A 101245-nucleotide genomic window follows, 5' to 3' on the forward strand; every position below is an offset into this window, starting at 1 on the left:
AATCATTCAATCTTTTACGGCTTCATCAGGAATCAATGTAGATACCCGCGATATTTCATTGGCTGGGCGTATTATTGCTAACTTCCCAGAGCATTTAAAAGAAGACCAACGTATCTCTGATGCCCTTGCTGAGTTAGGTGAATTAGCGAAAACGCCAGAAGCTAATATCATTAAGCTTCCCAACGTATCGGCATCGGTACCACAGTTAAAAGCGGCGATTGCTGAACTTCAAGCGAAAGGCTACGCACTACCTAACTACCCTGAAGAGCCAAATACATACGATGAAAAGGCGATTCAAGCGACTTACGATAAAATTAAAGGTAGCGCAGTAAACCCAGTATTACGTGAAGGCAACTCGGATCGCCGAGCGCCACTTTCTGTTAAGAATTACGCAAAGAAAAACCCTCATTCAATGGGCGCGTGGTCTGCTGATTCTAAATCCCATGTTGCAAGCATGGATGATAAAGATTTCTTTGGTAGTGAAAAGTCAGTCACTATCTCTGGTGAGACACAAGTTCGCATTGAATTTGTAGCCCAAGATGGCACGACTAAAGTACTGAAAGATGCACTAGCACTTCAAGATAAAGAGATTATTGATGCGTCGGTTTTGAACCAATCAGCTCTCGTTTCATTTTTTGAAAAAGAGATTGAAGACGCGAAAAAACAAGATGTTCTACTTTCTCTACACATGAAAGCAACCATGATGAAAGTGTCTGACCCTGTCATTTTTGGTCATGCTGTTAAAGTGTACTACAAAGATGTGTTTGCTAAGTATGGCGAGCTATTCGAAGAGTTAGGCGTCGATGTTAATAATGGGTTAGGGGACGTTTACGCAAAAATCGCGTCATTACCACAAGCTCAAAAAGAAGAGATTGAAGCGGCAATTCTCGCGGTTTACGAGACTCAACCAGCACTGGCAATGGTTGACTCAGACCGAGGCATCACAAACTTGCACGTACCAAGCGATATCATCGTTGATGCTTCAATGCCTGCAATGCTTCGCTCTTCTGGTCAAATGTGGGGCCCAGACGGCAAACAAAAAGATACTAAAGCACTGATTCCAGATCGCTGCTATGCCGGTGTTTACCAATCGGTTATCGATTTCTGTAAAGAGAATGGGGCATTTGATCCAACAACAATGGGTAGTGTTCCAAATGTTGGCTTGATGGCTCAAAAAGCGGAAGAGTATGGCTCGCATGATAAAACATTCATCTTAGATGCTGCTGGTACCGTTCGCGTTGTTGATGCTGAAGGTTCTGTTTTGATCGAACAAATCGTCGAACAGGGTGATATTTTCCGCATGTGCCAAGTGAAAGATGCGCCAATTCAAGATTGGGTGAAACTTGCGGTTACTCGTGCCAAAGCATCGAATGTGCCTGCAATTTTCTGGTTAGATTCACAACGCGCACACGATGCAGAGTTGATTAAGAAAGTTGAAACTTATCTAGCCGATTACGACTTGTCAGGCTTAGAGATTAAAATCCTATCTCCTGTAGAAGCAACAGAATATTCGCTGGTTAGAATCTTAGAGGGCCTAGATACGATCTCTGTAACAGGTAACGTATTGCGTGACTACCTAACCGATCTGTTCCCAATTTTGGAGCTGGGTACTTCTGCGAAGATGTTATCCATTGTTCCATTAATGAACGGTGGCGGCCTGTTTGAAACAGGGGCGGGTGGTTCTGCGCCTAAGCACGTACAACAAGTTGAAAAAGAGAACCATCTACGTTGGGATTCTTTAGGTGAGTTCTTAGCACTAGCGGCTTCTCTGGAGCATTTAAGTGTTGTTTCGGGTAATGCGAAAGCTCAGGTTCTAGCGGATGCTTTAGATAAAGCGACAGGTGACTTTTTAGATAATAATAAATCGCCATCTCGTAAAGTGGGTGAGCTTGATAACCGTGGTAGCCACTATTATCTTGCGACATACTGGGCTCAAGCTCTAGCAGATCAGAGTGTCGACGCTGATCTTGCTGCTGAGTTTGCGCCTATTGCTAAGCAGTTAGCAGACAACGAGAGTGCAATTGTGGCTGAATTGAATGATGCGCAAGGTGTTGTCGGTGACCTTGGTGGTTACTACTTCATTGATGATGCGAAAACATCAGCGTTAATGCGCCCAAGCTCGACGCTGAATAGCATTATTGAAGACTAGTGTTATTGAAGAAAAGCGCTATTGAACGTTAATCGTTGCTAATGCGTTGTCCAGTAAAAAACCCGCTAATGAATAGCGGGTTTTTTTATGTAACCATTTAGCTGTCGAGTAAGCATTGTTGAGATGGGTTGCTTACATTACGTATTTTTGGCTATTTTGTTGCTTCAATGGGCATGACGGAGCTGGCGTGTGAGCCTTTTGGCCCTTTTTCAACTTCGTACGCGACTTGTTGCCCGGCCTTTAAAGTGCGGTAACCATCCATTTGAATAGTGGAGTAATGTGCGAAAATATCCCCTTCTTCATCCTCCGGACTAATAAAACCAAACCCTTTAGCGTTGTTAAACCATTTTACTGTACCTGTAGCCATGCTATACGTCCTTAATGCATTTTATTACTGATATTGTTGTGGTGTAGATGAGTGTTTCTTTTCCCTAACACTCAATGAATTACCAACTGGTAAAAAATTGACCACTACGCACCAATGTAGCCAATGATTTCATCTAGTCAATAGTTCGATAGTATAAATAACAACATATTGGTAATTAAATCACCTTGCAATTAACTTGGCTGTAACTTTTTTGCAAACTGATATACTGTTAAGGCGAGATGGAAAATTTTTACTTGCTGTCTTTTTAATCAACAAGATACCGAATTAGTAGCAATCGCAATCTTTTATTTGCAGCGTTACCAATGGTGCATTAGTCTTTAGATGTGAAATGTTTTTTATAAGGATGTTTTGCAGTGTGCAAGTTCAAAGATTTATACGTCATTTTGTGAAATGATAAGTTTAGAAGTCCTACAAACATTGATGGCCATGAGTAAAAATTTTGAATGGGTAACTCCAGACTCAAACCTACTGGAGAAAGAGCGGACACAGATAAAACCGCCGGCAATGTATAACGTTATATTAAACAACGATGATTACACCCCGATGGATTTTGTCATCGAGATCCTAGAACGTTTTTTTTCATTGGATATTGATAAAGCAACACAAGTTATGCTTAAGGTTCATTATGATGGAAAAGCAGTTTGCGGTACATTCAGTGCTGAGATTGCTGAAACAAAAGTAGCCCAAGTAACGATGTACTCAAAAGAAAATGAGCATCCGCTACTATGTACAATGGAGCAAGCGTAGTCGGCTTGCTTGAGCAACCAAAGTTGTTCCTATAGGAGGTACATATGCTGAATAAAGAATTAGAGTCGAGTCTCAACGGTGCATTTGCTCGCGCGCGCGACAAACGGCACGAATTTATGACTGTTGAACACCTCCTACTTGCGTTATTAGAAAATGATGCAGCTAAGGATGCGTTGCTTGCCTGCCAAGCAGAATTAGACGCCCTTCGTCAAGAGCTCGATATTTTTATCGATCAAACCACCCCGCTTATCCCAGAAAATGACGAATCGCGAGAAACGCAGCCAACACTTAGCTTTCAGCGAGTGCTGCAGCGTGCTGTTTTCCATGTTCAATCGTCTGGTCGCAGTGAAGTCACAGGGGCAAATGTACTCGTTGCCATTTTTAGTGAACAAGAGTCCCATGCCGCGTACCTGCTTAAAAAGAATGATATTAGCCGTTTAGATATTGTGAATTTTATCTCTCATGGTATTAGCAAAGCCGCGGATTCCCATGAAGACTCTTCTTCTGAGTCATTTGGAAGTGAGGGGGCTGAAGAGGCGAATTCGGATGAACGCTTAGAAAGTTTCGCGACCAATCTCAATGAAGTGGCGAAAAAAGGCCAAATCGACCCGCTTATCGGACGTGATAAAGAGTTAGAAAGAACCATTCAAGTATTGTGTCGTCGCCGTAAAAATAACCCTCTATTAGTCGGCGAAGCTGGTGTCGGCAAAACGGCTATCGCAGAAGGTTTAGCGTGGCGCATTGTTGAAGGGCAAGTTCCTGAAGTCATTCAAGACAGCATTATCTACTCGTTAGATATTGGCTCACTTTTGGCAGGCACTAAATACCGTGGTGACTTTGAAAAACGCTTTAAAGGTATTTTGAAGCAGCTAGAAAAAGAAGATGATGCGATCTTATTCATTGATGAAATCCACACAATCATTGGTGCAGGTGCCGCGTCGGGTGGGCAAGTGGATGCCGCAAACTTGATCAAACCGCTATTGAGTAGTGGTAAGTTACGCTGTATTGGTTCAACTACCTACCAGGAGTACAGCACTGTTTTTGAAAAAGAACGCGCACTTTCACGTCGTTTCCAAAAGATTGATGTGGTTGAACCTTCGATCGATGACACGACTAAAATTCTTATCGGGTTGAAGCCTAAATATGAAGCGCACCACGATGTTCGTTATACCAATAAGGCATTGCGAGCAGCGGTAGAACTTTCTGCCAAATACATTAATGAACGTCATCTGCCAGATAAAGCGATTGATGTGATCGATGAAGCAGGGGCTCGTAGTCGCTTGGCTCCCGTTAGCCGTCGTAAGAAAACCGTAAGCGTTGCCGATATCGAGTCGATGGTAGCAAAAATGGCTCGTATCCCCGAAAAATCGGTCTCTTCTTCTGATAAAGATATTTTGCAGAAGCTCGATGACAAAATGAAAATGCTGGTGTTTGGACAAGATCCTGCGATCGACGTTCTTAGCGAGGCGATTAAATTGACTCGTGCTGGCTTAGGCGCTGATAACAAACCTGTCGGTTCATTCCTGTTTGCTGGCCCTACAGGGGTGGGTAAAACGGAAGTGACAGTGCAATTATCTAAATTGATGGGTATTGAGCTGTTGCGATTTGATATGTCTGAGTACGGTGAACGCCATTCAGTCAGTCGTTTGATTGGTGCTCCTCCTGGTTATGTTGGGTATGACCAAGGCGGGCTATTAACGGACGCGGTGATTAAGCATCCACATGCTGTCGTCTTGCTTGATGAGATTGAAAAAGCGCACCCAGATATCTTTAATTTGCTTCTACAAGTGATGGATAACGGTACATTAACGGATAACAATGGCCGAAAAGCGGATTTCCGAAACGTGATATTGGTGATGACAACCAATGCTGGTGTGGCAGAAACTGAGAAAAAATCAATGGGGCTTATTCAGCAAGATCATAGCCCTGATGCGATGGCCGAAATCAAGAAAGTATTTACGCCAGAGTTCCGTAACCGTTTAGATAACATCATTTGGTTCAATAGTCTTGATGAGAGTGTGATCCATCAAGTGGTGGATAAATTCATCGTTGAACTTCAAGTACAGTTAGATGCGCGTGGCGTGTCGCTTGAAGTTTCAGAGGATGCTCGCCACTGGTTAGCTCATAAAGGCTATGACAAAACGATGGGGGCAAGACCAATGGGGCGTGTGATTCAAGAGCGTCTGAAAAAGCCTCTTGCTAATGAGTTGCTGTTTGGGTCATTAGTTGATGGCGGTACGGTGAAGGTGACACTTGAAGATGAAGAGCTTAAGTTCAAGTACATTGGAACAAAAGAGAAAGCGATTCATTGATGAAGGTGACGTTTAGCGGCTTAAAAATTAAAGACTAACGCTGAACGTTTATAGTATAAAAATAAAATACCCACTAGACATAGTGGGTATTTTTTTAATCGTAAAACATAAAAAACAGAGCAATTAGGCTCTGTTTTTTATTGCAGTCGTAAATTAGATATTAACGAGCGCGGAAGACGATGCGGCCTTTGGATAGGTCGTATGGAGTCATCTCTACAGTTACTTTGTCACCAGTAAGAATACGGATGTAGTTCTTACGCATTTTACCTGAGATATGAGCTGTAACTACGTGACCATTTTCTAGTTCAACACGAAACATTGTGTTTGGTAGAGTATCAAGTACAGTGCCTTGCATCTCAATTACGTCTTCTTTAGCCATTTAATCCTCTTTAGAAACTTGGCATCCTTTAGCGGCTAAGTGTCGCCACTAAAATCTAGATATGTAAACTTGTCGCGTATTCTACCCTTGCCATCGCTGATTTACTAGCCTTTGATGAGGTTGAAAGCGTACTTTATAGTTCATCGCTGAACAATCGTCGATTTGATAACCTAAATATAGCCATTGTTTGTTAAGTTTTTGGCAATATTGAATTTGGTATAGCACTGCTAACGTCCCAATGGAAAGATCAACATCAGGATCGAAAAAGGTGTAGAAAGCACTGGCGCAATTATTTAAGTCATCAGTGACCGCAATCGCTACCAGCGTTTCTTGATCGTAGATGTGTAAAAATCGACAATTTAGCCACTTCGCTTGAGAAAACTGGAAAAACTCTTTCTGCTTTGGTGGGTACATAGTGCCATGCTTGTGGCGAGCATTAATGTAACGGCTATAAAGTTCAAACCACTGCTCATCCATGCTGCTTTTGAGCTCCCATCGAAGGTGGTTCGCTTTGTTTAACACTCTTTTCTGACTTTTTGATGGTTTGAAATTAGGAATGTCGACACGTAAAGCTGTGCAGGCTTGGCATTTGTCGCAATGAGGCCTGTATATCGTATCGCCACTGCGACGAAAGCCATTCGCAAGTAAAATTTCATAGCTTGCCGCGGTTTGCATTTCATTATCAAGTGCAACCGCAACGCGTTCTTGTCTATCGGCCAAATAGCTACACGGGTGATTATCGGTCAATCCAATTTTTATTTGTTGCAAATCTGAACTCATTATTCATTTCCCTCAATAGGCCAAGTTAACCACTGAGTTTTAAAGCAATTCATTGAAACGGGCTTGTCTCTATAGGATAGCAGTCTCTGCAAGAAATCGTCTCGTTCAATCTCAACTGCGCCTAGAGATGCTAAGTGAGGGTTCATGACCTGACAGTCGATTAATTTGCCGGAGTACGTTGAAAAATGGTCACAAAAATACCACAGAGCGATTTTAGAGGCGTTGGGCTCAATACTGAACATTGACTCGCCACAGAATATTTTCCCTCTCAATATCCCATATAACCCGCCAATGAGCTCATCACCCTGCCATACTTCGACCGAGTGACAATGCCCTTGCTCTGCTAAAGTTATATAGGCAGCTCTCATCTCTTCGTTTAGCCATGTCTCTTCTGCAGGTCGCAGCTGGGCACACAACTGAATCACTTGAGAGGTAGCTCGATTGATGCTGATGCTATAGCGATGTTTTTTTTGAAACTTTTTTACACTTTTCGATGGTTTGAAGGTCTTAGGGTTAAAGACGGCTCGCGGTGAGGGGCTCCACCAAAGAATAGGTTCTCCGGGACCATACCAAGGAAAGATACCGTTACTATAAGCAGTTAGAATGCGTTGTGGATGTAAATCACCTCCGAATGCGAGCAAGCCGTTAGGTTCTTCTAGGGCTTCGTACGGGGAAGGAAACCGATTATTGTCGCTTTCTAACTCAGTGAGATATAGGGTCATAAATACTTAATGTGAAAGATGGAGAAATAAAATGAAACGTTGGTTATTAATCTTACTTGTTTTACCCATGTTCGCCAATGCAGGATACCAACGAAATCAAGCACGTCCAGTAAACTCTGTCGTGTATGGAAAAGTTGATTCCGTTCGATATATCACTGAACAGCAGATTGTACAGTCGCAGGCTAACGGATGGGAGACATTGTTAGGCGGTGTCGTTGGTGGGCTGATTGGCAACCAGTTCGGTGGTGGATCAGGAAAAGAGGTCGCGACAGCGGTTGGGGCAATAGCTGGGGCTGGTGTCGCACGAAATCGAGCAACTAGCCAATATAAAATTGAATATAAGCTGGTAGAGATTTTAATTAAGACTGATTCTGGAAAGCTTGTCGATGTGATCCAAGATGTTGATAGCACTATGCTGCTCAATCGTGGTGATTCTGTTCGTATTCTCTATTTTGATGATGGGGTGCGTGTCGATTTGGTTTACTGATGCTGCCATTGAATGACTAAATATCCTTTAATTTGAATTAGATTAGCTCTGGAGTTCAGGATTAATTTTAGATAGTCTGACTAGACGAACAATTTTACATAGTTGGTTGCTGAATATGACAGCGAGTACAACTCAAGGACAGATTATCTCAATGGAAAGCCTAACGTTACAACCCATACAAAAAGTGAATGGTGAAGTGAATTTACCAGGCTCGAAAAGTGTTTCGAATCGAGCTCTGCTATTGGCTGCTCTCGCGACAGGAACAACACGTTTAACGAACTTGCTCGATAGCGATGATATTAGACATATGCTTAATGCCCTTACATTGCTGGGTGTGAAGTATCAATTATCGAATGATAAGACCGTATGTGAAGTTGAAGGGTTAGGGAAAGCGTTTGATAGCTCTCAATCGGTAGAGCTATTTTTAGGCAATGCAGGTACCGCGATGCGACCTCTTGCGGCAGCGCTTTGTCTTGGCAGTGGTGAGTACATACTTACTGGTGAACCAAGGATGAAAGAGCGCCCAATTGGCCATCTAGTGAATGCTTTGCGCGAAGCCGGAGCTCAGATTGAATATTTAGAGAATGAAAATTACCCACCGTTGAAGATTACAGCGCAAGGACTCAAGTCGGGCACTGTTTCTATTGATGGATCTATTTCAAGCCAGTTTTTAACCGCTTTTCTAATGTCTGCGCCTCTAGCTGATGGAGAAGTGCGGATTAAGATTATTGGCGATTTAGTATCCAAACCGTATATCGATATCACTCTTCATATCATGGCGCAATTTGGTGTTAAGGTGGAAAATCTTAACTACCAAGAATTTGTGATTCCAGCGGGTCAATCTTATCATGCTCCAGGTGATTTTTTAGTTGAAGGTGATGCTTCTTCGGCCTCATATTTTCTTGCGGCAGCCGCGATTAAAGGTGGTGAGATAAAAGTCACAGGCATTGGAAAAAATAGCATTCAAGGCGACATTCAATTTGCGGATGCGCTTGAAAAAATGGGCGCGGAAATTGAGTGGGGCGACGATTATGTCATTGCTCGCCGCGGTGAACTGAAAGGCGTAGACCTTGACTACAATCATATTCCAGATGCGGCGATGACCATTGCAACAACTGCGCTATTTGCTAAGGGCACTACAGCCATTAGAAATGTCTATAATTGGCGAGTAAAAGAGACCGATCGTCTATCGGCAATGGCGACAGAATTACGCAAAGTAGGTGCAGAGGTGGAAGAGGGTGAGGATTACATCATTGTTAAGCCATGCTCGGAAATTCAACATGCTGCAATTGATACCTACGACGATCATCGTATGGCAATGTGTTTCTCTCTCGTTGCGTTGAGCAATACCCCGGTGACGATTAATGATCCGAAATGTACGTCAAAAACGTTTCCAGATTACTTCGAACAGCTGCAACGTTTGAGTCAATAAGTGTTCAACTAGGCCCTTGAGGTTAAGGGCCTTAATTCGCAATATGTTGATTTATTTTTCTAAAGTGAACTCTTTAGATAAGTTTATGGCAAGGTATTTAAACATATTAAAAACGGCAGTTGTGTTCTGGGTTGGAAGCCCATTGTCATCTAAAAAATATTCACCTTTAAATACTAAAACTTCTTCTTTTTCTTCTACTGAATCAGCGCGCATTCCTTCGATGTAATCATCGTGTTCTTGAATGATTTGATTGGCAATGAGTAGAAGGTCAAATGAAGAAATAGATTTTTTAGTGGTCATGATTTTTGTCCAATTAAATAGCCAGTACCGAGTAAACAGAGAGTTGTTGAGAAACGAACGCCTGTACTTACAGGGCAAATTGAATCGACAGTGTATGTACCTTGTGGTGAATTTCAATAGTTTTGCTAACTTAACTGATGCCGACAACAAAAAGATCGTGGTTATTCTGTGATTTATGGCAAAAAACGCTTAAGTCCGTTAGGTATTAGCAATATCACATGTTTACTATATGCCGCGTTTGCTTGGGGTCACTGATTTAAAGGATAATAGTTATTGTTCATCTTTTACTGTAAATGAATTAGTAAGTGTCATAGTCGATGATTTGTCGAGCAATCAGAGTCAAATTTAAAAAAACAGGTTGATCTTCTTGTAATCTCGCTCAATAGTAAAAAAAGAAGCAATAATTTCGAACATCATGCGAAATCGCGAAAGATGCTAATTAAGATGCAATAGTTGTTATCTGATTCAGCTCTCTTTTTCCAATCGCGTCGTGATTAAGGACGTTAGAGTCAATTATGGGTAAATCGCTCGTTATAGTGGAATCGCCAGCCAAGGCAAAAACCATTAATAAATATCTTGGTAAAGATTTCATCGTGAAGTCTAGTGTGGGTCACGTACGTGATCTTCCTACTGCCGGTCAAAGTACGGGTAAAAAAGCCGCTGCTATTTCTACCAAAGGAATGAGCGTCGAAGAAAAAGCTCGTATCAAGAAAGAGAAAGATCGCAAAGCACTTATCAAGAAAATGGGTATTAACCCTTATCAAGATTGGGAAGCCAATTATCAAATTTTGCCGGGCAAAGAAAAGGTCGTGGCGGAATTACAGAAACTAGCAGAAGACGCTGATTTCGTCTATCTCGCAACCGATTTGGACCGCGAAGGAGAAGCTATCGCATGGCACCTTCGTGAGATCATCGGCGGCGATGAAGAGCGATACAAACGCGTTGTGTTTAACGAAATTACCAAAAACGCAATCCAACAGGCATTTGAAACGCCTGGTGAACTCAATATGGATGGCGTTAATGCTCAACAAGCGCGTCGTTTCATGGACCGCGTTGTTGGTTTCATGGTTTCACCGCTGTTATGGAAAAAAGTGGCGCGTGGTTTGTCTGCGGGCCGTGTTCAGTCTGTGGCAGTTAAACTTCTGGTGGAGCGTGAACGTGAAATCAATGCGTTTATTCCAGAAGAGTTTTGGGATATCCACGCAGATACACACACTAAGGATTCTACTGATTTCCGCTTGATGGTCGCTCAAAAAGCAGGTGTTGCATTTAAACCTGTCAATGAAGCTGAAGCGAATAGTGCGTTGTCTGTGCTGCAAAAATCGCAGTATGAAGTGTGTAAACGTGAAGATCGTCCAACGAAGAGTAAACCTTCAGCTCCTTATATTACATCGACGCTGCAACAAGCGGCGAGTACACGCTTAGGCTATGGCGTGAAGAAGACGATGATGTTAGCTCAACGCTTATATGAAGCGGGTTATATTACCTATATGCGTACTGACTCAACGAACTTGAGTTCAGAGGCTGTAGAAGCGGCCCGTGAATTCATCGGCAGTGAGTATGGACCTAATTACCTTCCTGAGAAGCCCTTAGTTTATGGCAGCAAAGAAGGAGCTCAAGAGGCGCATGAAGCGATTCGACCTTCAAGTGTTGAAGTGAAAACAGATGACCTAAACGGTGTTGATGCTGATGCACATAAACTATATTCACTGATTTGGAATCAATTCGTTGCGTGTCAGATGACACCAGCGCAATACGATTCAACAACCGTGAGTGTGAAAGCCGACGAGTACACATTAAAAGCGAAAGGCCGTATTCTAAAATTTGATGGTTGGACACGTGTTCAGCGTCCAATGGGTAAAAATGAAGATACCATCCTTCCTGCGGTTCAAATTGGCGATAAGCTGAGCCTTGTTAAACTGGATCCTAAGCAGCACTTTACTAAGCCACCAGCTCGATTTACTGAAGCTGCATTAGTTAAAGAGCTCGAAAAACGTGGTATTGGCCGTCCATCTACTTACGCTTCTATTATCTCGACGATTCAAGATCGTGGGTACGTAAAAGTTGAACAGCGCCGTTTCTATGCTGAAAAAATGGGTGAAATTGTTACTGATCGATTAGACGGCAGTTTCAATGACCTGATGAACTATGATTTTACCGCGCGCATGGAACAGAAATTGGACCAAGTCGCTGAAGGTGAAACGAGCTGGAAAGGTGTGCTAGATAACTTCTTTACTGATTTTACCGGTGATTTAGAAACCGCTGATCTCGATGAAGATGCGGGTGGTATGAAGCCTAACCACATTGTAGAGACCGATATTAAGTGTCCTACATGTGAACGTCCGATGGGTATTCGCACCGCTTCTACTGGTGTGTTCCTTGGCTGTTCTGGCTATGCACTGCCACCGAAAGAGCGCTGTAAAACGACCATTAACTTAGGCGATGAAGATGGCGTAGTAAACGTGCTGGAAGAAGACGTAGAAACCGCAGCATTGCGAGCTAAAAAACGTTGTCCAATTTGTGAAACGGCAATGGACGCGTACTTAATTGATGAAACGCGTAAAATGCATGTTTGTGGTAATAACCCGAACTGTGAAGGCTACATTGTTGAGCATGGCGAATTCAAAGTGAAAGGCTATGACGGACCGCTTGTTGAATGTGACAAGTGTGGTTCTGATATGGTTCTTAAAAATGGTCGTTTCGGCAAATATATGGATTGTACGAGTGAAGAGTGTAAAAACACGCGTAAAATCTTGAAAAATGGTGAAGTCGCGCCACCGAAAGAAGATCCAGTTCATTTACCTGAACTTCCTTGCAGCAATTCGGATGCTTACTTTGTATTACGCGATGGTGCTTCAGGTCTGTTTATGGCTGCGAGTAATTTTCCTAAATCGCGTGAAACAAGAGCACCTTTAGTCGAAGAGCTGGTTCGCTTTAAAGATCGAATTTCACCAAAATTCCAATACTTGGCGTCTGCTCCTGTTGCTGATCCAGATGGATTACCAACGGTGGTCCGTTTTAGTCGTAAATCGAAAGAGAACTACGTTCGTTCGGAAATTGATGGAAAGCCATCAGGATGGACAGCACTTTATATCGATGGAAAATGGGAAATTACGGATAAACGTAAGAAGCCCAAAAAAGAGACTAAATAAATTTAAAAGCAGCTTTCGAGCTGCTTTTTTTATGCAAGTCAGATATTATTTCGACTTCTGTTTTTGTTAAATTTGTTAACAAGTCGGTGCTGAATATTTTTTCTCTTTGATATTTGAATCCTTTTTTGGGATTGATCTAATTAGTCTAGTGCTCTGTAAAAATAAGCAAAATCGCCGAAATAATATCCAGTAATGAAATAATAAAATATTCCGAAGTCAATAAAATAGGCAGTTTGAGCTCAGGGCCTAAATATGCAATCCATTCGTGAAGTGATTGTAAATTCATATAACTGTCACCTGAGGTTATTAAACTGCACAAAATGAATCGATTGAGTGTATTGTTTATGTTGAGTGTATGTTGATTTATTGTTTTGTGCCGGCGGTGTAATGTGACCAAACCTACGACTTGCACAAGCAAAGTGTATAGGGTCGAAGAATAGGATTTTTTAAATTGGTATTCTCGTCTAAAAAAGATAAGTTATAAGAAACAAAGTGCAATAAAATATAGCACTCAACCTGCGCGAGGCTTAATAAATAAGTACACCATACTGGGATCTTAATTGGTGTATAGGTGCGCAAAAAGTATACAGAATCGATGTTTGCTTCCCCCGAAGTATTTCTTCACAAGTAAATGTCGAACATTCTTATAAGCTATATATGGAGAATAAAATGGCTGGTGTATTGGGTATGATTCTTGCTGGCGGTGAAGGTTCTCGTTTAAGACCTTTAACCGAATCTCGTAGTAAGCCTGCAGTTCCGTTCGGTGGAAGTTATCGCTTAATAGATTTCGCATTGAACAATTTTGTTAATGCCGATCTGATGAAAATTTACGTGTTAACTCAATTTAAATCTCAATCGTTATTTCACCACATGAAAAAGGGCTGGAATATTAGTGGGATCACGGATCGATTTATCGATCCGATTCCTGCTCAAATGAGAACAGGTAAGCGTTGGTATGAAGGCACAGCAGATGCTATCTACCAAAATTTACGTTTTATGGAATTAGAAGAACCAGATCATGTTTGTATTTTTGGTTCTGATCATATTTATAAAATGGATATTAAGCAGATGCTTGATTTCCACCAGAAGAAAGAAGCGTCTCTAACGGTTTCAGCTCTTCGTATGCCTGTTGCCGAAGCAAGTGAATTTGGTGTTATTGAAGTGGATGAAGAGGGACGCATGATAGGTTTCGAAGAGAAGCCAAGCAACCCTAAATCGATTCCGGGTGACCCTGAATTCGCACTTGTATCAATGGGTAACTATGTATTTGAAGCTCAGAATCTGTTTGCTGAATTGAACGCCGATGCTGAGAAAGAAGATTCTAGCCATGATTTTGGTAAAGACATCATTCCTAATATGTACCCACGTGGTGATGTATTTGTTTATGACTTTAGTACAAATAAGATCACTGGCGAAAAAGAGGAAGTGTATTGGCGCGATGTAGGTACGATTGATGCGTACTGGCAGGCTCATATGGATCTTCTTGCTGAAGATGCTCCTTTCTCACTTTATAACCGCAAGTGGCCCCTACATACTTACTACCCACCACTACCGCCAGCAACTTTCACTGATTCAGTGAATGGTCGAGTACAGATTATTGATAGCTTGGTATGTAACGGTAGTTTTGTTCGTGGTTCGCGTATTGAGAAATCAGTACTTGGATTTAGAAGTAATATCGCTTCGACGTGTGACATTAGCGAAAGTATTCTACTTGGTGATGTGAAGATCGGTGAAGGGTGTGTATTACGTCGAGTTATTGTCGATAAAGATGTCGATATTGCACCTGACACACAGATTGGCGTAAACCTCCAAGAAGATAAAAAGCATTATCATGTATCGGATGAAGGCATTGTTGTTATCCCTAAAGGAGCGCGCATTGGCTACTAAAACTCTTTCTATTCTGTTTGTTGCATCAGAGGTCGAAGGGTTAATTAAAAGCGGTGGCTTGGCAGATGTTGCCAAGGCACTGCCTTTAGCGTTAAAAAACCTAGAGCAAGATGTACGAATCACACTTCCAGCGTACAGAAAAATTCCAGGTGTTACAGAAGCAAAAGTTCTATTAGATACACAACTTGAGCATTGGCCTCATACGCCATATATGGTGCGAGAGTTAACGTTAGAAGGTACATCGGTGTACGCCATTGACTGTCCTCAGTTTTTTGACCGTGCTGAAATGTACGCAGAAAATAACCAAGCGTATGCTGACAATGGTGAACGTTTTGCTTTCTTTAGTGCTGCTTGTCTCGATATGCTGCCGAAGTTATCGTTTCAACCAAATATCGTTCATGCTAATGATTGGCATACTGGGTTTGTCCCATACTTTTTGAAACACCGTTATGCGAAAGAGGAATTTTACGCTCAAATGAAGAGTGTCATTTCGGTGCATAACGCGGTATTCAAAGGTGTGTTCAGTTACGATGAGCTGCAAAGTAGCGTACACGAATTTCATGCTCGGTATGCCCCAGATGCTGCCGTAAGTGAAACTCATATCACCATGCTTAAAGCCGGTGTCCTGAATGCAGATAAGATCAATGCAGTAAGCCCTAGCTACGCGAAAGAGTTACTCACTGAGTTAGGTAGCCACGGTATGGCTGCTGAATTTCAACAGCGTAGTGATGATCTGTATGGGATACTAAATGGTTGTGACTACGGGGCATGGAACCCGGAAAAGGACACTTTAATCCCAAAACAGTATAAAGCCTCTCATCAGAGTATGGTGCGCGGCAAGAAAGTGTGTAAGCAACAACTCCAATCTGAAGTGGGGTTACCAGAGAAATCGGTCGCAGTTTACGGAATGGTTTGCCGGTTAACTCATCAGAAAGGCGTGCACTACTTATTACCAATTCTGTCTGAATTTTTGAAAAATGATCTACAGGTTGTGGTGGTTGGAACAGGGGATCCTGTCCTAGCAGAACAACTGAAAGAGATCATGTCACTGCATTCCGATAAGTTTGCTTTTGTAGAAGCTTACGACAACACATTGGCTCATTTAGTTGAGGCGGGCTCTGACTTCTTCTTAATGCCATCTGAATTTGAGCCTTGTGGCCTCAATCAGATATACAGTATGGCTTATGGAACGCTGCCGATTGTTCGTTCAGTTGGTGGGTTGAAAGATAGCGTTGTTGATTACGATAGTTCTCCATTTGACGCAACAGGATTTAGTTTCAGTGAGCCAAGCTCGAATGCATTGCTGCTTGTGATGCTACGATCTCTGCTGGTTTATACACAACAGCCAGCGGAAATTAAACGTGTTCAGTTACAAGCCATGAAACAAGAGTTCTCTTGGAGTGAAGCGGCGAAAACCTATCTCTCTATGTATCTAGACGCTCTATAAATAAAGGTGAAGGCGTGATGGCGTCTTCACTTTATTTCTATAATGTGGTGTTTATCGATAGTAATATCATTAAATTAGCTTATCAGACCGCTAATCTCACACTTTTTTACCCTAATAGCTAATATCTGACATTAGCTAAACTCCAATCCGCTTGATCTGTGTTAATCTTCCATTCCACTTTTAAATCCCATTGATATATAGCGAACCTCCTAATTTATGACTGAGTCTCTTTTATTCCATAAAACTTATACTCATCCCACAAGTGAAGAATGGGTGGTGTTTGTGCATGGTGCGGGCGGAAGTTCATCCATTTGGTTTAAACAAATCAAAGCGTATAAAGCTCATTTTAATCTTTTACTGATTGATTTGAGAGGACACGGAAAATCGAATCAACTTCTGAAAGAGCTGATCAGTAATCGGTATACTTTTAAAACGGTGACTATGGACATCCTTAAAGTACTCGATCACCTTAAGATCCGTTCAGCGCATTTTGTTGGTATGTCGCTAGGGACAATTATTGTTCGAAATATCGCGGAACTTGCAACCCATCGTGTTCGTTCTATGGTGTTGGGTGGTGCCGTTACTCGCCTTAATACTCGATCGCAAGTACTGGTGAAGCTTGGCAATATGAGCAAGCACATTATCCCTTACATGTGGTTGTATAGCCTTTTCGCTTACATTGTTATGCCGCAGCGAAATCAGAAAGAGTCGCGCAACCTCTTTATCCGAGAAGCTAAGAAATTATGCCAGAAAGAATTTAAACGCTGGTTTATGTTGACCTCTGAAGTTAACCCTTTGATGCGCTATTTTAAAGACAGTGAATTACCCATTCCTACACTTTATTTAATGGGTGAGAAAGACTACATGTTTATCCAACCGGTAAAAGAGATGATTGCAGTGCATGAGTCGAGCGAGTTGTGTGAGATTCCCGATTGTGGGCATGTATGTAATGTCGAGCGACCTGATGAGTTTAATAAGCACTCTATAGAGTTTATTCAAAAACAAATTAATGAGTAGATTCTCGGGGAAGAGTACTACTCGTTAACGGTGCGAGTTATATTTATAGAGCTATCATTGCTTAGTAGTTAAATATCGCGGCTATGACTACAACTCCAGCAAACTCCAAATTGCGGTTCATTATCATTATTACAGTGCTGACAGTGCCATGAATGGTGTTGGTGACTACTGCATTGTTGCTGGTAGTCATCAATAATGGCTTTCGCTTTTAATGCTTGTTCTGGGTTATGTAACCAAATATAAGCATCGGTATCATCACTTAGTGGTAATTCGCCACGAAGGCCAAACAATCCCTCACCTCTAACTTCACAGTCGATGCGTTCGCTCTTCAACCATTCACACACGATATGCGCTTCAGTAGGTGTACTCGCAATAAATGCTTTCATGATTCATTCTCTGCATGAGTTGTCGGTTTAAATTTTGCCATTAACCATTTTGCGATAATAGGAAATAGACCGAGTAGTGCAAATGACGCCAATACGGAGGGTGAAACAATGCCCGAAAGCGAGTCTATTTCCGCAAGCTGTGTGCCTGCATTTAGGTAGACCATGGTACCAGCGAGCATGCCTAATTGACTAGTTAGGTAGAATTTTAAGGTGGTGATTGGAGTTAGGCCCATCAATAGATTAATTAAGAAAAATGGGAAAACAGGGATCAAGCGTAATGAGAAGAGATAAAACGCCCCATCTTTTTCAACGCCATTATTAATCGCCTCTAGTTTGTCTCCAAACTTACTTTGCACCCAATCTCTTAACAGGAAGCGACTGCTCAAAAATGCTAACGTTGCTCCAATTGTGCTAGCAAAAGAGACCAAAAATAGGCTAAACCAGAATCCAAAAAGAGCAGCGCCTAAAAGTGTGACGACAGCAGCTCCCGGAATTGAAAACGCGGTGATCAATACGTAAGCAAGGAAGTAAATCAGGCCAGCAACGACGAAGTTGTTTTGGATATATTCGTTGAGTACGGCTTGTTGGGCTTTTGCGTTTTCAAGGGTTAGGTATTGACCAAAGTTAACGCCTAAAAAAAGAACAACAGCGACTAAAAGGATACCAATGATTAGTTTTTTACTCATGGAAGAAGCTCCTTGCGAACGTTTATGAGAACAATATGACAAATGTTTTATCGACTTACAAAGATAAGACAGGGAAGCGAGGAGAAATATTTCATATAAATCAAAGAATATAAAAAAACCGCAGCAGAAACGCAGCGGTTTTTTTGATGTGTCGACTAATTTAGGTCGCTGATTAATTCATTTCGCCTTTCTTGCGGAACGACTGACCAATGAGTGCCATTTATTGCACCCTCAAGAGCCCATAGCAGCTCAACGCTGACAGATGATGAGTGAGTTTGTCTAATTGCCTGGAAAGCGGTTAGAGAGCCTTTACTGTGCAATTCTTCAACTGTTGCGATACCCGCTTTTTTAAGCATACGCTCGGTAGCAAGTCTGAGGTTAGGTAAATCTTTCAATCGGGTTGGCTTAGCCGATGATTGCTGGCTTTTTTCTTGCTGTGCGAATTCTAATGAAGCAACTGCAGTTTTTAAGATTTGCTCAGGTGTATCCCAGCAATTTTCAGGCAAAGCAAAATACTTAGTAACAACAGGGAAACCACGTTTTTTGTAAATATATGGCTGATAACCTTGTTCTTGGAATTGCTTGGTTGAATCTTTATCAGCACGAATATGTAGTTGATCATTAACTACTAGTGCGAACATTGTGTCATTGGCAAAAATGCCAAATCCACCAAACATTGAGCGGGACTTGATAGCGCCAAGTTGCTCAAATAACTTCATAGAGTCTTTTAATACTGGTTTATCCATGCTGTATAGTCTCGGTGTAAAGGATTACGCCACCAAATTTCAGGTCCGAGATAATAGCTAAGTGGTGCAAATGTACTGTCAACGAAACGTTAAACTTTGTTTGCATACTTGCCATCGGTAACCCCGCTACCTACCAAATGGTTTAGGCCGGAGGCTTTGCGTCCTATTTTTTCAAATAGTTTGCCCTGTGCGTGACACTTATAGCATATAGGAAAATATTGAATAGGTATCACATTTTAGGTTTTAAAATGTGATATCGGTCCAATAATTCATGAGCTTGATGTGGGTTGAGTTGCATTTAGGTGTAGTGAATGCGCACTGATTAATACGCATTCATTTGAGTATTTTTAGTTAAATAAGTTTTTTTACCGTATCTCGAACTACGATTTCAGGGTGCATTTCAAAGATGCGTTTATCGTGCTCTTTGTCTTTGATTCGTTCCAATAAAATCTCAAATGCAGTTTTACCAACACGTCTTTTTGGTTGGTGGACTGTAGTTAGTGGTGGAGAGAAATATTCTGCTAATTCAATGTTGTCGTAACCAATAACAGAGATGTCGTCAGGGATTCTAATCCCTTTCTGCTGCAAGCGGCTCATCAACCCTAAAGCCATTGTGTCATTGAAACAGAAGACAGCCGTTGGGCGATTTCCCATATTCACAATTTTATCAGCAGCAAGTACTGCAGTATCACATTCAAAATTGCCTTCGATGATCCAATCTTCATTCACATCAATATCGGCACCCTTGAGAGCTCGTCGATAGCCTAAAATTCGCTCTTTGCATGCGACTTTATCGAAATGACCACTTAAGCATGCAATATCGGTATGACCGTTATCAAGCAAGTACTTAGTCGCAAGGTAAGCGCCTTCTTCAGAATTATCGATGATTTTATCGGCTTGCGAACTTTCAGGACCCCAGTCCATGATCACTTTAGGGATATCAGAGTGACGATCTAACATCTCTTTTAGCTCTTCAGTTAAATCTGAACACATGACTAACATGCCATCAACACGCTTTTCGGCAAGCATGCGGATATAATCACGCTGCTTTTCGTAAATTCCACCAGTATTACAAAGAATCAGCGTGTAGCCCTGTCGATAACAGTAACTCTCAACGCCATCAATTACTTCTGAAAAGAATAAATTGGTAGATTGAGTCACGAGCATACCAATGGTGCGTGTGGTATTACATTTTAAACTTCTCGCAACGGCACTTGGAGCATAGTTTAATTCGTCTACCGCTTTCATTACCTTTTCTTGAGTCGTTTCAGCAACAAATCGAGTTTTGTTGATGACGTGAGAAACGGTAGTTGTGGATACGCCTGCTAAGCGTGCGACATCTTTTATTGTAGCCATGGTGTTATCCTGTCGAGGTGCTACTTAATACAGTGGTTAACTCATATAATAGTCAACCAAGTAGCGTAAATACTATCTCTTAATAGCAATTGCCGATTCACGTTACTTCACATCGTGAATCATCGAGAGATAGCAAGGTATTAAGAAACACAAAAACCGCCTTATATCAGCGGTTTGCATTTGTAATCATATTTTATCGTTTGCGGTCACAATTTTAGACCGCAAACGCTTCACTGGCAATGGATATTGGACCAGTTTAGTGGGTGTTGTCACATTTAATTATAAGAGGGTCAATACAAAACTACCAAGTGAAGTGAACCTAGTCTCACTTGATAGTTTAAAATGTGATAAATAACCACGAATTACCGATGGGAATTATAAATTTGAGAGGTTATTCGCCTGTTAGGTATTGGCAATCTAATTGGCAGAAGGCGACTAATACTTGAGCTACGCTTGCATAAAAACCAAACTCATCATATTGATCGCATTTCGCACTAAACTGTGGGATCCAAGAAAGGATATGAGTTTGAATGAAAGATTCTTGCTCAATTAATGCATCATCAAGGTGTTTCTCTTGCTCAAGCTCATTTGAACGAATAATTAAATTACCTAAAAAGTCGAGTTCAATGGCAATGTGGTCTGCTGGTTCATTCAATGATTCACTCACTGCAATGCCGTGCTTTGACATTAATGCTGCCATCTCTTGAGCCGGAACATCATTCAATAAACCTTGCTTTCCAATGTACATAGAAGCGTATGGAAGAGCGACGTTCTTATCTGATTTTAAAAATAGATCACAATAGTCAGCGGAAAGCTCTAATTGAGCGTCTTCACGGTTTTGTAAGCGATTAAGGGCGTCAACTAACTTGTCTATTGAAGGTTTAAGTGTTTCGTTTTCACCTAATCCAGTCAGAAAAGTGCGAATCTCTTGAGAGTGATAGCTGTCTAACTCTTGTTGAGTTAACTCTTTTGCGAAAAGGCTAGATAGCCACCAGTAAATCTCTGCACGCTTTTCATTGAATGCTTTTGTTTCGATCATCGTTATTGCTCCGAGTATTATTCTCACTATAGTCTAACCAATAAAAATGAATAACAGTAACTACATTAAATAAGAAAAGTGACTGAATATGACTAAATATTAACGCGTGAGCTATGCTTGTCTTGAATCAAGAAAAAATGATCTTTCCTGATTTTAAACCATCTATTGCTAGAAATATTACTATTTATGAATAGAATAGTAAGCATAGACGAAATAACTAAAAGAAAAGGGTGTAGATGAGCTATCACGTATTGGTCGTTGAAGACGATGTAGTAACCCGTAGTAAACTTGTTGGTTACTTCCAGAATGAAGGGTATGCCGTAAGCGAAGCAGAAAATGGCGCTCAAATGAGAGAAGTACTACAGAGCAATCTTGTAGATTTGATTATGTTAGATATCAATCTACCTGGAGAAGATGGCTTAATGCTAACTCGTGAATTACGCAGCCAATCGGATATAGGCATTATTTTAGTTACTGGACGCACGGATAGCATCGATAAAATTGTAGGCCTTGAAATGGGGGCTGATGATTACGTGACTAAACCCTTTGAACTTAGAGAGCTTTTGGTTCGAGTTAAAAATTTATTATGGCGAATTTCGGCAGCGCGTAACGCTTCAAGTGTTGCGGTTGCTGAGTGCGAAAATGAAAACTTAGTTCGTTTTGGTGAATGGACGTTTGACATACAACGCCGTGCATTAAGCAAAAATGGCGAGCCTGTAAAACTGACGAAAGCAGAATACGAACTGTTAGTTGCGCTGTCCTCATACCCTAATCAAGTATTGAGCCGTGAGCGTATCCTGAATATGATCAGCCACCGCGTTGATGCTCCAAACGATCGAACTATTGATGTTCTTATTCGTCGTATGCGCGCCAAAATGGAATTTGATCCAAAGAACCCACAAATTTTTGTAACAGTTCACGGTGAAGGTTATATGTTCGCTGGCGACTGATATTACTCACAGTAACAGATTGATATAAAAGAGCCGAAGGTATTCCCTTCGGCTTTTTTGTTAAGATATATTTTGGAATAGGACGCTGGCATAGCGCTTTGAAGATTGATGTAAGGTTTATCGTCTCTAGAGTGATTGAACGGGTTTCGGTTCCATCTCTTTATAGTCACCGTCGATCAAATCTCGAGCTTTTTGCCAAAGTTGTCCCATCGTTTCATGCCAATAGCGCTCTGTTTGTTCCAAGTATTTTGCTTTAGGGGCGTATTTTTCCCAAGGTTGGTTAATGTTGTCATAAGCAAGGTAATTAGTTGGGGCTGGAAAAGGCGTGATACCTGCTTGATTAAATTCATACAAGGCGCGCTTCATATGGCTTGCAGACGTCACTAAAACCATTTTCTTCATCCGAACAAAAGCCGCCGCTTGTCTTGCTTCTTCCCACGTATCTTTTGCTGTTTCTAATAGAATGATATCGGGTTTAGCGACACCTAATGCCAGCGCGACTTTTGCCATCATCCGGGCATTACTAAATTCAGACCCACCGGCATAACCAGAAAGAATCAATTTCGAGCCAGGGTATAGGCGCATAATTCGAATGCCTTCATTAAGACGCATTAACGCGGTGCGGCTTAATTCTGATGTCGGAGGTATGTCGCTATCCACGACATGGCCATTCCCTAGTACCATGACATAATCAATGGACTCATCAACAGGAAGAAACCCGCTGAATTCTCTCTCCATAGGCATTAATAGACGTGTAGAAACTGGTTGGAAGGATATAAGGAAAATACCACATAGCGAAAATAGGATAATCAGAGATCCTGTCTTCCTACGGGCGGTAAACATAATTAACAATAACCCCAAAAAACCTAGGATTAGCATTGCCGGTAGCGGCATTAACAACGATGAAACTACTTTTTTCAGTTCAAACATACATAAATAGCCCGAAAAAACATCACTTGATAATAAAAAAGGCATAAGCTTCTTTATTCCTGCATTCCATGTGACAGAATAGCAGCACGATTTACTATGATAACCTAACCTGCCGTGACTGAAGATCGCAATTTCGACGATATTGCCCACAAATTTGCAAAAAACATTTATGGTTCTGACAAAGGCGATATTCGTCAGAGCATTTTGTGGGAAGACTTAGAGCTCGCATTATCAACCTTTGATGAGCAACAGAGACCACTTAGCATTCTTGATGCTGGTGGCGGTCTTGCTCAAATGTCGCAAAAGATTGCTGAACTCGGACATCAAGTCACATTATGTGATCTATCTTCTGAAATGCTGCAACTTGCTAAGGTTGATATTGCAAAAAACGGTTTGCTTGAGCAGTATCGGCTGATTCATTCTCCGATACAGGCAATCGGCAGTCATCTTGATGACAAAGTCGATGTTGCTATGTTCCATGCTGTAATGGAGTGGTTGGCCGATCCGAAAACAGCGTTAGATATCGTTCTCGATCAGGTTAAGCCTGGTGGAGTGGCCTCTATCATGTTTTATAATCACCACGGTCTGGTTTTTAAGAATGTGATTTGTGGCAATATCCCTCACGTGCTTGACGGTATGCCACATAGGAAAAGATTTAAATTACAGCCACAAAAAGGGTTGAAGCCAGAAGAGGTGTATCAATGGATAGAAGATGCTGGCTTTGATATTTGTGGTAAGTCAGGTATTCGCTCATTTAGTGACTATATCGGAAATATGGAATATATGGGCGATTACCAATTTGAAGATGTGTTAGCACTAGAAAAACAGTTGTGCAGACAAGAGCCATACCTTTCATTAGGCCGTTACATTCATGTGTGGGCTAGAAAAAATGTATGAGCTAGCAAGCAAAAACAGGACTAACAATGAGTGAGATGACTCAAACTGCAGAAGATCAATCAATTGATGAATTGGTTGGCTGGGTAAAGCAGCATGACTTCTCATTGAATCTTTCCCCTGAGCGATTGGCATTTCTGATTGCTATCGCGGTACTAAGTAATGAAAGATTTGATGAAGAGTTAGGTGAGGGTGAATTGCACGATGCATTTACCATTGTCACTCGAATGTTTGAAGAAACAGGTGATGCATCCGCTTTTCGCGCAAACAATGCAATCAATGAAATGGTTAAACAGAAATTAATTAGCCGTTTCACAAGTGAAATAAATGATGGTGCGAGTATTTATCGTTTATCGCCACTTGCTATCGGGATTTCTGATTATTACCTACGTCATCGTCAGTTTTCAAAGCTAAAACTATCGATCCAGCTGTCAATGGTAGCAGGGGAGATGGCAAGAGCGATTGAAGCGGCACAAAAAGGTGGTACTCCGGGTCATTGGAAAAAAAATGTTTATGGGGTCTTGAAGTATTCTGTTGGTGAAATATTTGATCAAATAGATTTAAACCAACGAGTGATAGATGAGCAGCAACAGTCGGTCAAACAAAAGATTGCCGATTTGTTGAATAACGATTGGCGAGAAGCGATCAATAACTGTGAATCATTACTGTCCGAGACATCCGATACATTAAAAGAGCTGCAAGACACATTGCAAGCCGCTGGTGATGAACTACAGACTCAAATTCTAGACATTCAAGAAATCGTTTATGGCGATGATGAATTAGAGTTTGTCGGCGAAATTTTGTTTGGCTTACAGATGAAGCTAGACAGAATAACCAGTTGGGGACAGCAAGCTATCGATCTCTGGATTGGCTACGACAGGCATGTTCATAAATTCATCCGTACCGCTATCGATATGGATAAAAACCGCGCGTTTAGTCAGCGTTTACGTCAATCTGTTACAGATTACTTTGATGCCCCTTGGTTTCTTACACATACGGATGCGGAGCGTTTAAGCGATCTTCGAGATGAAGCGCTGGTCTTGCGTGACGATGAAGTGATGGGACAAGTGCCACTTGAAGTGGAATACGAAGAATTTAAACAAGTAAATGATGAACTCTCTGAGCGAATTGGTTCAATGTTGCAAATTCATAAGCAGCAAGGGACACCAATTGATTTGGGAATTGTACTACGCGATTACCTGACTGCTCATCCAAGAACTCATCATTTCGATTTAGCTCGAATTGTGGTCGACCAAGCCGTTCGCTTGGGTTATTCCGAATCTGATTATCAGGCAATTCAACCTGATTGGCAGGCGATCAACGATTTTGGCGCAAAGGTACAAGCAAATGTCATCAACAAATACTGACGATTACATGCCAGAGAATCTGGTTAAAGCCATCTCCAATCCACTATTTCCGGCTTTAGATAGCGTATTACGCTCAGGTCGACATATCTCTAGTGAAGATCTCGATAATCACGCGCTATTGTGTGATTTTGAGATGGAATTGGCGCACTTCTATCAGCGTTACAACACGGAATTAGTGAAAGCACCTGAAGGCTTTTTCTATTTACGTCCTCGCTCTACCTCTCTTATTGGTCGTAGCGTACTTTCAGAGCTCGACATGCTGGTGGGGAAAGTACTTTGCTTCTTATACCTCAGCCCAGAACGTTTAGCGCATGAAGGGATCTTCACTAACCAAGAGTTATACGAAGAGCTCCTCTCTCTGGCTGATGAAAAAAAATTAATGAAGCTGGCAACAAACCGCGCTTCTGGCTCTGATTTAGACAAAGAAAAACTGTTCGATAAAGTTCGTACGTCGCTACGCCGTTTACGTCGAATCGGCATGATCATCGCGATAGGTGAGACGGGTAAATTCCGTATTAGTGAAGCCGTATTCCGCTTCGGCGCCGATGTGCGTATTGGTGATGATGTTCGAGAAGCTCAATTGCGTCTGATCCGAGATGGCGAAGCGGTTGTTCATACTCAAGAGCCAAGCCAAGGCAGTCTGCTGAATATTGAAGAGAACAGCGAACAAGATAATGAACAAGAGCAAATAGAATTAGAGGGTGAAGCATGATTGAAAGAGGCAAGTATCAATCGCTGACCATGATCAACTGGAACGGTTTCTTTGCTCGTACTTTTGATATTGATGGATTGGTAACCACGCTTTCAGGTGGTAATGGTGCAGGTAAATCGACGACTATGGCGGCGTTTATCACAGCATTAATTCCAGACCAAAGCTTACTGCACTTCCGAAATACAACTGAAGCGGGTAGCTCGCAGTCATCTCGTGATAAAGGCTTGTACGGAAAATTACAACCAGGTGCATGTTATGCCGCGCTTGATGTGGTGAACTCCCGTAATCAACGCCTATTGTTTGCAGTAAAACTTCAGCAAGTAGCTGGACGCGATAAAAAAGTTGATATCAAACCATTCATGATCCAAGGCTTACCAAGCCATGTGAAACCTACGGATGTACTGATTGAAAGCGTATCAGACAACCATGCACGAGTGTGTCAGCTGAATGACGTAAAAGCTGCCGTTGCTCAACATGAAGGTGCACACTTTAAAGCATTTTCGTCGGTGGTCGAGTATCACTCGCAAATGTTTGAATTCGGTGTTGTACCTAAGAAATTGCGAAATAGTGGTGATCGTTCGAAATTTTACCGCCTGATCGAAGCCTCGCTTTATGGTGGTATTTCGAGTGCGATTACTCGTTCCTTACGTGATTACCTTCTGCCGCAAAATGGTGGTGTGAAAAAAGCGTTCCAAGATATGGAATCGGCGCTGCGTGAAAACCGCATGACGCTTGAAGCGATTAAAACTACTCAAACAGATCGTGATCTATTCAAACACTTAATCACTGAGTCTACAAACTATGTGGCTGCGGATTACATGCGTCATGCAAATGACCGCCGCAATAAGCTTGATAAAACGATGACTTTGCGTGGTGAGCTATTTGGTTCACGCACGACTCTGGTTGAACAGAATCAACTACTGACGAGAATTAAGGAAGAGTTAGAGATCTTAGTTGATCAAGAGTCTGCTCTTGAACAAGATCACCAAGCCGCTTCTGATCATCTGCAATTGGTTCAAAACGCACTTCGCCAACAAGAAAAAATTGCTCGTTACCAAGATGATTTGGAAGAGCTAAGTGAGCGTCTTGAAGAGCAGATGATGGTGGTGGAAGAGGCGCAAGAGCGTGTTGTAACGGCTGAAGAGCAATCGACGATTTCTGAAGAAGAAGTGGATAGCCTGAAAAGTCAGTTAGCAGACTACCAACAAGCATTAGATGTTCAACAAACCCGCGCGTTGCAATACCAGCAAGCGGTACAAGCACTGAATAAAGCGCAGCAACTGTTAAGTGATGACTCTATTACCGCAGAGAGTGCGCAGGCATTGCTTGCGGAATGTAAGACGAAAGAAGCGGCGAATACCACGGCTTTGCTCGCGTTAAAACATAAACTGGATATGTCATCGGCTGCGGCTCAACAGTTCGATCAAGCATTTAGCTTAGTGAAACAGATTGTTGGTAACATTGAGCGTTGCGATGCTTCTACTCAAGCTAAAGAGACTATTTCAAAAGGCCGTGATGCAAACCATATTGTTCAAAACGAACAACAGTGGCGTGCTCAACATCGTGATTTAGAGCGTAGTATTAGCCAACAGCGTCAAGCTCAACAGCTCGTCAGTGATTACCAAAAGCAACATAATGTGGTGTTATCTGACGAATTGGCATTAGAAGAAGAACGTGAACGTCATATTGCACAAGTTGAGTCTTTAGAGTTTTCTCATGAAGAGCTGCGAGATGCACGTAATGAGCAGCGTCGCGTAGAGCAAGATCAGCAAGCTGAAATTAAAAAACTAGAGGCAATTGCGCCTTCATGGATTGCGGCTAATGATGTGCTGGAATCGTTGAAAGAGCAAAGCGGAGCGGATTTATACGACAGCCAAGCGGTTATGTCGCAAATGCAACTCGTGCTGGAAGATGAAAAAGCGCAATCGTTAGCGAAAGATAAACTCGCTGAGCGCAGAAATCAGCTTGAGCAAGAGATCGAACGTCTTGCGTCTCCAGGTGGTTCAAATGATCCTCGCTTAAAAGGGTTAGCTGACACATTAGGTGGTGTGCTTCTTTCTGAAATTTACGATGACATTACCATTGGTGACGCTCCATATTTCAGTGCGATGTATGGCCCTGCTCGTCACGCTATTGTGGTGTCAGACCTTGACGGCATCAAAGAGAAATTGGTTGAGTTAGACGATTGCCCTGAAGATTTATACATTCTTGAAGGTGACGTTGATGCGTTTGATGACAGCTCATTCAATGCTGATGAATTAGAGGGTGCTGTTTGCGTTCAACTTAATGATCGACAAATGCGCTACTCTCGTTTGCCAGAGATCCCACTGTTTGGTCGTGCCGCACGTGAACAGCGTTTAGAGCTATTACGTGAACAGCGTGAAGAAGTGGTTGAGCAACATGCGAAAGCGGCATTTGATTCACAAAAACTTCAGCGTCTATATCAAGCGTTCAATGGTTTTGTCGCGCAACATATTCAAATTGCATTTGAAGCCGATCCTGAGCAAGCATTACAAGTTTTACGTGATAAGCGTAATCAAGTGATGAGAGTGCTTGCTGAACTGGATGCAAAAGAGCAGCAACAACTTAGTCAATTGACGTTAAGTAAAGCCGCAATTAAATCGCTAGATAAGTTGGCTCCTACAATTCGCTTTGTTGAAGATGATTCATTAGTTGAGCGTTTTGAAGAGATTGAAATCAAACTTAACCAATTAAGTGAAGCCAAAGCATTCATCGCGAGCCACGGAAAATCCATTGCGCAGCTAGAGAAGATCGCCAATGCACTAGAGGCGGATCCTGAGCAGTTTGATGCGCTTGAAGCTGATTACGCTCAAGCAGATAAAGAGCTACAGCAGCTAAAAACTCAAATGTTTGCACTGGCCGATCTTGTTGAACGTCGACACTACTTTAGCTATGCCGATTCGGTTGACTTGCTCAATAAGAGCAGTGAATTGAGTGAGCAGTTAAAAGCGAAGTTAGTGGAAGCAGAACGCGCTAGGATCCGTGGACGTGAGGCTCTGAAACAAGCTCAAGAGCAGATGAACCAATACAATCAGGTTCTTGCATCGTTGAAGAGTTCGCATCAAGCTAAACTTGAAACCGTTCAAGAGTTTAAACAAGAGCTTCAAGAGTTTGGCGTTAATGCTGACGAAGGTGCAGAAGAGCGAGCTCAGCGTCGTCGTGATGAGCTACATGAACGTTTGCATACGTCTCGTAGTCGTAAGAGCGAATACGAACGTACCATTACGTCAACTGAACTGGAAATGAAAGGCTTAGCAAAACGCCTGAAGAAGGTTCAGAAAGAGTACATCGAGTTGCGAACGTTTGTTGTCGCGGCAAAAGCGGGTTGGTGTTCAGTGCTACGCCTTGCTCGTGAAAATGATGTAGAGCGTCGTTTACATCGTCGTGAGTTAGCTTACTTGTCTGCGGGCGAGCTTCGTTCAATGTCTGATAAATCATTAGGTGCTTTACGTTTAGCCGTTGCCGATAGTGACGATCTTCGTGATGCGCTTCGTTTGTCTGAAGATAATTCGAAGCCGGAACGTAAAGTGCTATTTTACATTGCCGTCTATCAGCATCTTCGTGAACGTATTCGTCAAGATATTATCCGCACCGACGACCCAGTAGAAGCCATTGAAGAGATGGAAGTTGAACTAGGGCGTCTAACGGAAGAGCTGACTCAACGTGAAAACCGCCTTGCTATTAGCTCTGAGTCGGTTGCGAGTATCATCCAGAAAACGATTCAACGTGAGCAGAACCGAATTCGTATGCTGAACCAAGGTTTGTCTAACATCTACTTCGGTCAAGTGAAGGGTGTTCGATTAAACGTTAAGATCCGTGAAAGTCATGAAGTTCTTCTTTCTGGATTAGCGTCTCAGCAAGATCAACACAAAGATCTATTTGAGAGCACGCGCTTTACCTTCTCGGAAGCGATGGCGAAACTGTTCCAGCGTGTGAACCCGCACATTGATATGGGGCAGCGTTCACCGCAGATCCTTGGTGAAGAGTTACTTGATTATCGTAACTACCTTGAGTTAAGCGTTGAAGTTAACCGTGGTTCTGATGGCTGGTTACAAGCTGAATCTGGCGCGTTATCGACGGGTGAGGCTATTGGTACTGGTCAATCAATTCTGTTGATGGTTGTGCAGAGCTGGGAAGAAGAGTCACGCCGCTTACGTAGTAAAGATATTGTTCCTTGTCGTCTATTGTTCTTGGATGAAGCAGCACGTCTTGATAGTAAGTCAATTAATACACTGTTTGAACTGTGTGATCGTTTGGATATGCAGTTATTGATTGCAGCACCTGAGAACATCAGCCCAGAGCAGGGCACAACGTACAAGTTGGTTCGTAAGGTATTCAAAGATCATGAGCATGTACATGTTGTAGGGTTACGAGGCTTTGCAAGCTTAGAAAAAGAGGCTTCAAGCGGAGATGTTCAAGATGAATTACCGGAATTAGTCGGCGAAATCTAATTTATCTTGAAAGAACCTAGTTCTCTATAAACCGCTCTAAAATATAGCCCTTACGTTATCGTGGGGGCTTTTTTATTGATGGTAGCTAGCTTGGTCAAACTAGGTCTGAAAGTAGAGCAGGATCAAAAAAGCTCAGCATAGAATGGCTGAGCTTTTTAGCTTTTTGTCGACTATTAAGTGTTTGTCGAATATCAGCTTTTTATCGAGTTTTAACTATTTGGCGATAACCAACACCGCTCATAAAAAGTAGGCAAGCACGGTAGGAGACTCATTTCTTTATTAAATCCCAGTACCGAATTGCTTAGCAGCATAGGCGACACGCTCTGCTGGCTTAGGGTATTCAGCGGGTGTTCCTAAATTTTCAATGTGGTGCAATCTTGGTAGTAGGCCGGATCCATTAGCGATTTGGATAGCTAACCCCGGGCGCGCATTTAGCTCCAATACCATCGGCCCTTCTTCTTGGTCTAGAACCATGTCAGTGCCCATATAACCAAGCCCTGTCATCTCCCAAGCACTGGATGCCAGAGTGAGAAGTTTTTCCCAATGAGGCACAACTAGTTCGCTTAGGCGTTTACCTGTGTCAGGGTGTAACTCGATAGGTTGATCGAACTGCACCGCACGCACTGCTTTTCCAGTTGCGATATCAAGCCCGACACCAACTGCGCCTTGGTGTAGATTCGCCTTTCCGTCAGAAGCCGATGTTGATAGACGCATCATTGCCATCACAGGATAACCTTTAAAGACAATAATCCGTACATCCGGCACACCCTCGTAGCTGAAGCCATCGAAGCAACTATCAAACTTGATCAGGTTCTCCACTACTGCCACATCGTTCTTCCCACCAAGAGAAAAAAGACCAGCAAGAGCGTTACTGATATGGCGTTCGACATCTTCTTTATTAATGGTCGCGCCAGAAGGCTTAGTGTAAACCCCATCTTTGTGAGAAGTGATCACTAGGATACCTTTACCACCACTGCCTTGTGCGGGTTTGATAACAAATCCGGGCCAATCGAGAACCATTTTATGGATCTTTTTGACTTCCGCTTGATGGCCAATCACACCAATCAGTTTTGGAACCGTTGCACCTGCTTGTTCCGCAATGATTTTCGTTTTTAGTTTGTCATCAACCAATGGGTATTTTGAACGATCATTATAGCGACCAATATAGCTATGGTTGCGTTTGTTCATTCCCATTATGCCTTTATCTTTGAGCTTAAAGGGTGAGGTGAATTGTTCCCACATAACTCAGTCCTCCGCTAAAGGTTTAAAGCGACGAAGTTCGGTTAATCGGTAGCCGGTGTAGTTACCCAGTAATAGGATCACTGCAAGGATAACCAATTGAAGCCCAATAAAGTTAAACGTTAAGTGCTGGATAAATCCGTTGGTCATGCCTAAGTAAACTAATACAGCGGTGAAAAGCGAGCCGCCACCTTGGAGCATTACTTCTTTAGCGCCTTCCTCTTCCCAAAGGATAGACATACGTTCGATCGTCCAAGAGAGGATGATCATCGGGAAGAAGGTAATGGATAGCCCTTCTGTCAGACCAATCTTGAAAGCCACCACGGTGAACACCGAGATGATCAAGATAACCGTAATGATGACAGCGGATATTCGAGCCACGAGTAATAAATTCAGCTTGGATAAATAACTTCGAATGATCAACCCTGTTCCCACAATCAATAAGAAGCCGACAATACCGGTGACTAATTGAGTTTGTACGAAGGCAACCGCGATAAGCACAGGCATGAAGGTACCTGATGTTTTCAGGCCAATGATCACACGTAAGAACACCACAATTAGCGCACCGATTGGAATCAGCATGATGGTCTTAAACATCGCTTGCTCTTCAAGGGGTAGGCTATGAATGGAGAAGTTGAGCAGTTGGTCGGCCACGACTTTGTTTTCTGTCGCCTGCGAAGATGAAACCTCTTGTGCGATCATTGAGAAATGCACGCTGCTGCTGCTTCCCCCGATCACATCAAGTAGAGAAACATTCGACTCATCCCAGATAAGCAGATTCGCTTGGTTCGTTTCAATCCCGCTCTCTGGCGAAAAAAGTACCCAATCTTTTCCGTTCCAAACTTGCACCATGCGTTGAATATTTTGGCGACGACGACCATCTTCAAGTTCGATAACACCCACCGATTTATTGTCTACACCGGCGTAAGACAGCAGTTTAGTTGCTGCTTTTACTTTGTCCATTGTGTTTAGAATCAATGCTGCATTCTGGCTGTCGGGATCATTAAGGATCTTTATCAGTTCACGAGCAAAAGTGACGTTATCTGCCGAGCGTTGTGTAGCTCTTTCAATCACTGCAATGGCAGCTGCCTCTTCCGGGCCGTTAAAGGTTGGTTTAACAAGGCTTCCCTCTTGTGGAGGAATAACGTCAACTTGAGCTTGGTCATCAACTAAAAATTCGGTTTTGTAATAGATGGTTTGAGCATTTTTAGCTTGTCGAATTGACCACTCAGCCCTGCGTCCCGTATCCGTATTCAAATAAGAGACGCCGTAACCTGGCGATGAAGCGGATTCACTGATTAGCGTAAAACCTGATTGAGTGTGCGGTGCCGCAAGTGATACTTTGGCGGCTTTGCCCTCGGCTGTAAACTCGATTCTGGCTTCTATATTCCAAACTTGGCTGGTTTCACCCGGAGTCCACGGCACGCCATAAGTCTGATGACGGAACATACTCAGTGCAACCCCGCCAATAATTAAGAGCGCAATTGAGATATAGAAAGGAATTCTTGACGTCATAAAGTGTTCCTATTTTTCAGTCTTATTATCTGTATGAAGATATTTTTTGCTGACATCCACTAACGCGATATCTTTTATAAATTCTCTTCCAAGTAATACAGGATTGCTCATTTGAGATCGATCTGCCAATGTAAATTGCGCTTTTTCATGGATTTTTCCGACTTTCACCCATAATTCAATGGCGGCACGGCGCTCTGTTTCATTGGTGGTGGATTGGCGGATTTTTACATAGCGAATAATAGGCGCTTCAATCCAGTGTTTATCTGCTTGGTTTTCTGATGTTTCTGAACCGTCTGCAAGATGGAATTTTACCCATTTTTTACCGTTGCGTTCAAATTCTTGAATATCAATGGCATTAAGCGAAGAGGTCGCGGCTCCAGTATCAATACGAGCATCAAATGATTGCTTCATTGACTCGATGGTAACTTTTTCTATTGCACCTAAAATGATGCTGCTTTGATGAGTGGTATTGCTTGTCTGTTCGACTGGGCTTTCTGTCGCAGGTTCATCGACGGAATTGGTGATGGGAGTCGCTTGTATTGCAACATCAAGCTTATCATTCAATTGTTGGATATCAGTCTCAAGGCTTTCAATATAGTCAGCTTGGTTGCTTATCTGCAATTCAAGATTGGTCAACTTGTTGGAAAGATTCGTCTCTGATTGTTGGATCGTATTCACCAGTATTTGATGATTTTTATCTGCACTGGTGAGAGAGCAACCAGAAAGTAAACTGACGATGACGATAGGAGCATATCGCTTAAACATGTACGACCTTAATATTGAACTTTAAGTTATTGTTATCGTAAGTTTAACCTATCCGCAAGAATGCGTGAAGCTTCCTTATGTTAATGTGAAGTCATGCTCAGCTTATTGGGTAAAAACAGTGTCAAAAATGGTCTTTTTTAACACTGTTTTTGATTTTGGATACTTTGGCGTGTGACTATGGTTTCTTGGCAACCAAAATAGCACGTCTTGGTGCGGGGTGGCCTTCGACCGTTTTAGTCGAGTCATTCGGGTCAAGATAATCAGGAAGTGAGTTGTGTGTCATCCATGTTGTTGAGCGCTGCTCGCCCACTGTCGTAACATTCTCATCGACGATTTTCACATCAACAAATCCGGTTTGTTCCAACCACACTTTGAGTGCTTTGGCTGAAGGGAAAAAGTACACATTGCGCATTTGTGCGTAGCGGTCTACTGGTACTAAAACCGCATTTTCATCGCCAGCAATAACCAAGGTTTCAAGCACAAGTTCACCACCCGAAACAAGCTGATCTCTCAGTTGAATCAAGTGATCTAACGGTGAACGGCGGTGGTAAAGTACGCCCATGCTAAAGACAGTATCGAAAGCTTCTAATTTTGGTAACTGCTCGATGCCTAAAGGCAGAAGGTGAGCGCGTTGATCGTCGCCCATCAATTTACGAATCGCTTCAAACTGGATCAAGAATAGATGTGAAGGATCAATACCCACACATAGGCGAGCTTGTTCACCGAGCATGCGCCACATATGGTAACCGTTACCACAGCCGACATCTAAAATAGAGCGATCTTTCAACGGTGAGATATGAGGTAATACTCGATCCCATTTCCAATCTGAGCGCCACTCTGTATCGATGTGAATGTCGTGAGCGGTATAAGGACCTTTACGCCAAGGGTGAAATGTTTTCAGCAAGCTTTCTAGTTTTTTACGTTCACCATCCGCAATCGGTTGTGCATTCGAAATGGTGACAGACTCTTTTAGCTCAATCGTATCAGGTTTATCTGATGGAATTTTGTTCAGCGCTTTAACCCAACGCTCAAAATCTCCATGATCTGCATTACCCCAATCTGTTAACTGTTGAGGTAAAACATTTAGCCAAGGTTGAAGGCGAGTATCTTGTGCTATCAGTTGATAGAAATTAGCAAAATTGAACATGAGTTATCTTAATCGTTATATAAATGAGAGAGGCACTCAGTATAAAGTGCCGCTAAATGGATGAAGCCCACAGCTAATAGTGTGGTTATCGTGCTATTTGATGGCAAACATTGAGCCGAAATTGAAACATTGGAACCAAACTTCGTAGCTTGAAAACCCAATATCTTTAAAGCGATCTTTATGAACTTGGATTGAGTCAGGTCGCATAACATTCTCAATGGCGCTACGTTTTTGACTTACTTCAAGTTCGCTATAGCCATTGGCACGTTTAAAATCATGGTGCAAATCAATTAATAGCTCATTTGAGGTTTCGTTCTCGAATACGTATTTTTCGGAGACGATGAGTATCCCGCCTGGGCGTAACCCCGCGTAAATCTTTTTAAGCAGTGCAGAGCGATCTTCAGGAGAGAGAAATTGTAGCGTGAAATTAAGCACGACAACGGAAGCATCTTCGATTTCAATTTCACGTATATCCGCTTCCAAAACCGTGACTGGGGTATCAGAGCGGTAAGCGTTAACATGTAATTTGCAGCGTTCAACCATTGCTGATGAGTTATCAATGGCTAAAATTTGACACCCTTCCTGCTGAATATGGCGGCGCATAGAGAGCGTCGCTGCACCGAGAGAACAACCGAGATCGTAAACCTTTGAGTGAGGCTTAGCGAAACGTTCCGCAAGCATACCAATAGCTGAGATAATATTGCTGTAGCCGGGAACCGATCGTTGGATCATATCTGGGAAAACTTCAGCTACTCTTTCATCAAAAGTAAAATCGCCAATCTTATCGATAGGAGCTGAAAAGATAGTGTCTTTAGTGTTCATGCTCATTTCTCAATGCAAGAGTTGGTGTGTGGAATACATGCGCCAACGTTACAAATTAGTGTTGCGAATACAGTCAATATTCAGAATCGGCGAATAATGCCTGTAAAAAGGGGGCGTATTTTATGAAAAATTGCTCACTTTGTCATTAATAATGAGGAAGTAGATTTACACACTCAAAACATATCGATTTGTGGGCTGTTCACGCTATTCGGAAAAGTGGGGAGGGACGGCAGGGTATGCTGTTGTTGAAGGGTTATGTCCTGCTGTAACAGACCATAAAGTTTGAGCGCTAATTCAGGGGCTTCAACGTTATCTGGTGTATGAACCATTAAATAGGGTTGCTTTCCTTGTTGGATCCAAGTGGAGAGCTTCGTAAGCCAAGGTTGGAAAAAAGCCACATTAGCTTCAATATCTGGGTGTCCAATGAAGCGGATCATGGGATTGGTACTTGTTGCAATGGCATGGGTAGGGACTTTGGGTTTATTTCTGTGTGCTTCTCTTACCGCTTCCGTTGTCGGCGGAGCTGAAAACACAGGACGACTGTCCATAATGATCCGGTTGATGTTGTTTTCAATTAACCACTGATTAAACCGTTTTTCGTCATCATTCTTATTGAAGAAGCCCAAATGGCGGACCTCAATGCCTAATTTCATTTCTGGCGGAAAACCTTGGCAGAACTTCTGTAAAACAGGTAAGTCCGCAGGAGAGAAAGCGGCAGGCAGTTGGATGGTCCATTGACCAATTTTAGACCAGAGCGGCTGCATCACAATTAAGAAATCTTTCAAGCTTTGCTGGCTATGACGCAGCATCTGCTGGTGGGTGATCTCTTTTGGAAGCTTAAATGTGAAGCGAAATTCATCTGGCGTACTGGCTTGCCAGTTTTGAATTGTCGCCATTGACGGGGTCGCATAAAAAGTGGTGTTACCCTCGACGGTATGAAAGACCTGAGAATATTTTTCGAGCCTTTCTGCTGGTTTAGTACCACTTCCATAGAAGCTTGCTTGCCACTGAGAGTGCGACCACATGGTTAATCCAAGTCGAATGGGTAATTGAGTCATCATCTCTCTGTGAAGTAAGTGGCCGATATTTAACTGTACGAAACTTTTGATCGTTTGGAAACGGTAACGATATAATCCGATAAATAGTTAGACTTTTGATGTTTATTTAGCCGCTTGTTGGGGTGAAATGCATCAAAGCATGATAAAACACAACAAATTGTATTCTGGAAGGTCGATTTTAAGTGATTTTCAGCGTATAAATGACACTTTGCTCTGTCGGAAGTCCATTTTCTGGCAGCCTAGAATTAGACATTATTAAAGAGATTGGGAAATTCATTATGCGTACCCATTACTGTGGTGACCTGAACAAGTCCCTTGCAGGACAAACTGTAGAACTTTGCGGCTGGGTTAACCGTCGCCGTGATTTAGGCGGTCTTATCTTCATTGATATGCGAGATCGTGAAGGTGTCGTTCAGGTAGTTATTGACCCAGATATGAAAGATGTATTTGAGGTAGCTAGCCAACTGCGTAATGAGTTCTGTATCAAATTTACAGGTGAAGTTCGTGTTCGCCCTGACAGCCAAGTTAATAAAGATATGGCAACAGGTGAAGTGGAATTATTAGCAAGCGGTCTTGAAATCATCAACCGTTCAGAAGCGCTTCCACTAGACTTCAACCAAACGAACTCAGAAGAGCAGCGTCTTAAGTACCGTTACATCGATTTGCGTCGTCCAGAGATGAGCGATCGTATTAAACTACGTGCTCGTGCTTCTAGCTTTGTGCGCCGTTTCTTAGATGAGAACCTATTCTTAGATATTGAAACGCCTGTACTTACTAAAGCAACACCAGAAGGTGCTCGTGACTACTTAGTCCCTAGCCGTGTTCATAAAGGTAGCTTTTACGCGCTTCCACAATCTCCACAGTTGTTCAAACAGCTGCTGATGATGTCTGGATTTGACCGTTACTACCAAATCGTAAAATGTTTCCGTGATGAAGATTTACGTGCTGATCGTCAGCCTGAATTTACTCAAATCGATATCGAAACATCATTCATGTCTTCTCAAGAAGTTCGTGATGTAACAGAGCGTCTTGTACACGACATGTGGAAGGAGCTTTTAGATGTAGAACTAGGTCAATTCCCAGTGATGCCATTCTCTGAAGCGATTCGTCGTTTTGGTTCTGACAAGCCTGATCTACGTAACCCACTAGAACTTGTTGACGTTGCCGATCTTGTAAAAGATGTGGAATTCCAAGTATTTGCTGGTCCTGCAAATGATGAAAAAGGTCGTGTTGCAGTAATTCGTGTTCCTGGCGGTGCTAAACTGTCTCGCAAACAAATTGACGAGTACGGTAAATTTGTCGGTATCTACGGCGCGAAAGGCTTAGCATGGATGAAAGTGAACGATCGTGCTGCGGGCTTTGAAGGTGTTCAATCTCCAGTTGCTAAGTTCCTAAGCGAAGATATCGTGAATGGTATTCTTGAGCGTACTGAAGCTGAAACAGGCGATATCATCCTATTTGGTGCAGATAAAGCGGGTATCGTTGCTGAGGCAATGGGCGCTCTACGTATCAAACTTGGTGACGATCTTGAGCTGACAGATAAGAAAGCGTGGGCACCACTTTGGGTTATCGATTTCCCAATGTTTGAAGAAGATGGTGAAGGTAACTTGCATGCCATGCACCACCCATTCACATCACCTCTAGGCATGACAGCGGAAGAGCTTCAAGCTAATCCGGCTGCTGCGAATTCTGATGCTTACGATATGGTTATCAATGGCTACGAAGTCGGTGGTGGTTCTGTTCGTATTCACAACTCAGACATGCAAACAGCAGTATTTAATATCTTAGGTATTGAAGCGAAAGAGCAACAAGAGAAATTCGGTTTCTTACTTGAAGCTCTAAAATACGGTACGCCACCACATGCTGGTCTTGCTTTTGGTCTTGATCGCCTTGCAATGTTACTTTGTGGTACAGAGAACATCCGTGACGTTATCGCATTCCCTAAAACAACAGCGGCTGCTTGTTTGTTGACTGATGCTCCTAGTCTTGCTAACCCAGCATCACTAGAAGAGTTAGCCATTGCGGTTAATTTAGCGAAAGAGAAAGAAGCCGAGTAATCAATCTCGAGTGGACTCTTGTTCGTTAAGTTTTAACAATGAATGCCCGTTTTGTTACGGGCATTTTTATATTTATACCAAACTGAATTGAGCAAAATGCAGCCGCTTTATTTAGCTTGGGATGGTAAGGATTTATGTCAATTATTTTAGGAATCGATCCGGGTTCTCGCATTACAGGTTACGGTGTGATCAAACAAAATGGTCGCCACCTACACTATTTAGGTAGTGGTTGTATCCGAATGTCTGAAAAAGAGCTACCAGGGCGACTCAAACAAATATACGCCGGAGTGACGGAGATCATCACTCAATTTCAACCGGATGTATTTGCCATTGAACAAGTCTTTATGTCGAAGAATGCCGATTCAGCTCTCAAGCTAGGTCAAGCCCGTGGTAGTGCGATTGTTGCCGCAGTGAATGCCGATTTACCCGTTTATGAATATGCTGCGAGGCTAATTAAGCAAGCGGTTACCGGTTCTGGTGGGGCAGATAAAGCGCAGGTTCAGCATATGGTCATGACGATGTTAAAACTCCCCGCGAAACCTCAAGCGGATGCTGCTGATGGGTTAGGTGTGGCAATTTGTCATGCGAATACTAATAAAACATTGATTGCATTAGCTGGGAAAGCGACAGGAGCAAAAAGAGGGCGTTATAGATAGTGATTTTTATTGTGACGATCTTTTAATCAATATAAACATTTAACGACTATTTAGCTCAAATTCCTACAGTGAACAACAATAAAGAACTGGATATGTATCCAGTTCTTTTATATTCTTATTTGCGTATTTTACCCTTAAGAGAATGAATTGTGATTGGACGTCTTCGTGGAACCCTCATTGAAAAGCAGCCTCCTGAACTATTGATTGAAGTCAGCGGAATTGGTTATGAAGTTCAAATGCCAATGAGCTGTTTTTATGAATTACCAAATATAGGTGATGAGGCCATTATTTATACCCACTTTGTGGTTCGTGAAGATGCACAGTTACTTTATGGATTTAACACCGTTAAAGAGCGCGCTTTGTTCCGAGAAGTTATAAAAGCGAATGGTGTTGGACCAAAATTAGGCTTGGGTATCTTGTCGGGTATGACCGCGAGCCAATTTGTCTCAAGTGTTGAACGAGAAGACATTTCTACATTAGTGAAATTACCGGGTGTAGGTAAGAAAACCGCTGAACGTTTAGTGGTAGAAATGAAGGATCGTCTAAAGGGGTGGGGAGAAGGTGATTTGTTCACTCCTGCAACAGATGCGGCACCAAGTGATAATGGTACGATTACGAACCCTAACAGTGCCAAAGATGAAGCAGTAAGTGCGTTGCTTGCTTTGGGTTACAAGCCTGTTCAAGCATCTAAGATCGTTTCACAGGTAGCGAAACCTGATATGACCAGCGAAGCTTTGATTAGAGAAGCGCTAAGAGCAATGGTGTAAAGTGAGAGTTACCGCTTTCGAATTTAACTATTTAAACAAATCACTATAAAAGTAGAGTAATTGATGATTGAAGCTGATCGTTTAATCGCCCCTGATAATCCAGTCTTTAAAGATGAAGATGTTATTGACCGTGCGATACGTCCGAAGAAACTGGCTGACTACCGAGGTCAGGATCATGTCCGCGATCAGATGGAAATTTTCATTAAAGCCGCACAAATGCGTGAAGAGCCTCTTGACCATCTGTTGATCTTTGGGCCTCCAGGGCTTGGTAAAACTACGCTTGCTAATATTGTCGCGAATGAGATGGAAGTGAATATTCGCACCACTTCTGGACCTGTTTTGGAAAAAGCAGGGGATCTGGCTGCTTTGTTGACCAACCTAGAAGAGAATGACGTCTTATTTATTGATGAAATTCACCGTCTGAGCCCTATTGTTGAAGAGATCCTCTACCCTGCAATGGAAGATTACCAGCTCGACATCATGATTGGTGAAGGCCCAGCAGCACGCTCCATTAAAATCGATCTGCCACCCTTTACTCTGATAGGGGCAACCACGAGAGCGGGGTCATTAACATCACCGCTAAGAGACCGATTTGGCATTGTTCAACGTCTTGAGTATTACAATGTCAAAGATCTACAACATATTGTGCAGCGCAGTGCGGATTGCTTAGGCTTGTCGATGGATTCAGAGGGCGCACTCGAAGTGGCTCGTCGTGCCCGAGGTACGCCACGTATTGCCAACCGATTGTTACGTCGGGTTCGTGATTATGCTGAAGTAAAAGGCAATGGACACATTTGTTCAGATATAGCGGATAAAGCGCTCGACATGCTTGATGTCGATAATCAAGGTTTCGATTACATGGACAGAAAATTGTTGCTGGCCATCATGGAAAAATTTTCAGGCGGCCCGGTAGGGTTAGATAATTTAGCCGCAGCAATAGGTGAAGAGAAAGATACGATTGAAGATGTGCTAGAGCCTTATTTGATTCAGCAAGGCTATCTTCAACGAACACCTCGCGGTCGAATTGCGACTGATAGAGCGTATTTACACTTTGGGATCGATAAACAGTAAAACAACTAAGATGGTTAGACCTTTAGTCTAGAGCAATCACAAGTAAACCATCATAGCAGTACCGCTAGAAGAGCCGACTTTAAGAATAAGTCGGCTTTTTTGATATTTGTAGAACTGAAACCACCTATCGCATAATGCAATCTATGATTCCATTTTTGGTAAGTTGATTAATGCTTAGTATCGAAAGAGCGGAATATGTGGATTTTGTGTGTTTTTATTTGGGTGTTCTGTTAATAAAACAATCACTATTCATGACTTTTATCACGGACTGTAACCTTAGAGGTTAATGTTCGGTTGATCTAAATCAAGTTGGGTAAAAAGCAATCAAATTGCTTGGTGTTTAATTGACTTAAATCAAAGCAAGAATTGGTTATAAACCTTTTGAAACAATCTGATTTTAGCAGTAATATTAGCTCTAGCTATATTAGCTAGAGCTTAACAAATAACTAACCATTGGAGTACATTTTCGCAACAATAATTTCTTTATTAATAACAGTTTGTGGGGTGGTTTAACATTTCACGCTGATGTTGCAGAATGTCTAACGTGTCACTCAGCCGACACAAAGGAGTTACCATGATTGACGTTGTTGATCTCTCGCGATTGCAGTTTGCATTCACGGCGATGTATCACTTCTTATTCGTTCCATTGACTTTAGGTATGGCATTTTTGCTTGCCATCATGGAGTCTCTATATGTAATGACCGATAAGCAAATCTATAAGGACATGACAAAGTTCTGGGGTAAGCTATTCGGGATTAACTTTGCACTTGGTGTGGCAACAGGCCTTACCATGGAATTCCAGTTCGGAACCAACTGGTCTTACTATTCTCATTACGTAGGTGATATTTTTGGTGCTCCGCTTGCCATTGAAGCCTTAGTTGCCTTTTTCCTTGAATCTACTTTTGTGGGTCTCTTCTTCTTCGGTTGGGATAGGTTATCTAAACGACAGCACTTGGCCGTAACTTGGTTGGTTGCGTTAGGTTCAAACTTCTCTGCACTATGGATCTTGATTGCGAACGGCTGGATGCAAAACCCTGTCGGCGCAGAATTTAACTTCGAAACCATGCGTATGGAAATGGTCAGCTTTGCTGAAGTCGTTTTCAACCCTGTAGCGCAAGTTAAATTTGTTCATACTGTTGCCTCTGGTTATACCGCAGGTTCAATGTTCGTACTTGGTATCAGCTCATACTACCTACTAAAAGGCAGAGATGTTGCCTTTGCTCGTCGCTCGTTCGCGATTGCCGCATCTTTCGGCATGGCCGCTATTTTATCGGTAATGGTTCTAGGCGATGAGTCTGGTTATGAGCTAGGTGAAGTGCAGAAAGTGAAGCTTGCGGCGATAGAAGCCGAGTGGCATACCGAAGAAGCGCCAGCAGCATTTACTGTGTTTGGTTTACCTAACCAAGAAGAGATGCATACTGATTTCGCCATTAAGATCCCTTACGTAATGGGTATTATTGCAACTCGCTCTTTTGATACTCAAGTGACAGGCTTACGTGATTTACGTGAAGAGCACGTAGAGCGTATCCGCACAGGTATGTATGCTTACGAATTGCTTGAAAAGCTGCGTGCTGGTGACAAGACAGATGCTAACAAAGCGGCATTTGACGAAGTTAAGAATGATCTTGGCTACGGACTTCTACTTAAACGCTATACCGACAATGTTGTCGATGCGACTGAAGACCAGATTCAAGCTGCTGCGGACGATTCAATTCCGACGGTTTGGCCTCTATTCTTCTCATTCCGAATCATGGTTGCATGTGGCGTTGCGATGCTTCTGATTTTTGGCTTTGCGTTTATTCAAACCTGCCGCCAAAAAATTGGTCAGAAGAAGTGGTTATTAAAAGCGGCGTTGTACGGCATGCCACTACCTTGGATTGCAATCGAAGCCGGTTGGTTTGTTGCTGAATTCGGTCGTCAACCATGGGCTGTTGGTGAAATCTTACCTGTGAATGTGGCGGTTTCTGCTCTGACAATGGGTCAGCTATGGTCATCACTGTTTGCCATTCTAGCGCTTTACACGGTGTTCCTAATTGCAGAAGTTTTCCTAATGGTGAAATTTGCACGTAAAGGACCAAGTAGTCTAAAAACAGGTCGTTATCACTTTGAACAAGACGAAAACTCTGTTGAAGACAAAGTTAGTCGCCAAGTAGAAGTATAAGTGAGGAAGCACAATTATGTTTGATTACGAAATCTTACGACTTATTTGGTGGATACTAATTGGTGTATTACTGGTTGGTTTCGCCGTAACGGATGGCTTTGACTTAGGTGTGGGTGCCTTGGTTACAGTAATCGGTAAAAACGATACAGAGCGTCGAGTGATGATTAATACTATCGCTCCACACTGGGATGGTAACCAAGTTTGGTTAATTACTGCTGGTGGTGCTTTATTTGCAGCTTGGCCATTAGTGTACGCAACATCATTCTCTGGCTTCTACTTTGCAATGATTGTAGCGTTAGCCGCTCTATGGCTACGCCCACTTGGTTTGGATTACCGCTCTAAAATTGAAGATCCTAGATGGCGTAAAGCTTGGGATGGCGCAATTTGTGCGAGTGGCGTGATCCCACCAGTTATCTTTGGTGTCGCTTTTGGTAACTTGTTGCAAGGCGTGCCTTTCCAACTGAGTGACTTCATGATGCCAACTTACCATGGTTCATTCTTTGGTTTATTGAATCCATTTGCTTTACTTTGCGGTGTTATTAGCTTGTCTATGTTCTTGCTGCAAGGCGCGACATGGTTACAGATGAAAACCGTTGATGAAGTACATACGCGTTCACGTACTATTGCTCAGGTAATGGGTCTTGTGATTGCAGTTGCATTTGTAGCAGCAGGTTTTTGGATTCAAAGCATTGATGGTTATGTGATTGTTAGTGCGCTAGATCATGCCGCTCCGTCTAACCCAATCAACAAAGAAGTGGTTAGAGAAGCGGGTGCTTGGATGGCGAACTTTGAAAAATACCCATTAATGTGGATTGCACCAGCGCTTGGCGTAGTCATGCCGTTGATTGCAGTCATCGCGTCTCGCTTTGAGAAAGGTGCCATTGCCTTTATCGCATCAAGCTTAACGAATGCTGGTGTTGTATTTACGGCTGGTTTAGCAATGTTCCCATTTGTTATGCCATCAAGCCTAGTTCCTAGCCACAGCTTAACGATGTGGGATGCGACTTCAAGTGAACTGACATTAAACCTGATGACAGGTGTTGCGTTCGTGATGGTGCCAATCATTTTGGCATACACAACTTGGACTTATTACAAAATGTTTGGTCGTCTTGATAAGAAATTTATCGAAGACAACAGTACATCGGCTTATTAAGGAGCATTACTATGTGGTATTTCGCATGGATCCTAGGTGTGTTACTGGCATGTGCCTTTGGGATCATCAATGCTCTTTGGTTAGAGCACTCAGAAATGATGGATAAAGACAGTGAGTAATCTCACAGAGCAAGTGACCCGCTTACATGCGCCCATGAATAAAACTGTGCTAAGAGCATTAGCATTGATTTTGGGCTTCATGCATGTAGGTTTGGTTATGTGGGATCCTGATACATACGGGCAAAGCATTGGTGGTTTTAACGCAATCATCAGTCCGTTACTCATTTGGGCAATATGCTCAAGTATGATTTTTGGGATTGGTTTTAAACCAAGAGCTTGGTATTGGCAGTTATTGTTTAGCCCTTACTTCTCTCTATCCATATTGCTCTATTTAACAGTGATTCGTTTGGCATCGTGATATTACATGCTGGAACAATGAGTTGAATGTTTTTTATTCGAATAGAGGCTATCTTAATCAGATGGCCTCTATTTTTTTATACTCAATTCAAAAAAAGCTGTGACTTTTATACTAATCAGTAATTGATGGGTTATAGTATTTGCTTACTTAAGCTAACGATGGTTTTAATTTAATCAATATGGCAGAAACATTTAACTGGCCAGTGACGATTTACTATGAAGACACCGATGCTGGTGGTGTGGTTTATCATTCAAACTATCTGAAATTCTTTGAACGCGCACGAACTGAGATGCTGCGAGCAAAAGGAATTAGTCAGCAAGTATTATTGGAACAAAACATCGGCTTTGTAGTCCGACATATCGATATAGATTTCTTACAAGGAGCCAAGTTAGATGACAAGCTTACTGTTGTCTCTTATTTAACTGAAATGAAACGAGCTTCATTGATCTTCTGTCAAGAGATCGTCAATCCTGATGGCGACATATTGTGTAAAGCCATAGTTAAGGTAGCATGTATCGATAATATGAAAATGAAACCCAAGGCGATGCCTAAATCAATTATTTTGGAGTTTACCGACAGTGAATGCTGATATTTCTATTCTCGATCTCTTTTTGCAAGCTAGCATCCTAGTTAAGATCGTAATGTTAATTTTAATGGGAATGTCTGTCGCTTCCTGGGCGATGATCATTAAACGTAGCAAAGTACTTGCTGCTGCCGCGAAAAATACCGAAACCTTTGAAGATAAATTTTGGTCGGGTGCGGACTTATCCCAGCTATATCAAGACGTAAAAAAGCGTAAGGATGATATTACGGGGACGGAAGAGATTTTTTATTCAGGTTTTACCGAGTTTGCTCGGTTACGTAAGAGTAATGCAGCCTCTCCTGACTTTATTATGGAAGGGACAGGCCGAGCCATGCGCGTCTCTGTTGCACGTGAAGTCGATGAACTTGAAACTAATTTACCTTTTCTTGCTACGGTAGGTTCGATTAGTCCTTACATTGGTCTATTTGGAACCGTTTGGGGGATCATGCATGCCTTTATCGCCCTTGGTGAAGTTAAACAGGCAACTCTTGCGATGGTTGCTCCGGGTATTGCAGAAGCTCTAGTTGCAACCGCAATGGGCTTATTTGCCGCTATCCCTGCGGTAATGGCTTACAACAGATTAAGTAACAAAGTCAGTAAGTTAGAACATAACTACGCGACATTCTCTGAAGAGTTTCATAGCATTCTTCACCGTCAAGCAATGGCGGGAAGGGAGTAATTGATGGCGGGTTATCAACGCAAAAAGCGTAAAATGACTGCTGAGATTAATGTTGTTCCTTATATTGATGTCATGTTAGTCCTGCTCATCATTTTTATGGTGACATCCCCTTTTGTTACACAAGGGGTTGATGTAGAGCTACCAACTGCCTCAAGTGCGAAATCAGCACCTGAGTTATTAGGTGATAAAGCGTCAAGTTTCATTATTGTCGAAATAGACAAAGAGGGTAATTTGGGCTTAAGCGTTAATAATGAAGATGTGCAGCGAGGCTTGTCATTAACGGACGTTATTGTACGCGTGAAAGCTGAATTATCGATAAACCCTGAGTCACCTGTTGCTGTTGGTGGGGACGCTGCGACGCCATACTCTGACGTTGTATTAGTCCTTGATGAATTAAGCCAAGCGGGTGTGCCTAAAGTTGGGTTATTAACGGACATAAAGGGATAAGTTTCCGTATTAGCATGAAAGAAAACAATAAAAAAAATAACAGTCGAGGTAGCTACGGCGGACCAGTGGCCATTTCTTTAGGCTTACATGCCATATTGGTTGTGGGTCTGCTGTGGGGAACAGATTTTACCATGTCGAAACCTGAAGTTTCAGGACAGATGGTTCAGGCTGTAGTTATCGATCCGCAACTCGTGCGTAAGCAAGCTCGTGAAATTAGAAAGCAACGCGAAAGTGCGGCTAACAAAGAACAAGATAGACTTGAAAAATTAAGACGCGAAAGCGAACGCCTAGAGAAAAATCGAAAAGCAGAAGAAGAGTCGATACGTAAACTCAAAGAACAACAAGCTCGTGAAGCTAAAGCGACACGCGCAGCGGAGAAAAAACGCAAAGCGGAAGAAGAGCGTGTTAAGAAAGAGCAGCAAAAGGCAAAAAAAGCGGAAGAAGCTCGTAAGCTGAAAGAGATAGAACTCAAGAAAGCAGAGCAAAAACGCGTAGCGAAACAAGCCGCGATTGCACAGGCTGAGAAAGAACGAGTAGCAAAAGAGGCCGCCATTGCCAGAGCGGAAAAACAACGTATAGAGAAAGAGAAAGCCGCAGAAGCTGCGAAAGAAAAAGCGCGACGAGCAAAAGAAGCAGCAAAAAAAGCGGAAGCGGATCGTATTGCAAAAGAGAAAGCGGCAAAGAAAGCAGCAGACTTGGCTAAGAAAGAGCAAGCTCGATTAAAGCAGTTGGAAAAAGAACGCAAGCAGCAAGAAGAGGCGATGAACAATATCTTTTCTGGCCTTGAAGATGAAGCGTCACAAAATAATTCTGCAAAGCAGCAGTTCATCACTTCTGAAACTGATCGTTACGGTGCAATTTACACTCAATTGATCCAACAAAATTTGTTACTAGAAGACAGCTATAAAGGAAAGTCTTGTAAAGTCAACTTAAGACTAATCCCAACGGGTGCTGATGCTATGTTGAGTAATTTGTCGATTATTGGTGGTGATACTAGGTTATGCGCAGCAACTAAAAGAGCCGTAGCTCAAGTTCGTTCTTTTCCATTGCCAAAAGATTTGAGTGTAGTGGAAAAGCTTAAAAATATTAATTTAACCGTAGTACCAGAGTAAAAGGAATAACTTGTGTTTAAACGACTGATCATTGGGTGCCTGTTGGTTATTTCGAGTAGTGTTCAACTTGCGAATGCCGCTCTAGAATTGGTGATTACGGACGGAATAAATTCTGCGCGACCAATTGCGATCGTTCCTTTTAAATGGGACGGTACGAAACCATTACCACACGATGTGTCTGCCATTGTGGCTTCAGATTTACAACGTAGTGGTAAATTTAGTCCGATAAAAATCAGCAAAATGCCTCAAACTCCCTACAACGAGGGTGAGGTCGATTTTGATGCTTGGACAAGTTTAGGCGTTGATTCACTGCTTACCGGTTCTGTTACTCAAAATGCAGAGGGCAAATTTGTCATCAATTACCAATTAGTTGATGTGGTTCGTGGGCAGTTAACTCAAGGACAAAGCAAAGCTCTGAGTACTGATGGACAGCTTGTATTGTCAAAAGACCATGTCCTATTTAGCAAAAGAGCGGTCATTGATGGCAAGAGAATGCGTGAATATGCTCACCGTATTTCTGATTTAGTTTATGAAGAGTTAACGGGTGAGAGAGGCGCATTTCTAACTCGTATCTCTTATGTCGTCGTGAATGATAAAGATAAATACCCCTACCAATTACGCGTAGCCGATTACGATGGTTACGATGAAAAACTTGTGTTGCGTTCTAAGCAGCCGTTAATGTCTCCCGCTTGGTCTCCTGATGGTCGACAGCTTGCGTATGTAAGTTTTCAAAATGGACAAGCTGAAGTTTTCATCATGGACATTTATACCGGAAAGACGGAAAAAGTAACGTCATACCCTCGACACAATGGTGCGCCAAAATTTTCACCTGATGGCAAGACATTGGCTATTGTCTTATCTAAAACGGGCAGCTTGCAAGTTTATACATTGGATTTAGCAACACGTAAATTGACTCAAATAACGAGCGGTAGATCAAATAATACAGAACCGTTTTGGCATCCTGATGGAAAATCCTTAGTTTTCACATCGGATCGGGGTGGTAAACCTCAGATTTATAGAGTAAATTTGGCAAATGGTTCGACTAACCGTTTGACTTGGCAAGGTAGCCAGAATTTAGGCGGCCAAATAACGCCAGATGGACGATTCCTCATTATGGTGAATCGCAGTAATTCTGGTTTCAATTTGGCAAAACAAGATTTGGAGACTGGTGCCGTTCAAGTGTTAACCAAAACACTCTTGGATGAATCACCAAGTATTGCCCCAAATGGCGGAATGGTCATTTATAGCTCCATTTATAACAAGACCAATGTATTATCCATGGTTTCTATAGATGGTCGATTCAAAGCTAGATTACCGGCAACAAATGGACGTGTAAGAGCGCCCTCATGGTCCCCGTTTTTGTAGCGACTCAGTTTGATAAAGTAAGGAAATAAAAAATGCAACTAAACAAAGTTCTTAAAGGGTTACTTATTGCTCTTCCTGTATTAGCAGTAACAGCATGTAGCTCAAGCGATGATGCAACTTCAACATCTGGCACTGAGACTAACCAATCTACAGCGGGTTCTTCAAATGGTGTGGATACAACAGTTGTTTCTCCAATCGGTGAGAACGCAGCACTTTCTGAGCAAGAGCTAAAAGAACAAGCTCTTCGTGAAACTCAAACTATCTACTTTGCATTTGATAACTCAACAATTGCTGGTGATTACGAAGATATGTTAGCTGCTCATGCCGCTTACTTAAGCAAAAACGCATCACTACAAGTGACTATTGAAGGCCATGCTGATGAGCGTGGTACTCCTGAGTACAACATCGCACTTGGTGAACGCCGTGCCGCAGCTGTTGGTAAATACCTTCAAGCTCTAGGTGTTCAAGCTGACCAAATTAGTATTGTAAGCTACGGTGAAGAGAAGCCACTTCTTCTTGGCCAGTCTGCTGACGTATACGCTAAGAACCGCCGCGCAGTTCTAGTATACTAATCGAGGAATTGCCTCATGTTCAGTAACACTAAGCGTGCTGTTACGCTTACGTTACTGGCAAGTGCAGCGAACTTTGCGTTCGCTGCACCAGCTCCAGTATCTGACCTAAACAGTACCTCTTCGAATTCTGCTACGTCTTCTAGTATTTCTGCGTCAAATTCATCTGAAACTGATATCCAACGTTTGGAACGCTTGCTGAAAAATCGCAATCGAGTTCAACTGCAAATGCAACAACAAATGGATGGAATGTTACTTGAGATCAGTGAATTAAGAGGCGAACTAGAACGAAACAGCTACGATATGAAACAGATGTTAGAACGCCAGCGCGAACTATTCATTGAGTTAGATCGTATCCGTGGTGAAGTGAAAAATAGCTCTGTCCAAGCGCCGAAAGTGGATGCTAAAGACAGCACCGTAACAGGTGGAACTTTCAGCTCTGATGTTGATGAGCAAACCGCGTACCAGAATGCGGTTGACTTGATCCTAAAGCAACGAGACTACACCGGTGCAATTACTGCATTTAAGCAGTTCCAAGTCGATTTCCCTGACTCTGCCTTTGCTTCTAATGCACATTATTGGCTAGGCCAATTGTACTTTGCGAAGAAGCAAGATAAAGACGCAGTGAAAAGTTTTGCAGCCGTGGTTTCTTACAAAGAGTCAAGTAAGCGAGCGGATGCATTAGTTAAGTTGGGAGATATTTCAGCGAGAAATAATAACTCCGACCAAGCGAAAAAGTACTATCAGCAAGTCATTAGTGAATATCCTGGAAGTGCTTCAGCTAAAGTGGCTGCTACGCATTTATAGGTTTGCTACCCATATACAAAACAAGGTTGCTGAGGCAGCCTTTTTTGTTTTTGAATCCTTTTTGATTCAAAACCTAGTCAAGGTTATACTATTTGGATTATTGGAAGTTGCTAGAGCAAAACAATGAGCCACATACTGGACACCATCGACACTGTATACCCTTTCCCTCCGAAACCGATGCCGCTTACTCTTGAAGAGAAGCAGTTGCATATTTCGAGAATTAAAACGCTTCTCAAAGAAAAAGACGCGGTTTTAATTGCCCACTATTATACCGATCCTGAAATTCAGGCACTAGCGGAAGAAACTGGCGGTTTTGTCGGTGATTCTCTTGAAATGGCCAAGTTCGGTAATCGTCATTCGGCAAGTACATTGATCATTGCTGGTGTTCGTTTTATGGGTGAGTCTGCAAAAATATTGACCCCAGAAAAACGAATCCTCATGCCAACCTTAGAAGCAGAATGCTCACTAGATTTAGGTTGCCCAGCAGACAAGTTTACAGAATTCTGTGACGCTCACCCCGATCATATCGTTGTTGTCTATGCGAATACTTCTGCTGCTGTGAAAGCGAGAGCGGACTGGGTAGTTACATCCAGCATCGCATTAGAAATTGTTGAGCATTTAGACGCGGAAGATAAACCAATTATTTGGGGGCCTGATCGTCACTTAGGCTCTTACATCGCGAATCAAACCGGCGCCGACATGCTGTTATGGCAAGGTGAGTGTGTGGTTCACGACGAGTTTTCTGCTAAAGCATTGAAGGATATGAAAGCGGTCTACCCTGAAGCTGCCATTCTTGTTCACCCTGAATCTCCAGCTAGCGTGGTTGAGCTTGCAGATGCTGTGGGTTCTACAAGCCAACTGATAAAGGCGGCGAAAGAGCTTCCTCAACAAAAAATGATCGTGGCGACGGATAAAGGTATCTTTTTCAAGATGCAGCAACTTGTGCCAGAGAAAGAGCTAATTGAAGCGCCAACTGCAGGTGCAGGTGCAACATGTCGTAGCTGTGCTCATTGTCCGTGGATGGCAATGAATGGATTGAAAGCGATTGAGCAGGCACTGACAGAAGGCGGTGAGCAGCATGAGATCTTCGTAAGTGAAGAACTTAGAGTGAAATCGTTGATTCCATTAAATCGTATGCTGGATTTTGCAGAACAGCTTAATTTAAAAGTGAAGGGCAACGCATAGCGCGGACGCTTTTTATACTATATTTATATAAAGCCAGCTTTAATGCTGGCTTTTTTGTGGGCGAGAAAACGTGATATTGAAAATCCTATATAACGTTGATTAATCAAAAGTTTTAACGCATGATGAATGTTAACAAGTGTATTAATAAGGTAGGCAGTAGATGATGATTTGGTTGCAGTTCAAACGTTGGGCTCATGCTAACCTGTTTGAACTCAATGGACGAAACTTGTTGATTGCCTTTGTCGTTTATCTAGGCGTGAGCTGGTGTTTGTTAAGAGTGACAGGAGAAAGCGCATTAACCGCTTCTTTTACTGACTTCATTTATTATTTAGCCGTGACGGCTTCAACGGTTGGCTATGGCGATATGTCACCGGAAACCAATGCTGGAAAGTGGGCTGTGATGCTGTTTGTTATTCCAGGTGGCTTAACATTATTTGCGGCATTACTTGGGCAATTTGCTAGCGTTGGTATTGAGTATTGGCGCGCTGGTCTATTAGGGAAAAGAAAAATGAATGTTGAAAACCATATTTTATTGCTGGGCTGGAATGGGCAGCGAACCATTCACTTAATAAGAATGCTTCAACATGAAGAGACAGGACGCAGACCCATCGTACTATGCAGTCGCTCAGATATCGAAAATCCGTTACCAGGTGAGATTGGGTTTGTAAAAGTAACGAGCTACACAGATAGCCAAGAGATGGAGAATGCGCAGATAGCAGAAGCAAGCTGTATCTTAATTGACAACCCCGAAGATGATATTACGCTTTCAGCTGCACTGTACTGCTCAAACATCAACCCTACCGCGCATTTACTTGTCTACTTCAAAGACGAAGCATTAAGCCGCTTATTGCACCAACATTGTCCTAATTCGGAATGTATTCCTGCGATCGACACTGAAATGTTAGCAAAAGCGGCCGTTGATCCGGGTTCAAGTGCACTGCATCAAGAGTTATTAAGTTCAACAAGAGGAATGACACAGTACTCAACTATCTTTCCTATGGACAAAGATGAAACACTGATTGAGCCTATTTTTCATATGTTCAAATCCGAGCATCAGGCAACACTGATTGCAATAGATGCAGGCGAGGGGATTGAACTTAACCCTGAGTTAAAAACGGTAGTTAAACCTGGGACGAAGATTTTTTATATTGCTGATGAAAGGCTTGAGCACTTTGATTGGAATAAGCTCAATTAGATATAAATGAAAGCTTCTGTCGATGAATAATAAACAAAGGCCAATGAATACTGGCCTTTGTTTATTCTAATAACGGTATGTTTACTTTAATGAGATCGTTTTATCGAGCTTATTGATTCTCAGCTAATGCAACGCCTTTTTGGGTTAGACCGCATAGCATAATTGGCATCGCATTAAATATCTCTTCAAACTGCTCAAGTCCTTCAATGCCTTGTTCTTTTAAGGCCGTGATTGATGTCTCTGGATCGTAAAGCATACTTAAAGAGAGCAGCACTCCACCGAGTAAGGCGTTATCTTCGCTCTCTTCTGGCATTAACGTCTCCCAGTCATCACGACTAAGTTGCCAGCCTTGAAGGACGCCTTCACAAAAATCTCGTGTGGCTTCATTCACAATCTCTTCTTCATCAAGCTGGCAAATGGTAGGCCAAACCCATTCACCTTCAAGAAGTGCAGGGCGGAAGCTATTCCATAGTTCAATGACTCTTTCAACGTAAGTTTCTAGCTGCTCACCATCAGAAAAAGGAGCGGTTTCTTCCCCCCCCCATAGAAACGAAAGCCATTCGTGCGGTGTTAAGACGTTCGGAGCGGCTGCCATTGCCGTCACGAATCCATATGTTTTCGCTTCATTAATTAATTTATCTTCGAGTTCTGGTAAAGACAGAATTTCTTGTAATGTCAAAATAGAATACCGTATCAGTTAAGAGGGTGTAGAATGAAGTGGCTATCTTACCAAGCAATAGCAAAGGGAAAAAGACTTGATGTGCTGAGTTAATCACTATAAATTTTAATGAATAATTGAAAAGTATCGAAGAAATATGGATATACGTTCGTCACTTAAGAAAAAAAGCATCATAGCACTGGGTCTTTACCTTTGCTTTTTCATTGCAATTATTGGCAGCGTAACCTACTGGGTGGTAGAGCCGCCAGTAAGGGATAAACTTGTCCGCAATTTAGACTTGCGCTCAGAATTACTTTCCGCACAAATCAATGAACCACTCAATAGCTCTTTAGGGGTTCTATTCTCAATAGTCGGCATTGTGCAAACTGATCAAACCCAAGAAAAGCTCGACGAGGTTTTTCGGTCCATCTTTTTATTAAGCGATAACATTGTAGTGAGTGGTGGCATTTGGCCGCAGCCTTACAGCATTGATCGCAACACCCCTTATTCAAGCTTGTTTTACAACAGAAACAATACTGGTGAGATCGATCAGATAGTCTCTTGGAATAACCCAGAAGCGGCAGGTTATCATAAGGAGTCATGGTACACCGAAGTGGCTGGACGACCAGAAAAAACTATCTCGTGGTCTGATGTATATATCGATCCCTATACACACATACAAATGATCACCGCGTCTACGCCTTACTACTTAAACGGGCAATTTGCAGGCGTCGCAACCGTTGATTTGTCTTTGGCTGGTTTGATTGATTTTGTCAAAAAGCATGCTGAACAGTACGATCTTGGCGTGGTGTTGCGTGATAATTATGGAAAAGTATTAACCGAACACAATTTTCAGGTTGTCGATAATATATACATCAGTCGCTATACATTCGGTGCTTTTGATTGGCAAATTGAAGTGGTTAACTCTAAACGATTAGTGTCCGATGAAGTATTCGAGCAAGTGATGAATATCGAATTAGGTATCGTGCCATTACTGCTTATTTGTGTCATGGCTGGCTATTATCTTCTTAATCGGTATTTAATTAATCCAATAACCGTCATCGCCAGAAAAGTGGACGAATCGAAGCAGGGTGGGATCATTGAAATTGCTTACTCGAGCAGGGATGAAATACGGCACTTGGTTGACGCTTTTAATGAGAAAACGGTTTATTTAGAAGAAGAGAAAATCAAAGCCCAAGCATCGACTGAAGCTAAATCCCTGTTTTTGGCAACCTTATCTCATGAAATCCGCACGCCAATGAATGGGGTGCTAGGAACGGCTCAAATTCTACTTAAAACTGAGCTTACAGAGGCTCAAGAAAAATATTTAAGAACTCTTTATGACTCTGGTGAACACATGATGACGCTACTCAATGAGATTTTAGATTTTTCTAAAATTGAACAAGGTCATCTTGAACTAGATCGAAGCGGATTCCCAATCGACTCAATTGTCGGCAGCATTAATAGTGTCTATCACACATTATGCACTGAAAAAGGGCTTCAATTTAAAGTCTACTCTGAGATTCCTGCTGGACGTTGGTATTACTCGGATAAAGCGCGTTTACGGCAAATATTATTTAACCTTCTTAATAACGCGGTGAAGTTTACGTCTCGTGGTTTTGTTGAGGTGTATTTAAAAGAATATGAAGAAGATGGAAGCGAGTTTTTATCGATAAGAGTTAAAGATACAGGGATCGGAATCTCGAAAGAGGCGCAGAAACGAATCTTTAATCCATTCGAACAAGCTGAATCCAGTACAACACGTCGTTTTGGCGGAACAGGGCTTGGCCTTACGATTGTTAAACGGATCGCGGAGCTTATGGGCGGTGGGGTATCGGTTATTAGTGAGGAAGAAATCGGTACTAGCTTTGAAGTGAAAGTGAAGATTGCTTCATGTAAACCAGGCTCAAAACAAACCCAGCTACAACGGAAGTTAAATTACTCAGGGCTGAGAGTATTGATTGTGGAAGATAATCGTACTAATACCATCATTATTGAAACCTTCATGAAAAATAAAGGGTTTGAATGCGTATGTGTTGGAAACGGAGAAGAAGCTCTTCAAATCGTTGCGGAGCAGAAGTTTGATTTAATTTTGATGGATAATCATATGCCAGTGATGGATGGTGTTGAGTCGATCTCTGGTATTCGATCACTTAGCCCCCCTACGGGCACGGTTCTGATCTTTGGATGTACAGCTGACGTGTTTCGTGAAACTCGTGAGAGGATGCTAGGGGTTGGCGCTGATTATATTATTGCAAAACCGATAGATGAACGTGAACTGGATGACGCGTTGTATCGTTACGCTAGAAAATTATATCAGTATCAAACTGAGTCAACAGCCGTCAAAAATGTAGAAGAACTTCTTGTTCAGTTCTTTATTGAGCTTGAAAATTTGAATATTTCTCAAGCAAGCGCGACATTGGATCAGCTTAAACATTTATGCTCAAGGCCAATATCTCCCGATCTTGCCATTTTGCTTCAAAACATAGAGTCATCATTGCAACTTAATGCCGTACCGAAGCAAAGTGATCTCGACCAGTTAACCTTACTTCTTATAAATAACTAAAATGTAATTTACTTACTGATAATACTCGCCATTTGACTAGTTATTGAGCAGTTGTCCAAAAAGCAGTGTTATAAGCTGCTTTTATTATCTTAATTAGTTATTAATTTACCCTCTCGTTCTTACTTTGATGTTTATCACTGCAAAATATGTGTTTTAATAGCGCAAATAACTGGCTGGTAATTTAAAGCTGGTTTTATATTGCGGTTTAATTGTGATTTAGTAGTGATAAGTGTTGGGGTATGATAATGAAGGCTAATGGGTCATTCTGTTTTCGTAATGCGGCAGCAGATACGTTTGCAATGGTTGTATTTTGTTTTATTTCGGGAATGATTGTCGAAGTGTTCATCTCAGGAATGAGCTTTGAACAATCTTTGGCATCTCGTGTTCTATCTATTCCCGTAAATATCGCGATTGCTTGGCCTTATGGAGTATTTCGAGATTGGTTCATACGCAGTGGTTATAAAGTATCAACATCAAAACTAATGAAGAATGTTTCTGATCTATTAGCATATGTCCTTTTCCAGTCACCAGTATATGCAGGCATTCTGCTTGCAGTTGGGGCATCGACCGATCAAATTATTACAGCAGTTTCAAGTAATGCCGTCATCTCTTGTGGTATGGGGGTGCTATATGGCTACTTTTTAGATATGTGCCGTAAGTGGTTTAAAGTTCCTGGCTATTACCAAACGGCTTAACTTGCTTGCTTTGGTTTTATTTTGATCTAATTAGCTACTTAGTGAACAAACAAACGCGTAATATGACTTTTTTCGCCAATTTCACTTGACCGAAATGAGTTAAATCATTAAATTAACGCCTCGTTGACCAAGCAGTTAACGAAATACGGTGAGTTGTCCGAGTGGCTGAAGGAGCACGCCTGGAAAGTGTGTGTACGGCAACGTACCGAGAGTTCGAATCTCTCACTCACCGCCACATTTTTGAAGAAAGACGTCTTAGGGCGTCTTTTTTTATGCCGGTAAGGAAATGCAAACCTGTCTCCAGTAACACCTCTTATACTCATCCGCTTGGTATTATCATAGCGAGCTGCTGATAGCATGCTGTGTGAGATCTGATGAAAGCATACCTAAGTCAGAGTATTAGGCTTAAATACTGGCTGAGCAAACTGATATCAGATATTGTTACTACTGATTGGCAATAATCTATCTTCATAAAAATAAACAAGAATCTGGATACCAGGGCAAGGAATCACGGTATGAAAAGTGTCTTTAGTGCGGCTATTAAACGTTTTAAGTTGGCTCACCGTTCAATTCGAATCGGTACTTATATTGTGGCGGCCTATGCTTCTTATGCACTGTTAATAGGTTTAGCTTTACCTGCTGCCATAGAGTCTCAATTACCAAAACAGCTTCACCAATTTATCGGGCGTGATGTTAGCGTTCAAGATATTAAAGTGAATCCTTTTCTACTGAGGATTGAAGTTAATGACTTCATGATCGCAGAGAGTGATGGAATCAATCGCTTTGTTCATTTTAAGCAGTTAAAAACACAGTTTAATTTTTGGCAAAGTATTATCACCTTAACGCCGACATTAGAGTATTTTTCTCTAATAGAGCCTCAAGTTCAACTGACGAGATTAAGCCAAAGTAGCGCGTCGACAAGGTTTAACTTTACAGACATTATTGAGCATATTGCGGCTTTACCTCAAAAGACCTCCTCCGAAATCAAGCAGGAAGAATCAAATCAGACTGTTGAAAAAGTGTTTCCCTTTAAAGCGCTGACAATCAACTTATCGAATGCTGCCATCGACATTCACGATAGACAAACAGGCGTAACGCTTGGCTATCAGGACATTAACCTTGAGCTAAACGAACTTGATACTCAGGCCCAAGTCTTTGACGCTCCGCAGAAGAGTGCAGCTGCAACGTCTCTACCGACAAACCAATTTGTTCTAGAGCTGTCTGGAAGCGATAAGAGTCGTATTGAATCTAACGGGCAGTTTCAACTTCAGCCGCTACTCGCAAAAGGCAACATCGGGGTATCTGCGATCCAGTTACCACCCTTATGGCCGCTAAGTGAAAATATCATCAGCGCTAATTTGAGTCGTGGTGCCATTAACTTCAACTCACATTTCTCTGTGAGTGAATTGCAAGAACAAATCAATATTCAGCTTAATCAAGGGCGATTTTCTATCGATGATTTAGCGTTTGAGTATGATGGTAAGCCCAAAGTGAAATTGGATGAACTGGCACTTGATGGTATTAAAATAAGTACTGCTGATAAACAGGTAGATCTTGAAGAATTATCGGTTACAGGTTTATGGGGGGATGCAGCATTAAATAGTAAGGGGTTAGATTTACCTCGTTATTTCACCCCAACTAACCGAGAGCAAAAACAGGTGGATGTCATTACGTCTGAACCTTCAGAAAGTGATACTTCTCAAGATGCGGCATGGCGAGTGAATCTGGAAAAATTTGCACTTATACAAGCAGATTTGAACCTCGAAGATCGTTTTGTGAGTGACAATATGCACTGGCGAATCTTTCCATTAGATTTTGAAACGGGTGCGTTAAATAGTGATTTAACCGATCCTATTCATTATAAACTTGACTTAGCAATAGGCTCAGAGTTTAACAAGGCGCCGACCAAAGCTCGTGGTCAATACAGCGTGGAAGGCTTGGCAGACTTAATGAATAAAGAGTTTGCTGCGCAAATGAAACTTGTATCGCTGGATCTGACACAGTTTCAACGTTACATCGCTCCGCATCTCAACCTTATTGTGGATAACGGTACGCTCAGTACACAAGGCTCCTTGAGTGCCAACAGTAAAGGTAAAGCTATTTTTCAAGGGCAAAGCTCAATAGATAACTTAGTCATAAAAGATGTGCTTGAAAAAGAACCTCTGCTTAAGTGGGAGAGTATGTCGCTGGAAGCGTTGCATTTTGACCAGCAGAAAAAACGGTTGAAAATCGATACTATTTTATTCAACAAACCGTATGCTAAAGTTCTTGTAACGAAAGATCGATTGACTAATATTGGTCAAATAACGAAAAAACAAGAGAGCGTAGAAGCAGAAAGTAAGAAAACAGAAGCTCAAAAAACAGAAGGAAAAAAAGCGTCCTCAGTAACGTCCTCTCAATCGGATGAACCACAGGTTGTAGCCTCTACTTCTAAGGAAAAACAAGGTAGTGATAAAAATACCTTGTCGCTTGATATTGATAAAATTGCGTTTATAAATGGCTCTGCCTTTTTTGCCGATTACTCATTGGTTCCGAACTTCGCTTCAGGAATTGAAATGCTAGAAGGCAGTATTCAGCATATTTCATCCAATCCTCAAACTCGTGCGAAAGTGGATATCAAAGGCAAAATTGATAAATACGCACCGGTCACCATCCTTGGAGAAGTAAACCCTCTGGCACAGCCTCCTTATCTAGATTTGGATTTCAAATTAGAGAGTGCTGAATTGACATCGGTAAGTCCATATTCTGGGCTTTATGCGGGGTATTACATTGATAAAGGTCAGTTATCTATAGATATCAATTACCGTCTAGAAAACAATATCTTGGAAGGCGAAAATAACGTTGTTGTGGATCAATTGACGCTAGGTAAACGTAGTGAATCTGATCTTGCGACGAGTCTACCTGTCACGCTTGCGATTGGGTTGTTGAAAGATACGGATGGCGTTATTGATCTTGGTTTTGGAGTCTCTGGTGATGTCAATAGCCCTGACTTTAGCTTCGGCGGTGCAATTTTAACCGTCTTGGAAAACCTGATCACGAAAGCGGTTACCGCTCCATTTTCATTATTAGCGGATATGGTTGGCAGTGATGAAGAGCTCGATTATGTCGAATTTGAACCGGGAACTTCAGAGCTGAATGAGGCTGGTGAACAGAAAATTGTTTTACTCGCAAAAGCACTCAATGCAAGGCCGAATCTAAACCTTAGCGTTGAAGGCTCCGTCTCTATTAAAGACGATTCGGCTAAAATAGCAGAAGACGAGTTACAGCAGAAACTATTAAAGAAAAGTGGTCTTGCTAGGCTTCCTGAAGATTTAAGTGCGAGCCGTATTCCAGATACTGGGCCGCTGAAAGAAGCACTAGAAGTGTTAGCCGTTGAAGAGTTAAAAATAGATCTTGCTCAAGAGCGTCTAACTTTACAGGAAAAAGTCGCAGAGCCAGAACAAATATCTAAAGCGCTTTCCATTAGTTTATACAACCAACTGCTTTCGGCACAAGACGTCTCGTACCAAGAGTTAGGTGAATTGGCTCAGGAGCGAGCAAAAGCAATCAAAACGTCGCTATTGGTTAATAAAGTGCAAGCAAACCGCGTATTCATCATGGATAGCAAAACAAAACTTAAAACTGAAGAGCATAAAGCGCTGCTCACGATTGACTCAAACTAATTAGGGTCAACATTAATAGAATGCTCCTTATCCAAATAGGGAGCATTAAAGTGAGCATGATTACTTGTCAATAGAGCTTGCGAGTTGTGGGTACTTTCTTTGATAGCGCGGCAACATCGTTTCATTACCGAGTAGCCCACCTTGATGAATATACAGTAGGGTTTTCTCTGGGTTTTCTGCGCTCCATCGGTCTAAGCATTGCCACATGAGAGGGTCATAAAGCAGGTCGAATTCAATGTCGGTTTGTTGCTCTAAATTTAGCCACGTTTGGTAATCTTGTTGATAGAGCTTGCCAAAGTGGTGCTTTTTATCCAGAGACAAGATTTCTGGATGATCGCTTTCACCTAATTCATCAAACTGGCTTGTCAGATAATCATTCCCACCCACACAGGCACAGGTAATCACAGGAATGTTATGCGTTTTTAAGTGTTTGTGAAGGTAGAGTGCCGTCGTCCCCGTCCCTGAAGGTAGGGCAACCACGAAATTATGATTCGGTTCAAATCGAACCCAACCCAGTATCTCTCTTGCGAGTTGCTTCACGCCATATTCAGCGAGAGGAGATCGGCCACCTTCTTCAACATACAAACATTTTTCGTCTGGCTGTCGAATCTCTTCAATATAAGATTTTGGATGCAGATCTGGTGCGACTTCGGAAAGATCAATAATATTGGCGCCAAGTTCGAGCGCCCCACGATAATTACCTCTTGGATATGCTTTAACCGATGCTGGAATATGACCAACATAAAACTCGAAAGACCAACCCTTTATTCGAGCCAGAGCCGCTAATGAATAGAATGAATTGGCCTGCGCAGATCCATAAGATATCAGAGTGGTGACTTTAGGGTAGTCACTCTCTAGTATGTTAATGAATTTACGAGCTTTGTTTCCTGAAAAATGGGAATGGAGTTGGTCATCACGTTTAAGAAAGAAAGTGCTTTTCTGAAATTGATGTTGGGTTATAGGGCTATTGTCTAATTTCATACAACAAAATGTTTAACTAAGTTGGGCACAGTATCTAGTAGTATGGTTAAAGAGTAAACCAACAATAATTATAGAATACAATTTACCGCTATCCGCTAATGTAGATAAGCGGATAGCGATAATCAGTTATGAGTCGGCTAGGGGGATTGATTTTTGAAGTGATGGAAACGTAACGACAGCTTCGCAGCCTCCGCTCTTATGGTTGCTTAGTGAGAAAGACCAGCCATATCGTGAACATAAATCATCAACAATGAGCAAGCCTAAGCCATGTCCATCTGCGGAAGGCTTCTCAGTTAGCCCTTCACCTTGATCTTTTATGTTTATATATTCTGATGTCATCCTTACTTCAACAACGCCTTGGTTCGTTGCAGCAATGGCATTTCGTACTAAATTGCCAATGATCATGTTCATGACCGCTGTAGTTGCTTGAACTTGAGGTGAGGTTTCAATGGTGCATTCCACATTTACTTGCTTTAAAACAGCCTGTTCCGAATTTTGGTCAAGAATCGATTTGAGTTCAGATTCACTAAATTCTCGCATTGGCTCTGAATCATGGTCACGTTCATAACGCACTAGACCGAGTAAGGCGTCGACCATGGTTGACATCTGATACGCCGCATCATCGATTCTTTTGATCTGTCTTGTCTGAAATTCATTATTATCACCACGACTCAATAGTTTATTTGAGCCTCGAACGACAGTTAGTGGTGTTCTGAGTTCATGGCTCGCGTAGCGTGCAAATGCCTGCTCCCGCTTTAAAAGAGAGTTGATTTCATGCCGATAATGGTTCATCTGATCGGCTAACAATTTAAACTCAACAGCAGCGGCATTATTGATTGAAAACGCTTGATCCACTTTGCCTTTATTGGTTTCTAGTTGTTTGGATAATGAATTAATTGGCTCGATCAGACGTTTCGAAAGTCGGTATAGTAGTGCGCCGAATAGTAACATCAAGGTTGTGACAAGCCCCATGACCACAGAGACAGAAAAAATAATTTCATCTAGTTGAAGTTCAACTTTGTCGATTTCACTCAAGAGAATTATTGGAAACTGAGTGCCATTTTTTGAAAAATTACCCACATAGACCATTCTTGAATGTGGATCGTCACCCACTTCGCCTATAAAAAAAGTCTTATCTTGAAAGAAAGGTAAGTACTCCTTCGGAATGAGATCCCAGTCATTATAGGCCTCTGTTAATATATCAATGGTGATGACCCCATCTTCACCAGCTTGATAACGAGAAATAGCTTCGTTACGATCAAGTATGATCCGTCGTTCGCCAAATCTATCTTCTGACCAATGTATTGCACTGTAAAAAATGGTGTAACTCACTCCCCCGACAACGGTTGATAGCAGTGCGAAAAATAGAGCTAGCCTGCCCGTTAAACTTTTCGTGCTGGAGCGAAAGGTATTAATCACTGGCTACCTCCAAACGAAACCCTACTTTTGGCACTGTAATTAGCATTGGGGAAGAAAAAGGCTTATCAAGCTGATTTCTTAATTGATAGATATGACTTCTCAGAACGTCATTGTTGGGTTCGTTTTCTTGCCAAAGTTTGTTTGCTATCTGTTCGCGAGTGACAATTTCAGGAGCTTGCTGGCACAACAATTCAAGTATTGTATAGGTTGTCGGGTTAAGTGCTAATCGCTTTGAATCTCGGTAAGCTTGATGTGTTTTTTGATCGATAACCAGCGAACCGTAACTCATTTTGGTGCTTGCTACACTGCCACGATAGCGATTGATTAAAGCATTCATTCGAGCTTCAAGGATGTCTAAATCAAAAGGTTTTGTTAGGTAGTCATCAGCACCATGTTCAAAGCCTTTAAGCATATCTTCGCGGTTATCTAGCGCGGTTAACATCAATATTGGAGTGCAGTTGCCTTTATCTCTCAGTTGATTACAAACGGTTAACCCATCCATACGCGGTAGCATTAAATCAAGAATGATGATGTCAAAGCTTTGTTCGAGAGCCAGTTGTAAGCCTAGTTCGCCATTGTCTGCGTAATCCAGTTCCATTCCAATGCATTCGAAGTAATCAAATAAAACGCCAGCGACTTCTCGGTTATCTTCAACTAACAGTACTTTCTTCATTTTTAAAATCTACGTTTAAAGGTGCTTTCCTATGATCATGATTTGATGTGAAAAAGATGTCAACGACATATCTTCCACATTAACTAGTAGACAATGCAAACAAATCCAATTTTATAGATTGTTGCATGAATGAATACACTACATAAAAACTACTTTGAGAAGCCAGTAGTACTTTCGGTTATTGTGCCTTATTTCAATGAGCAAGAGGTATTACCTGAATGCCATTCTAGGTTGACTGCCGTTCTTGATGCTTTAGATGACCGTTGTGAAATAATTTATATCGATGATGGAAGTTCTGATAATAGTAAGGCGTTAGTGGAGAGCTTTCCTGTTTCGGGTTGCGACGTGATTAGTTTAGGGCTGAGTCGAAACTTTGGTAAAGAAGCGGCGATGTCTGCTGGATTGGAGCACTGTCGAGGGCTTGCTGTCATTCTCATTGATGCCGATCTGCAAGATCCACCAGAGCTCATCCCTTCAATGCTGGAAGAGTGGCGCAAAGGCTTTGATGTGGTCAATATGCAGCGCAGTCATCGACATGGGGAATCTTGGTTTAAACGTTTTACCGCTGCGTCATTCTACCGAGTCTTAAACTCAATGGCTCAGTTGAAAGTGCCCGAAAATGTCGGGGATTTTCGCTTACTAAGCCGTGAAGTGGTTGATCATATCAATCGCTTACCAGAGCGTAATCGCTATATGAAAGGCATCTTTTCATGGCCTGGTTTTAAACAATCTACGCTGCAATTTGAACGTGATGCTCGCTTTTGCGGTGAAACAAAATGGAATTATTTAAAGCTGTTTGGGTTAGCGATGGATGGCATTACTTCGTTCTCAATCCGCCCATTACGCATAGCGACCGTTCTTGGTGCGCTGATTGCGTGCACTGCTTTTGTATACGGTTCAATTATTGTTACGAAAACAGTCATGTATGGTGAAGCTGTAAGTGGTTACCCATCCATGATGGTTGTGATGCTTGGCCTTGGTGGGATTCAACTATTGAGTATTGGGTTACTCGGTGAGTACATAGGTCGAATATTTATTGAAACGAAAGCAAGGCCGTTGTATCTCGTTCAATCAATTTCAGAACAGCCAGCGAAACAACATACCACTTTTTTAAAGGCGATGGCATGAAACTGAACGTTGACATCAAGCGTAATCACCTCTGGATTTTACTTGGCTTTGCACTTTTACTCAGATTACTTTCATTAGCCGCTTACCCATTAATGGATACGACCGAAGCTCGTTACGGTGAAATGGCAAGGTTGATGGTCGAAACTGGCAATTGGTTGACGCCACAATTTGATTACGGGATTCCTTTTTGGGGTAAACCACCGCTGTTTACATGGATGAGTGCTTACGGCATTCAAATTTTCGGGCTGAATGAATTTGCAGTAAGAGCACCGCATTGGTTGGCAGGAGTGGCCACCATTCTTCTGATTGCTTACATGGCGAGAAGAGTGGGTGTGAGTGGGTTAGTTTCCGGTATTGTGCTTGCTACTTGCGGTATCTTCTCGATTGCGGCTGGTGCCGTTATGACGGATATGGCACTAACCTTAGCGATGACGATTGCCATGGTCGGTTTTTACTTTTGCTGGCTCGACAACAAAGCAACAAAAGCGGGATTTGCATGGGGAATAATCGGGTTTTTAGGGCTGGCCATGGGACTACTGGCGAAAGGACCCGTAGCGATCGTTATTATGGGTATTGCAGTTTTACCTTGGCTTATACTTCAACATGGTTTTCTGAATGGATTTCGTGAACTTTGGCGTCGTTTCCCAATTGTCTTTGGTTCAGTTGCTATGCTGTGTGTGGCTTTACCTTGGTACATTTTAGCGGAACTGAAAACACCCGGTTTTATTGATTACTTCATTGTCGGGGAGCATTTTAAACGTTTCGTCGTTAGTGGATGGGAAGGCGATCTATACGGCTCTGCTCATGATGAAGTGAAGGGGATGATTTGGGTCTTCTGGCTACAAGCAGCGGCCCCTTGGTCTATTGTTCTACCGTTTTTAGCTTGGCGAAGACGAGCTATGATTAAAGAAGTCGGTACCACTCACCATGGGCTGTTTAGTTTTTTATTATGTTGGTTGATCTCTCCATTAGTACTCTTTACTGCGGCTGGAAATATTCTTCCTGCATACGTGTTACCAGGAATACCCGCTCTTGGTCTCATGATTGCTATGCTGATAAAAGAGAAAGATTTGAAGTGGTTTTCAGGAGTCGCATGTATTTTACCTGTAGTACTGATGATTGCACTATTGATGCTTAATCTCGGTAAAGCTGAGCGCAGAAGTGATCGCGTTATCTTTGAACAAATCCAAGACAGTGCGCCTGCTTTTTATGTAGGTAAACGACCATTCTCTGGCCAGTTTTATAGTCGAGGGCAGGCTAAACGATTTACCTCAAATCAGCAGATCTTTAACTTAGATCGTTTTTACCTCATTGGAAAGATGGAACCTGTTGAAACGCTTATTAAGGATTTATCGCTGAATTGTAGAATGGAATTTACCGCGGTATCTAAGCGTTCACTTTTTACCTGCATGAAGATTGAAAATGATACAACGACTGATTAAGTTTTCTGTAGTGGGAGGTATCGGCTTTATAGTCGATGCCACCATCTTTGCGACGTTGAATATATTCTTTCATTGGGATCTGATGCTGATTCGAACGATAGCTTTCATTGGTGCCGCTACAACGACTTGGCTAGGAAATCGAATCTATACATTTAGTGACGTTGAAGACGCTCCTCGTTTGCAGCAATGGAAAAAATTTATCCTAGCGGCATCTATTTCTGCGGTGCCTAACTTTGTGGTGTTTAAATTGAGCCTTGAGTGGATTGGACCCGATGGATGGTATGTCTATATCGCCTTAGTATTAGGTGTACTGGCGGGAATGATAAGTAACTTTTTATTGAGTTCTCGATGGGTGTTCAAGGCTTCAAGTTCGTGTTAGCAATTTAACGTTAAGTTATTTAATGTTACGGATACAAAAAAGCGCAGATTTCTCTGCGCTTTTTATTATTTATAGACCTGAAGTGAGCCCGCTTGCACCATTAACGATGTTTAGGCTTACGATTTCCTTTCGGTTTTGCATTTCCACCTTGGGGGTTTCCATTCGCTTTCGCTTGGTTAGAACCTTGAGGGCGTTGCTTGCTTCGGCTTGGATTTTCACCTTGTTGATTATTTGCCGAGTTACGCTGACCTGTCGGTTTACCGTTACCATTCTTACTTGGTGAATGGTTGTTTTTCGAATGACCATTTGGCGATTTACGCTCTTTTTCACCACCCAATCCTGGTTGACCTTTTGAGTGTTTAGTCGCAAAGCGGTTTGCACCATGTCGCCCTGTTTTACGGCGTTGTGCTGGAGTCTGTGTTTCTAAGTCTTCAGCAGGCACTAAACAGTGAGGCTTGTCACCAATTAAGTGTTTTTGCCCCATCTCAATCAGAGCTTCACGAATGATCGGCCAGTTTGCTGGATCATGGTAGCGCAATAGAGCCTTGTGTAATCGACGATGACGTTCCCCTTTAGGTACAGGGACGTCTTCGCGTTTTTTATATTTCACTCGTTTCAGTGGGTTGGTTTCTGAGTAGTACATTGACGTTGCGTTACACATCGGTGATGGGTAAAAGTTTTGTACTTGGTCACACTCAAAATTATTTTTCTTCAACCACTGAGCTAGATGAAGCATGTCTTCATCTTCTGTTCCTGGGTGAGCCGAAATAAAGTATGGAATCAGGTACTGCTTCTTACCTGCTTCTTTACTGTACTTCTCAAACATCTCTTTGAAACGGTCATAGCTTCCCATGCCCGGTTTCATCATCAGATCCAATGGCCCTTTCTCTGTATGCTCAGGGGCAATTTTCAGATAGCCACCAACGTGATGAGTCACCAGTTCACGCACGTATTCCGGCGATTGAATCGCAAGGTCATAGCGAACGCCAGATGCAATCATGATACGTTTTATGCCTTTCACTTTACGAGCTTCACGATAAAGATCGATAGTGTGCTTATGATCGGTATTGAGCTTATTACAAATCACAGGGAAGACACATGAAGGACGGCGACAAGTCGCTTCTGCTTTAGGTATTGAACAGCCTAAACGGTACATGTTTGCGGTAGGGCCACCTAAATCCGAGATTGTGCCTGTGAAACCTGGAACTTTATCTCTGATCTCTTCCATCTCATTGATGATCGACTCTTGCGAGCGGTTTTGAATAATGCGTCCTTCATGCTCAGTAATTGAACAGAATGAACAGCCACCAAAACATCCACGCATGATATTGATCGATGTTTTGATCATCTCATAAGCTGGAATTTTAGCCCCGCGATACATAGGGTGCGGAACTCGAGCGAAGAATAGCCCAAACACATAATCCATCTCTTCAGTGGTAAGAGGAATAGGTGCTTGGTTAACCCACAATTCGCGATTAGCGTGGCGTTGAATCAGTGCTCGGCCAGAATGTGGGTTTGTTTCTAAGTGCATAATACGGCTAGCGTGAGCATATAGAATTCGGTCATTGTTCAGTTTTTCGAAAGGAGGCAAACGTATTGCTGTATTTTTCGAATCGTGGCGCGAAGGGCTTATGTAAATAGGTTTTGCTTCAACTTCAACAGGCTTATCTTGTGCCGATTGAGCATCTTTATTTGTTTCACACTGGGTTTCAACTTCGTATGGGTTAACCGGAACATAAGCGGTTTTCCCCGGCTTTTCTATACGAGAAGAGTCAATGATTTTAAAACCTTCCGGCTCCGCTGGTAAATTAACAGCCGTACCACGAATATTGGTCATATCCGCGATGGATTCGCCGTTTGCTAAGCGGTGAGCGATATCGACGAGGGCACGTTCTGCATTACCAAATAGAAGTATGTCTGCTTTTGCATCAAACAGAACTGAGCGACGGACTTTATCAGACCAGTAATCGTAGTGTGCGATACGACGCAAACTCGCTTCAATACCACCGAGTACGATAGGCGCTTCTTTATAAGCTTCGCGACAACGCTGTGAATAGACCAAAGTGGCACGATCTGGACGCTTACCGCCTTCATTATTTGGCGTGTAGGCATCATCATGGCGAAGTTTACGATCAGATGTATAGCGGTTGATCATCGAGTCCATGTTACCCGCAGTAATACCAAAAAATAGATTTGGCTTACCTAGCTTCATGAACGCGTCTTTATTGTCCCATTTAGGTTGAGCAATAATACCAACACGGAACCCTTGCGCTTCTAAAAGGCGTCCGATGATAGCCATTCCGAAGCTTGGGTGGTCGACATAAGCATCACCTGTGACAATGATAATGTCGCAGCTATCCCAACCTAGAGCATCCATCTCCTTTCTACTGGTAGGCAAAAAGGGTGCGGTTCCGTAGCACTCGGCCCAGTATTTTTTGTATTGATGAATAGGAGTGATATCGCTGTGCATATTTTGACCTCTGATCTTTGAGGCGGGAATTATAGCGATATGTGATGTGAGTAGCTAGTGGAACATCCCCCTTGATTTTCTGGGTGTTTTCTATCTTTGACTAATGCTAATAAGGTAGTGAATCTCATTCTTATTTGGAGGGTGGAATTCGCACACTTTAAAACAGCTTATGACTATAAAATAACGGTAAATGTGTTGATATGGGTGAGATATTAGCCAATTGCTGGGCTTTTCGCTGTTATTGAACATGGATGAAATAGAACCATTAGGAACTCACCCTTTTACTCTGATATGATCCGCCCCCTATAAAATCAAATTACGAAGCAATTGAGATGGTTGAGTCTATTCTAATGTCATTCGCGCCTATGTTGTTAGGTGCACAGCTAGTGTTAACCCTAGTTTTGGTCAAAGGCGATATATGCCCAGGTCAGCGAGGAAGAGTGCATAAAATGCTGCCTGCGATCGGTGTACTTTGGCTCGCAGTAGCTTCGATTAAGATTGAAGCTTTCTTAGTCGTGTTTGCGATATTCTATTTTTTCTCTAAGGTTCAGACCAATAAAACCCGCGATAAAGGGCCGTTATGGTTGCTTTATCTAGCGAACGGACTTGCACTCGCTTACGTTGGCATTGTTATCAGTGAGCAGCCATCAATCGCAGCATCGATTGTGAATTTTGCCTATATTGGAACATTAGGGGCGATCTTCGGTCAGTTGTTACTGTTGATTGCTCGCTCTCGATTGGACGCATTTCATCGTATTTTACCTGTCGCTGGCGTATTGAGCGGTATGCTGGTGGTGCTGGCGACCTTGTTGCACGCATACAGTCTCAATGAAGAGTCACTGGCTTTGGCGACACAAGGCTTATTAATAAGCTTTGCTCTACTTATCATCGGTATTGTTATTTGGTGCTGGCATCTATTTTTGTCTCAGTCTCCGAATAAGTTACAACTGACTCTTGCAAACCTTACTTTGTTGGCTGCAACCATTGGTTTACAGGGCTTTTTTATCGTTTGAGATAATTGCGAAATTTTTCATCATATTTCGCAAAAAGTCACATTATGACCTTAAAATTCGGTCTACGCTTAAAGTAACTAAATCCACTAGGAGCGTGATCATGGAATTGAGCAGTGTGGGAAGCCTAGACAGCAGTATTCTATTAGGCATTGTGAATGAAAAACTGCGTTTAGAGTGTGATAGCTTTGAAGAGCTAGTGAGTATGTATGAAATGGATGAACAGAATGTCGTCGGCAAACTTGATGGTTTGGGCTATCAATATGATCCATTGACCAATCAGTTTAAGTCCTACTAGTGAATCGAGCGTGATTCATTCGCTTCATTAAGTGCTTGCTTTTCAAAGTGCTAGCTTTCAAATTGAAACCAGTGATGCCGATAGAGCCCTCTCTCTATTGGCATCAATGGCTTTTATTGGCAAGCTATCTATTAGTAAACGTTCTACTGGCTAACTTTCTAATGGTAAACGTTATGTAGGTAGCTTTATTATTGATTAGGCTCGTGTTATGCCATTTTGATCCCATCAAGGTGGCTTTTGCATTGCTGGCGAGCGGTATTAAAAAAAGCTTGAAGGTAATGTTTATCTTTTTCTGCATTTCTTGTTGCCGCGAATAAACGTCTCCATAACCCTTCCCCTAAAGGTTTGCTGGTAATTAAACCTTGTCGAGAGAATTCACTGATAGCCCAGTTGGGTAATGCTGCGACGCCTAGCCCTGCGGATACCATCTGTACTAGCATCAACGTATTATCTGCTTGCTTCCATTTTGCGGGCTCAACGCCTGCGGGGCTCAGAAAATGTTTAACGACATCTAAGCGCTGTTTTTGAACGGGATAAGACAGCATCGTTTCATTGATGAGATCTTTGGGCTCGATGATCTCTTTATGGGCGAGCGGGGAGTGGGTAGAAGTAATCAAACGCATTTCGAAATCAAATAGTGGCTCATAGTGCACTTCAGATCGTGGTTGGATATCTGATGTGATCACCAAATCAAGCTCTCCCGCGAGCAGTGCTGGTAAAGGTTCAAAACCAAAGCCAGAAGAGAAGTCTAACGTGACACTTGGCCACGTAACTTGATACTCCTTAAGTGCAGGCATCAACCATTGAAAGCAAGAGTGGCACTCAATCGCCATGTGCAATCTACCATTTACATCTTCTTTCAAGCTTGCTAACTCATTTTCTGCTTTTGCCATCCTAGGCATTATGTCGTCAGCCAGTTTAAGCAAAATATCACCTTCAGACGTGAATTTTACCGGACGAGTCTTACGTAAAAAAAGCTGTCCACCAAGCCTCGCTTCCAAATCTTTGAGTTGATGAGACAGCGCAGACTGTGTCAGATGCAATGACGTCGCGGTTGCCGTTAACGAGCCCGTATCCCTTAGCGTTACTAATGTCCGTAAATGTTTTAGCTCTATCATGAGTGTCCCTCATATTCCTTAAGCTTTCTGAACGTTATCAATACTTTTACGTGATTGAATTACTTACATCAGAGTTCTTTCTCGCTGTTTATAAGACTTAAACTACGACTCTTTTTGTGAGTTGTAAACATCTAGATGGCTAAATGGATTAATTAAATTTAATGGGGAGCTGAGAAACATGAATTTAATTCATAAACAAAATGAATATTTGGAGGTTGTTCAATGAGTCGTTTGACGCGATAGTTTAGCCATCCAGACATCTTGAGTGCGTTAGGGTAGTCAAGTGAACTGAGCGAAATGACCTATTTAAGCGAATAATAAGGAATATTAAGATGGCTAGATTTGAAGCAGTAGAAAATAAAACAACCACTCACATTCTTGGCTACCCACGTATTGGCGAGAAGCGAGAACTGAAGTTTGCTTTAGAAAAATATTGGCGTGGCGAAATTGATCAAAACGGTTTGAAAGAACTAGGAAGCGAACTTAGGCTTCGTAACTGGAATACTCAGGCTGAGGCAAAACTCTCTTTTGCCACCGCGGGTGATTTTGCATGGTACGATCACGTTCTCACAACCACATTACTGCTTGGTCATGCGCCAAAACGACATGCTGGTGGAGAAGAGGGCGAAAAGGCATTTCCAGATCTGGATACTCTTTTCCGCGTTGGTCGTGGTCAGTCTCAAGTTGAGTGTGGCTGCTCCAATCATTCTGGTGAAGGCAATGCAGCATCTGATATGACAAAGTGGTTTAATACTAATTACCACTATATCGTGCCAGAATTCAGTAAAGATGACAGTTTTGAAGTGAGTTGGCCTCAGTTATTTGAAGAGGTAAGCCAAGCCATTAATGCTGGCCACAAAGTGAAGCCAGTGCTGTTAGGTCCGCTGACTTATTTGTATCTTGGTAAAGAGGTTGAAGAGGGATTTGATCGACTTACCTTATTGCCGAGATTGCTTACGGCTTATCAAACTATTCTAGCAAAACTCGCAAAACTAGGGGTGGAGTGGGTACAAATTGATGAACCAATTTTGTCGCTAGAGCTAGAAAAAGAGTGGCTGAACTCATTCAAACTTGCTTATCAAGTCCTACAAAGTGATGTGAAACTACTCTTAACCACCTACTTTGATTCGGTGTCAGATACCCTCGATAAAATCGTTGAACTGCCTGTCAATGGCCTGCATATTGATTTGTCTGCCGCACCAGAGCAACTTGATTATGTGGTTGAAAAATTACCGCAAGAGTGGGTACTTTCTGCGGGTGTGATTAACGGCCGAAATGTGTGGCGAGCCGATTTAGGTGCTGAATTAGCTCGTCTACAGCCAGTGAAAGATAAGCTGGGTGATAAGTTGTGGGTTGCGAGTTCTTGTTCATTACTTCATAGCCCGGTAGATCTTGAGCTAGAACAGAAACTGTCAGATGAAGTGAAGAGTTGGTTTGCATTTGCGAAGCAAAAAGTGACCGAAGTGAGCCTGTTAGGGGCGGCGCTTGATGGCGACCAAAACGCAATTCTAGCTTGTGAAACTTACAGTCAACCTATTGTTGCTCGTCGTACTGATGTGCATGTCAATAAACCCAAGGTGCAAGCTCGGTTGAATTCAATTACTAAGACTTTGGCTGAACGAAGCGCAGCATACCCTGAACGTGCAGCGCATCAAGCAGAGGTTCTTGGCCTTCCATTATTGCCGACCACAACCATAGGGTCATTTCCTCAAACCGGAGAAATTCGAATTCAGCGCAATGCGTATCGCACAGGGCAATTGACAGAAGCGGAGTACAACAGTGCGCTAAAAGGTCATATTGCTGATGCGGTTAAGCGCCAAGAAGCTTTGGATCTGGATGTTCTTGTTCATGGTGAAGCGGAACGTAACGATATGGTTGAGTACTTTGCTGAGAACCTTGAAGGCTTTCAAACGACTCAGTTTGGCTGGGTGCAAAGTTATGGTTCACGTTGCGTTAAACCGGCGATTGTCGTAGCAGACATCGAACGAGAAAAACCAATGACTGTCGAGTGGTCTACCTATGCGCAATCCTTAACATCAAAACAGATGAAAGGAATGCTAACCGGCCCTGTGACGATTTTGTGTTGGACTTTCCCTCGTGAAGATATTAGCCGAAAAGAGATTGCCCAACAATTGGCATTTGCGCTTCGTGATGAGGTTTCAGATCTTCAAGATGCAGGTATTAACATTATTCAAATTGACGAACCTGCAATCCGTGAAGGCTTGCCGTTGAAGAAGAGTGATCACGCAGAATACCTTGAGTGGGCTGTGGATGCGTTTAAGATTTCGGCGGCAAGTGCAAAACCAGAAACACAAATACATACTCATATGTGTTACAGCGAATTTAATGAGATCATTCAGTCAGTGGCCGATTTAGATGCCGATGTGATCACCATTGAAACATCACGATCGAATATGGAGTTGCTCAAAGCGTTTGAGGAATTTAACTATCCGAATGAAATTGGCCCTGGCGTCTATGACATTCATTCGCCAAACATTCCAACGCAAGAGTGGATTGAAGATCTGCTTCGTAAAGCGGCGGATAAAATCCCAGCAGAACGCTTATGGGCAAACCCTGACTGTGGTCTAAAAACCCGTAATTGGAAAGAGACAGAAGCGGCTCTCGCGAACCTCGTGTCAGCGGCGAAGAAATTGCGCGTAGAACTGGCTTAAAAGGTTCTGGGTTTGGTCAAAGGGGCGGTGGTAATTCTGTTTGTTCGTTAATTCGTTAGTATGAATGCTTAATGTGATACAAAAATGGAATGACCTAAAATAAAAAAGGTTGATACACATTCGCTATTTATATAGAGAATCGGTATCAACCTTTTCGTTTCATTGCATCAAACAGCCTACGTGAAATAGGCTCTATAAACTTTCACAGCGCTGCTGAGAGATAAGCTCATCGACCATCAACTGACCGCGAGAGTTTCTCAGCATAATTCGGTAACTCACACCTATCTCTAGGTTTTGAAGCACTTCAACATTATTGCAGTAATAATCCATGCTACTTTTTATGACGCTGTCGATTGGTTTCGCACCTTTCGCGTCGGTGTTATAGAGCATCATTAATTCAACCACACCATTTTTAGCCGACGCTCGCATGATTGAAAGCGGGCCTTGCTCAATCGGTAAACCAGCAGAAAGAACACTGGCTCGGCTTTGAGCGGTAAGCTCTATCATTCGTTGCTTTTCCTGTTCTTCGGTTGATGCGCAACCTGATAAAACAAGTAAAGAACTCATGAGAGCAATGGCTATACGAATTGTGGTCATCTAAAACACTTTTTTGAATGGTTTCACAATAACATTTTCATACACACCAGCACCGATGTAAGGATCGGCATCAGCCCATGTCTGAGCTTCGGCAAGGGAGTTGAATTGTGCGATAACAGTAGAACCAGTAAAACCCGCTTCACCCGGATTATCTGAATCGATGGCTGGCATAGGACCCGCAGTCAGTAGGCGGCCTTCATCTTGCAGTAGCTGTAAGCGTTCTAAATGCTGCGCGCGCACGCTCATACGTTTTTCTAAAGAGTTTTCTACGTCTTGTGAAAAGATGACATACCACATATTCAATATCCTTACTTTATGTCTGACTTCTATAAATGCTTATACAGCTAAGTTAGTCCGTTCAATGTACTGGAAGTTCACACCTTTAACCTCGAATTGAGCGCTATTTTGTGAATCTATCCTTGATTTACTGGGCGAGGGCGGCCTTCGCTGTCGATTGCAACATAATTAAATGTCGCTTCACAAACTTGGTATCGATCACCAATGCCATCAATCTTCACAGGTTTAATCCAAACTTCAAGATTGACAGACATAGAAGTGCGGCCAATTCGAGTACATTCACCGTAACAACACACCACATCACCAACGCTCACTGGTTGTTTAAAAGTGATACTTGATACTGATACGGTAACAACACGGCCGCAAGAAATTTCTTTTGCCAGAATAGCACCTGCGAGATCGAGCTGTGACATGATCCAACCACCGAAAATATCACCGTTAGCATTAGTATCAGCAGGCATAGCAAGTGTACGAAGAAGAAGTTGGCCTTTTGGCGAGTTGATTTCTTGAGTCATGTTTAGAGGGTTCCGAAACGACAAACGAATCAGCGACCAATACGGTCGCTGAAAATTTAATGGCGGGATTATATCAAAAATAATCTATTGATCACCTAATGATAAAGCTTAACCATCATTTTTATCATTAGATGCCTGGTCTTCCGGTAGCTGTTGATCTTTTGGCAGATGCTTATAGATATAAACACCAGTTAATAAGGTAAACGCGAAGGTTGCAGCAAGTAGGCCGAATACTTTGAAATTGACCCATACATCGAGTGGTAAGCTAAATGCAACATAGACGTTCAATGCTGCACAGAAGCTAAAGAAAACAACCCATGCCCAGTTAATTTTGTTCCAGACTGAATCAGGAAGCGTAATCTCTTTGCCTAGCATCCCTTTGATTGCCGATTTGCCTATCATATGGCTGATCAAAAGCCCAAGCGCAAAAAGAGTGTAAACAATCGTCACTTTCCATTTGATGAAGTTTTCATCATGCAGGAAGATCGTCATGCCACCAAATATGGCCACCATTAAAAAGGTGATGACTTGCATCTTTTCAACTTTTTTGTAGATGAAGTAAGTAATAGCAATCTGAATTGCTGATGCCACAATTAATGCGCCAGTTGCGGTATAGATGTCATACATCTTGTAAAGGGCGAAAAATATTATTAGTGGAATAAAATCAATTATTTGCTTCATGTTGCAAGATATATCCTATTTAAGTAATTGGGCACAGTCTAACGAAAAGTGCCCCAATGCAAAACAGATAGTGACAATTGGATACAAAAAATAAGCAAAGATAGTTATTTCATCATACTTGTAGATTGGAATTGTGGGATTAACCCTTTTATATCTTCCAAGTAACCTTCGCTTCGTAAGTTCTCAACAGTCGAGTGAAGCTCTTCACAACTCATCGCAAAGCATGAAGATTTTCCTGTCATCAAGTCTAAGTATTGATGGTATTCACTTTCAGTAAAGTGACCAATTCTGTCTAGTAGCAGGGCTTTGATTCCGTGATGGATGAGCCCGTAGTATGTGTGTCTTTGAACAGTCATAACTTGTACTCCATGTCTGAGTAGTTTGTCAGCAATTTCGATACTGGTCACTACTGTGTATGAAGAATAACTAGCAAAACAAATGCCAAAGTTTTAACGCTATTTTATCGCTTTTATGCCACAAATACTCAATTTGAAAATCAATTTGAATATTTGGCATCCCTCACCATTTACTGTTCCTCTCATTGTCTAAGACGTCTGTTTTTCATCTGCTTTAATGGTATGAAATCCAGACCAAATTCGAGTAAAGGTTGTGATCCAGCAAAGCGCTGAAAACACATAAGCGATATTTGCAAATTGAGAAGGAAATAAACAGAACAACACAAAACAGCCAATAGTTTCTGTTCCTTCAGTTAATCCGCTCATGTAATAGAGGGACTTATTACTATAGACCGGATTATTAATGTTTCTCTTTCCTGCCATAACAGCAAAAGCGAGAAAACTACTGCCGGTGCCAATGAACGAAAAGATAAGCAGAGCGCCAGCAATAGCGTTTTGATCGGGGTTTGCCAGTACAAAGCCGAACGGAACAAGCGAATAAAATAAAAAATCTAAACTGATATCTAAGAAGCCACCAGAGTCTGTGATCCCTTGAATTCTCGCAAGAGCCCCGTCTAAACCATCGAAGATTCGATTGATAACAATGAACAACAAGGCCCACTGATACTGCTGAAAAAGTAGAGCAGGAAAGGCTAAACAACCGAAAGCGAAGCCAGCAACCGTGATTTGATTGGCGGTAAGCCCTGCGGTATTCGCGTACTTAGCCGCGAAGGTGAGGGGTTGGCGAATGATTTGGATACTAAAGCGATCAAGCATGACTATCTCCCCATGGCCACGTTAAGCACTGGCTATTTGGTGGTACATCGTCACTGTCATGCGTCACCATTATTGTTGGTATATTGGCGTGTTTAAGCTGCGTAAATACCCAATCACGAAACTGAACTCTTAGCTCTTTATCTAATTTACTGAATGGTTCATCTAATAATGCCAGTTTGGGTTGAGCCAATAACATGCGTACTAAACTGACCCTTGCTCGCTGCCCACCAGAAATTTGGTCGGGGAGTGCATGGGCAAGTTCTAATAGACCCACTTTGTCTAAAGCCGCCATGGCAGCATCTTTACGCTCGTTTCCTTTGATTCTATTTGGCAGTGCAAACGCAAGGTTTTCCCAAATGTTAAGGTGCGGGAAAAGGAGGTCTTCTTGAAATAGAATCCCCACTTGGCGCTTGTGTGGTGGTAGATCGCCAATAGTGTTACCACAAAGCGCTATCGTGCCTTGTGCCGTGAAATCGGGAGATAGATGACCTGCAATAGCGCTTAATAACGTTGATTTCCCACAGCCACTTGGACCCATTAAGGTTAATACTTCTCCAGCTTTAACTTGGGTCGAGATGACAGGAAATAGCAGATCGCCTTTATGTTTAGATATGGCGAGGTTTTTTATGCATAGAGTCATGTTTTAATGGCTTCCGAACAATTTGAGGTTGCTGATGGTGAGATCGCGTTTTAGCGAGATGAAGGCGGCTTACAAGCACCGCAAAAGAGAAGAAAATAAACGGCAGAAGAGCTTGCCACATGGCATAAATAGCAGTGACACGTCGATCATAGCCGCTAGCTAAAGCAACCGCTTCCGTTGTTAAGGTCGAAATTCTGCCTGCTCCCAGCATGAGAGTCGGCAAATATTGCGCTAGGCTGACACTCATACCGACTGCCCAAGCAAACATGATGGCAGGGAAAAGAATAGGCGCTTTGATTTTTAGCCACACATGCAGTGGCGTTTTTCCTAAACTTAGAGCCGCTTGTGAGATACGAGGATCGTAACTGCGCCAGGGGCCGTCTAGGGCTAAAAAAACGAAAGGAAACGCAAAGAAGATATGTGACCATGTCACCCAAAAGAAATAGGCATCGCCAGAAAAGTAGAGTGTGGTGATCTGAATGCCGAATAAAATGGAGAGTTGAGGCACCAGCATAGGGATAGCAATCACAATGCCCGGCACATGCCAGCGATTTTTTTCTCGGTATTCATGACAAATAATGGCGAAAAATAGGGCGATGGTTGCGGCGAGTATGGCAATGAGAGTGCTATCAACGATGGTAGGCACCACGTTTTGCCACTCAGTCATCCAAAATCGAGTGCTTAGTTGCGTTGGGAATAGGTCAGGGAATCGCCAGCGTTGAGCAAAACTCCAGAGCAGCATGAGAGGCAGCGTCATGATACTGATGCTAGCTAAACCTATGAATAGGCTAAGGCCCGGAAAGCTTACGCCAGAACGGCCTGATACTTGCCAATGTCTGCTGTAGCTGGTCACGAGGTGCTCGACTAACCGAGCAAAGCCAATCAGCACTAGCGTAAGAGCAAATAACAACATCGCCCCTGCACCTGCTCGGGGTAGCAAGCTCAAGTCTGGATCACTAAACCACTGCCACACTAATACCGCAAATGTTGGCGGGTTGGTTGGGCCCACAATCAAACCCACATCAACGACGGACGCACTGTAAGCAATAATCGCCATCATCGGGAAGCGAATTTTGGTGAGCCATTGTGGTAATACACACTTCCACCACATTTGGGCAGGTGTGTAACCTAAACTACTGGCTACTTTGTGAGTTTGGTCGATCTTAAGTTGCTGAATGATGGGAATGCTCATAAGCAGCAGAAAAGGAACCTCTTTGATGACCAGAACCAAGGTTAGTCCCAGAGCGTAAGCGTTTTTAATGAGCCAACTCTGAGAGGAAGGGGCACTGATGAAAGGTAGCCACTGAGCTAAAGGCTCAATCAAGCGAGCAAGCATTCCGGTAGGTGAGAAAAGGAACGCAAAACCGATGGCAAACGCAACATGTGGCATTGCCAGTAGTGGAGAAAGGAGGTTCTCTATTTTTTTCCAGGCAGTACTTTGCCAACTATTTTGTAGGATGGCGAAAGTGATCAAGCAAGTGAGAAGACTGCTCGTAAGAGTACTGAAAACGGTTAAGCCTAAAGATTGCGCGCTGCCACTCCATTGAAAAACCGCTAGATAGCCGTTAAGCGAAACTTGGCTCAGACCTATCGCAGGAATGTAGCCAAGTGACGATAAAATCACCCCGACAATACCTGGAGCGATAGGCACAATACATATCGTCATGATCAGTATGTAAAGCCCCCTTAACATTGAGGGCCTAACTGAATTATTAATGGTGCGTTAATCGTTTTAATTAAGATGATAGTGATGACCTATTTTATTTTCCGTAGCGTTTAAGCCACTCTTTTTCCAGTGCAACTTGCCAACTTGGATGCGGCTCAGCAACTGACTTGAATAGTTTGGTATTTTTCGCACTGCCTGTTAAATATTGCGACTGTAGGATAGATGGATCGCCCCAAATATTCAGGTCGCCTTTGCGTGATTGTGCTTCTGGGCTTAAAAGGAAGTTAATAGCAACTTGAGCCCCTTCTTTTGCTGAAGCATTCCATGGAATAGCCAAAAAGTGAATATTACTCAGAGCGCCCGCCTCGAAAGCGTATGCTTGAGTCGTCTCTGCTAACTTACCGCTCGCTTGAGCAGAGAAAACACCATTTGGATTAAACGTGATCGCGAGATCGATCTGATCATCATCAAGGAGTTGAAGCATTTCTGATGATCCAGCAGGAAACTGCTTACCTTGACGCCAAGCGGTTTTGTGTAATTCGTCTAGGTATTTCCATAGCGAAGCGGTAACAAGAGGGAAATCGGCATCATTAACTGGCTTTTGAAGTGTCGCATCGTTACGAGTCAGTTCAATAAGCAGCGCTTTCAGAAAGCTTGTCCCATGAAACTCAGGTGGTTTTGGGTAAGCGATACGATTAGGAAAGGCCTTGCTGTAGCTGAGTAACTCACTAAAAGAAGAAGGAGGATTATTTAATGTTGCTTGGTCGTGAATAAATACCAGTTGACCAATTCCCCACGGCGCTTCTAGCCCATCGGTTGGTTCAGAAAAGTCAAAATCAACAGGGAAATCTTGGTTTACATACTCCCAACTCGGTAAAGTGTTAACGAAAGGACCAAAGAGTAGATTACTGTTTTTCATCGACTTAAAGTTTTCGCCGTTAATCCATACCATGTCGACACTGCCGCCATCACTCTTTCCTGCTGTTTTTTCTGCCAATAAACGAGCTGTCGTTTCTGATATGTCTGCCACTTTCACATGTTTAAAAGTGATGCCATAGCGACTGTTTAGCTCTTGTCCAGCCCAACGTAAATACTGGTTGATTTCTTGGCTTCCACCCCAAGCATGAAAATAGACCACTTGGCCTTCCGCTTTTGCTTCAATTTCTTGCCATGATGCGGCATGGGACGACAGAGAGAGTAGGGATGTACAAAGGAGCAAAAAAAATCGTTTCATAATGTCAAAAATCCATTTTAGTTAAACGGCAACAGTGCGTTTAAGTATTGTTGTAATTTATTGTATGGCAAGTTAATGATTTTGTAATGTTATCTCTGTTTAAGACCTGTTACCAAGGAAAAAACTTTCATAGTTTGACTGTTTTTAATTAGTTAGCCTGTTTTGGTCGGATAAAAGGGGACAATTAGAGTGGGAGTGTTTGAATTCGTGACATTATTTTCGGTTAATTGCGAATAAAAAAAGCTGCTCAAAATAGAGCAGCTTTTTATGACAATTAAGCTTTTGAGCTTAGGTTTAAGCTTGTTGTTTCTCTAGTTCTGCTTTCACAACGTCATCTTCAATTAATGAATCAACGATAACAGCACAAGCAGCATCACCAGTGATGTTTAGTGCAGTACGGATCATATCGAAAATACGGTCAAGAGCGAACAATAGCGGTAGACCTTCGATTGGAATGCCAGCAGCAAGTAGTACAGCTACAACTAGGAACGAAGGTCCAGGAACGCCCGCTTGACCAACAGCACCCAGTGTTGAAGTTATGATGATTGCGATGTATGCGCCCATCGAAAGGTCGATGTTGAATAGCTGTGCAAAGAAAATCGCAACAAGGCCGTAGTAGATTGCGTTGCCCGACATATTAATGGTGGCACCAAGAGGAAGAACAAAAGATGCTGTTGAGTTACGCACGCCTAGCTCTTTTTCGCAGGTTTCCATTGTTACTGGAAGTGTCGCCATTGAAGATGCAGTTGACAGAGCAACGGCTTGAGGTTTCTTCATTGCGGTTAAGAATTTCTTCGCAGACGTCTTAGTGAATATTTGGATCATTAGCGGGTAAGCAACAAAACCAAAGATTAAGATAGCAGCAACATAAACGACGAACAGTTTGAATACGACCATCAGTGCGCCGAAACCAAATGTGCCGACAGCTTCAGCCATAAGACCAAACACACCCAGTGGAGCGATGATCATCACTTTGTTGATCATCCATACCATTGCATCAACGATTGCGTTCACGCCATTGATAATTGGCTCACGTTTCTCTTTTGCTTGCTTCGAGATAGCGATACCAAAAAATAGGCAGAAAACAAGAATTTGAAGAATGTTAGCTTCGTTCAGTGATTGGAAAACGTTGGTTGGGATCATACCAGTGATGGTAGCCCAAAAAGTAGGTAGTTCACCTTTAGAAGCGTATTCAGCAGAGAACATGCCTTCGACGCCAGATACGTCGATACCACGTCCTGGTTCGAAAACCTCACCCATAATTAGAGCAAGTGTCACCGCAAGAGCTGATGTCAAAGCGAAGTAACCAAGAGTAGTCACACCAACTTTACCAGCAGAAGAGCTATTACCTAGACCAGCAGCACCAGAAATAAGTGCAACTGCGACTAAAGGTATAACCAGCATTTTGATTAAATTAATAAAGATTGCGCCTAGTGGAGCAAAGATTGTCGCGCTTTCACCCATCATGGCACCAACGGCAGTACCAATGATCATAGCGATGACAACTTGGACACCGATGTTGCTTAATAAATTGTTTTGTTTTAACACTTCCATAACCTCTGTGCTATTTAATTGTAATTTCCCAGTATTAGTCTCTACTGTACGGCATAGATGTGGACTAATATCTCGCAGTAGTTTTACACTTAATTTTCATATTTAGCAATGAGAGAACAATTGCGCATGGTCTCAAAGTGCTGTTTTATGTACCGTTGGGTTAAATTGCACACGCTGGCAACCGATTGCTGAGGTTTGTGCCACATTGTTTATGTGTTTTATTTATAAAGTGAATGCTAGCTATATGAATTGTGAATTATGAAAACAAGTGGATTGTTAACACTTGTGAGGGGATGGTGGGGGTTGGTTTTTAGATCTTAAATTTAACAACATTTTGTGTTGAATGTTATTTTTTGAGTCGGTGATTGTTATTGTGTTATGGGCGAGGAGAGTAAAAAAAGAGCACGAAATCGTACTCTTTTTGTTCAAGTCGTGTGTAAGTCAGATCCAGGATTCAGATCATTATTTCACCTACTGTTTATCTTTGAGTTGCCGCTTTCATTGAGGAGACAAAGCTCGAAAGCTGGCTAAGCATCTTCTCTGGCTGTTCAAGGTGACTCTCAATAATTTTAACGACAGCTGACCCAGAGATTGCGCCTGCTGCTCCAGCTTGAATGGCCTCTTGAACCTGTTCAGGCTGCGATATACCAAAGCCAAGTAGGGCTGGTGGTGCGTCAAATGTATTGAGGCGCTCTAATAAAGCCGTAACAGGCATATTCGCTTTGGTTTCTGCTCCTGTTACCCCTGAACGTGAAAGTAGGTAAGTGTAGCCACCCCCAAGGTCAGATACCGATTTCAGAGTTTCATTACTTGCTGTCGGTGGGGCGATAAAAATCGGATGCACACCATGTTTTTCAGCAGCTGCGACGAACTCGGCACTCTCATTGGTAGGAACATCTGCGATTAATACAGAATCAACTCCCGCCTCAGCGCATCGTTGATAGAAATTCTCGATTCCACCCGCAAATACAAGGTTAGCGTACATCAATAAGCCGATTGGAAGATCTGGATGTTGAGCTCTGATTTTTGCGATCAGGTCAAAACAGATACTTGGAGTGGTTTTTGACTCTAAAGCTCGGATGTTCGCCCCTTGAATGGTTGGCCCGTCTGCAAGAGGATCTGAGAATGGAATGCCAAGCTCCAGCGCATCTGCACCCGATTCAACCAGTGTTTGCATGATCTGCAAAGAGAGCTCTGGGCTTGGATCGCCAATAGTGACGAAAGGAACAAAAGCGCCTTGTTGTTTGTCAGCTAAGCGCTGAAATAGTGTTTGATAGCGATCCATTATAGCGCTCCTTCTTTGTTGTCTGCTTTATTTGCAGCTTGTTGTTCAAGAATGTCATGTACAGTGAAAATGTCTTTATCTCCACGTCCTGAAAGGTTAACGACAAGCAATTGCTCTTTTTCTGGTTCGTCTTGAGCCATCTTGATTGCGTAAGCCAAAGCATGTGCTGATTCTAGTGCTGGAATAATTCCCTCTTTACGAGCTAATAGCTGAAACGTCTCTAGTGCTTCATCATCGGTAATGGATTCATACTGCGCTCGACCAATCGAGTTTAAGTAGGCGTGCTGTGGGCCAACAGATGGAAAATCAAGCCCGGCAGATACTGAGTATGACTCTTCTACTTGACCGTTAGGATCTTGCATCAAAGGCGATTTCATACCGAAGAAAATACCTGTTTTACCGTGTTTTAGAGGCGCGCCATGTTGGTCGGTATCGATACCTTTACCCGCGGGTTCAACCCCAATTAAGCGTACATTTTCTTCTTCAATGAAGTCTGCAAACATGCCAATCGCGTTCGAACCACCGCCGACACAAGCAATAACCGCATCAGGCAGACGACCTTCGCGAGCTAGGATTTGGTTCTTCGTCTCTTCGCCAATCATGTGTTGGAATTCACGGACAATGGTTGGGAAAGGGTGAGGGCCCGCAGCAGTACCTAATAAGTAGTGAGCTTCTTCATAGCTTGCAGACCAATCACGCAGTGCTTCGTTACACGCGTCTTTTAAGGTTGCAGAGCCTGAATGAACAGGAATGACTTCCGCTCCCATTAATTTCATACGGAACACGTTAGGACTCTGACGTTCCACATCTTTTGCACCCATGTAAACTCGGCATTTTAGATCAAGCAGCGCACACGCTAGAGCAGTGGCAACACCGTGTTGACCAGCACCCGTCTCTGCGATGATCTCTTTTTTACCCATACGTTTCGCAAGTAACGCTTGGCCTAATACTTGGTTGGTTTTATGAGCGCCACCATGGAGCAAATCTTCACGTTTTAGATAAAGTTTTGTTTTTGTGCCCTTAGTCAAATTACGAGTTAGGGTGAGTGCGGTTGGGCGACCTGCATACTCTTGCAATAGCGTCATGAATTCAGATTGAAATTCAGGATCTTTTTGAGCATCAATAAAAGCTTGCTCCAGTTGGTCCAGTGCAGGTACTAAGATTTGTGGTACGTATTGTCCACCGTATTCGCCAAAATAAGCATCAAGTTTCGCCATGATTACATCCCTTTTTTATCTTTTTGTTGCTGACATATCGGTTGGTATTGTTAATACATCAGCATTTAATTTGGTTGATTTGCTATTTATTCGTTCTTGAGAACTCGTTTTACTGCTCAGTATTGCTACGGATTCAGTTGTGGTTAATACGCTCGAACTTCAGCAAACGCATGTTGTAGCTTTTGACTGTCTTTTGTTCCCGGTTGTGATTCCACGCCAGAGTTGAAATCCAAACCTAAACAGCCCAATGCTGCTGCTTGTCTTGCGTTTTGTGGCGATAATCCGCCCGCCAACATAATGTTGTTTGTGTCATCAATGAGTTCCCAATCGAAACTCACTCCTGTTCCACCAGATTGATTGCCGACTTTGGCATCCAATAAATGACGGTCAATGTGAGAGGCGAGTAAGCTAGGCATCGTTTCAGCAACGCCATAGGCTTTCCAAATCTCAGTTGAGGACGGTAGTAAAGCTTTCAATGCGTCGACATAGTGTTGATCTTCCTCACCATGCAGTTGCACCGCGCTTAACCCAAGCTCAATGGCATAAGATGAGACTTGCTCAATAGATTGGTTTTGGAAAACACCCACATATTTAAGTGGTGCACCGCTCATTACGATTCGGGCTGATTCCGGATTCACAAAGCGTTTGGATGCCTCGACAAAAATAAGACCACCAAAGACGGAACCTGCTTGATAAGCTTTGGCTGCGTCGTCGGGATGAGTTAATCCACACACTTTATTTTCGCCTAGAGTGACACTTCTGACGGCTAATTCAATGTCATCTTCAGCCATAATAGAGCTGCCGATAAGGAAGCCAGACGCAAACTCGGAGAGTTCTCGAACTTGCTGGTGGGTATAAATACCCGATTCCGAAATGATGGTGGTGCCTTTAGGAAGTAATGGCGCTAACTCTTTGGTGCGATTCAAGTCTGTTGATAGGTCGCGTAAGTTACGGTTGTTAATTCCAATCACTTTCGCTTTCAGTGCAACCGCGCGTTCAAGTTCTTCTTCATTGCTGACTTCTGTTAAAATGCCTAGCCCTAGTGAATGAGCCACTTCTGCAAGTTCACGGTATTGATGATCATTAAGTACGGACAACATCAGTAAAATGGCATCAGCACTATAATGGCGAGCGAGATAGACTTGGTAGATATCAACCATGAAGTCTTTACACAAAATAGGTTGTGTGACCTGATTACGAACTTGGGGTAAAAAATCGAAATTACCTTGGAAGTATTTCTCATCGGTCAAAATTGAGATTGCACTGGCGTGGTTGTTATAAACCGAGGCAATGTAATCAAGGTCAAAGTTATCGCGAATTAACCCTTTAGAAGGCGATGCTTTTTTACATTCCAGTATAAAGGCCGCTTTATCACCAGAGAGCGCCGCGTAGAAATCTCGGTCGGATGGAACCAACGATGCTTTAAAGCTTTCTAGAGGTTGAGACTGTTTTCTCGCCTCAATCCATTTGTGTTTGTCGTTGACAATTTTTACCAGCACTTCAGCCATCTCGGTATTTTCAATAGAGATGTGCTCTGAAAGTTGTTCTGCTTTGGCTTCTGATCTCGATGTCATCTATTTATCCTCGTTGCGCGAGTTGTTGTACTAGCTCAAAGGCTTTGCCTGAATTCATTACCTCAATCGCATGTTGGGTATTTGCTTTGAGATCTTCTCGTCCAAATAGGCGCAGTAATAGAGCGACATTGGCAGCAACGGCACCTAATTGAGCATCGGTTCCTTTGCCTGTCAGCATGTCGGTAATGATTGCGCGATTCTCTTCTGGCTCTCCACCTTTAATGGCGTCAAGCGGGTAAGTTTCTAATCCAAAATCTTCGGGCTGAAGTGTGTACTCTGTGATTTTTCCATCTTTGATTTCAGCTACTAAGGTTTCGCCATGAATCGCGACTTCATCTAGGCCACTACCATGTACTACTGCCGCTCGTTTCATTCCCATTTGTAGCATGGTTTCCGCGATAGGACGAACCAGTGACGTATCATAGACGCCCATTAACTCGATGTTAGGACGAGCAGGGTTGATCAATGGCCCTAAAATATTAAAGAGAGTGCGCGTTTTCATGGTTTGACGAACAGGCATCGCGTGACGGATGCCACCGTGGTATTGCGGTGCGAACAAGAAAGCGACACCAAGATCATCGACGGCTTTACGGGTGTCTTCTGCGCTCATCGCAAGGTTGATACCAAATGAGTCAAGTAGATCCGATGATCCAGATTTACTTGATACGCCACGGTTGCCATGTTTTGCGATTTTTACGCCACATGCCGCCGCGACAAACGCAGCAGTGGTTGAAATATTAATGGTGTTTGAACCGTCGCCACCTGTGCCAACGATGTCGGCGAAGTCATAATCAGGGCGAGGGAAAGGGCTCGCATTGGCAAGTAGCGCTTTTGCGGCACCTGCGATTTCATCTGGTGTCTCGCCTTTTATTTTTAGAGCCGTAAGAGCTGCCGCCATCAGAATTGGGTCTAATTCACCTTGAATAATGACATCAAAAAGCTGGTGGCTCTCTTGCTGAGTCAAAGATTGTTGGTCGTACAATTTGTTGATGATGCTTTCCATTGTTGATTCCATAATTTTTTCCTCTAAATCCGTTTAGGCGTGTGTTTCGTCTAAAGCCCATTCAATTGCGTTGGAAAGCAGTGTTGCTCCGTAAGTCGTCATAATTGATTCTGGGTGAAACTGAAAGCCGCAAATTTTGTCTTGTTCATGAACCACTGACATTACTAAACCATCCACTTCGGCGGTAATGGTTAATGTTGGTGGCACATGAGTTGCCACGAGTGAGTGATAACGCGCAATCGCAAGTGGAGAGGGTAAACCTTGATAGGTCGAGTGATTGCTGTGTTCCATCATCGAAACCTTACCATGGATGATTTCACCTGCGCCCGCAACTGTGCCGCCATAAGCTTCAACAATGGCTTGGTGTCCAAGGCAGATACCAATCATCGGCACTTTGCCTTTTAGTGCTGTGATCAGTTCAGGCATACAACCCGCTTCTGATGGTGCGCCAGGGCCCGGTGACAATAAAACCAGTGGGTTATCGAGTTGATTAACGGCTTCTGCTATCACCGTAGCGGCAATGTTGTTTCGATAAATAGTCACTTGATGACCTAGTGAGCGGAATTGATCAACTAGGTTATAAGTAAAGGAGTCGAAGTTATCGACAAAGACGATATTAGCCATGCTTATGACTCCTGCTGTTGGAGGTTTTTAGATGCGACTTCTGGTTTGCGGTGTGCATCTTGAATGGCAGAAATGACAGCTTGAGCTTTGCCGCGAGTTTCGTCTGCTTCTGCTTGTGGGTCGGAATCAAACACCACGCCAGCTCCCGCTTGAACTTGTGCCATTCCGTTTTCAACATAAGCCGAACGAATCACAATGCAGGTATCTAAATCGCCTTCACCGGTTAAGTAACCAACAGCACCACCGTAACTGCCTCGACGAGCTTGTTCGACATCACGAATCAATTGCATTGCTCTGATCTTAGGTGCGCCAGTCAGCGTTCCCATGTTCATGCACGCTTGATAGGCATGAAGAGCATCAAGATCTTCTCTTAGTTGCCCAACCACGCGAGAAACGAGATGCATGACGTGGCTATAGCGGTCTACTTTGAGTAAGTCAGCAACATGACGAGTGCCAGCGGCGCTGATTCTTGCTACATCGTTACGAGCTAAATCGACCAACATCATGTGTTCAGCGTTCTCTTTTTTGTCTGTGCGAAGTTCAAGTTCTATTCGACTGTCTAAGTCAAAATTGATACTGCCATTTGCATGTTTTCCGCGTCGACGAGTTCCGGCTATTGGGTAGATTTCAACTTGGTTTGTGTCTGTTTCGTATTTCAATGCGCTTTCTGGTGATGCCCCGAAAAGGGTAAATAGCTCATCTTGCATATAGAACATGTAAGGGCTTGGATTACTCTCTTTTAATGCTTTGTATGCAGCAAGGGGAGAAGGGCAAGGGAGAGTAAAACGGCGTGAAGGCACAACTTGGAACACATCACCTTTCACAACAAACTCTTTTAAATCACGAACGGTTTGACAGAAATCTTCATCACTGACGCTTGGAACCGCATCAGTGCACTCAACGGTTTGAGCAGCAGGTAGATTTGCTAGAGATTGGCATTGGTGATTAATCTGCTCTAGGCGCTGCTCAAGTTGACATTTTTCTACCTGAGTAGCTTCAAATAGACTAGCTTGAAGTGAGCAGGATTCTGTTTGATGATCGACGATCATCAAGGTTTCAGCCACGTAGAAGACATAATCTGGACACTGGTTCGTTGCTTTCGCATTGCCAAGAGGTTCAAAGCTTGCGACTAAATCATAAGCGAATAGGCCACCAATGAAGATCGCATGTTTGTCTTGGTTCTCTAAGTTGAAACTGTGTTGCACTAAGCGCAGAGCATCAAATGAAGACGCTTCTCTTAGGCGACTGTCCTCATCTAGGCAGAGGTTATTCGTTGAATCATCAGAAGCGTTATCATCTTGGTAGATAATAGTAAGCGTATTCTCTTCAAGTTGGGATGAGATGTGTTGATGGATGTTACGCGCTAAGTGTTTAATTAGGTTACGCCCATTGTCTGTTAGGGCATTAAATACAACCTTGTGCCCATGACAGACAATTCGAACCGCTGCGTCAATCAGTAATAGGCTTTTAAGATTCTGTTTTGAATCAATCTCAGCAGACTCAAGTAAAAGACTGTCGGTTTTGTTTTCACATAATGTATGGAATAGACGAGTTGGATCTTGAGCATACGGAATAGAGGTATGCAAGACGTCGATTTTTCCTAGCTTCTTAATTTCAATGGCCTTGTTCACAAGACCTCCTTGAGTAATATTTATTAATTCTTCCTGCCTACATAGTCGCATAAAGCGAGAACGCACCCAATCTGCAATCTTCCGATATCGATGTTTTATTGTTCAGTTGAGTGTGAGATGTACAGCAAAATAAAAAGCCCGCTCATTGAGCGGGCTAAATGTATAGATTTTATTAATTAAAAGTATACGTTAGCCCACCAAGAACTTGTCCAAGTGCGCCACCAACTAAGATCAGCTGCATTAACTGAAAGTTTGTCTTTATGGTTTTGGTTAAATTCTTGTAACATAGTGAACCCAAAAAATGATTTAGTGTATTTGCGTACTAGTTAACTGGTGCGGAGGTAAAAAGTCAAGCCGAAAAGTAATGAATAATGAGAATAGATCTACACAGTCACACAACCGCTTCTGATGGTCGGTTTTCACCTAGCGAATTAATCGATCGCGCTTTGGGCTTTAATATCGAAGTGTTGGCGATCACAGATCACGATACTTTGGATGGTTTGCCGGTTGCGCATCGTTATATTGAAGACAACCAACTACCGATTCAATTGATTAATGGCATTGAAATTTCGACGGTTTGGCAAAATAAAGATATTCATATTGTTGGATTGAATGTTGACCCTAATTCCGCGGAACTTGCGGCGCTTATTGAGCGCCAAAAAGCGCATCGAGTTTCACGTGCTGCGTTAATTGCAGAGCGATTGAGTAAGGCAACACGTGAAGGTGTGCTTGAAGAGGTGCAAGCTATTGCGGGAGACGCTCCTGTTACGCGCGCTCATTTTGCTAAATGGTTAGTCGATAACGGCTACGCCAAAACAATGCAGCAAGTGTTCAAGAAATTTTTAACGCGGAATAATCCAGGTTATGTGCCACCGACATGGTGTTCAATGACGGATGCGGTAGAAGCGATTCATGCTGCTGGTGGGCAAGCTGTATTGGCTCACCCTGGGCGATATGGGTTGACTGCTAAGTGGGTTAAGCGTTTACTAAGCGCCTATGTTGAAGCGGGTGGGGATGCAATGGAAGTTGCTCAACCGCAACAAGCTCAGCAAGAAAGGCGCAACTTGGCGGATTATGCTATACAATACAAACTATTAGCTTCCCAAGGCAGCGACTTTCACTATCCATCACCTTGGATGGAGTTAGGAAGAAACCTCTGGCTCCCTTCTGGGGTTGAGCCAGTATGGCAAGATTGGGCTCTTATTGAGAAAGAAAAACCTTTAGAACAATAAGTACGCCACACAGATAGAGTCGAGAGACTCGATAATGAGGAATTACAATGAGCCAGTTTTTTTACGTACACCCTGAAAACCCTCAGGCTCGCTTGATCAGTCAAGCCGTAGCAATCATTCGTAATGGCGGGATTGTGGTCTATCCAACCGATTCCGGTTACGCATTGGGTTGTCAGTTAGAAAACAAACAAGCGTTAGAGCGTATTTGCCAAATTCGTCGTTTAGATAGCAAGCATAACTTCACGCTGTTATGTCGTGATCTTTCTGAAATTTCACTGTATGCACGAGTCGATAATACTGCATTCCGCTTATTGAAAAGCAATACCCCGGGGCCATACACCTTTATTTTTAAAGGGACTAAAGAAGTGCCGCGTCGTTTGATGAATGCAAAAAGAAAGACGATCGGTATTCGTATCCCTGACAATCAAATTGCCTTAGATCTTCTTGAAGCTCTTGGTGAACCTTTGATGTCTACGTCATTGATTCTTCCTGGTAATAGCCATACTGAATCCGATCCAGAAGAGATTCGTGACAGTCTGGAGCATGCCGTTGATGTGATCTTAAATGGTGGCTATTTAGGTGAGCAACCAACTACGGTTGTTGATTTTAGTGAAGACGATGTCACGATTTCACGTATTGGTGCTGGTGATACGGTACCGTTTGAATAAAACTGATTTGATAACGAGCATCTGCATTTGTCGAAATAACAGATGCTTTTTTTCATTGAATTTGCGATAATACGCGACCGCGATTCGATCGCAAAAATATTCATTCGACGTCTGTGAAGACGACAATTAGGTAGATAGTAGATAAATGAGCGAAAAAATACAGAAGGTTCTAGCACGCGCAGGTCACGGTTCTCGTCGTGAACTTGAAGCTTTGATTAAAGCGGGTCGTGTTAGTATTAATGGTCAAGTTGCTAAACTAGGTGAGCGCCTAGAAGACGAAAGTGCGGTTATCCGTATTGATGGTCATACTGTTTCTGGTAAAGCTTCGGAAGAAGTTGTATGTCGTGTACTTGCGTATTACAAACCGGAAGGGGAGTTGTGTACACGTAACGATCCTGAAGGTCGTCGTACCGTATTTGATCGCTTGCCAAAAATCCGTGGTTCTCGTTGGATTTCAGTGGGTCGTCTTGATGCGAACACTTCTGGTTTACTACTTTTTACAACGGATGGTGAACTTGCTAACCGTTTGATGCACCCTAGCCGTCAAGTTGAGCGTGAATACTTGGTTCGTGTTTTTGGTGAAATCAACGAAGACAAAGTTAAGAATGTAGTTCGCGGCGTTAAGCTTGAAGATGGTATGGCTCGTTTCGAAGATGTTGTTTATGCTGGCGGTGAAGGTATGAACCACACTTTCTATGTAGCAATCAACGAAGGTCGTAACCGTGAAGTTCGTCGTTTGTGGGAATCGCAAGATACCACGGTAAGCCGTCTTAAGCGTGTTCGTTATGGTGATATCTACTTAGATAAGAAATTACCTCGAGGCGGTTGGAAAGAGCTTGATCTAACAGAAGTTAACTACTTAAGAACATTAGTAGAACTTCCTGCTGAGAAAGAGACAATGCTTGATCTTGATGCGAACAATACTTCGCGTCAGCGTGAACGTTCTCGTAGTCAAAAAATTCGTCGCGCAGTTAAGCGTCACGAAGAGCGTGCAAATGCACCGAAAGGCCGCAGTAATCAGCAGAAACGTCAAAAACCGAATACTCGTGGTACGACAACAAATGAAGCTGGAGCACCACCGAAAGGTTCTGCAAACAAGGCGAAGCCGAAACCGGGTTCAAGAAAACCGAATAACGGCCGTCCAAGTAAGCCGAGTAAACCAAGAACTCGTATCTAGAGTTTCATGAGTTAAATAAAAAAACCTGCTTAATATGGCAGGTTTTTTTGTGCCTCAATAATGAGATTGATGCTCTTCAATTCATCGTTAACTTAGATCACTTATGGTTTGAAAAGTTATCGCCTTTCGCCATTCGATCGTAGAGGATTACGTTTACCGCAGCCGCAAGGTTCATGCAACCATTGGTCGGTACGTAGATGGTTTCACGACAAAAATCAGTGATCTCTTTTTTAAGCGTTCCATCTTCAGGGCCAAAAATATAAAAGGCACGAGGTGGATGCTTGTAGTCAGGAAGAGGTTTCGCCCCTTCGATTAAATCGACCGCAACAGGAACACAGCCCAAAGGAATAATATCTTTTAAGCTTTCAACTCCGATAAGAGGAATATCTAAATGCTGTTCTTTTGTATCAGTACAAAATTGTCTCGCGAGCTCGTAACGTGTTCCCGTGTAGAATACTGAATTTACGTCGTAACAACCCGCAGCGCGCATGACTGAACCGACGTTCTCTGGTGTTTTTGGATTGAATAGGCCAATGCAAGAGTAGCCTTTAGCTAAGGTGCCATTTGTTGCTTTTGTCATAATTGAAATCGAATGCTAAAGATAAGTAAAACAGAATAAAAAAGCCTGAGTGCCGTAGTTAAAAGTAGGCTCAGGCTTAATCATTACGCTGATGAAAACGAAGCGAAAATGGTAAGAACTAGTCGCGTTTCCATAGGGCGTGGCAAGAACGGTTGTCTGGGTCTCGGCTGATAAGTAAACGAGCAAACACATCGTCTAGGACATCGTCAGCTTCATTGACTAGGCCAATTCTAATTTCAGCGTAAACTTCTTTATCAACTTCAAATCCAACTTCTTGTACCCAGTCGTCTCCAGTCTCTACCAGTTCAGCAGCGCCTCGGTCTTCAAATTGTGCAGTGAATAGAATGACATCCGCAGGTTCTAGGTTGTCTGGTGCCATTTCTAGGAAGATGTCGTATGCCACATCGATAGCGTCATCATAAGAAATTAGTTCTGTCATTGTGTAACCTTCATTGGGTAGGCTTAAAGTGCTTGGGACATAGTATATCAAGCCACGCACTATAAAAGGAATAACTTGATCGATTGATTCAGCTAGTAGATCATAACCTTGTGTATTCTTTTTCATTTTTAAAGACAAATAATCAAGATGGTATTACCTGTTATCAATCCAAGCTCGCCGTTTCAGGCCGAATTCCAACCGGCAATCACTGATCTTTTGAAATTCCTCAAGGGTGGGCTTGGAACCAACCTACACAGTGTTTATCTCTACGGTAGTGTTGCAAGAAAGTCGGCAAAGGTTGGTCGCTCCAACTTGGATGTCGTTGTGATCACTCATCGCGAATTTAACGATAACCGAACGACACTGCTTAATACTATTAAATGGCGTTTTCAGAAAAGCTTTCCGCAACTTACTGAGGTTTCCATTAAGACAGCGTTGGTGAGTGATATTGTCGATCTAGATAATATTTTCACTTGGGGTTTTATGCTTAAGCACTGCTGCGTATGCATCTATGGAGAAGATCTGTCAGATTGTTATGGTGAATTCGAACCTAGCTGGGAAATTGCAAAACACTGGAATATGGATGTAGATGATTGGTTGGAGATCTATCGCCATAGGATCGCAAAAGCGGCAACGGCACACGAGCAGATACACGCGCAAGTTACGATTGCTAAAAAGTTGCTTAGGGCTAGTTACTCGCTGATCATGTATCGCGATAAACGCTGGTTTGATGACCCAACGGAATGTGGGAAAGAGTTCTTACGTTACCATCCAGATAAAGAGGTCGAAATTCAACGATTAAATATACTGCTCACAGGAAAGTTGATTCCGAAACGCTCCGTGATTGGGATCTTGGATGGGTTTGGTGCTTGGTTGACGAAACAGTATAAAAAAACAGAGTTTAAAATTGGGTAGTGCTTCTTTATTAAAATAGTCCTAGCTGAGCGGCATTGAGTCGCTCAAAGTCGATATCAATAAATGGAAGAATAGCTTCGGCAACGGGTTTAATCTGCTTGTCTACATAGTGTTGATAATCGATTAAGCTCTGCTGGTACTCTTTTGGTTCAGGGCCGTTGATGGTGATGACATACTCGATTCGTCCCTTATTCTGATATTGAAGAGGACGACCGCGCTTCGCATTTATCTCATCCGCCATACGCGCTGCTCTGACTTGAGGTGGCACGTTTTTCTGATATTCGTGCAGTTTTCTGCGTAATCGTTTTTGATAGCTTAGCTCATCATCGAATTGACCTGCCTTGGTCTGTTCAACAAATTGACGGACGTATTCACTTGGATCTTCACCATGAAAAACCATTTGGTAGAGTTGCTGTTGAAATCGTTGTGCAAGCGGTGTCCAATCCGTTCTGGCACTTTCTAATCCTTTAAAAATGATTTTCTCATTGTCACCTTCTCCAATCAGCCCTGCATAACGTTTCTTTGAGCCCGTCTCTGATCCCCGAATAGTGGGCATGAGGAACTTACGGTAATGGGTCTCGTATTCAATCTCTAAAATCGACGTGAGGTTGAACTCTTCTCTGAGATGATCAGTCCACCAGTCGTTAATCTCTTGCACTAATTGATGACCAATCTTGTCAGCTTCTTGCTGTGAGAATTGACCGTTTAGCGAAACAAAGGTGGAGTCAGTATCACCGTAGATCACTTGATAACCCCGTTGCTCAATCAGCACTTTGGTCTGTTTCATTATTTCATGACCGCGCATAGTGATTGAGGATGCTAGTCGGGTATCAAAAAAACGACAACCAGAAGATCCTAAAACACCATAGAAAGAGTTCATGATGATTTTTATCGCTTGTGAAAATGCTTTTTCATTATTCTTCTTTGCGATATCGCGAGCGGCCCAAAGATCTTCGATCATTTTAGGTAAGAAATGTTGTTTCCGATGAAATTGACCACCTCTAAAGCCAGGTACCGATCCCTTTTCGTCATTCCCAATCTCTTGTTTCAGCCCTTCAATTAAACCGATAGGGTCAATCAGAAATGAACGAATAATTGAGGGATAAAGACTTTTGAAATCGAGTACCAGAACAGAGTCGTAGAGCTGTGGAATAGAATCCATAACATAGCCGCCAGGACTTGCGATCCAATTTTCAGGCGCTAAATTGGGGGCAACATAGCCTGAGCGATGGATCTGTGGAAGATACAAATTGGTGAAAGCCGCGACAGAACCGCCAATCCGATCGAGTTCTACTCCAGTCAATCGTGTTCTTTCTATAGCAAAATCAAGCAAATGCGTATGTTGAAATATTCGATTTACGAGCACGCAATCTTGCAAGTTATAACGAGCGAGTGACGGCTTATCTTCACGGAACATTCGATTGATTTCATCCATTCTGTCATGAACATTATGGATGTCTTTACCTTCACCAAGTAACTCTCTTGAGACAGATTCTAACGACCAGGAACGAAAGTGGTAGGTTGCCGTTTTTAGAGTATCAATACCATCTAGAACGACTCGTCCAGGAATGGTGATAAACCCTTGCTGGCTTTGGTTTGAGGTTCTAAAGAAACTGGATTGCTTTGCTCGACCAATTTTTAAAGCTAAGTGATGCCATTCAGCGCGCTTATGCAAAAGCCGAAAATCAAAATCAATAACGTTCCACCCAATAATAATGTCGGGATCAAATTGTTGAAACCAATCAACCATTGCGATTAGCAGGGATTTCTCATCGGGGACCCATTGGATCTGTGTCTCACTGGGTTGCGAAGGCCCGATCATAATGACTCGGCTGTCCATAGGGCTATCTAACCCTATAGAGTAAAGAATCCCTTTTTCGGAACATTCGATATCAATTGATACGACAGAAAGTGACGGTATGTAATCGGTCGCTCTGCATTTTGCTTGTTCGATATGTCGATACGATTGCTTCTGTTTTTGTCGCCCTGTGAATTCAACACCGCCTTTAATGAATCGCTCCATTAAATACCTGTCGGCGAGTTTAATATCGGCCTCATATGTGGTGATGTCATTTAATGCCAACGTCGCTGAAAATTTATTGGCGTCTTTACTCGTATTGAAGTAACAGCCAGTAAGTGAATGCTGCTCAAAAGAAGTTAAAGGTAAAGGTTTAAACTGGACATTAACCGACTCTTGCTGCGCGATGGTTTGACACTGAGAAAGAGTGGATTGTGGAATAAAGAAAATGGGTTTTTCTTGAGGTATCGTTAATAGCGTAGGCCCGTTAGGCGTGCTGAGCCATAAGTCAATTTGAGTTGCTCCAGATGTATCTCTGGCTTGGCGGGTAAGAATAAACCCCTGTTCAGTATTCAAAATAGACACTCAAAAAAATAGTGATGAGATAATAACAAACCTCAGTAAGAATAAAAGAAGATTGGGAGTTGTTATGCGAGTATTAAATAAATGCGGTGGATAAATATACACAAAAGTTAATATTCAGCAGAGTGATTTAAGTTGTTAGTTGCACATGTAACAAGTTGATCACAATCGTTTTAGTTGCTCAGGTAATACTTTAACTTAGTGATCTATAAGAACTTTAACGATGATTTTTTGTTCTTATAAAATAAGTTCTTGCTAAAGTTTGAGTTTGGGCACATATTCTTGATAAGCATTTTTATACGAAATGCGTTACTATAAGCAACCATGCTGCTTCCCATATTTTGGGGATGCAGAACCAATAGACAAGTGTGGAGATACAAGTTTGATAAATGTTTTCCTTGTAGATGATCACGAGCTGGTTCGCACAGGGATACGACGTATTATAGAAGACGTCCGTGGAATGAACGTAGCAGGGGAAGCTGAAAGCGGTGAAGATGCAGTAAAATGGTGTCGGAGTAATAATACCGACGTTATTTTGATGGATATGAATATGCCGGGTATTGGTGGGCTTGAAGCGACCAAAAAAATCTTGCGATACAATCCAGATGTTAGAATCATTGTTTTGACGGTTCATACGGAGAATCCGTTTCCAACTAAAGTGATGCAAGCAGGAGCTGCCGGTTATCTAACCAAAGGTGCAGGTCCTGATGAAATGGTGAATGCTATTCGTGTAGTCCATACTGGACAGCGATATATTTCCCCAGAAATTGCGCAGCAAATGGCATTAAGTCAATTTTCGCCTGCGTCTGAGAATCCATTTAAAGATCTTTCTGAACGTGAACTTCAAATCATGATGATGATCACCAAAGGACAGAAAGTCACGGATATTTCAGAACAATTAAATTTAAGTCCAAAAACAGTCAATAGCTACCGTTACCGCTTGTTTAGCAAGTTAGATATAGGTGGTGATGTCGAGTTGACGCATTTGGCTATTCGACATGGAATTTTAGACACCGAGACCTTGTAGTGACATCATCGTTTGACTCGGTAGCTTTTCTAAAAACAGTCACACATCAGCCCGGCGTTTATCGTATGTATAACGCCGATGCTGTTGTGATATATGTTGGAAAAGCCAAAGACCTCCAAAAACGCCTTTCTAGTTATTTCCGCAAAAGAGTAGATAGTGAAAAAACGCGCGCTCTTGTAAGTAATATCGATAAAATTGATGTCACAGTGACACATACTGAGACAGAAGCTCTGATCTTAGAACATAACTACATTAAGCAGTATTTGCCTAAGTACAATGTTTTATTGAGAGATGATAAGTCTTACCCATACATCTTTATCAGCGGACATAAACATCCTCGGCTATCAATGCACCGAGGAACGAAAAAGCGCAAAGGCGAATATTTTGGTCCTTATCCTGACTCTGGTGCGGTTCGAGAAACACTTCATTTAATTCAAAAAATATTCCCAGTTAGACAATGTGAAGATACGGTTTATGGTAATCGTACTCGTCCGTGCTTGATGTACCAAATTGGACGTTGTGCCGCACCATGTGTGAAAAGCATCATATCCGATGAAGATTATGCCGAGCTGGTGGGGTATGTTCGTCTGTTCTTGAAAGGCAAAGATAAGCAAGTACTTGAAACTTTGATCGACAAGATGGATAAGGCGAGCCAGCAACTCAAATTCGAAGAAGCCGCAGGGTTCAGAGATCAGATTCAGGCAATTCGACGAGTTCAAGAGCAGCAATTTGTCTCTGAAGACAGTATGGACGACATGGATGTACTCGGTTTTGCTCAAGAGAATGGCATTGCATGCATCCATATTTTGATGATCCGACAGGGTAAGATCCTGGGTAGTCGTAGCCATTTTCCAAAAATACCCAGCAAGACAACCTCGGAAGAGGTCTTTTATAGTTTCCTCAGTCAATATTATTTGGCACATAACGAATCGCGAACTATACCGACCCGAATAATATTAAGTGCGGGCTTAGTTGAAGAGACAAACGCTCTCCAGGATGCCTTAAGCGATGTTGCTGGGCGGAAAATCACATTTCAGACGAACCCAACGAAAAGTCGAAGTCAGTACCTTAAACTTGCTAACACCAATGCATTAACCGCGATCACGACCAAAATAAATCATAAGATGACGGTCAACCAGCGCTTCAAAGAGCTTCAGGATGTGTTGGCGGTTGAATCAATTCGCAGAATGGAATGTTTCGACATTAGTCATACTATGGGTGAAAGTACGATTGCGTCATGTGTTGTCTTCAATCATGAAGGCCCCGTGAAGCAGGAGTATCGCCGCTATAATATTACCGGAATTACAGGTGGTGATGATTACGCGGCAATGGGTCAAGTTCTAGAGCGCCGTTACTCCAAGCAACTGGATGTAGATAAAATACCTGATGTGATTTTCATCGATGGTGGCAAAGGGCAACTGAATCGGTCACTAGAGATAATTTCCAAACATTGGGAAGATTGGCCAAAACGCCCAATCATGATTGGTATTGCTAAAGGTGTTACTCGTAAACCCGGGCTTGAAACCTTGATTACTACCGATGGTGAAGAGTTTAATTTACCAAGTGATGCACCTGCACTTCACCTCATTCAACATATTCGTGATGAAAGCCATAATCATGCGATTGCTGGGCATAGAGCTAAACGTGGCAAAACGCGTCGCACGAGCCCTTTAGAGGGGATCGAAGGTGTCGGTCCGAAACGCAGACAAGCCTTACTAAAGAACATGGGCGGATTGCAAGAATTAAAACGTGCTACTGTTGAAGAAATAGCCAAAGTGCCCGGTATTAGTATTTCTTTGGCAGAAATTATTTATCAAGCATTGAAACAATAGCAAAAATCCCGCAACATGAAGGCGCAATTGATAAGAGCCTAATAATATGCGTTTTAATATACCTAACATTTTGTCGTTATTGAGATTATTTCTCATCCCTGTCTTTGTCGTAGTTTTCTATCTACCGTATTCATGGGCTCCATTTGCTGCGGCAATGGTGTTTTGGGTTGCGGGTTTTACCGATTGGTTAGATGGTATGCTAGCGCGAAAATTAGGCCAAACTTCTCGTTTCGGGGCATTCATTGACCCTGTGGCAGATAAGGTCTTAGTCGCAACGGCATTGATATTAGTGACTGAGCACTACCATTCAATATGGGTGACAATTCCAGCGGTAACTATGATTGGCCGTGAAATTATCATCTCTGCTTTAAGAGAATGGATGGCGGAAATCGGTAAACGAGCAAGTGTTGCCGTTTCGTGGGTAGGTAAAGTTAAAACCGTTTCTCAAATGTTTGCGCTTTGGGTGCTTATCTGGCGCTATGATGATTGGATGATTTGGGTAGGATATGGTGCACTTTACATTGCGACCATCTTAACCTACTGGTCAATGGTTCAATATTTGGCCGCTGCAAAAGATGATTTGCTTGATGAGCAGCATCATTAAGAATTAAAACAAAAAAAGCGAAC

Annotated in this window: 90 protein-coding genes, 1 tRNA gene, 1 riboswitch and 1 other annotated feature (1 of these 93 running past the window's edge); of the genes, 48 read left to right on the forward strand and 43 right to left on the reverse strand. The window is 42.5% G+C overall.

Features of this window, described 5'->3' with window-relative positions:
• A protein-coding gene (locus FCV43_RS00835; protein ID WP_136993742.1) for an NADP-dependent isocitrate dehydrogenase crosses the window boundary here: on the forward strand, positions 1-2149 show its 3' portion. Its footprint begins 77 nt before the window's first position; only the last 2149 of its 2226 coding nucleotides appear in the window; its start codon lies off the left edge, out of view; its stop codon occupies positions 2147-2149.
• Between the two features lie 151 nt (positions 2150-2300).
• On the opposite strand, the gene cspD is transcribed toward FCV43_RS00835, so the two are convergent.
• A complete protein-coding gene (cspD, locus tag FCV43_RS00840; RefSeq protein ID WP_017051938.1) occupies positions 2301-2516 on the reverse strand; it encodes a cold shock domain-containing protein CspD in 216 nt (71 codons plus the stop codon).
• A 447-nt stretch (positions 2517-2963) separates the two neighbouring features.
• Between cspD and clpS the strand changes: the two genes are divergently transcribed.
• Both clpS and clpA read left to right on the forward strand, forming a co-directional pair.
• Positions 2964-3284, forward strand: coding sequence for an ATP-dependent Clp protease adapter ClpS (clpS, locus tag FCV43_RS00845; RefSeq protein ID WP_113797675.1), 321 nt, complete (start codon positions 2964-2966; stop codon positions 3282-3284).
• A gap of 44 nt (positions 3285-3328) precedes the next feature.
• A complete protein-coding gene (gene clpA / locus FCV43_RS00850; protein WP_136993743.1) occupies positions 3329-5596 on the forward strand; it encodes an ATP-dependent Clp protease ATP-binding subunit ClpA in 2268 nt (755 codons plus the stop codon).
• Positions 5597-5756: 160 nt separating this feature from the next.
• Here clpA and infA read toward each other — a convergent pair whose 3' ends face one another.
• The 3 genes from infA to aat all read right to left on the reverse strand — a co-directional run bounded on the left by infA (position 5757) and on the right by aat (position 7477).
• Entirely contained in the window at positions 5757-5975 is a 219-nt protein-coding gene (gene infA, locus FCV43_RS00855) for a translation initiation factor IF-1 (protein WP_001040192.1), read from the reverse strand.
• Positions 5976-6056: 81 nt separating this feature from the next.
• Positions 6057-6755, reverse strand: a complete 699-nt coding sequence (locus FCV43_RS00860; protein WP_113797496.1) for an arginyltransferase — start codon at positions 6753-6755, stop codon at positions 6057-6059.
• Complete coding sequence (gene aat / locus FCV43_RS00865; RefSeq protein ID WP_136993744.1) at positions 6755-7477, reverse strand: leucyl/phenylalanyl-tRNA--protein transferase; 723 nt, start codon at positions 7475-7477, stop codon at positions 6755-6757. Before aat ends, FCV43_RS00860 begins: the two co-directional genes overlap by 1 nt.
• A gap of 31 nt (positions 7478-7508) precedes the next feature.
• Here aat and FCV43_RS00870 point away from each other — a divergent pair, with 31 nt between their 5' ends.
• Positions 7509-7964: a glycine zipper 2TM domain-containing protein gene (locus FCV43_RS00870; RefSeq protein WP_017051943.1), complete on the forward strand. Its 456-nt coding sequence runs from the start codon at positions 7509-7511 to the stop codon at positions 7962-7964.
• 151 nt (positions 7965-8115) lie between these two features.
• On the forward strand, positions 8116-9396 hold the full coding sequence (gene aroA / locus FCV43_RS00875; protein ID WP_136993877.1) for a 3-phosphoshikimate 1-carboxyvinyltransferase: 1281 nt from the start codon (positions 8116-8118) through the stop codon (positions 9394-9396).
• 51 nt (positions 9397-9447) lie between these two features.
• Here aroA and FCV43_RS00880 read toward each other — a convergent pair whose 3' ends face one another.
• Complete coding sequence (locus FCV43_RS00880) at positions 9448-9696, reverse strand: YciN family protein (protein ID WP_017051945.1); 249 nt, start codon at positions 9694-9696, stop codon at positions 9448-9450.
• A 515-nt stretch (positions 9697-10211) separates the two neighbouring features.
• On the opposite strand from FCV43_RS00880, the gene topA reads away from it, so the two are divergent.
• The 4 genes from topA (at position 10212) to FCV43_RS00900 (ending at position 17199) form a co-directional block, all read left to right on the forward strand.
• Complete coding sequence (topA, locus tag FCV43_RS00885; protein WP_136993745.1) at positions 10212-12848, forward strand: type I DNA topoisomerase; 2637 nt, start codon at positions 10212-10214, stop codon at positions 12846-12848.
• A 657-nt stretch (positions 12849-13505) separates the two neighbouring features.
• Positions 13506-14735: a glucose-1-phosphate adenylyltransferase gene (gene glgC / locus FCV43_RS00890; protein ID WP_136993746.1), complete on the forward strand. Its 1230-nt coding sequence runs from the start codon at positions 13506-13508 to the stop codon at positions 14733-14735.
• A complete protein-coding gene (gene glgA, locus FCV43_RS00895) occupies positions 14725-16182 on the forward strand; it encodes a glycogen synthase GlgA (RefSeq protein ID WP_017051949.1) in 1458 nt (485 codons plus the stop codon). Before glgC ends, glgA begins: the two co-directional genes overlap by 11 nt.
• A gap of 216 nt (positions 16183-16398) precedes the next feature.
• Complete coding sequence (locus FCV43_RS00900) at positions 16399-17199, forward strand: alpha/beta fold hydrolase (RefSeq protein ID WP_136993747.1); 801 nt, start codon at positions 16399-16401, stop codon at positions 17197-17199.
• Positions 17200-17267: 68 nt separating this feature from the next.
• Here the strand turns inward: FCV43_RS00900 and FCV43_RS00905 are convergent, their stop codons facing one another.
• The 5 genes from FCV43_RS00905 to torD all read right to left on the reverse strand — a co-directional run bounded on the left by FCV43_RS00905 (position 17268) and on the right by torD (position 21412).
• Positions 17268-17585: a DUF2007 domain-containing protein gene (locus FCV43_RS00905; protein ID WP_136993748.1), complete on the reverse strand. Its 318-nt coding sequence runs from the start codon at positions 17583-17585 to the stop codon at positions 17268-17270.
• The gene (locus tag FCV43_RS00910; protein WP_017051952.1) at positions 17582-18271 is read right to left on the reverse strand and encodes a TVP38/TMEM64 family protein; all 690 of its coding nucleotides are present in this window, start codon (positions 18269-18271) and stop codon (positions 17582-17584) included. The genes FCV43_RS00905 and FCV43_RS00910 overlap by 4 nt, the downstream gene beginning before the upstream one ends.
• Before the next feature lie 155 nt (positions 18272-18426).
• Positions 18427-19017 (reverse strand): TfoX/Sxy family DNA transformation protein, encoded by a 591-nt coding sequence (locus tag FCV43_RS00915; protein ID WP_017051953.1) that lies wholly within the window; start codon positions 19015-19017, stop codon positions 18427-18429.
• A 113-nt stretch (positions 19018-19130) separates the two neighbouring features.
• Positions 19131-19212: riboswitch (cyclic di-GMP riboswitch) on the reverse strand.
• A gap of 156 nt (positions 19213-19368) precedes the next feature.
• A complete protein-coding gene (purR, locus tag FCV43_RS00920) occupies positions 19369-20373 on the reverse strand; it encodes an HTH-type transcriptional repressor PurR (RefSeq protein WP_136993749.1) in 1005 nt (334 codons plus the stop codon).
• 391 nt (positions 20374-20764) lie between these two features.
• A complete protein-coding gene (gene torD / locus FCV43_RS00925; protein WP_136993750.1) occupies positions 20765-21412 on the reverse strand; it encodes a molecular chaperone TorD in 648 nt (215 codons plus the stop codon).
• A gap of 236 nt (positions 21413-21648) precedes the next feature.
• On the opposite strand from torD, the gene torR reads away from it, so the two are divergent.
• Positions 21649-22362 (forward strand): two-component system response regulator TorR, encoded by a 714-nt coding sequence (gene torR, locus FCV43_RS00930; protein ID WP_017051956.1) that lies wholly within the window; start codon positions 21649-21651, stop codon positions 22360-22362.
• Positions 22363-22488: 126 nt separating this feature from the next.
• Here the strand turns inward: torR and elyC are convergent, their stop codons facing one another.
• Positions 22489-23337 (reverse strand): envelope biogenesis factor ElyC, encoded by an 849-nt coding sequence (elyC, locus tag FCV43_RS00935; RefSeq protein ID WP_170961576.1) that lies wholly within the window; start codon positions 23335-23337, stop codon positions 22489-22491.
• Between the two features lie 69 nt (positions 23338-23406).
• Here elyC and cmoM point away from each other — a divergent pair, with 69 nt between their 5' ends.
• Genes cmoM through mukB form a run of 4 tightly spaced genes read left to right on the forward strand, consistent with a single transcriptional unit; the run spans position 23407 to position 30737 of the window.
• Positions 23407-24189: a tRNA uridine 5-oxyacetic acid(34) methyltransferase CmoM gene (gene cmoM, locus FCV43_RS00940; protein WP_017051958.1), complete on the forward strand. Its 783-nt coding sequence runs from the start codon at positions 23407-23409 to the stop codon at positions 24187-24189.
• Between the two features lie 26 nt (positions 24190-24215).
• Positions 24216-25553, forward strand: coding sequence for a chromosome partition protein MukF (mukF, locus tag FCV43_RS00945; protein WP_136993751.1), 1338 nt, complete (start codon positions 24216-24218; stop codon positions 25551-25553).
• The gene (mukE, locus tag FCV43_RS00950) at positions 25534-26265 is read left to right on the forward strand and encodes a chromosome partition protein MukE (protein WP_017051960.1); all 732 of its coding nucleotides are present in this window, start codon (positions 25534-25536) and stop codon (positions 26263-26265) included. Before mukF ends, mukE begins: the two co-directional genes overlap by 20 nt.
• Positions 26262-30737 carry a chromosome partition protein MukB gene (gene mukB / locus FCV43_RS00955; protein ID WP_136993752.1) on the forward strand — a complete coding sequence of 1492 codons (4476 nt, stop codon included), beginning with the start codon at positions 26262-26264 and terminating at the stop codon, positions 30735-30737. The genes mukE and mukB overlap by 4 nt, the downstream gene beginning before the upstream one ends.
• Positions 30738-31016: 279 nt before the next feature.
• Here mukB and FCV43_RS00960 read toward each other — a convergent pair whose 3' ends face one another.
• The 6 genes from FCV43_RS00960 to FCV43_RS00985 all read right to left on the reverse strand — a co-directional run bounded on the left by FCV43_RS00960 (position 31017) and on the right by FCV43_RS00985 (position 37283).
• A complete protein-coding gene (locus FCV43_RS00960) occupies positions 31017-31979 on the reverse strand; it encodes an alpha-L-glutamate ligase-like protein (protein WP_017051962.1) in 963 nt (320 codons plus the stop codon).
• A 3-nt stretch (positions 31980-31982) separates the two neighbouring features.
• On the reverse strand, positions 31983-33491 hold the full coding sequence (locus tag FCV43_RS00965; protein ID WP_136993753.1) for an inactive transglutaminase family protein: 1509 nt from the start codon (positions 33489-33491) through the stop codon (positions 31983-31985).
• A gap of 9 nt (positions 33492-33500) precedes the next feature.
• Positions 33501-34256 (reverse strand): RimK/LysX family protein, encoded by a 756-nt coding sequence (locus tag FCV43_RS00970; RefSeq protein WP_136993754.1) that lies wholly within the window; start codon positions 34254-34256, stop codon positions 33501-33503.
• A 175-nt stretch (positions 34257-34431) separates the two neighbouring features.
• Complete coding sequence (cmoB, locus tag FCV43_RS00975; RefSeq protein ID WP_017051965.1) at positions 34432-35403, reverse strand: tRNA 5-methoxyuridine(34)/uridine 5-oxyacetic acid(34) synthase CmoB; 972 nt, start codon at positions 35401-35403, stop codon at positions 34432-34434.
• A 93-nt stretch (positions 35404-35496) separates the two neighbouring features.
• Positions 35497-36225: a carboxy-S-adenosyl-L-methionine synthase CmoA gene (gene cmoA, locus FCV43_RS00980; RefSeq protein WP_136993755.1), complete on the reverse strand. Its 729-nt coding sequence runs from the start codon at positions 36223-36225 to the stop codon at positions 35497-35499.
• 173 nt (positions 36226-36398) lie between these two features.
• On the reverse strand, positions 36399-37283 hold the full coding sequence (locus FCV43_RS00985) for a DUF72 domain-containing protein (RefSeq protein ID WP_136993756.1): 885 nt from the start codon (positions 37281-37283) through the stop codon (positions 36399-36401).
• A 278-nt stretch (positions 37284-37561) separates the two neighbouring features.
• On the opposite strand from FCV43_RS00985, the gene aspS reads away from it, so the two are divergent.
• The 17 genes from aspS (at position 37562) to FCV43_RS01070 (ending at position 53507) form a co-directional block, all read left to right on the forward strand.
• Positions 37562-39340: an aspartate--tRNA ligase gene (gene aspS, locus FCV43_RS00990; protein ID WP_136993879.1), complete on the forward strand. Its 1779-nt coding sequence runs from the start codon at positions 37562-37564 to the stop codon at positions 39338-39340.
• 134 nt (positions 39341-39474) lie between these two features.
• Positions 39475-39996: a crossover junction endodeoxyribonuclease RuvC gene (gene ruvC / locus FCV43_RS00995; RefSeq protein WP_017051969.1), complete on the forward strand. Its 522-nt coding sequence runs from the start codon at positions 39475-39477 to the stop codon at positions 39994-39996.
• Positions 39997-40145: 149 nt separating this feature from the next.
• Complete coding sequence (gene ruvA, locus FCV43_RS01000; protein ID WP_136993757.1) at positions 40146-40763, forward strand: Holliday junction branch migration protein RuvA; 618 nt, start codon at positions 40146-40148, stop codon at positions 40761-40763.
• Between the two features lie 63 nt (positions 40764-40826).
• Entirely contained in the window at positions 40827-41834 is a 1008-nt protein-coding gene (ruvB, locus tag FCV43_RS01005; RefSeq protein WP_017051971.1) for a Holliday junction branch migration DNA helicase RuvB, read from the forward strand.
• Between the two features lie 574 nt (positions 41835-42408).
• Positions 42409-43995, forward strand: a complete 1587-nt coding sequence (gene cydA, locus FCV43_RS01010) for a cytochrome ubiquinol oxidase subunit I (RefSeq protein ID WP_017051972.1) — start codon at positions 42409-42411, stop codon at positions 43993-43995.
• Between the two features lie 16 nt (positions 43996-44011).
• Positions 44012-45148, forward strand: a complete 1137-nt coding sequence (cydB, locus tag FCV43_RS01015) for a cytochrome d ubiquinol oxidase subunit II (protein ID WP_017051973.1) — start codon at positions 44012-44014, stop codon at positions 45146-45148.
• Positions 45149-45159: 11 nt separating this feature from the next.
• The gene (gene cydX, locus FCV43_RS01020; protein ID WP_000270284.1) at positions 45160-45267 is read left to right on the forward strand and encodes a cytochrome bd-I oxidase subunit CydX; all 108 of its coding nucleotides are present in this window, start codon (positions 45160-45162) and stop codon (positions 45265-45267) included.
• Positions 45260-45565: a cyd operon protein YbgE gene (gene ybgE, locus FCV43_RS01025; RefSeq protein ID WP_136993758.1), complete on the forward strand. Its 306-nt coding sequence runs from the start codon at positions 45260-45262 to the stop codon at positions 45563-45565. The genes cydX and ybgE overlap by 8 nt, the downstream gene beginning before the upstream one ends.
• 178 nt (positions 45566-45743) lie before the next feature.
• Positions 45744-46154, forward strand: a complete 411-nt coding sequence (gene ybgC, locus FCV43_RS01030) for a tol-pal system-associated acyl-CoA thioesterase (protein ID WP_113797461.1) — start codon at positions 45744-45746, stop codon at positions 46152-46154.
• Positions 46144-46827: a protein TolQ gene (gene tolQ, locus FCV43_RS01035; RefSeq protein WP_017051976.1), complete on the forward strand. Its 684-nt coding sequence runs from the start codon at positions 46144-46146 to the stop codon at positions 46825-46827. The genes ybgC and tolQ overlap by 11 nt, the downstream gene beginning before the upstream one ends.
• A gap of 3 nt (positions 46828-46830) precedes the next feature.
• On the forward strand, positions 46831-47274 hold the full coding sequence (locus tag FCV43_RS01040; RefSeq protein WP_017051977.1) for an ExbD/TolR family protein: 444 nt from the start codon (positions 46831-46833) through the stop codon (positions 47272-47274).
• 14 nt (positions 47275-47288) lie between these two features.
• Positions 47289-48386: a cell envelope integrity protein TolA gene (gene tolA, locus FCV43_RS01045; protein ID WP_136993759.1), complete on the forward strand. Its 1098-nt coding sequence runs from the start codon at positions 47289-47291 to the stop codon at positions 48384-48386.
• Between the two features lie 12 nt (positions 48387-48398).
• Positions 48399-49751, forward strand: coding sequence for a Tol-Pal system beta propeller repeat protein TolB (gene tolB, locus FCV43_RS01050; RefSeq protein WP_136993760.1), 1353 nt, complete (start codon positions 48399-48401; stop codon positions 49749-49751).
• 32 nt (positions 49752-49783) lie between these two features.
• A complete protein-coding gene (pal, locus tag FCV43_RS01055; RefSeq protein ID WP_136993761.1) occupies positions 49784-50323 on the forward strand; it encodes a peptidoglycan-associated lipoprotein Pal in 540 nt (179 codons plus the stop codon).
• Between the two features lie 15 nt (positions 50324-50338).
• Positions 50339-51127 (forward strand): tol-pal system protein YbgF, encoded by a 789-nt coding sequence (gene ybgF / locus FCV43_RS01060; RefSeq protein ID WP_136993762.1) that lies wholly within the window; start codon positions 50339-50341, stop codon positions 51125-51127.
• 123 nt (positions 51128-51250) lie between these two features.
• Positions 51251-52312 carry a quinolinate synthase NadA gene (gene nadA, locus FCV43_RS01065; RefSeq protein WP_017051982.1) on the forward strand — a complete coding sequence of 354 codons (1062 nt, stop codon included), beginning with the start codon at positions 51251-51253 and terminating at the stop codon, positions 52310-52312.
• A gap of 160 nt (positions 52313-52472) precedes the next feature.
• Positions 52473-53507, forward strand: a complete 1035-nt coding sequence (locus tag FCV43_RS01070) for a potassium channel protein (RefSeq protein WP_136993763.1) — start codon at positions 52473-52475, stop codon at positions 53505-53507.
• A 109-nt stretch (positions 53508-53616) separates the two neighbouring features.
• On the opposite strand, the gene FCV43_RS01075 is transcribed toward FCV43_RS01070, so the two are convergent.
• The gene (locus FCV43_RS01075) at positions 53617-54186 is read right to left on the reverse strand and encodes a UPF0149 family protein (RefSeq protein ID WP_136993764.1); all 570 of its coding nucleotides are present in this window, start codon (positions 54184-54186) and stop codon (positions 53617-53619) included.
• A gap of 136 nt (positions 54187-54322) precedes the next feature.
• Between FCV43_RS01075 and FCV43_RS01080 the strand changes: the two genes are divergently transcribed.
• The 4 genes from FCV43_RS01080 (at position 54323) to FCV43_RS01095 (ending at position 61088) form a co-directional block, all read left to right on the forward strand.
• On the forward strand, positions 54323-56731 hold the full coding sequence (locus tag FCV43_RS01080) for a hybrid sensor histidine kinase/response regulator (protein ID WP_136993765.1): 2409 nt from the start codon (positions 54323-54325) through the stop codon (positions 56729-56731).
• Positions 56732-56976: 245 nt separating this feature from the next.
• On the forward strand, positions 56977-57426 hold the full coding sequence (locus FCV43_RS01085; RefSeq protein ID WP_017051986.1) for an L-alanine exporter AlaE: 450 nt from the start codon (positions 56977-56979) through the stop codon (positions 57424-57426).
• A 147-nt stretch (positions 57427-57573) separates the two neighbouring features.
• Positions 57574-57661 (forward strand) — tRNA-Ser (locus tag FCV43_RS01090).
• A gap of 280 nt (positions 57662-57941) precedes the next feature.
• Complete coding sequence (locus FCV43_RS01095; protein WP_136993766.1) at positions 57942-61088, forward strand: DUF748 domain-containing protein; 3147 nt, start codon at positions 57942-57944, stop codon at positions 61086-61088.
• A 60-nt stretch (positions 61089-61148) separates the two neighbouring features.
• Here the strand turns inward: FCV43_RS01095 and FCV43_RS01100 are convergent, their stop codons facing one another.
• The 3 genes from FCV43_RS01100 to FCV43_RS01110 form a co-directional block, all read right to left on the reverse strand.
• On the reverse strand, positions 61149-62069 hold the full coding sequence (locus tag FCV43_RS01100; protein ID WP_136993767.1) for a pyridoxal-phosphate dependent enzyme: 921 nt from the start codon (positions 62067-62069) through the stop codon (positions 61149-61151).
• A gap of 126 nt (positions 62070-62195) precedes the next feature.
• Positions 62196-63488, reverse strand: coding sequence for a sensor histidine kinase (locus FCV43_RS01105; protein WP_136993768.1), 1293 nt, complete (start codon positions 63486-63488; stop codon positions 62196-62198).
• Positions 63481-64161, reverse strand: coding sequence for a response regulator transcription factor (locus FCV43_RS01110; protein ID WP_136993769.1), 681 nt, complete (start codon positions 64159-64161; stop codon positions 63481-63483). The genes FCV43_RS01105 and FCV43_RS01110 overlap by 8 nt, the downstream gene beginning before the upstream one ends.
• Before the next feature lie 129 nt (positions 64162-64290).
• On the opposite strand from FCV43_RS01110, the gene FCV43_RS01115 reads away from it, so the two are divergent.
• Genes FCV43_RS01115 through FCV43_RS01125 form a run of 3 tightly spaced genes read left to right on the forward strand, consistent with a single transcriptional unit; the run spans position 64291 to position 67110 of the window.
• Positions 64291-65289, forward strand: coding sequence for a glycosyltransferase family 2 protein (locus FCV43_RS01115; RefSeq protein WP_017051991.1), 999 nt, complete (start codon positions 64291-64293; stop codon positions 65287-65289).
• Positions 65286-66731 carry an ArnT family glycosyltransferase gene (locus FCV43_RS01120; RefSeq protein WP_017051992.1) on the forward strand — a complete coding sequence of 482 codons (1446 nt, stop codon included), beginning with the start codon at positions 65286-65288 and terminating at the stop codon, positions 66729-66731. The genes FCV43_RS01115 and FCV43_RS01120 overlap by 4 nt, the downstream gene beginning before the upstream one ends.
• Positions 66712-67110: a GtrA family protein gene (locus tag FCV43_RS01125; RefSeq protein ID WP_136993770.1), complete on the forward strand. Its 399-nt coding sequence runs from the start codon at positions 66712-66714 to the stop codon at positions 67108-67110. Before FCV43_RS01120 ends, FCV43_RS01125 begins: the two co-directional genes overlap by 20 nt.
• Before the next feature lie 100 nt (positions 67111-67210).
• Here FCV43_RS01125 and FCV43_RS01130 read toward each other — a convergent pair whose 3' ends face one another.
• Complete coding sequence (locus FCV43_RS01130; RefSeq protein WP_136993771.1) at positions 67211-69580, reverse strand: YgiQ family radical SAM protein; 2370 nt, start codon at positions 69578-69580, stop codon at positions 67211-67213.
• Positions 69581-69912: 332 nt separating this feature from the next.
• On the opposite strand from FCV43_RS01130, the gene FCV43_RS01135 reads away from it, so the two are divergent.
• Positions 69913-70593, forward strand: a complete 681-nt coding sequence (locus tag FCV43_RS01135) for a hypothetical protein (protein WP_017051995.1) — start codon at positions 69913-69915, stop codon at positions 70591-70593.
• Between the two features lie 100 nt (positions 70594-70693).
• Positions 70694-70888, forward strand: coding sequence for a DUF4250 domain-containing protein (locus tag FCV43_RS01140; protein WP_017051996.1), 195 nt, complete (start codon positions 70694-70696; stop codon positions 70886-70888).
• A 206-nt stretch (positions 70889-71094) separates the two neighbouring features.
• Here FCV43_RS01140 and FCV43_RS01145 read toward each other — a convergent pair whose 3' ends face one another.
• Complete coding sequence (locus FCV43_RS01145) at positions 71095-72006, reverse strand: LysR substrate-binding domain-containing protein (RefSeq protein WP_017051997.1); 912 nt, start codon at positions 72004-72006, stop codon at positions 71095-71097.
• Positions 72007-72338: 332 nt separating this feature from the next.
• On the opposite strand from FCV43_RS01145, the gene metE reads away from it, so the two are divergent.
• On the forward strand, positions 72339-74678 hold the full coding sequence (gene metE, locus FCV43_RS01150; protein WP_136993772.1) for a 5-methyltetrahydropteroyltriglutamate--homocysteine S-methyltransferase: 2340 nt from the start codon (positions 72339-72341) through the stop codon (positions 74676-74678).
• 192 nt (positions 74679-74870) lie between these two features.
• Here the strand turns inward: metE and gspS2 are convergent, their stop codons facing one another.
• From gspS2 to FCV43_RS01235, 17 genes are all read right to left on the reverse strand, one after another.
• Positions 74871-75275, reverse strand: coding sequence for a GspS/AspS pilotin family protein (gspS2, locus tag FCV43_RS01155; protein ID WP_113797391.1), 405 nt, complete (start codon positions 75273-75275; stop codon positions 74871-74873).
• Positions 75276-75572 carry a YciI family protein gene (locus FCV43_RS01160; protein ID WP_017052000.1) on the reverse strand — a complete coding sequence of 99 codons (297 nt, stop codon included), beginning with the start codon at positions 75570-75572 and terminating at the stop codon, positions 75276-75278. It lies immediately after the preceding gene.
• 116 nt (positions 75573-75688) lie between these two features.
• Complete coding sequence (yciA, locus tag FCV43_RS01165) at positions 75689-76087, reverse strand: acyl-CoA thioester hydrolase YciA (protein ID WP_017052001.1); 399 nt, start codon at positions 76085-76087, stop codon at positions 75689-75691.
• Positions 76088-76195: 108 nt separating this feature from the next.
• Positions 76196-76768, reverse strand: coding sequence for a septation protein A (locus FCV43_RS01170; RefSeq protein ID WP_017052002.1), 573 nt, complete (start codon positions 76766-76768; stop codon positions 76196-76198).
• 104 nt (positions 76769-76872) lie between these two features.
• On the reverse strand, positions 76873-77124 hold the full coding sequence (locus FCV43_RS01175) for a hypothetical protein (RefSeq protein ID WP_017052003.1): 252 nt from the start codon (positions 77122-77124) through the stop codon (positions 76873-76875).
• Positions 77125-77313: 189 nt separating this feature from the next.
• The gene (locus FCV43_RS01180; protein ID WP_136993773.1) at positions 77314-77940 is read right to left on the reverse strand and encodes a CDP-alcohol phosphatidyltransferase family protein; all 627 of its coding nucleotides are present in this window, start codon (positions 77938-77940) and stop codon (positions 77314-77316) included.
• Entirely contained in the window at positions 77933-78580 is a 648-nt protein-coding gene (locus tag FCV43_RS01185; protein WP_136993774.1) for an ATP-binding cassette domain-containing protein, read from the reverse strand. Before FCV43_RS01185 ends, FCV43_RS01180 begins: the two co-directional genes overlap by 8 nt.
• Positions 78546-80273 carry an ABC transporter permease gene (locus tag FCV43_RS01190; RefSeq protein ID WP_136993775.1) on the reverse strand — a complete coding sequence of 576 codons (1728 nt, stop codon included), beginning with the start codon at positions 80271-80273 and terminating at the stop codon, positions 78546-78548. Before FCV43_RS01190 ends, FCV43_RS01185 begins: the two co-directional genes overlap by 35 nt.
• A 67-nt stretch (positions 80274-80340) precedes the next feature.
• Positions 80341-81480 carry an ABC transporter substrate-binding protein gene (locus FCV43_RS01195; RefSeq protein WP_136993776.1) on the reverse strand — a complete coding sequence of 380 codons (1140 nt, stop codon included), beginning with the start codon at positions 81478-81480 and terminating at the stop codon, positions 80341-80343.
• Between the two features lie 294 nt (positions 81481-81774).
• A complete protein-coding gene (locus FCV43_RS01200; protein ID WP_113797387.1) occupies positions 81775-83034 on the reverse strand; it encodes a dicarboxylate/amino acid:cation symporter in 1260 nt (419 codons plus the stop codon).
• 478 nt (positions 83035-83512) lie between these two features.
• Positions 83513-84319, reverse strand: a complete 807-nt coding sequence (gene trpA / locus FCV43_RS01205) for a tryptophan synthase subunit alpha (protein WP_136993777.1) — start codon at positions 84317-84319, stop codon at positions 83513-83515.
• Positions 84319-85536: a tryptophan synthase subunit beta gene (trpB, locus tag FCV43_RS01210; RefSeq protein WP_017052010.1), complete on the reverse strand. Its 1218-nt coding sequence runs from the start codon at positions 85534-85536 to the stop codon at positions 84319-84321. Before trpB ends, trpA begins: the two co-directional genes overlap by 1 nt.
• A 143-nt stretch (positions 85537-85679) precedes the next feature.
• Positions 85680-87110 (reverse strand): bifunctional indole-3-glycerol-phosphate synthase TrpC/phosphoribosylanthranilate isomerase TrpF, encoded by a 1431-nt coding sequence (trpCF, locus tag FCV43_RS01215; RefSeq protein WP_136993778.1) that lies wholly within the window; start codon positions 87108-87110, stop codon positions 85680-85682.
• Between the two features lie 4 nt (positions 87111-87114).
• Positions 87115-88113: an anthranilate phosphoribosyltransferase gene (gene trpD / locus FCV43_RS01220; protein WP_136993880.1), complete on the reverse strand. Its 999-nt coding sequence runs from the start codon at positions 88111-88113 to the stop codon at positions 87115-87117.
• A 33-nt stretch (positions 88114-88146) separates the two neighbouring features.
• Positions 88147-88737 (reverse strand): aminodeoxychorismate/anthranilate synthase component II, encoded by a 591-nt coding sequence (locus FCV43_RS01225; protein ID WP_113797381.1) that lies wholly within the window; start codon positions 88735-88737, stop codon positions 88147-88149.
• Positions 88738-88739: 2 nt separating this feature from the next.
• Positions 88740-90419 (reverse strand): anthranilate synthase component 1, encoded by a 1680-nt coding sequence (locus tag FCV43_RS01230; protein WP_431188276.1) that lies wholly within the window; start codon positions 90417-90419, stop codon positions 88740-88742.
• Positions 90420-90496: 77 nt separating this feature from the next.
• Positions 90497-90598: a sequence feature (Trp leader region), on the reverse strand.
• Entirely contained in the window at positions 90545-90655 is a 111-nt protein-coding gene (locus FCV43_RS01235; protein ID WP_136993780.1) for a Trp operon leader peptide, read from the reverse strand. Its footprint overlaps the feature before it by 54 nt.
• 84 nt (positions 90656-90739) lie before the next feature.
• On the opposite strand from FCV43_RS01235, the gene rnm reads away from it, so the two are divergent.
• The 3 genes from rnm to rluB all read left to right on the forward strand — a co-directional run bounded on the left by rnm (position 90740) and on the right by rluB (position 93445).
• A complete protein-coding gene (gene rnm / locus FCV43_RS01240) occupies positions 90740-91600 on the forward strand; it encodes an RNase RNM (RefSeq protein ID WP_113797377.1) in 861 nt (286 codons plus the stop codon).
• A gap of 47 nt (positions 91601-91647) precedes the next feature.
• On the forward strand, positions 91648-92268 hold the full coding sequence (locus FCV43_RS01245; RefSeq protein ID WP_017052016.1) for an L-threonylcarbamoyladenylate synthase: 621 nt from the start codon (positions 91648-91650) through the stop codon (positions 92266-92268).
• 145 nt (positions 92269-92413) lie between these two features.
• Entirely contained in the window at positions 92414-93445 is a 1032-nt protein-coding gene (rluB, locus tag FCV43_RS01250) for a 23S rRNA pseudouridine(2605) synthase RluB (RefSeq protein WP_136993781.1), read from the forward strand.
• A gap of 97 nt (positions 93446-93542) precedes the next feature.
• Here rluB and FCV43_RS01255 read toward each other — a convergent pair whose 3' ends face one another.
• Both FCV43_RS01255 and FCV43_RS01260 read right to left on the reverse strand, forming a co-directional pair.
• Complete coding sequence (locus tag FCV43_RS01255) at positions 93543-94025, reverse strand: RNA methyltransferase (protein ID WP_136993782.1); 483 nt, start codon at positions 94023-94025, stop codon at positions 93543-93545.
• A gap of 118 nt (positions 94026-94143) precedes the next feature.
• Positions 94144-94464, reverse strand: a complete 321-nt coding sequence (locus tag FCV43_RS01260) for an HI1450 family dsDNA-mimic protein (protein WP_029203296.1) — start codon at positions 94462-94464, stop codon at positions 94144-94146.
• Between the two features lie 147 nt (positions 94465-94611).
• On the opposite strand from FCV43_RS01260, the gene FCV43_RS01265 reads away from it, so the two are divergent.
• Entirely contained in the window at positions 94612-95379 is a 768-nt protein-coding gene (locus FCV43_RS01265; protein ID WP_136993783.1) for a nucleotidyltransferase domain-containing protein, read from the forward strand.
• A 10-nt stretch (positions 95380-95389) separates the two neighbouring features.
• Here the strand turns inward: FCV43_RS01265 and FCV43_RS01270 are convergent, their stop codons facing one another.
• Positions 95390-97753 carry a DNA polymerase II gene (locus tag FCV43_RS01270; RefSeq protein WP_136993784.1) on the reverse strand — a complete coding sequence of 788 codons (2364 nt, stop codon included), beginning with the start codon at positions 97751-97753 and terminating at the stop codon, positions 95390-95392.
• A 388-nt stretch (positions 97754-98141) separates the two neighbouring features.
• Between FCV43_RS01270 and uvrY the strand changes: the two genes are divergently transcribed.
• From uvrY to pgsA, 3 genes are read left to right on the forward strand one after another with little or no spacing between them, the layout of a single operon-like run.
• Positions 98142-98786 (forward strand): UvrY/SirA/GacA family response regulator transcription factor, encoded by a 645-nt coding sequence (gene uvrY / locus FCV43_RS01275; RefSeq protein WP_029203297.1) that lies wholly within the window; start codon positions 98142-98144, stop codon positions 98784-98786.
• Entirely contained in the window at positions 98786-100618 is a 1833-nt protein-coding gene (gene uvrC, locus FCV43_RS01280; RefSeq protein WP_113797369.1) for an excinuclease ABC subunit UvrC, read from the forward strand. Before uvrY ends, uvrC begins: the two co-directional genes overlap by 1 nt.
• A gap of 46 nt (positions 100619-100664) precedes the next feature.
• Positions 100665-101222, forward strand: coding sequence for a CDP-diacylglycerol--glycerol-3-phosphate 3-phosphatidyltransferase (pgsA, locus tag FCV43_RS01285; RefSeq protein WP_017052024.1), 558 nt, complete (start codon positions 100665-100667; stop codon positions 101220-101222).
• Positions 101223-101245 lie beyond the last annotated feature (23 nt).

The sequence above is a fragment of the Vibrio genomosp. F6 genome, assembly GCF_005146325.1.
Taxonomy (GTDB): Bacteria; Pseudomonadota; Gammaproteobacteria; order Enterobacterales; family Vibrionaceae; genus Vibrio; species Vibrio cortegadensis.

Excerpts from the sequence above, each read along its gene's own strand:
- FCV43_RS01160 (WP_017052000.1), bottom strand. The coding sequence starts at position 75,572 with ATGTGGTATGTCATCTTTTCACAAGACGTAGAAAACTCTTTAGAAAAA.
- infA (WP_001040192.1), bottom strand. The coding sequence starts at position 5,975 with ATGGCTAAAGAAGACGTAATTGAGATGCAAGGCACTGTACTTGATACT.
- rluB (WP_136993781.1), top strand. The coding sequence starts at position 92,414 with ATGAGCGAAAAAATACAGAAGGTTCTAGCACGCGCAGGTCACGGTTCT.
- rnm (WP_113797377.1), top strand. The coding sequence starts at position 90,740 with ATGAGAATAGATCTACACAGTCACACAACCGCTTCTGATGGTCGGTTT.
- FCV43_RS01120 (WP_017051992.1), top strand. The coding sequence starts at position 65,286 with ATGAAACTGAACGTTGACATCAAGCGTAATCACCTCTGGATTTTACTT.
- clpS (WP_113797675.1), top strand. The coding sequence starts at position 2,964 with ATGAGTAAAAATTTTGAATGGGTAACTCCAGACTCAAACCTACTGGAG.
- FCV43_RS00960 (WP_017051962.1), bottom strand. The coding sequence starts at position 31,979 with ATGTGGGAACAATTCACCTCACCCTTTAAGCTCAAAGATAAAGGCATA.
- cmoA (WP_136993755.1), bottom strand. The coding sequence starts at position 36,225 with ATGAACACTAAAGACACTATCTTTTCAGCTCCTATCGATAAGATTGGC.
- clpA (WP_136993743.1), top strand. The coding sequence starts at position 3,329 with ATGCTGAATAAAGAATTAGAGTCGAGTCTCAACGGTGCATTTGCTCGC.
- mukB (WP_136993752.1), top strand. The coding sequence starts at position 26,262 with ATGATTGAAAGAGGCAAGTATCAATCGCTGACCATGATCAACTGGAAC.
- ruvC (WP_017051969.1), top strand. The coding sequence starts at position 39,475 with ATGTCAATTATTTTAGGAATCGATCCGGGTTCTCGCATTACAGGTTAC.
- topA (WP_136993745.1), top strand. The coding sequence starts at position 10,212 with ATGGGTAAATCGCTCGTTATAGTGGAATCGCCAGCCAAGGCAAAAACC.
- torD (WP_136993750.1), bottom strand. The coding sequence starts at position 21,412 with ATGATCGAAACAAAAGCATTCAATGAAAAGCGTGCAGAGATTTACTGG.
- trpD (WP_136993880.1), bottom strand. The coding sequence starts at position 88,113 with ATGGAAAGCATCATCAACAAATTGTACGACCAACAATCTTTGACTCAG.
- aspS (WP_136993879.1), top strand. The coding sequence starts at position 37,562 with ATGCGTACCCATTACTGTGGTGACCTGAACAAGTCCCTTGCAGGACAA.
- FCV43_RS00965 (WP_136993753.1), bottom strand. The coding sequence starts at position 33,491 with ATGACGTCAAGAATTCCTTTCTATATCTCAATTGCGCTCTTAATTATT.
- FCV43_RS00870 (WP_017051943.1), top strand. The coding sequence starts at position 7,509 with ATGAAACGTTGGTTATTAATCTTACTTGTTTTACCCATGTTCGCCAAT.
- FCV43_RS01135 (WP_017051995.1), top strand. The coding sequence starts at position 69,913 with ATGGTTGAGTCTATTCTAATGTCATTCGCGCCTATGTTGTTAGGTGCA.
- FCV43_RS01040 (WP_017051977.1), top strand. The coding sequence starts at position 46,831 with ATGGCGGGTTATCAACGCAAAAAGCGTAAAATGACTGCTGAGATTAAT.
- FCV43_RS01095 (WP_136993766.1), top strand. The coding sequence starts at position 57,942 with ATGAAAAGTGTCTTTAGTGCGGCTATTAAACGTTTTAAGTTGGCTCAC.
- tolA (WP_136993759.1), top strand. The coding sequence starts at position 47,289 with ATGAAAGAAAACAATAAAAAAAATAACAGTCGAGGTAGCTACGGCGGA.
- mukF (WP_136993751.1), top strand. The coding sequence starts at position 24,216 with ATGAGTGAGATGACTCAAACTGCAGAAGATCAATCAATTGATGAATTG.
- pgsA (WP_017052024.1), top strand. The coding sequence starts at position 100,665 with ATGCGTTTTAATATACCTAACATTTTGTCGTTATTGAGATTATTTCTC.
- trpA (WP_136993777.1), bottom strand. The coding sequence starts at position 84,319 with ATGGATCGCTATCAAACACTATTTCAGCGCTTAGCTGACAAACAACAA.
- FCV43_RS00900 (WP_136993747.1), top strand. The coding sequence starts at position 16,399 with ATGACTGAGTCTCTTTTATTCCATAAAACTTATACTCATCCCACAAGT.
- metE (WP_136993772.1), top strand. The coding sequence starts at position 72,339 with ATGGCTAGATTTGAAGCAGTAGAAAATAAAACAACCACTCACATTCTT.
- FCV43_RS01080 (WP_136993765.1), top strand. The coding sequence starts at position 54,323 with ATGGATATACGTTCGTCACTTAAGAAAAAAAGCATCATAGCACTGGGT.
- nadA (WP_017051982.1), top strand. The coding sequence starts at position 51,251 with ATGAGCCACATACTGGACACCATCGACACTGTATACCCTTTCCCTCCG.
- FCV43_RS01235 (WP_136993780.1), bottom strand. The coding sequence starts at position 90,655 with ATGTTACAAGAATTTAACCAAAACCATAAAGACAAACTTTCAGTTAAT.
- FCV43_RS01230 (WP_431188276.1), bottom strand. The coding sequence starts at position 90,419 with ATGCGACTATGTAGGCAGGAAGAATTAATAAATATTACTCAAGGAGGT.
- torR (WP_017051956.1), top strand. The coding sequence starts at position 21,649 with ATGAGCTATCACGTATTGGTCGTTGAAGACGATGTAGTAACCCGTAGT.
- cmoB (WP_017051965.1), bottom strand. The coding sequence starts at position 35,403 with ATGTTCAATTTTGCTAATTTCTATCAACTGATAGCACAAGATACTCGC.
- FCV43_RS01140 (WP_017051996.1), top strand. The coding sequence starts at position 70,694 with ATGGAATTGAGCAGTGTGGGAAGCCTAGACAGCAGTATTCTATTAGGC.
- trpCF (WP_136993778.1), bottom strand. The coding sequence starts at position 87,110 with ATGACATCGAGATCAGAAGCCAAAGCAGAACAACTTTCAGAGCACATC.
- FCV43_RS01265 (WP_136993783.1), top strand. The coding sequence starts at position 94,612 with ATGGTATTACCTGTTATCAATCCAAGCTCGCCGTTTCAGGCCGAATTC.
- FCV43_RS01190 (WP_136993775.1), bottom strand. The coding sequence starts at position 80,273 with ATGTTAAGGGGGCTTTACATACTGATCATGACGATATGTATTGTGCCT.
- FCV43_RS00970 (WP_136993754.1), bottom strand. The coding sequence starts at position 34,256 with ATGTTTAAGCGATATGCTCCTATCGTCATCGTCAGTTTACTTTCTGGT.
- FCV43_RS01125 (WP_136993770.1), top strand. The coding sequence starts at position 66,712 with ATGATACAACGACTGATTAAGTTTTCTGTAGTGGGAGGTATCGGCTTT.
- FCV43_RS01130 (WP_136993771.1), bottom strand. The coding sequence starts at position 69,580 with ATGCACAGCGATATCACTCCTATTCATCAATACAAAAAATACTGGGCC.
- aat (WP_136993744.1), bottom strand. The coding sequence starts at position 7,477 with ATGACCCTATATCTCACTGAGTTAGAAAGCGACAATAATCGGTTTCCT.
- FCV43_RS01185 (WP_136993774.1), bottom strand. The coding sequence starts at position 78,580 with ATGACTCTATGCATAAAAAACCTCGCCATATCTAAACATAAAGGCGAT.
- FCV43_RS01175 (WP_017052003.1), bottom strand. The coding sequence starts at position 77,124 with ATGACTGTTCAAAGACACACATACTACGGGCTCATCCATCACGGAATC.
- FCV43_RS01180 (WP_136993773.1), bottom strand. The coding sequence starts at position 77,940 with ATGCTTGATCGCTTTAGTATCCAAATCATTCGCCAACCCCTCACCTTC.
- aroA (WP_136993877.1), top strand. The coding sequence starts at position 8,116 with ATGGAAAGCCTAACGTTACAACCCATACAAAAAGTGAATGGTGAAGTG.
- ybgF (WP_136993762.1), top strand. The coding sequence starts at position 50,339 with ATGTTCAGTAACACTAAGCGTGCTGTTACGCTTACGTTACTGGCAAGT.
- FCV43_RS00880 (WP_017051945.1), bottom strand. The coding sequence starts at position 9,696 with ATGACCACTAAAAAATCTATTTCTTCATTTGACCTTCTACTCATTGCC.
- FCV43_RS01145 (WP_017051997.1), bottom strand. The coding sequence starts at position 72,006 with ATGATAGAGCTAAAACATTTACGGACATTAGTAACGCTAAGGGATACG.
- FCV43_RS01225 (WP_113797381.1), bottom strand. The coding sequence starts at position 88,737 with ATGGCTAATATCGTCTTTGTCGATAACTTCGACTCCTTTACTTATAAC.
- glgC (WP_136993746.1), top strand. The coding sequence starts at position 13,506 with ATGGAGAATAAAATGGCTGGTGTATTGGGTATGATTCTTGCTGGCGGT.
- purR (WP_136993749.1), bottom strand. The coding sequence starts at position 20,373 with ATGGCTACAATAAAAGATGTCGCACGCTTAGCAGGCGTATCCACAACT.
- cydA (WP_017051972.1), top strand. The coding sequence starts at position 42,409 with ATGATTGACGTTGTTGATCTCTCGCGATTGCAGTTTGCATTCACGGCG.
- FCV43_RS01200 (WP_113797387.1), bottom strand. The coding sequence starts at position 83,034 with ATGGAAGTGTTAAAACAAAACAATTTATTAAGCAACATCGGTGTCCAA.
- FCV43_RS01115 (WP_017051991.1), top strand. The coding sequence starts at position 64,291 with ATGAATACACTACATAAAAACTACTTTGAGAAGCCAGTAGTACTTTCG.
- gspS2 (WP_113797391.1), bottom strand. The coding sequence starts at position 75,275 with ATGACCACAATTCGTATAGCCATTGCTCTCATGAGTTCTTTACTTGTT.
- FCV43_RS01085 (WP_017051986.1), top strand. The coding sequence starts at position 56,977 with ATGAAGGCTAATGGGTCATTCTGTTTTCGTAATGCGGCAGCAGATACG.
- yciA (WP_017052001.1), bottom strand. The coding sequence starts at position 76,087 with ATGACTCAAGAAATCAACTCGCCAAAAGGCCAACTTCTTCTTCGTACA.
- FCV43_RS00915 (WP_017051953.1), bottom strand. The coding sequence starts at position 19,017 with ATGGATAAACCAGTATTAAAAGACTCTATGAAGTTATTTGAGCAACTT.
- cspD (WP_017051938.1), bottom strand. The coding sequence starts at position 2,516 with ATGGCTACAGGTACAGTAAAATGGTTTAACAACGCTAAAGGGTTTGGT.
- FCV43_RS01070 (WP_136993763.1), top strand. The coding sequence starts at position 52,473 with ATGATGATTTGGTTGCAGTTCAAACGTTGGGCTCATGCTAACCTGTTT.
- FCV43_RS01100 (WP_136993767.1), bottom strand. The coding sequence starts at position 62,069 with ATGAAATTAGACAATAGCCCTATAACCCAACATCAATTTCAGAAAAGC.
- pal (WP_136993761.1), top strand. The coding sequence starts at position 49,784 with ATGCAACTAAACAAAGTTCTTAAAGGGTTACTTATTGCTCTTCCTGTA.
- FCV43_RS01195 (WP_136993776.1), bottom strand. The coding sequence starts at position 81,480 with ATGAAACGATTTTTTTTGCTCCTTTGTACATCCCTACTCTCTCTGTCG.
- cydB (WP_017051973.1), top strand. The coding sequence starts at position 44,012 with ATGTTTGATTACGAAATCTTACGACTTATTTGGTGGATACTAATTGGT.
- ybgC (WP_113797461.1), top strand. The coding sequence starts at position 45,744 with ATGGCAGAAACATTTAACTGGCCAGTGACGATTTACTATGAAGACACC.
- FCV43_RS01245 (WP_017052016.1), top strand. The coding sequence starts at position 91,648 with ATGAGCCAGTTTTTTTACGTACACCCTGAAAACCCTCAGGCTCGCTTG.
- trpB (WP_017052010.1), bottom strand. The coding sequence starts at position 85,536 with ATGGCGAAACTTGATGCTTATTTTGGCGAATACGGTGGACAATACGTA.
- FCV43_RS00910 (WP_017051952.1), bottom strand. The coding sequence starts at position 18,271 with ATGAGTAAAAAACTAATCATTGGTATCCTTTTAGTCGCTGTTGTTCTT.
- mukE (WP_017051960.1), top strand. The coding sequence starts at position 25,534 with ATGTCATCAACAAATACTGACGATTACATGCCAGAGAATCTGGTTAAA.
- ruvB (WP_017051971.1), top strand. The coding sequence starts at position 40,827 with ATGATTGAAGCTGATCGTTTAATCGCCCCTGATAATCCAGTCTTTAAA.
- FCV43_RS01110 (WP_136993769.1), bottom strand. The coding sequence starts at position 64,161 with ATGAAGAAAGTACTGTTAGTTGAAGATAACCGAGAAGTCGCTGGCGTT.
- FCV43_RS01255 (WP_136993782.1), bottom strand. The coding sequence starts at position 94,025 with ATGACAAAAGCAACAAATGGCACCTTAGCTAAAGGCTACTCTTGCATT.
- FCV43_RS00985 (WP_136993756.1), bottom strand. The coding sequence starts at position 37,283 with ATGACTCAATTACCCATTCGACTTGGATTAACCATGTGGTCGCACTCT.
- FCV43_RS01260 (WP_029203296.1), bottom strand. The coding sequence starts at position 94,464 with ATGACAGAACTAATTTCTTATGATGACGCTATCGATGTGGCATACGAC.
- elyC (WP_170961576.1), bottom strand. The coding sequence starts at position 23,337 with ATGCCTTTTTTATTATCAAGTGATGTTTTTTCGGGCTATTTATGTATG.
- FCV43_RS01170 (WP_017052002.1), bottom strand. The coding sequence starts at position 76,768 with ATGAAGCAAATAATTGATTTTATTCCACTAATAATATTTTTCGCCCTT.
- FCV43_RS00860 (WP_113797496.1), bottom strand. The coding sequence starts at position 6,755 with ATGAGTTCAGATTTGCAACAAATAAAAATTGGATTGACCGATAATCAC.
- cydX (WP_000270284.1), top strand. The coding sequence starts at position 45,160 with ATGTGGTATTTCGCATGGATCCTAGGTGTGTTACTGGCATGTGCCTTT.
- FCV43_RS00905 (WP_136993748.1), bottom strand. The coding sequence starts at position 17,585 with ATGAAAGCATTTATTGCGAGTACACCTACTGAAGCGCATATCGTGTGT.